This is a genomic window from Anaerobacillus sp. 1_MG-2023, from assembly GCF_030547345.1.
In the GTDB taxonomy this organism is placed as follows: Bacteria; Bacillota; Bacilli; order Bacillales; family Guptibacillaceae; genus Guptibacillus; species Guptibacillus hwajinpoensis_B.
This window is the reverse complement of record NZ_JAUORD010000004.1, coordinates 1-115,343: the sequence shown is the minus strand read 5'-3', so window position 1 is coordinate 115,343 and position 115,343 is coordinate 1. Positions and strand designations below refer to the sequence as shown.

General features: G+C 39.9%; 116 protein-coding genes, 1 other RNA gene, 3 pseudogenes and 3 other annotated features (1 of these 123 running past the window's edge). Of the genes and pseudogenes, 104 read left to right on the top strand and 16 right to left on the bottom strand.

Annotated features, from left to right (window positions below; translation table 11 throughout):
* From hemL to Q4550_RS09100, 7 genes are all read left to right on the top strand, one after another.
* Nucleotides 1–403, top strand: partial view of a glutamate-1-semialdehyde 2,1-aminomutase gene (gene hemL, locus Q4550_RS09130; RefSeq protein WP_303531990.1) — the end only. 884 nt of this gene lie to the left of the window's left edge; 403 of the gene's 1,287 nt are visible here — the last part of the coding sequence; the start codon falls outside the window, past its left edge; its stop codon occupies nucleotides 401–403.
* Between the two features lie 142 nt (nucleotides 404–545).
* Complete coding sequence (gene spoVID / locus Q4550_RS09125) at nucleotides 546–1,580, top strand: stage VI sporulation protein D (RefSeq protein WP_303531987.1); 1,035 nt, start codon at nucleotides 546–548, stop codon at nucleotides 1,578–1,580.
* Between the two features lie 68 nt (nucleotides 1,581–1,648).
* Complete coding sequence (locus Q4550_RS09120; protein ID WP_303531985.1) at nucleotides 1,649–2,512, top strand: hypothetical protein; 864 nt, start codon at nucleotides 1,649–1,651, stop codon at nucleotides 2,510–2,512.
* Entirely contained in the window at nucleotides 2,512–3,477 is a 966-nt protein-coding gene (locus tag Q4550_RS09115; RefSeq protein WP_303531983.1) for a phosphotransferase, read from the top strand. The genes Q4550_RS09120 and Q4550_RS09115 overlap by 1 nt, the downstream gene beginning before the upstream one ends.
* A 359-nt stretch (nucleotides 3,478–3,836) precedes the next feature.
* Nucleotides 3,837–4,061: a binding site (T-box leader), on the top strand.
* Nucleotides 4,062–4,175: 114 nt separating this feature from the next.
* Nucleotides 4,176–6,818 carry a valine--tRNA ligase gene (locus Q4550_RS09110; protein WP_303532330.1) on the top strand — a complete coding sequence of 881 codons (2,643 nt, stop codon included), beginning with the start codon at nucleotides 4,176–4,178 and terminating at the stop codon, nucleotides 6,816–6,818.
* 56 nt (nucleotides 6,819–6,874) lie between these two features.
* A complete protein-coding gene (locus Q4550_RS09105) occupies nucleotides 6,875–8,170 on the top strand; it encodes a bifunctional folylpolyglutamate synthase/dihydrofolate synthase (protein ID WP_303531980.1) in 1,296 nt (431 codons plus the stop codon).
* A gap of 112 nt (nucleotides 8,171–8,282) precedes the next feature.
* Complete coding sequence (locus tag Q4550_RS09100) at nucleotides 8,283–9,992, top strand: sensor domain-containing diguanylate cyclase (protein ID WP_303531977.1); 1,710 nt, start codon at nucleotides 8,283–8,285, stop codon at nucleotides 9,990–9,992.
* 55 nt (nucleotides 9,993–10,047) lie between these two features.
* On the opposite strand, the gene Q4550_RS09095 is transcribed toward Q4550_RS09100, so the two are convergent.
* Genes Q4550_RS09095 through Q4550_RS09085 form a run of 3 tightly spaced genes read right to left on the bottom strand, consistent with a single transcriptional unit; the run spans nucleotide 10,048 to nucleotide 12,770 of the window.
* Nucleotides 10,048–11,865 (bottom strand): hypothetical protein, encoded by a 1,818-nt coding sequence (locus tag Q4550_RS09095; protein WP_303531974.1) that lies wholly within the window; start codon nucleotides 11,863–11,865, stop codon nucleotides 10,048–10,050.
* A complete protein-coding gene (locus Q4550_RS09090; RefSeq protein ID WP_303531972.1) occupies nucleotides 11,855–12,343 on the bottom strand; it encodes a PulJ/GspJ family protein in 489 nt (162 codons plus the stop codon). Before Q4550_RS09090 ends, Q4550_RS09095 begins: the two co-directional genes overlap by 11 nt.
* Nucleotides 12,324–12,770 (bottom strand): type IV pilus modification PilV family protein, encoded by a 447-nt coding sequence (locus tag Q4550_RS09085; RefSeq protein WP_303531971.1) that lies wholly within the window; start codon nucleotides 12,768–12,770, stop codon nucleotides 12,324–12,326. The genes Q4550_RS09090 and Q4550_RS09085 overlap by 20 nt, the downstream gene beginning before the upstream one ends.
* 141 nt (nucleotides 12,771–12,911) lie before the next feature.
* Between Q4550_RS09085 and Q4550_RS09080 the strand changes: the two genes are divergently transcribed.
* The 29 genes from Q4550_RS09080 (at nucleotide 12,912) to pheA (ending at nucleotide 38,430) form a co-directional block, all read left to right on the top strand.
* Nucleotides 12,912–14,210: a hypothetical protein gene (locus Q4550_RS09080; protein WP_303531970.1), complete on the top strand. Its 1,299-nt coding sequence runs from the start codon at nucleotides 12,912–12,914 to the stop codon at nucleotides 14,208–14,210.
* Between the two features lie 14 nt (nucleotides 14,211–14,224).
* Nucleotides 14,225–15,022 (top strand): PRC-barrel domain-containing protein, encoded by a 798-nt coding sequence (locus Q4550_RS09075; protein ID WP_303531968.1) that lies wholly within the window; start codon nucleotides 14,225–14,227, stop codon nucleotides 15,020–15,022.
* Between the two features lie 13 nt (nucleotides 15,023–15,035).
* Nucleotides 15,036–16,409: a VanW family protein gene (locus Q4550_RS09070; protein WP_303531966.1), complete on the top strand. Its 1,374-nt coding sequence runs from the start codon at nucleotides 15,036–15,038 to the stop codon at nucleotides 16,407–16,409.
* A complete protein-coding gene (locus tag Q4550_RS09065) occupies nucleotides 16,406–18,070 on the top strand; it encodes a GspE/PulE family protein (RefSeq protein WP_303531963.1) in 1,665 nt (554 codons plus the stop codon). The genes Q4550_RS09070 and Q4550_RS09065 overlap by 4 nt, the downstream gene beginning before the upstream one ends.
* Nucleotides 18,071–18,078: 8 nt before the next feature.
* The gene (locus tag Q4550_RS09060; RefSeq protein WP_303531961.1) at nucleotides 18,079–19,113 is read left to right on the top strand and encodes a type IV pilus twitching motility protein PilT; all 1,035 of its coding nucleotides are present in this window, start codon (nucleotides 18,079–18,081) and stop codon (nucleotides 19,111–19,113) included.
* A 4-nt stretch (nucleotides 19,114–19,117) separates the two neighbouring features.
* Complete coding sequence (locus tag Q4550_RS09055; RefSeq protein ID WP_303531959.1) at nucleotides 19,118–20,326, top strand: type II secretion system F family protein; 1,209 nt, start codon at nucleotides 19,118–19,120, stop codon at nucleotides 20,324–20,326.
* A 77-nt stretch (nucleotides 20,327–20,403) separates the two neighbouring features.
* Nucleotides 20,404–20,877 carry a prepilin-type N-terminal cleavage/methylation domain-containing protein gene (locus Q4550_RS09050; protein ID WP_303531957.1) on the top strand — a complete coding sequence of 158 codons (474 nt, stop codon included), beginning with the start codon at nucleotides 20,404–20,406 and terminating at the stop codon, nucleotides 20,875–20,877.
* 85 nt (nucleotides 20,878–20,962) lie between these two features.
* A complete protein-coding gene (locus tag Q4550_RS09045; RefSeq protein WP_303531955.1) occupies nucleotides 20,963–21,718 on the top strand; it encodes a prepilin peptidase in 756 nt (251 codons plus the stop codon).
* 15 nt (nucleotides 21,719–21,733) lie between these two features.
* Nucleotides 21,734–22,735, top strand: a complete 1,002-nt coding sequence (gene pilM / locus Q4550_RS09040) for a type IV pilus biogenesis protein PilM (protein WP_303531952.1) — start codon at nucleotides 21,734–21,736, stop codon at nucleotides 22,733–22,735.
* Nucleotides 22,725–23,318, top strand: a complete 594-nt coding sequence (locus tag Q4550_RS09035) for a PilN domain-containing protein (RefSeq protein ID WP_303531949.1) — start codon at nucleotides 22,725–22,727, stop codon at nucleotides 23,316–23,318. The genes pilM and Q4550_RS09035 overlap by 11 nt, the downstream gene beginning before the upstream one ends.
* Nucleotides 23,311–24,090, top strand: a complete 780-nt coding sequence (locus Q4550_RS09030) for a hypothetical protein (protein WP_303531946.1) — start codon at nucleotides 23,311–23,313, stop codon at nucleotides 24,088–24,090. Before Q4550_RS09035 ends, Q4550_RS09030 begins: the two co-directional genes overlap by 8 nt.
* Before the next feature lie 169 nt (nucleotides 24,091–24,259).
* Nucleotides 24,260–25,255 carry an SPOR domain-containing protein gene (locus tag Q4550_RS09025; RefSeq protein ID WP_303531943.1) on the top strand — a complete coding sequence of 332 codons (996 nt, stop codon included), beginning with the start codon at nucleotides 24,260–24,262 and terminating at the stop codon, nucleotides 25,253–25,255.
* A gap of 249 nt (nucleotides 25,256–25,504) precedes the next feature.
* Entirely contained in the window at nucleotides 25,505–26,083 is a 579-nt protein-coding gene (locus Q4550_RS09020; RefSeq protein ID WP_303531941.1) for a Maf family protein, read from the top strand.
* A gap of 52 nt (nucleotides 26,084–26,135) precedes the next feature.
* Entirely contained in the window at nucleotides 26,136–26,807 is a 672-nt protein-coding gene (gene radC, locus Q4550_RS09015) for a RadC family protein (protein ID WP_194219641.1), read from the top strand.
* 102 nt (nucleotides 26,808–26,909) lie between these two features.
* On the top strand, nucleotides 26,910–27,947 hold the full coding sequence (locus Q4550_RS09010; RefSeq protein WP_194219395.1) for a rod shape-determining protein: 1,038 nt from the start codon (nucleotides 26,910–26,912) through the stop codon (nucleotides 27,945–27,947).
* Nucleotides 27,948–27,963: 16 nt separating this feature from the next.
* Nucleotides 27,964–28,842: a rod shape-determining protein MreC gene (gene mreC, locus Q4550_RS09005; RefSeq protein ID WP_303531938.1), complete on the top strand. Its 879-nt coding sequence runs from the start codon at nucleotides 27,964–27,966 to the stop codon at nucleotides 28,840–28,842.
* Nucleotides 28,839–29,384, top strand: a complete 546-nt coding sequence (gene mreD, locus Q4550_RS09000) for a rod shape-determining protein MreD (protein WP_303531935.1) — start codon at nucleotides 28,839–28,841, stop codon at nucleotides 29,382–29,384. The genes mreC and mreD overlap by 4 nt, the downstream gene beginning before the upstream one ends.
* 29 nt (nucleotides 29,385–29,413) lie before the next feature.
* Complete coding sequence (minC, locus tag Q4550_RS08995; RefSeq protein WP_371018213.1) at nucleotides 29,414–30,103, top strand: septum site-determining protein MinC; 690 nt, start codon at nucleotides 29,414–29,416, stop codon at nucleotides 30,101–30,103.
* 19 nt (nucleotides 30,104–30,122) lie between these two features.
* On the top strand, nucleotides 30,123–30,923 hold the full coding sequence (gene minD / locus Q4550_RS08990; protein ID WP_194219398.1) for a septum site-determining protein MinD: 801 nt from the start codon (nucleotides 30,123–30,125) through the stop codon (nucleotides 30,921–30,923).
* A 188-nt stretch (nucleotides 30,924–31,111) separates the two neighbouring features.
* Nucleotides 31,112–31,846 (top strand): M23 family metallopeptidase, encoded by a 735-nt coding sequence (locus tag Q4550_RS08985; protein ID WP_303531931.1) that lies wholly within the window; start codon nucleotides 31,112–31,114, stop codon nucleotides 31,844–31,846.
* On the top strand, nucleotides 31,846–32,670 hold the full coding sequence (locus Q4550_RS08980) for a M50 family metallopeptidase (RefSeq protein ID WP_283153931.1): 825 nt from the start codon (nucleotides 31,846–31,848) through the stop codon (nucleotides 32,668–32,670). Before Q4550_RS08985 ends, Q4550_RS08980 begins: the two co-directional genes overlap by 1 nt.
* Nucleotides 32,671–32,701: 31 nt before the next feature.
* The gene (locus Q4550_RS08975) at nucleotides 32,702–33,850 is read left to right on the top strand and encodes a ribonuclease E/G (protein WP_303531927.1); all 1,149 of its coding nucleotides are present in this window, start codon (nucleotides 32,702–32,704) and stop codon (nucleotides 33,848–33,850) included.
* A 78-nt stretch (nucleotides 33,851–33,928) separates the two neighbouring features.
* Nucleotides 33,929–34,003: a sequence feature (ribosomal protein L21 leader region), on the top strand.
* Nucleotides 34,004–34,015: 12 nt separating this feature from the next.
* Nucleotides 34,016–34,324 (top strand): 50S ribosomal protein L21, encoded by a 309-nt coding sequence (rplU, locus tag Q4550_RS08970; protein WP_048312605.1) that lies wholly within the window; start codon nucleotides 34,016–34,018, stop codon nucleotides 34,322–34,324.
* Between the two features lie 11 nt (nucleotides 34,325–34,335).
* The gene (locus Q4550_RS08965; protein WP_303531920.1) at nucleotides 34,336–34,668 is read left to right on the top strand and encodes a ribosomal-processing cysteine protease Prp; all 333 of its coding nucleotides are present in this window, start codon (nucleotides 34,336–34,338) and stop codon (nucleotides 34,666–34,668) included.
* Nucleotides 34,669–34,681: 13 nt separating this feature from the next.
* Nucleotides 34,682–34,972 (top strand): 50S ribosomal protein L27, encoded by a 291-nt coding sequence (gene rpmA, locus Q4550_RS08960; RefSeq protein WP_098444403.1) that lies wholly within the window; start codon nucleotides 34,682–34,684, stop codon nucleotides 34,970–34,972.
* 182 nt (nucleotides 34,973–35,154) lie between these two features.
* Entirely contained in the window at nucleotides 35,155–35,688 is a 534-nt protein-coding gene (locus Q4550_RS08955) for a Spo0B C-terminal domain-containing protein (protein ID WP_226614537.1), read from the top strand.
* Between the two features lie 9 nt (nucleotides 35,689–35,697).
* Nucleotides 35,698–36,981 carry a GTPase ObgE gene (obgE, locus tag Q4550_RS08950; protein WP_194219403.1) on the top strand — a complete coding sequence of 428 codons (1,284 nt, stop codon included), beginning with the start codon at nucleotides 35,698–35,700 and terminating at the stop codon, nucleotides 36,979–36,981.
* 126 nt (nucleotides 36,982–37,107) lie between these two features.
* Nucleotides 37,108–37,557 (top strand): ACT domain-containing protein, encoded by a 450-nt coding sequence (locus Q4550_RS08945; protein WP_303531909.1) that lies wholly within the window; start codon nucleotides 37,108–37,110, stop codon nucleotides 37,555–37,557.
* A 9-nt stretch (nucleotides 37,558–37,566) separates the two neighbouring features.
* Nucleotides 37,567–38,430, top strand: coding sequence for a prephenate dehydratase (pheA, locus tag Q4550_RS08940; protein WP_303531908.1), 864 nt, complete (start codon nucleotides 37,567–37,569; stop codon nucleotides 38,428–38,430).
* A 70-nt stretch (nucleotides 38,431–38,500) separates the two neighbouring features.
* Here pheA and Q4550_RS08935 read toward each other — a convergent pair whose 3' ends face one another.
* Both Q4550_RS08935 and Q4550_RS08930 read right to left on the bottom strand, forming a co-directional pair.
* The gene (locus Q4550_RS08935) at nucleotides 38,501–39,046 is read right to left on the bottom strand and encodes a transcription repressor NadR (RefSeq protein ID WP_371018215.1); all 546 of its coding nucleotides are present in this window, start codon (nucleotides 39,044–39,046) and stop codon (nucleotides 38,501–38,503) included.
* Nucleotides 39,047–39,086: 40 nt separating this feature from the next.
* A complete protein-coding gene (locus Q4550_RS08930) occupies nucleotides 39,087–40,211 on the bottom strand; it encodes an IscS subfamily cysteine desulfurase (protein ID WP_303531905.1) in 1,125 nt (374 codons plus the stop codon).
* A 123-nt stretch (nucleotides 40,212–40,334) separates the two neighbouring features.
* On the opposite strand from Q4550_RS08930, the gene nadB reads away from it, so the two are divergent.
* From nadB to yajC, 14 genes are all read left to right on the top strand, one after another.
* The gene (gene nadB, locus Q4550_RS08925; protein WP_303531902.1) at nucleotides 40,335–41,885 is read left to right on the top strand and encodes an L-aspartate oxidase; all 1,551 of its coding nucleotides are present in this window, start codon (nucleotides 40,335–40,337) and stop codon (nucleotides 41,883–41,885) included.
* Entirely contained in the window at nucleotides 41,839–42,681 is an 843-nt protein-coding gene (nadC, locus tag Q4550_RS08920) for a carboxylating nicotinate-nucleotide diphosphorylase (RefSeq protein ID WP_303531899.1), read from the top strand. Before nadB ends, nadC begins: the two co-directional genes overlap by 47 nt.
* Nucleotides 42,678–43,781 (top strand): quinolinate synthase NadA, encoded by a 1,104-nt coding sequence (nadA, locus tag Q4550_RS08915; RefSeq protein ID WP_303531896.1) that lies wholly within the window; start codon nucleotides 42,678–42,680, stop codon nucleotides 43,779–43,781. Before nadC ends, nadA begins: the two co-directional genes overlap by 4 nt.
* Nucleotides 43,782–43,967: 186 nt before the next feature.
* Nucleotides 43,968–45,854 carry a SafA/ExsA family spore coat assembly protein gene (gene safA, locus Q4550_RS08910; RefSeq protein ID WP_303531894.1) on the top strand — a complete coding sequence of 629 codons (1,887 nt, stop codon included), beginning with the start codon at nucleotides 43,968–43,970 and terminating at the stop codon, nucleotides 45,852–45,854.
* Nucleotides 45,838–46,749, top strand: coding sequence for a phosphotransferase (locus Q4550_RS08905; protein ID WP_303531892.1), 912 nt, complete (start codon nucleotides 45,838–45,840; stop codon nucleotides 46,747–46,749). The genes safA and Q4550_RS08905 overlap by 17 nt, the downstream gene beginning before the upstream one ends.
* Before the next feature lie 77 nt (nucleotides 46,750–46,826).
* Nucleotides 46,827–47,453 (top strand): YhcN/YlaJ family sporulation lipoprotein, encoded by a 627-nt coding sequence (locus Q4550_RS08900; protein ID WP_303531890.1) that lies wholly within the window; start codon nucleotides 46,827–46,829, stop codon nucleotides 47,451–47,453.
* A 114-nt stretch (nucleotides 47,454–47,567) separates the two neighbouring features.
* The gene (locus Q4550_RS08895) at nucleotides 47,568–48,317 is read left to right on the top strand and encodes a YebC/PmpR family DNA-binding transcriptional regulator (RefSeq protein ID WP_303531889.1); all 750 of its coding nucleotides are present in this window, start codon (nucleotides 47,568–47,570) and stop codon (nucleotides 48,315–48,317) included.
* A gap of 102 nt (nucleotides 48,318–48,419) precedes the next feature.
* Nucleotides 48,420–48,956: a BofC C-terminal domain-containing protein gene (locus Q4550_RS08890; RefSeq protein ID WP_303531887.1), complete on the top strand. Its 537-nt coding sequence runs from the start codon at nucleotides 48,420–48,422 to the stop codon at nucleotides 48,954–48,956.
* A gap of 127 nt (nucleotides 48,957–49,083) precedes the next feature.
* On the top strand, nucleotides 49,084–49,686 hold the full coding sequence (ruvA, locus tag Q4550_RS08885) for a Holliday junction branch migration protein RuvA (protein WP_283153937.1): 603 nt from the start codon (nucleotides 49,084–49,086) through the stop codon (nucleotides 49,684–49,686).
* A gap of 12 nt (nucleotides 49,687–49,698) precedes the next feature.
* Entirely contained in the window at nucleotides 49,699–50,697 is a 999-nt protein-coding gene (ruvB, locus tag Q4550_RS08880) for a Holliday junction branch migration DNA helicase RuvB (protein ID WP_194219415.1), read from the top strand.
* Between the two features lie 2 nt (nucleotides 50,698–50,699).
* A complete protein-coding gene (locus tag Q4550_RS08875) occupies nucleotides 50,700–50,897 on the top strand; it encodes a DUF2905 domain-containing protein (protein ID WP_194219416.1) in 198 nt (65 codons plus the stop codon).
* 127 nt (nucleotides 50,898–51,024) lie between these two features.
* A complete protein-coding gene (queA, locus tag Q4550_RS08870; RefSeq protein WP_194219417.1) occupies nucleotides 51,025–52,071 on the top strand; it encodes a tRNA preQ1(34) S-adenosylmethionine ribosyltransferase-isomerase QueA in 1,047 nt (348 codons plus the stop codon).
* Entirely contained in the window at nucleotides 52,068–53,210 is a 1,143-nt protein-coding gene (gene tgt / locus Q4550_RS08865) for a tRNA guanosine(34) transglycosylase Tgt (RefSeq protein WP_194219418.1), read from the top strand. Before queA ends, tgt begins: the two co-directional genes overlap by 4 nt.
* Nucleotides 53,211–53,250: 40 nt before the next feature.
* A complete protein-coding gene (gene yajC / locus Q4550_RS08860) occupies nucleotides 53,251–53,523 on the top strand; it encodes a preprotein translocase subunit YajC (RefSeq protein WP_194219645.1) in 273 nt (90 codons plus the stop codon).
* 42 nt (nucleotides 53,524–53,565) lie between these two features.
* Here the strand turns inward: yajC and Q4550_RS08855 are convergent, their stop codons facing one another.
* On the bottom strand, nucleotides 53,566–53,955 hold the full coding sequence (locus tag Q4550_RS08855; RefSeq protein WP_303531883.1) for a TIGR04086 family membrane protein: 390 nt from the start codon (nucleotides 53,953–53,955) through the stop codon (nucleotides 53,566–53,568).
* 67 nt (nucleotides 53,956–54,022) lie between these two features.
* On the opposite strand from Q4550_RS08855, the gene Q4550_RS08850 reads away from it, so the two are divergent.
* The gene (locus Q4550_RS08850; RefSeq protein WP_306558413.1) at nucleotides 54,023–55,372 is read left to right on the top strand and encodes an ArsB/NhaD family transporter; all 1,350 of its coding nucleotides are present in this window, start codon (nucleotides 54,023–54,025) and stop codon (nucleotides 55,370–55,372) included.
* Nucleotides 55,373–55,528: 156 nt separating this feature from the next.
* Nucleotides 55,529–56,194 (top strand): YetF domain-containing protein, encoded by a 666-nt coding sequence (locus Q4550_RS08845; protein ID WP_303531882.1) that lies wholly within the window; start codon nucleotides 55,529–55,531, stop codon nucleotides 56,192–56,194.
* A gap of 33 nt (nucleotides 56,195–56,227) precedes the next feature.
* On the opposite strand, the gene spoVB is transcribed toward Q4550_RS08845, so the two are convergent.
* Nucleotides 56,228–57,781: a stage V sporulation protein B gene (spoVB, locus tag Q4550_RS08840; RefSeq protein ID WP_303531880.1), complete on the bottom strand. Its 1,554-nt coding sequence runs from the start codon at nucleotides 57,779–57,781 to the stop codon at nucleotides 56,228–56,230.
* A 120-nt stretch (nucleotides 57,782–57,901) separates the two neighbouring features.
* On the opposite strand from spoVB, the gene Q4550_RS08835 reads away from it, so the two are divergent.
* The 9 genes and pseudogenes from Q4550_RS08835 (at nucleotide 57,902) to dtd (ending at nucleotide 68,293) form a co-directional block, all read left to right on the top strand.
* Nucleotides 57,902–58,387, top strand: a complete 486-nt coding sequence (locus Q4550_RS08835) for a COG2426 family protein (RefSeq protein ID WP_194219422.1) — start codon at nucleotides 57,902–57,904, stop codon at nucleotides 58,385–58,387.
* A gap of 89 nt (nucleotides 58,388–58,476) precedes the next feature.
* A complete protein-coding gene (locus tag Q4550_RS08830; RefSeq protein ID WP_226614507.1) occupies nucleotides 58,477–58,734 on the top strand; it encodes a post-transcriptional regulator in 258 nt (85 codons plus the stop codon).
* 111 nt (nucleotides 58,735–58,845) lie between these two features.
* Nucleotides 58,846–61,060, top strand: a pseudogene (gene secDF / locus Q4550_RS24450) (protein translocase subunit SecDF).
* 134 nt (nucleotides 61,061–61,194) lie between these two features.
* On the top strand, nucleotides 61,195–62,103 hold the full coding sequence (locus Q4550_RS08815; protein ID WP_303531872.1) for a cation diffusion facilitator family transporter: 909 nt from the start codon (nucleotides 61,195–61,197) through the stop codon (nucleotides 62,101–62,103).
* Between the two features lie 38 nt (nucleotides 62,104–62,141).
* Nucleotides 62,142–62,477 (top strand): LapA family protein, encoded by a 336-nt coding sequence (locus Q4550_RS08810; protein WP_303531870.1) that lies wholly within the window; start codon nucleotides 62,142–62,144, stop codon nucleotides 62,475–62,477.
* Nucleotides 62,478–62,609: 132 nt separating this feature from the next.
* On the top strand, nucleotides 62,610–64,967 hold the full coding sequence (gene recJ / locus Q4550_RS08805; protein ID WP_303531868.1) for a single-stranded-DNA-specific exonuclease RecJ: 2,358 nt from the start codon (nucleotides 62,610–62,612) through the stop codon (nucleotides 64,965–64,967).
* Nucleotides 64,968–65,480, top strand: a complete 513-nt coding sequence (locus Q4550_RS08800) for an adenine phosphoribosyltransferase (RefSeq protein WP_194219429.1) — start codon at nucleotides 64,968–64,970, stop codon at nucleotides 65,478–65,480.
* 187 nt (nucleotides 65,481–65,667) lie between these two features.
* The gene (locus Q4550_RS08795; protein WP_371018278.1) at nucleotides 65,668–67,830 is read left to right on the top strand and encodes a RelA/SpoT family protein; all 2,163 of its coding nucleotides are present in this window, start codon (nucleotides 65,668–65,670) and stop codon (nucleotides 67,828–67,830) included.
* Between the two features lie 19 nt (nucleotides 67,831–67,849).
* On the top strand, nucleotides 67,850–68,293 hold the full coding sequence (gene dtd, locus Q4550_RS08790) for a D-aminoacyl-tRNA deacylase (protein ID WP_303531866.1): 444 nt from the start codon (nucleotides 67,850–67,852) through the stop codon (nucleotides 68,291–68,293).
* A gap of 90 nt (nucleotides 68,294–68,383) precedes the next feature.
* Here dtd and Q4550_RS08785 read toward each other — a convergent pair whose 3' ends face one another.
* On the bottom strand, nucleotides 68,384–69,808 hold the full coding sequence (locus Q4550_RS08785) for an N-acetylmuramoyl-L-alanine amidase family protein (RefSeq protein WP_303532319.1): 1,425 nt from the start codon (nucleotides 69,806–69,808) through the stop codon (nucleotides 68,384–68,386).
* 149 nt (nucleotides 69,809–69,957) lie between these two features.
* On the opposite strand from Q4550_RS08785, the gene Q4550_RS08780 reads away from it, so the two are divergent.
* From Q4550_RS08780 to ssrS, 4 genes are all read left to right on the top strand, one after another.
* On the top strand, nucleotides 69,958–70,131 hold the full coding sequence (locus Q4550_RS08780) for an RNA polymerase subunit sigma-70 (RefSeq protein ID WP_194219659.1): 174 nt from the start codon (nucleotides 69,958–69,960) through the stop codon (nucleotides 70,129–70,131).
* A gap of 81 nt (nucleotides 70,132–70,212) precedes the next feature.
* Nucleotides 70,213–70,437 (top strand) — a binding site (T-box leader).
* A 106-nt stretch (nucleotides 70,438–70,543) separates the two neighbouring features.
* Entirely contained in the window at nucleotides 70,544–71,830 is a 1,287-nt protein-coding gene (hisS, locus tag Q4550_RS08775) for a histidine--tRNA ligase (protein ID WP_303531862.1), read from the top strand.
* Complete coding sequence (gene aspS / locus Q4550_RS08770; RefSeq protein ID WP_303531859.1) at nucleotides 71,827–73,614, top strand: aspartate--tRNA ligase; 1,788 nt, start codon at nucleotides 71,827–71,829, stop codon at nucleotides 73,612–73,614. The genes hisS and aspS overlap by 4 nt, the downstream gene beginning before the upstream one ends.
* 79 nt (nucleotides 73,615–73,693) lie before the next feature.
* Nucleotides 73,694–73,877: non-coding RNA, 6S RNA (gene ssrS / locus Q4550_RS08765), on the top strand.
* A 372-nt stretch (nucleotides 73,878–74,249) separates the two neighbouring features.
* Here the strand turns inward: ssrS and Q4550_RS08760 are convergent.
* Nucleotides 74,250–74,918: an RsfA family transcriptional regulator gene (locus Q4550_RS08760; RefSeq protein WP_303531858.1), complete on the bottom strand. Its 669-nt coding sequence runs from the start codon at nucleotides 74,916–74,918 to the stop codon at nucleotides 74,250–74,252.
* Between the two features lie 150 nt (nucleotides 74,919–75,068).
* Nucleotides 75,069–76,412 carry an AAA family ATPase gene (locus Q4550_RS08755; RefSeq protein ID WP_303531857.1) on the bottom strand — a complete coding sequence of 448 codons (1,344 nt, stop codon included), beginning with the start codon at nucleotides 76,410–76,412 and terminating at the stop codon, nucleotides 75,069–75,071.
* A 147-nt stretch (nucleotides 76,413–76,559) separates the two neighbouring features.
* On the opposite strand from Q4550_RS08755, the gene Q4550_RS08750 reads away from it, so the two are divergent.
* The 18 genes from Q4550_RS08750 (at nucleotide 76,560) to Q4550_RS08665 (ending at nucleotide 94,624) form a co-directional block, all read left to right on the top strand.
* A complete protein-coding gene (locus Q4550_RS08750; RefSeq protein ID WP_303531855.1) occupies nucleotides 76,560–77,267 on the top strand; it encodes a YczE/YyaS/YitT family protein in 708 nt (235 codons plus the stop codon).
* Nucleotides 77,200–77,619, top strand: coding sequence for a cysteine metabolism transcriptional regulator CymR (cymR, locus tag Q4550_RS08745; protein ID WP_303531852.1), 420 nt, complete (start codon nucleotides 77,200–77,202; stop codon nucleotides 77,617–77,619). Before Q4550_RS08750 ends, cymR begins: the two co-directional genes overlap by 68 nt.
* A gap of 37 nt (nucleotides 77,620–77,656) precedes the next feature.
* Entirely contained in the window at nucleotides 77,657–78,799 is a 1,143-nt protein-coding gene (locus Q4550_RS08740) for a cysteine desulfurase family protein (RefSeq protein ID WP_303531849.1), read from the top strand.
* A gap of 44 nt (nucleotides 78,800–78,843) precedes the next feature.
* Nucleotides 78,844–79,959 (top strand): tRNA 2-thiouridine(34) synthase MnmA, encoded by a 1,116-nt coding sequence (mnmA, locus tag Q4550_RS08735; protein ID WP_194219440.1) that lies wholly within the window; start codon nucleotides 78,844–78,846, stop codon nucleotides 79,957–79,959.
* Between the two features lie 109 nt (nucleotides 79,960–80,068).
* On the top strand, nucleotides 80,069–80,737 hold the full coding sequence (locus Q4550_RS08730) for a tetratricopeptide repeat protein (protein WP_194219441.1): 669 nt from the start codon (nucleotides 80,069–80,071) through the stop codon (nucleotides 80,735–80,737).
* 27 nt (nucleotides 80,738–80,764) lie between these two features.
* Nucleotides 80,765–83,035: an SF1B family DNA helicase RecD2 gene (gene recD2, locus Q4550_RS08725; protein ID WP_303531844.1), complete on the top strand. Its 2,271-nt coding sequence runs from the start codon at nucleotides 80,765–80,767 to the stop codon at nucleotides 83,033–83,035.
* A gap of 177 nt (nucleotides 83,036–83,212) precedes the next feature.
* The gene (locus Q4550_RS08720) at nucleotides 83,213–83,401 is read left to right on the top strand and encodes a hypothetical protein (RefSeq protein WP_194219443.1); all 189 of its coding nucleotides are present in this window, start codon (nucleotides 83,213–83,215) and stop codon (nucleotides 83,399–83,401) included.
* Nucleotides 83,402–83,430: 29 nt separating this feature from the next.
* Complete coding sequence (locus Q4550_RS08715) at nucleotides 83,431–84,486, top strand: AI-2E family transporter (RefSeq protein WP_303531842.1); 1,056 nt, start codon at nucleotides 83,431–83,433, stop codon at nucleotides 84,484–84,486.
* Between the two features lie 375 nt (nucleotides 84,487–84,861).
* Nucleotides 84,862–87,495: an alanine--tRNA ligase gene (gene alaS, locus Q4550_RS08710; protein WP_303531839.1), complete on the top strand. Its 2,634-nt coding sequence runs from the start codon at nucleotides 84,862–84,864 to the stop codon at nucleotides 87,493–87,495.
* Between the two features lie 79 nt (nucleotides 87,496–87,574).
* Nucleotides 87,575–87,838, top strand: coding sequence for an IreB family regulatory phosphoprotein (locus tag Q4550_RS08705; RefSeq protein WP_048312684.1), 264 nt, complete (start codon nucleotides 87,575–87,577; stop codon nucleotides 87,836–87,838).
* Nucleotides 87,839–87,847: 9 nt separating this feature from the next.
* On the top strand, nucleotides 87,848–88,267 hold the full coding sequence (gene ruvX, locus Q4550_RS08700) for a Holliday junction resolvase RuvX (protein ID WP_303531834.1): 420 nt from the start codon (nucleotides 87,848–87,850) through the stop codon (nucleotides 88,265–88,267).
* Between the two features lie 12 nt (nucleotides 88,268–88,279).
* On the top strand, nucleotides 88,280–88,567 hold the full coding sequence (locus tag Q4550_RS08695; protein ID WP_194219446.1) for a DUF1292 domain-containing protein: 288 nt from the start codon (nucleotides 88,280–88,282) through the stop codon (nucleotides 88,565–88,567).
* A 273-nt stretch (nucleotides 88,568–88,840) separates the two neighbouring features.
* The gene (gene mltG, locus Q4550_RS08690; RefSeq protein WP_303531832.1) at nucleotides 88,841–90,001 is read left to right on the top strand and encodes an endolytic transglycosylase MltG; all 1,161 of its coding nucleotides are present in this window, start codon (nucleotides 88,841–88,843) and stop codon (nucleotides 89,999–90,001) included.
* Between the two features lie 86 nt (nucleotides 90,002–90,087).
* Entirely contained in the window at nucleotides 90,088–90,732 is a 645-nt protein-coding gene (locus tag Q4550_RS08685) for an O-methyltransferase (protein WP_303531830.1), read from the top strand.
* A gap of 60 nt (nucleotides 90,733–90,792) precedes the next feature.
* On the top strand, nucleotides 90,793–91,428 hold the full coding sequence (gene udk, locus Q4550_RS08680; protein WP_194219448.1) for a uridine kinase: 636 nt from the start codon (nucleotides 90,793–90,795) through the stop codon (nucleotides 91,426–91,428).
* 82 nt (nucleotides 91,429–91,510) lie between these two features.
* A complete protein-coding gene (gene greA / locus Q4550_RS08675) occupies nucleotides 91,511–91,987 on the top strand; it encodes a transcription elongation factor GreA (protein ID WP_303531827.1) in 477 nt (158 codons plus the stop codon).
* A gap of 148 nt (nucleotides 91,988–92,135) precedes the next feature.
* Nucleotides 92,136–93,863: a peptidoglycan D,D-transpeptidase FtsI family protein gene (locus tag Q4550_RS08670; RefSeq protein ID WP_303531825.1), complete on the top strand. Its 1,728-nt coding sequence runs from the start codon at nucleotides 92,136–92,138 to the stop codon at nucleotides 93,861–93,863.
* A gap of 80 nt (nucleotides 93,864–93,943) precedes the next feature.
* Nucleotides 93,944–94,624, top strand: coding sequence for a DUF1510 family protein (locus Q4550_RS08665; RefSeq protein WP_303531822.1), 681 nt, complete (start codon nucleotides 93,944–93,946; stop codon nucleotides 94,622–94,624).
* A gap of 31 nt (nucleotides 94,625–94,655) precedes the next feature.
* On the opposite strand, the gene Q4550_RS08660 is transcribed toward Q4550_RS08665, so the two are convergent.
* Nucleotides 94,656–94,862 (bottom strand): YrzA family protein, encoded by a 207-nt coding sequence (locus Q4550_RS08660; protein WP_194219452.1) that lies wholly within the window; start codon nucleotides 94,860–94,862, stop codon nucleotides 94,656–94,658.
* Nucleotides 94,863–95,023: 161 nt separating this feature from the next.
* On the opposite strand from Q4550_RS08660, the gene Q4550_RS08655 reads away from it, so the two are divergent.
* The 6 genes from Q4550_RS08655 (at nucleotide 95,024) to Q4550_RS08630 (ending at nucleotide 99,268) form a co-directional block, all read left to right on the top strand.
* The gene (locus tag Q4550_RS08655) at nucleotides 95,024–95,662 is read left to right on the top strand and encodes a class I SAM-dependent DNA methyltransferase (protein WP_194219453.1); all 639 of its coding nucleotides are present in this window, start codon (nucleotides 95,024–95,026) and stop codon (nucleotides 95,660–95,662) included.
* 19 nt (nucleotides 95,663–95,681) lie between these two features.
* Nucleotides 95,682–96,386, top strand: coding sequence for a 5'-methylthioadenosine/S-adenosylhomocysteine nucleosidase (mtnN, locus tag Q4550_RS08650; RefSeq protein WP_194219454.1), 705 nt, complete (start codon nucleotides 95,682–95,684; stop codon nucleotides 96,384–96,386).
* Nucleotides 96,379–96,846, top strand: coding sequence for an S-ribosylhomocysteine lyase (locus Q4550_RS08645; RefSeq protein WP_194219455.1), 468 nt, complete (start codon nucleotides 96,379–96,381; stop codon nucleotides 96,844–96,846). The genes mtnN and Q4550_RS08645 overlap by 8 nt, the downstream gene beginning before the upstream one ends.
* A gap of 15 nt (nucleotides 96,847–96,861) precedes the next feature.
* On the top strand, nucleotides 96,862–97,785 hold the full coding sequence (locus Q4550_RS08640) for a PLP-dependent cysteine synthase family protein (RefSeq protein WP_194219456.1): 924 nt from the start codon (nucleotides 96,862–96,864) through the stop codon (nucleotides 97,783–97,785).
* Nucleotides 97,786–97,788: 3 nt separating this feature from the next.
* Complete coding sequence (locus Q4550_RS08635) at nucleotides 97,789–98,922, top strand: bifunctional cystathionine gamma-lyase/homocysteine desulfhydrase (protein ID WP_194219457.1); 1,134 nt, start codon at nucleotides 97,789–97,791, stop codon at nucleotides 98,920–98,922.
* Between the two features lie 115 nt (nucleotides 98,923–99,037).
* A complete protein-coding gene (locus tag Q4550_RS08630; RefSeq protein ID WP_303531811.1) occupies nucleotides 99,038–99,268 on the top strand; it encodes a YrhC family protein in 231 nt (76 codons plus the stop codon).
* A 71-nt stretch (nucleotides 99,269–99,339) separates the two neighbouring features.
* On the opposite strand, the gene Q4550_RS08625 is transcribed toward Q4550_RS08630, so the two are convergent.
* Nucleotides 99,340–100,029, bottom strand: coding sequence for an OmpA/MotB family protein (locus Q4550_RS08625; protein WP_194219459.1), 690 nt, complete (start codon nucleotides 100,027–100,029; stop codon nucleotides 99,340–99,342).
* On the bottom strand, nucleotides 100,026–101,567 hold the full coding sequence (locus Q4550_RS08620) for a hypothetical protein (protein ID WP_303531809.1): 1,542 nt from the start codon (nucleotides 101,565–101,567) through the stop codon (nucleotides 100,026–100,028). The genes Q4550_RS08625 and Q4550_RS08620 overlap by 4 nt, the downstream gene beginning before the upstream one ends.
* A 504-nt stretch (nucleotides 101,568–102,071) precedes the next feature.
* On the opposite strand from Q4550_RS08620, the gene Q4550_RS08615 reads away from it, so the two are divergent.
* The 6 genes from Q4550_RS08615 to Q4550_RS08590 all read left to right on the top strand — a co-directional run bounded on the left by Q4550_RS08615 (nucleotide 102,072) and on the right by Q4550_RS08590 (nucleotide 104,741).
* Nucleotides 102,072–102,212, top strand: a complete 141-nt coding sequence (locus Q4550_RS08615; protein ID WP_303531807.1) for a hypothetical protein — start codon at nucleotides 102,072–102,074, stop codon at nucleotides 102,210–102,212.
* Nucleotides 102,213–102,245: 33 nt separating this feature from the next.
* Complete coding sequence (locus Q4550_RS08610) at nucleotides 102,246–102,380, top strand: hypothetical protein (protein WP_276511805.1); 135 nt, start codon at nucleotides 102,246–102,248, stop codon at nucleotides 102,378–102,380.
* Between the two features lie 121 nt (nucleotides 102,381–102,501).
* Entirely contained in the window at nucleotides 102,502–102,645 is a 144-nt protein-coding gene (locus Q4550_RS08605; RefSeq protein WP_194219462.1) for a YrzI family small protein, read from the top strand.
* 196 nt (nucleotides 102,646–102,841) lie between these two features.
* Nucleotides 102,842–103,663, top strand: coding sequence for an ammonia-dependent NAD(+) synthetase (gene nadE, locus Q4550_RS08600; RefSeq protein ID WP_303531803.1), 822 nt, complete (start codon nucleotides 102,842–102,844; stop codon nucleotides 103,661–103,663).
* 92 nt (nucleotides 103,664–103,755) lie between these two features.
* On the top strand, nucleotides 103,756–104,187 hold the full coding sequence (locus Q4550_RS08595) for a hypothetical protein (protein WP_303531802.1): 432 nt from the start codon (nucleotides 103,756–103,758) through the stop codon (nucleotides 104,185–104,187).
* 107 nt (nucleotides 104,188–104,294) lie between these two features.
* Entirely contained in the window at nucleotides 104,295–104,741 is a 447-nt protein-coding gene (locus tag Q4550_RS08590) for a hypothetical protein (RefSeq protein WP_303531799.1), read from the top strand.
* Nucleotides 104,742–104,783: 42 nt separating this feature from the next.
* Here Q4550_RS08590 and hmpA read toward each other — a convergent pair whose 3' ends face one another.
* Complete coding sequence (gene hmpA / locus Q4550_RS08585) at nucleotides 104,784–105,998, bottom strand: NO-inducible flavohemoprotein (protein WP_303531796.1); 1,215 nt, start codon at nucleotides 105,996–105,998, stop codon at nucleotides 104,784–104,786.
* Between the two features lie 197 nt (nucleotides 105,999–106,195).
* Here hmpA and Q4550_RS08580 point away from each other — a divergent pair, with 197 nt between their 5' ends.
* The 5 genes and pseudogenes from Q4550_RS08580 to Q4550_RS08560 all read left to right on the top strand — a co-directional run bounded on the left by Q4550_RS08580 (nucleotide 106,196) and on the right by Q4550_RS08560 (nucleotide 110,048).
* Nucleotides 106,196–106,636: an Rrf2 family transcriptional regulator gene (locus Q4550_RS08580; protein ID WP_194219467.1), complete on the top strand. Its 441-nt coding sequence runs from the start codon at nucleotides 106,196–106,198 to the stop codon at nucleotides 106,634–106,636.
* A 53-nt stretch (nucleotides 106,637–106,689) separates the two neighbouring features.
* On the top strand, nucleotides 106,690–106,848 hold the full coding sequence (locus Q4550_RS08575; protein ID WP_303531793.1) for a hypothetical protein: 159 nt from the start codon (nucleotides 106,690–106,692) through the stop codon (nucleotides 106,846–106,848).
* Between the two features lie 123 nt (nucleotides 106,849–106,971).
* A pseudogene (locus tag Q4550_RS08570) lies at nucleotides 106,972–107,385 on the top strand (sigma-70 family RNA polymerase sigma factor); the annotation flags it as partial.
* 123 nt (nucleotides 107,386–107,508) lie between these two features.
* A complete protein-coding gene (locus Q4550_RS08565; RefSeq protein ID WP_303531790.1) occupies nucleotides 107,509–109,011 on the top strand; it encodes a recombinase family protein in 1,503 nt (500 codons plus the stop codon).
* Nucleotides 109,012–109,238: 227 nt separating this feature from the next.
* Nucleotides 109,239–110,048, top strand: coding sequence for a toll/interleukin-1 receptor domain-containing protein (locus Q4550_RS08560; RefSeq protein WP_303531787.1), 810 nt, complete (start codon nucleotides 109,239–109,241; stop codon nucleotides 110,046–110,048).
* 237 nt (nucleotides 110,049–110,285) lie between these two features.
* Here Q4550_RS08560 and Q4550_RS08555 read toward each other — a convergent pair whose 3' ends face one another.
* Nucleotides 110,286–110,630 carry a helix-turn-helix domain-containing protein gene (locus Q4550_RS08555; protein WP_303531785.1) on the bottom strand — a complete coding sequence of 115 codons (345 nt, stop codon included), beginning with the start codon at nucleotides 110,628–110,630 and terminating at the stop codon, nucleotides 110,286–110,288.
* 104 nt (nucleotides 110,631–110,734) lie between these two features.
* On the opposite strand from Q4550_RS08555, the gene Q4550_RS08550 reads away from it, so the two are divergent.
* The 3 genes from Q4550_RS08550 to Q4550_RS08540 are packed head-to-tail and all read left to right on the top strand — an operon-like array spanning nucleotide 110,735 to nucleotide 114,037.
* Nucleotides 110,735–110,872, top strand: coding sequence for a hypothetical protein (locus Q4550_RS08550; RefSeq protein WP_303531784.1), 138 nt, complete (start codon nucleotides 110,735–110,737; stop codon nucleotides 110,870–110,872).
* Nucleotides 110,873–110,916: 44 nt separating this feature from the next.
* Entirely contained in the window at nucleotides 110,917–112,404 is a 1,488-nt protein-coding gene (locus Q4550_RS08545) for a recombinase family protein (RefSeq protein WP_303531782.1), read from the top strand.
* A gap of 1 nt (nucleotide 112,405) precedes the next feature.
* Nucleotides 112,406–114,037: a recombinase family protein gene (locus Q4550_RS08540; RefSeq protein WP_303531781.1), complete on the top strand. Its 1,632-nt coding sequence runs from the start codon at nucleotides 112,406–112,408 to the stop codon at nucleotides 114,035–114,037.
* 390 nt (nucleotides 114,038–114,427) lie between these two features.
* On the opposite strand, the pseudogene Q4550_RS24635 reads toward Q4550_RS08540, so the two are convergent.
* Nucleotides 114,428–114,667: pseudogene (locus tag Q4550_RS24635) on the bottom strand (helix-turn-helix transcriptional regulator); the annotation flags it as partial.
* Between the two features lie 189 nt (nucleotides 114,668–114,856).
* Between Q4550_RS24635 and Q4550_RS08535 the strand changes: the two are divergent.
* Nucleotides 114,857–115,138 carry a hypothetical protein gene (locus Q4550_RS08535; protein ID WP_303531779.1) on the top strand — a complete coding sequence of 94 codons (282 nt, stop codon included), beginning with the start codon at nucleotides 114,857–114,859 and terminating at the stop codon, nucleotides 115,136–115,138.
* The last annotated feature ends 205 nt before the right edge of the window (nucleotides 115,139–115,343 follow it).

Genomic DNA, 115,343 nt, shown 5'->3' with positions numbered 1-115,343 from the left:
TTATCAAGCGGGAACATTAAGTGGAAATCCGCTTGCTATGACGGCTGGGTATGAAACGCTATCGCAACTCACACCAGAAAGTTATGAGGAATTTGAACGGAAAGCAGAGCGACTTGGAGAAGGACTTTCAAAAGCTGCTGCAAAATACAATATCCCTCATACAGTAAATCGTGCAGGATCGATGGTTGGTTTCTTCTTTACGAATGAAGATGTGATTAATTTCGAAACAGCATCCTCTTCAAATCTTGAACATTTTACAAACTATTTTAAAGAAATGCTTGAACAAGGGATTTCACTTCCACCTTCTCAATTTGAAGGAATGTTCTTGTCAACCGCCCACACAGATCACGATATTGATGAAACAATTGCGGCTGCAGAAGCGGCTTTCTCAAAACTTGTCTAACCTAAAGCTACCGGCATTTGCCGGTAGCTTTTTCTATGATAAGAAATTGAAAACATCTTCATTCTTTTTCAATTTAGACATAATCCTGTGAATCACTCATACATGTGTAATGTATGGATAATGTTTGAAAGGAGGAGAAGGCATGCCTGAAGGCTCATATTTGCATTTCTCCGTGGAGGAGCAGGTCTGGTTAAAGAAAGGACAGGAAGTTGAAGAGGTTCTATCCATCTCACTTGACCCTGAAATTTCGATTGAAGAGTATGAGGATTATGTAGCTGTGAAAGGCTGTTTATATTTAACGGGTGAATATTTGCAGCGTGACCAAACAGATGAGGAAGTTACAAACGAGGCTTCCCCTTATCGTTCCATTCATGAGGTGAATGTTAGAGAAGATGGCACAGCGTCAATGGGGCATCGTTTCCCTGTTGATATTACGATTCCAGCAAGCCGTATAAGGAGTCTCGAGGAAATTTTCGTTACGGTTGACACGTTTGATTACTCTCTACTGGAAGAGAATTGCCTTCAGTTGAAAGCAGATATTTCCATTAGCGGCATTCAGGGGGATCAAAATCGTGTAGAAGAGGAAGAAGCTGAACTATACGTTGTAGAAGAGGACGAAGAGACAGAGGAATATACAACAGAGGAAGATGCAATCTGGGAGAATGATATTAAATACGTTGATGACAGTGAGGAAGAATCATTGGAACAGGCCTATCATTTACGCGCTCCACAAGTAGGTATGAGAGCTAAGTCAGACTCATATGAAGTAAACGAACTAGAGAACGATGATCAGGAGCAGCCGGAACCCACGTATGATTTTCTCACGAGAATGGCTAGGCAAATGGATGGTTCCAATGAATATAATAACCAGCCAATCGTAGAAGAAACGAGGTCAAATCAAGACGATCATTATAACTATGAAGAGGAGGAACAAGAGTATCAGGAAAACCGGAATCAAGCACCGCGTGAAGAAAATGCGCTCTATCTTACAAGTATGCTGACAAAAGAGGAAGAACAATTTTCGAGAATGAAGATGTGTATTATCCAACCGGGTGATTCGTTAACCGAAATAGCGGAACGCTATCGAGTCCTTCCGAGTCATCTTGCGCGAGTCAATCGTCTTGAGGAAGATGAAGTGAAGGAAGGACAGATCTTATATATTCCTGTCAATCGTTAACTTAAATTGTTTGCTGCCCCTACCTTTGGAATGTTGCAAATAGGGTAGGGGGTAAAGGGGTAATCGAAATGGATCTCGTAGCGATCATTGAAGAGAAGTATGATCTAAAAGATGTCCAATGGTTAGAGAAACCACAATTGATCATGACCCATTTAGGTAAAAGAAAACTATCATACTGGCGGGATCGGGATTTGCTTGAGTATCATCTCAACTTCCGTGACCGTCTTTTTTCTCAACATGGATTTCTTTGTAATCGAATGATTCGAACCAATGAAGGGAAAAGATTTATCCGAATAGAAAACGATTATATGACTGTACATGATCATGTAGAAGAAGCTTATCCATTGGAGAACGTTCCTGAAATGAAAGGATATTTACTTGCGACACTACTAAGTACCGGAGATCAGAAGGCTACTCTTACATCACATTTTCCTTATCGTAAGACGTTAGAGGATTTATCGTCTCTAAGATTAACTCATAAAGAACAATACTTGTTACTTGTTAACCTTATTCCAGAAGTGAAAAAGCGCCTGGATTTTGAGATATGTTATTCGCTTCCATTCATTCCATTTACTCACCATGTTTTAAAAGAGGTTTTAGGCCAAATCTACTTTGAATGTAGCGACGAACCACCTGTTTCTGCTTCCAAAGTTATCCTGAAAGAAGTTCATTCCTGGTATGCTCTTAAGAACTCCCCTCACTTTATAAAATGCTTTGAAGCGTTAGTGAATGGCGTGGAGGACGATATGAAACCCAGACTTATTCAGGTTATTTTTGCTCCATGGGAGTGGCAGGAATGTATTCAGGCATTGCAATCGAATATGAATGACCCTGATCAGGTCATGAAAGAGTTTATTGATAAGTGGGAAGCGAATAGAGATATGTTAAGGCTGCTTGAGCTCTCCCTTTCAGATAGGAGGATTTCCTTCTAATGAGCGATCCAGCACTCTTATTTCAATATGATTTATATCCTGAACGGGTTGTACAAATGGGGAAAATCACAAAGATCGAAACAGAGAGAGGCGCGTTTGCTTTAAAAAAAGCGCAGCTTAGTAAAGAACAGATGGATCGTATGCTTTATCTAGAGGAGCGGTTTAAACAGCTAAAATTCGAAGGATATGTACCACTTGTTCGAACAAAGTATGGGGATTCCTTCGTTTATCAAGGGGATCACATCGTTTATTTAACGCCTTGGGTAGATGAAAGGGAAACAAGTCCTGCTCAAAAAGATGAGCTTCTCGTTCATCACCTTGCTGAATTACATGGCTATACTGCTAAAGAGCAAGCTTTTTCTGAAGAAGTGATCAAACAGTCGTATCAGAAAATGGTTTTATTAAGAGAAAGTAGACAATTTGAAATGGAGAAATACGTAAGCCATATTGAAAAACGCATTTATCTTTCGCCATTTGAGCTTACCTTTGTATCACATTTTCATCAACTGATGAGGTATTGTGAGCTCGCGAAAAGAAGATTAGATGACTGGTATGAGCAAATTCTGGATGCAAAACGGTATCGAAGTGTTCTCTGTCACGGAAAATGCTCTCCTTCTCATTATGTATCAAGCGCGGGGAGAGGGTATTTTATTAATTTCGAGAAGTCAGTTAGCGATACTCCTATCAGGGATCTTGCTTATTTTATTCGCTCATCTATTCAACCTTTTCAATTCAATCCTGCTGCCACAACTGCTCATCTTGCCAGATATGAAGCCCAATTCTCTCTTAATGATGAGGAAAAGGAGCTACTTGCAAGCTATTTATATTTTCCAGAGTCGGTTTTTAATAGCGTGTTATTATTTAATGAAAACCGACAACAATGGCCACATATTAAGCATGTCCGCCTATTCACGAAAAAAATAGAAGTGATGAATGGGATAAATAAAGTTCTAGAAAACTTCTAGATCCATTCAAAGTAAAAGCACACTTCTAATGCAACAAGGATTATTAATATAAGTACATCTATAGATGTTGGAAAAAGGATTGTTCGGATCGTTTGAAACACAATAAACGGAGGTACGAACTGAGCGCAAATATCTCTGAACTTATATAACGAGGGTGGGATCTGAAAGCGATTCATTCCACCAAACCGTTTTTTCATATCAGGTATTCTCCTTTGTTTTCAGTTATTGTTACAAATAGACTATGTGTGAAGTTGAAATTGGGTGATTAAGGCGGGAGAGAACTGGCTAAGCTAAGAAAAAGGGCTCTTATGATCTTGACGATCTCGAATCAAAAAGGTAAACTTAATGATACAAATAGTCGACAGGCAAAGATAGGGAGTAGTAGAATGTGAACCCTTCAGAGAGAGAAGTCATTTGCTGAAAGATTTCTCAGGATCGTAGCATTCGAAGTCGCCCTTGAGCTGTTTCTCTGAACGAGTAGTAGGAGAATCCGGTAATCCCGTTATTCGAATGAAGCGTACAGCTAACGTTTATTTAGCTGTAAATAAAGGTGGTACCGCGAAAATACTTCTTTCGTCCTTTTCCTAAGGATGGAGGAAGTTTTTTTGTTGTTTAAAAAGCTTACACCTTCGTGGAAAGAGAACAAGGAAAGCCGCAGAAATGTCCTGAGACTTATTGAATGGAAAGGAAGAGTGACAATGGCGAATAAAGAGCTAACGATGCCGACGAAGTACGATCCAAAGGCAACAGAGCAGAAATGGTACCCGTATTGGGTAGATGGCAAATTTTTTGAGGCAACAGGTGATAAAGAAAAAGAACCTTATACAATTGTAATCCCCCCGCCGAACGTTACAGGTAAACTACACCTCGGGCATGCTTGGGATACAACGCTTCAAGATATTCTATCGCGTGTAAAGCGTATGCAGGGATATGATGTTCTCTGGCTTCCAGGAATGGACCATGCTGGGATTGCGACACAGGCAAAAGTTGAAGGAAAGCTCCGAGAAGAAGGTACCTCGCGCTATGACCTTGGCCGAGAGAAGTTCCTTGAGAAGTCTTGGGAATGGAAAGAAGAGTATGCGGATTTTATTCGTAGCCAGTGGGCGAAGCTTGGTCTTTCTCTAGATTATTCAAGAGAGCGTTTTACACTTGATAACGGTCTTTCTGATGCAGTACGTGAAGTATTTGTAAAGCTATATGAGAAGGGCTTAATTTATCGCGGTGAATATATTATCAACTGGGACCCACAAACAAAAACGGCCCTTTCTGATATTGAAGTTATTCACCAAGAAGTAACTGGTCACTTCTATCATATGCGCTATCCTCTTGCAGATGGCTCAGGACATATCGAAATTGCAACAACTCGTCCTGAAACAATGCTAGGTGACTCAGGTATTGCTGTTCATCCAAAAGATGAGCGCTACAAGCACCTAGTTGGTAAGAAAGCGATTTTGCCGCTTGTAGGGCGTGAAATTGAAATTGTTGCGGATGATTACGTTGATATGGAATTTGGATCAGGTGCTGTGAAAATCACTCCAGCTCACGATCCGAATGACTTCGAAATTGGTAACCGTCATAACCTTGAGCGCATTCTCGTAATGAATGAAGATGGGTCAATGAATGAGAGTGCCGGAGAGTACCAGGGCATGGACCGATTTGAATGCCGTAAGAAACTTGTGAAAGATTTACAGGATAAAGGAATTTTATTCAACATTGAAGAGCACGTTCATTCCGTAGGTCATTCTGAGCGAAGCGGTGCTGTTGTCGAACCTTATCTTTCAACACAGTGGTTTGTTAAAATGGGGCCTCTTGCTGAGCAGGCGATTGCTCTTCAGAAGTCAGACGACAAAGTGAACTTTGTACCTGAGCGATTTGAAAAAACGTATTTAAATTGGATTGAGAACATTCGTGACTGGTGTATTTCAAGACAGCTTTGGTGGGGGCATCGCATTCCCGCGTGGCATCATAAAGAAACTGGAGAGATCCACGTTGGACTTGAAGAGCCAGCCGATATTGAAAACTGGGAGCAAGACGTTGATGTTCTAGATACGTGGTTTAGTTCAGCGCTTTGGCCTTTTTCTACAATGGGATGGCCAAACGAAGACGCTGAAGACTTTAACCGTTTCTACCCAACAAACGTTCTAGTAACGGGTTATGACATTATTTATTTCTGGGTAGCTCGTATGATCTTCCAGGGTATTGAATTTACAGAGCAGCGCCCGTTTAACGACGTCCTCATTCATGGACTTGTACGTGATTCTGAAGGACGTAAGATGAGTAAATCGCTCGGTAACGGTGTCGATCCAATGGATGTTATTGAGAAGTACGGTGCTGATTCCCTTCGTTTCTTCCTATCCACTGGCTCATCACCAGGTCAGGATCTCCGTTTCTATTGGGAAAAGGTAGAGTCTACGTGGAACTTTGCTAATAAAATTTGGAACGCTTCTCGTTTTGCCTTAATGAATATGGATGGCATGACGTATGAGGAACTTGATTTAACAGGTGAAAAATCGACAGCTGATAAATGGATTTTAACTCGCTTAAACGATACGATTGAGCAAGTGACGCGCCTGATTAATAACTATGAGTTTGGTGAAGTGGGTCGTTACCTTTACAACTTTATCTGGGATGACTTCTGTGATTGGTATATTGAAATGGCGAAATTACCGCTCTATGGTGAAGACGAAGTAGCTAAGAAAACAACTCGTTCTGTTCTAGCTTATGTACTTGACCAAACGATGCGTCTTCTGCATCCATTCATGCCTTATCTTACTGAAGAAATCTGGCAACACCTTCCTCATGAAGGAGAATCGATTACTGTTGCAAGCTGGCCAGTAAAGAACGAAGAGCTTCACTTCCCAGAAGCTGCTGCTGATATGGCGCTTCTAACGGAAATTATTCGTTCAGTACGTAACATTCGAGCTGAAATGAATGTGGCACCAAGCAAACCGATTGAACTTCGTATTAAGCCAAAATCAGCTGATACTCAGAAACAGCTTGAACAAAATAGTCAATACATTGAACGCTTCTGTAACCCAGAAACCTTGACTATTTCTGCGGATCTTCAGGCACCGGAAAAATCGATGACGGCTGTTGTATCTGGAGCTGAATTATTCTTGCCGCTTGAAGGGTTAATCAATATTGATGAAGAAATTGAGCGTCTAAAAGGAGAAATGAAGAAGCTAGATTCTGAAGTTGATCGTGTTCAGAAGAAGCTCGCTAATGAACGCTTTATTAGCAAAGCTCCTGAGAAAGTTGTTGAAGAAGAACGAGCGAAAGAAAAGGATTATCTTGAGAGAAGAAGCAACGTAGAAGCTCGTATTAACGAACTAAAAAAATAAGAAAATGACGAATCTCGTTTAGAGGTTCGTCTTCTTTTAAGGAGGGAGCGGGACATATGTTTCACTCATATGACGAAGCGGTAAGTTGGATTCATAGTTTATTAAATCATGGCATTAAACCAGGTTTAGAGCGTATGGAATGGATGCTCGATCAGCTCGACCATCCAGAAAGACGGTTGAAAACGGTACACGTTGGCGGAACGAACGGAAAAGGATCAACCGTTACGTACTTGCGAACGGTGCTCGAGGAGTCGGGGTATGAAGTAGGAAGTTTTACTTCTCCTTATATTGAATCGTTTAGCGAACGAATCGCTATTAATGGACGACCGATTAATGAAGAAGATTTAGTTGCTCTATGCAATCGTGTTCAGCCTCTTGTTGAGATGGCGGCTGTCTCTCCGCTTGGGTCACCAACTGAATTTGAAGTGATTACGGTTATCGCTCTCTTATATTTTGGGACAATTGCCTATCCAGATCTTGTTTTGATGGAAGTTGGTCTTGGCGGACGATTTGATTCAACCAATATTATTCACCCGCTTGTAAGTGTGATTACAAATGTCGGATACGATCATACGCACATTCTAGGGAGTGATATTAAGCAAATCGCTTATGAAAAAGCGGGGATCATTAAGTCAGGGGTTCCTCTTGTGACAACTGCTGAAAAAGAAGAGGTACTCACTCTTTTACATGAAACGACGAAATCGAAAAAGACGAAAATTTATCGATTGAATGAAGAGTTTTCTATTAAGGAGCAAATGAGTGATAAGGAAGGGGAGCGTTTTTCTTTTCAATCACCTTACCGTAAACTCGAAGATCTACACATTCAGATGAAGGGTGAGCACCAGGTAAAAAATGCAGGTGCAGCGCTTATGACACTTGAATATTTACGTGTTTTCTATGGTCTACATATTGAACAGGATATGATTCAGCGCGGACTGGAGAGAGCGAAGTGGCCAGGTCGATTCGAACAGCTTCGTTCAAATCCGACTATTGTTGTGGACGGTGCGCACAATCCGGAAGGTGTCGAAAGTCTTGCTAACACGCTTAAGCAGCATTACCCTGAAAGACACATACATGTTATCTTTAGTGCTCTTGGTGATAAAGATATTGAATCGATGCTAAAACCACTTTATCCTCTAATTGAGACTATTTCGTTTACTACCTTTGAATTTCCAAGAGCTGTATCAGGTGAGGAGTTGTCGAATAAAGCGACTTTTGCTAATAAGAGATATGAGGAAAACTGGAGGAAAGCCATCCAGGTGACGATGGATGAGATGGTTGAAAATGACCTGCTTCTGATAACGGGTTCTCTTTATTTTGTCTCTGAAGTTCGTCATTTTCTAAAAAATTAGAATTTTATAGAAAAAACTAGGACTTTTTCGCCATTTTTTGCTAAAATAGAACTTAACCACATTAATATGGAAAAATATTCTTCCTGGGTTTGGAAGATGGAGGGGGAAACAATTGACTGCATTAATGAAACGTAAAGTTTGGTTGGTATGGCTTTTGTTCTGGCCACTACTCATTTTTGCAACGTTCTATTTCTTTCCTCCTGTATTATCAGGGAATTGGGCAGATGTTCTTGCATTGTTTGTGCTTCTTGCTGTTGTAGCTATGATGCCGATTAATGTAAAGGGGACTGACCTTTTTTTTATCCAGGGGATCTCGCTTGCTGTGTTCTTAAGGTATGGTCTATTTATCGAAATGATCTTAACTCAGTTAGCGATACTCGTTTTTCTTTTAAACTTACGTGTCACAAAAAAAGATAGTCATCGTTATCCTGTTAACATGCTGATGTTTATGCTTGTTTCACTCCTTTCCGGAGGACTTTTCTATTTACTCGGTGGTTCAGTAGGTGAATTCTCTGGTGATGCGATTACGCAGCTCGTTCCTTCAATTGCATACATCTTATCGCTTATTGTTGTAAATCAAATTCTCCTACATTTTTTAAAAATTTATATTTACAAAGAAGCTGATACTAAATTTTTTGGTAAAGATATGCTCTGGGAAGCGATATCCACTGGGGTGACTCTTCCTGTTGGGTTCTTACTATATATGTTACATACCTATCTAGGCACAGTCGCTATTTTCTTTGTAGGCGTACCTTTTATACTGGCTTCTCTTATGCTCAGGCTGTATTATTCAAGCCAAAAAATTAACAATCTTCTTCAGCAAACGAGTGAGATTGGTCAGCAAATCACCCAATCTCTCGATACAGATGAAATATTAAATTTATTCTTAAATGAAGTAAAAGATATGTTCGTTGTTGACTATGCTTATATTATGGATGCCGAACATGTGAAACGATTGACAGTTATTAAGCGATATGAAAAAGAGCGTGGCATTGTATCCAAAGAGGAAAGTAGCCCTTATCAGGAAGGAATCAGTTCAAGGGTGTGGCGAAGCGGACGAAGCCGCTTGTATACGAAGCGTTCTCAGTGGAAGAACCTTACGGAAGGCGTGCTTTCTGACGCTGCTAACTCGGTCATTTCCGTCCCAATGAAGCGGAATAAAAATGTTGTAGGCATCATTACTCTTGCTTCAGACCGCGTCCGTTCTTACGAGAAGCATCACATTCTTGTCCTGCAAATACTAGCTAACTATTTAGCTGTGGCTGTTGATAATGCTAGACATTATGAAGAGACGAAAAGGCGAAGTGAACGATGTCCATTAACGAATTTATACAACTTCAGGTTTTTTGGGGAGTTATTGGATGAGAAATACAAGCGTTTTGGCGAAACGCCTGATCCGTTCTCTATCATTCTGCTCGACCTGGATCATTTCAAAAAAGTGAATGACACATTTGGTCATCATAGTGGTAATGAAGTGCTTTGTGGGGTAGCGAATCGACTTGAAGAAGAAATTGGAGACAGAGGTACAGTTGCAAGATTTGGTGGAGAAGAGTTTGTCGTTCTGCTAGAAAATCATTCTCATAAGAAGAGTGTTCAAGTAGCAGAAGACTTACGATGCTCCATCGCGGATCGTCCATTTGAAATTTATAATGATCTCGATAACGGCAATCGCCAGGTCATTTACGTAACGGCTAGTATTGGTGTGGCTACGGCTCCTGATCAGGGAGAGGATGCGCAAACGTTGATACGAAATGCGGATCGAGCAATGTATACTGGAGCAAAGCAGCAGGGGCGAAACCGCGTTGCGAGCTATGTTGGATAAATAAGAAAACCCCCGTTCTTCACGAATTGTGAAGAACGGGGGTATTTAGTGAGAATCACTTTTTTGAACGCTCAATGGGGACGGGTTCAGCAATGTTCTTAACAAAGGGTTCTTCGGTTTTTAAGTCGGAATAAGTTTTAATGATCGTAGGGTTGTAAGTGATTTTAAGGCGCGATGGCTGATTTTCTTGGTAAGTTTTTTGTTGGAAATAGCCATAGCCATCTCCGTATTCTTTATACTGATTGTTACGTGGATCTATAGATTTTGCTTTTCCTTTAACCGCATTTAAAACGATCCTTCTAGCTGAAATTCCTCCATCGATATTCACGTTAGATCCAACACCAAACATTTCAAATGCGCCTCCAGAATAGAAGTAGCCGCGGATATAGCTTGGATTATCTTCATAAAGCGAGTTATTTCGAATATTAATATCTCCCTCTGCGAAAACGATTAGAGAACCGTTAGTACCATTTTCATTTAGTCCTTTTAGCACAGAGTATTCGATTGTTACATCGCCTTTCACGTAAATCAATGCGTTAAATTCTACGTTTGCTCCACTTATTTTTAAGTCTTTTCCTACATAGAAAGGGCCACTAACTTTTAATTTATCGTAATCATTAATATTATTTGATGAGCTAGAATTTCCAATCGTCAAATTGTTACCTACGTAAATTCCATTTTTGGATTGTGTCTTGCTGTAAGATGTATCACCCCCGTCTAATTTTAAATTGCCGGCTGTACTAAAACGTTTGAAATTATTATTTCCTGTGAATGTAATTAGATCAAACTCATAAATTCTCTGCTGTCCATTATTGTATCTATGTAAGTAGTATGGATATACGTTATCATTTGGCATATTTGTATTACGAATGATTGCGTCTATATAAGTTCCAAAGAAATTGTAAAAGTTATTATAGGAGAAAGTTTTTTTGGTAATAGCTTCTCCGTTTATTGAACTGCTAGAGAGAGTATATTTATATAAGCTCTCACTATCCCCGATATCAACCGGGTCTCTAATGGGCTCGCGCTTTTCGATAATTGGGTAGTCGTTACCTTGAAAAGCTTCTTCTGGATCTACTAAGTGATAGTTACTCGAAGAAAAGTTCGGCTGATTGATATGGTTTTGATAAGTCGGTTTATGGGTGAAATTGATGATTTTTCCACCAAGAACCATTTTAGCTTTCGATGAAGGGTCTGAAATGTTTTGGATCGTCGGTAAGAAAGTATCAATCCAGTAATCCTTTCTGTTATAACTTGCATATCCTTGATCAGTTGTGATTAAATTCCCATCCACTTTCATATCGCCTTGAATCGAAACTCCACCGTGAAGAAATAAATTCCCTTCCCCTTGAACATCACAGTTTTGGTGTCTTTGACAAACCGTGTACGTCCCGAGGGCATACCGCAAAACATCGGGAACAGAGTTGGGTCCAATTTCTAACGTTTTGCGAATCGTTTCAGTTTCACCGTTCACTGTTCCGGTGCTTTCCACTTCGATTACGCGTCTCAATACGTTTGTAGCGGTGCTAAAATTTAAAACTTTGGCTACAGAAGTTCCAGTTTGATGATTGATAGAAGTTGGAGATTTGTGCCCTTTGATTGTTGTGTCAATTAAGGTATTAAATTCAGCGATTGATTTACCGGACGTACCAAGTCCGTTTCGAAGGTCTGTTTGGATGGATTGGACGATCTCATCAACGCCTTTTTCTGCTACATAAGTTGCTTGCACGTCGTCTTCTCTTAATTCCGTTCGCTTCGTCCCGTTGACAGTCGCGCTAAGTAAAGAGAGACCGAGCACGGTAAAAATGAGCGTAACAAGCAATACAAGTACGAGACTCGAACCGTGTTCATTTCGAATATGATTATGGTGCATTAGCGGCCTCCGTTAATAGCCCAATTTGACTTTCGAGTGTTAAAGGTTTGGCGAAGTCAACGTCGGGTTTCGTAATATGAATTGTAATTCTGAACTGCCCTTTGGAAGGCTCAGAAATTTTGGAGCCAGTTAAATCATACTCAGCGGCATTCACTACCTGACCATTTAACAGTGCCTTCCCTTCTTTAAAGCCAATTGTTGTAGTGTTATTAATTGTCAAGAGATAGATTTCCTTAGCAGGTTTAAACTCTCTTTTTGTAATTTCTACTTCTTTAACTGGATAAAGCTTGTTTATAAACGAGGTCATCACAATATCAGCTTCATCACGAAAAGCTGTTTCTGTTTTCACTTTTTCATATGAGTGAAGCCCGTTAAAAAGAAAGGAATAGATAGCGATTGAAACGATTGAAAGGAGAACGAGTGTAATCAGAACTTCTGGTAGTGTAACTCCTCGATTATTATGGAAGTATGGAATCATTCGCGATATACCCCTCGACTGTGCTTTTAATAGATTTATCGGAAGAAGTGAGAGAAACATCCACCTGTATATCAACTAATTTTAAATCTTTTTCATTGTTATCCTGGCTGAGGGCAACGTCGATAGCATATTCATGATTGTTAATTAATACACGATAGTTTTGACAACTAGATCCCCCAGACGCTTGGCAAGATTGAAAGGAATAAGGGCTTCCGGCTATGCCGTTCGTAATATAAGAAGATGGTTCTAATTGAATTCTCTCTAGAGTAGAGCGTGCAAGGTTCACGGCAACTAATTTTTGATTATTATAGGACGATATTGTATTTGATTGCGAAAAAAAATAAGAAGCGGCTAAAACGATTGTTGTTAATAGAGTCAGTGAGACGAGAATTTCGACAAGAGTAAAACCTTTTTCGTTATTAAGCACGACTCTCCCCCTTATGTAAAAGAATAGTTGGAAAAAAATAGTGTTGTTTCCAATTTACTAATACTATTATACAATAAACTACATAAATTTCTTTTTATTGTGAAATATTGACAATATTTTTATTGAGGAGGTGTTAAGCTAGTGCAATTTGTATTAGCTTTAATCGGTGGAGGTTTGCTTTTACTTATTCTGACGCTCGTTCCTATGAATCTTACCATCATACAAAAAACATGGGTGGCTGGATTGGGTGTGTTATTAAGCATGCTATTACTAGTGGTAAAGGGAATATACCCTCTCCCACTAGCAATCTTACTTGTTTTCCTTTGTGCATGTGGGTTTATGTATCTTTTTTGGAAGAAAGCCAATTACTTATTTGTTCAGGTTCAGAGTGAGACAAGTGTTGCGATGGATGTGGAAGAAACAAATCGTGAGGGGAAATCGTCTTTTTTGACGAAATCTATTAAAGATACAGTAGAAAGTGACGATAATAGTAGAAAGAAAGATGATGACGTAGAAACGGATGAAAGAACCGGTCATATTGATGAAGAACAGTCAACAGAACATGAACTATTTTTAAAGATTGATCAAATAGACGAAATGGAAGACGATCTGAAAGAGACGGAGGAATCAACTGAGACCTTGGACGAAGAACTAGAAAAGGTTGAGTCGATTGAAGAAGTGAACCAGTACATAGCGAATATAGAGGAGAACGATAAGGAAGAAACTCTTCCTACAGAAGATGAACTAAGTGAGCTAGAAGAAATGGAAGACATTGATTTTTCAGCAAGAATGGAAACGGTCTATGAGGAAGAAGAGGTTGAGGAAGAGGAAGAAGAACTTGACGGATTTTTCGAAGATTTCATTCGTGAAGCTGAGCAAGAAGAAGTAGGTTCTGAGAACAAAGAACATCCTGATCTAGCTGAAGAAGTCGTTGATGAAAAGGATCCACCAACGCGCAAAGAGCTATCTGATATTTCTTCTCAAGAAGAAGAGCGGAAGGTTCAACGAATGGAAGAAAAGGTTTTAGATGAGGAAGAGAATGAAAGTTCTATATTGATAGTAGAACAGCTTGATTTAATCGAAGATGAGCATGAGGAAGAAGAACAAGTAAATCTTGATAATAGTGATGAAGCTGTTGAGCGATCAGTAGAAGTAGCTTCTCGCATGTTTGATTTACTTCATGATCAAGCAAAGAATTACAAAGAAAGCGGCTTTGTAAAAGAGTATGAACAAATGACCCAGCAGCTTCTCAGCAGTGAGCTCGACGATGTGATGTATTTCTCGGTCGCGGCTGAGTATAGAGACTATCTTATGCAAAAAGAAAGCTGGAATGAAGTACTAGCATTATTAAATGAAATGGAGACTCGCTGTCAGTATCCACTGCTCGAGCAAGAAATTCATTACCTTCAGTCGATGATTCAGAACAAAATGATGAAATAGGTGTGTGATCACAGATGAAAAAAAGCAATCAGGTAGTAGGACTTCCGATCATTAGCATTCAAAGCGGTTCAGAAATTGGGCATGTAAAGTCACTTGTCATTAATGCCGCAGATAAATCAATTGATTTTCTAACCGTAGACCATCCGGACTGGGATGTGAGTGTAAAAGCTGTTCCATTTCGTAAGGTAATCGGTGTAGGAGAATACGCTGTAATGATTGAAGAAGAGAAAGCGATCTTTGATCTTTCAGAAATTCCGATTGCAAATGAATTAGTCAAAAAGAAAATTAGTATCATTGGTACTAAGATTATTGACCGTGGTGGTCAGTTCCATGGGGAAGTAAGTGAGTTTTTCCTTGATGATCATACTGGTCGAATTCTTGGTCTTCAGTTTAAAAATAAAGACGCCGAACACTTTCTATCAACAGAGCATATTATTACGCTCGGAAAAGATCTTCTCATCGTTGCAATCGATGCATTCAAACACGTTGCGGAGAATCCAGAAGCATTTCTTGGAGAGGAAGATTCGCAGAGTATAGAAGTAGCTGATGTAAATCAGAGTACGGAAGAAGCAAAAGTCCCTGAGTCAGAGCAACTATCGAACTATGCGCAGCCTAGTGTTGATGAAGATTCTGACTTCAAGGAAAAGCAGATTGAATTATTAGAAGGTAAGACGTTATTAAAAGATATTTATGGTTCCGATGGAAAGCTTCTTTTTGAACAGGGGATTATTTTGAGTCGGGAGCAAATCGTTACAGCCCAGGACACTGGTGTAGGTGTTGTTGTTGAAATGTCCATGCATGTATCAGAATAGGGGTGCGTAGGAGATGAGCGAGATAGCTCTTAAAGGGTTGATGAAAACAGCAGGACTTGTTGTCGTATCTACTATTTTTATTTCTACTTTTTCGATCCTTGGCACCTCTTCTTATCAAACGGTTTTTGGAGAAAATACGTTTCCAGAGAACACGCTAATCGGAAGCGTTTCTGTATCTGGAATGCAGCCAGCTGAGGCTAAAGAGAAAATCAATAAAGAAGCAGAGGCGTGGAAGTCGTCTCAATCTCTCTCCTTACAGCATGATTCAGAGAACATCACATTACCTGGAGAGCTTTGGACGTTTCAAACAAATGAAACAGTGGACGCGAGGGCTTCCACTGATGCAATCGAAGTGCCACTTATCGTTACCATTAACACAGAACACCTGACAGAACTTATTTCCGAAATGGGTGTGAATGCTGATCTTTTTAGCTTACCTTTACTTTCAGAAGTGCTGACAGGGTATGCGTCTACCTTTGAAAGAGATGACATTTCAATCGATTTAGCGAATTATTACGCTACTGCTAACGATATCGAAAAAATCGCTCAGAGTAAGGTGGAGGGCGAGGAGGACCTCATTCTCGTTCCGAATCTAGCGAAGGCGTTTGAGAACGTGACGATTGAGCCAGAGCAACCTTTTTCTCTGCAGGAGTTGTTAAGGGAAGCGAGTGTCACTGAAAAAGCGACAGAGAGTTTGAATCTCTTCTCATCAGCGATTATGGAAGTTCTGCTCCATTCAAATTTTGAGCTAAAAGAACGACATACGACGCTAGAGCTTCCAAAGTATGGGGAGTTAGGATTAAATGCTTCCATCAATATGACAAATCAAGATTTCAGCTTCTATAATCCGAATGAGTCGTCCTATAATCTTGAATTTAAATGGGATAAGGATCATCTCATCGTTACGCTTTATGGCCCACCATTTCCATTAACGTATCAACCATCTGTCGAAAAGGAAAAACTCGAACCAGATACAATCATTCAATATTCTGAAGCGCTAAGCGGGAATGAGAAAACGATTATCCAGGAAGGTAAGCTCGGCTATCTGATTACGACATATCGAGAGACGCTTGATCAAGATAATCGCGTAATTAAGAAGGAAAAAATGATTGAAGACTTTTATTCTCCAATTCATCGAATTGAGAAAAAGGCTTATCCAGAGCCACCAGTTGTTGAAAAAACTGAAGACACCCAGTCAGATGATGACGGTTCATCTGAGGGTGAAAAAGAGAATGGGAAAGAAATCGATGAGAAAAGCTCAGTAGATGAAAATGGTAATCCAATAGATGGTGATAAAAGTGATGAACCCTCTGAGAACAAGGATGGAAAAGGGAACGAGGACGAAGTGATAAAGGGCTTAGAGTATCAGAAGGAGGAAGAGGGTTGAAACAAACAAAGAAACGCCTTGGTGACCTCCTAATTGAATCTAATGCTATTACGAGAGAACAGCTAGAAGAAACGTTGTCTCAAAAACCTAGTAGCTTGAAGCTTGGTGATGCTTTAATTCAGCAGGGCACGATTACAGAGCAGCAGTTAATTGAAGTACTTGAGTTTCAGCTCGGTATTCCACATGTTAGCTTATATAACTATCCTGTTGAGCAACATGTTATTGATCTTGTCCCAAAGGATATTGTCAAAAAATATCACCTTATTCCACTTAAGATTGAGAATAGTCGGCTTTACGTCGCGATGTCGGATCCAATGGATTTCTTTGCGATTGACGATTTAAGACTCTCGACGGGCTTTCTTATTGAAAGAGCGATTGCTACTACGGATGATATTGCAAGAGCTATAAGTAAATATTACGAAATTGATGATTCAATGGATGAACTATTGAGTGACTTACCGGGAGAACGGAAAGATCTTGAGGAAGAGCAAATCACGGATGAAGAATCACCTGTCGTTCGACTTGTGAATCAGATCATTCAGTTTGCGGTTCAAAATCGTGCAAGTGACATTCATTTTGATCCTCAAGAAACGAAGCTTCAAATTCGTTATAGGGTGGATGGTCAGCTAAGAACAGAGCGAAGTTTACCGAAGCATATGCAAAAAGTGCTCACTGCACGCGTTAAGATCATGGCAAACCTTAATATTACGGAAAGCCGTGTCCCTCAGGATGGCCGTATTAAAGTGAACTTAAATTTAAAACCGGTTGATCTGCGGGTCTCGACTTTACCAACCGTTTATGGAGAGAAGATTGTTCTTCGTGTTCTTGATATGGGCAGTACGTTAAATCAGCTGAATAAGCTTGATCTTCATCCCATTAATGATCGAAGGTTTCGTAAAATGGTCGAGCAGCCGAACGGAATTATTTTGATTACTGGTCCAACGGGGTCAGGTAAATCTTCTACTCTCTATGCGACGCTTAATCACCTTAATGAGGAAGAAACGAATATTATTACGGTTGAAGATCCTGTAGAATATCGTCTCGAAGGAATTAATCAAGTTCAAGTGAACAGCAACGTAGGACTTACGTTTGCGAAAGGACTTCGTTCTATACTGAGGCAGGACCCGGATATCGTTATGGTTGGAGAAATTCGTGATACAGAAACAGCGGAGATTGCGGTTCGTGCTTCTTTAACAGGGCACTTAGTCCTAAGTACGCTTCATACAAACGATTCGATCGCAACGATTGCTAGATTAATAGATATGGGAGTCGAGCCCTTTCTCGTAGCTGCCTCTCTTTCGGGCATTGTATCACAGCGCCTTGTAAGGCGAGTTTGCCGTGATTGTGGTACTAAGGAAGAAGCAACAGAGCGTGAGAAGGAGATCTTTAAAAAGCGCGGCATTTCGATCTCGACTATTACTCGAGGAAAAGGCTGCGGTAACTGCAATATGACAGGATACAAAGGAAGGATCGCACTACAAGAGGTGCTTGTAATGGACGATGCGATCCGAAAAAAAATTATGAATAACGAATCGATGACATCGATCCGTCAGTACGCGATCAAAAAGGGGACGATTTTCTTGATCGATGATGGATTGTTAAAAGTGAAGCACGGGCTAACAACGACCGAAGAAGTTCTTCGCGTCGCTTTCAATGAGTAGGTGAGAATATGAAGGAGCAATTGGACAGGCTTTTAAAAGCGGCTTTTCAACTTGGCGCCTCTGATTTACATCTTACAGTTGGGGTTCCGCCAATTGTGAGAGTGAATGGGGATTTGAAGCGCTATGGAAATGAATCGCTTCTCCCCAATGTGACCGAACAAATGGCGAAGCTCTTAATTCCAGAAGGACTGTGGGATACGTTTACTGAAAAGGGAGATCTCGATTTCTCATATAGCATGCCAGGTGTTTCGAGGTTCAGAATGAATGCTTATCATCAGCGCTCGTGTATTAGTCTCGCGATCAGAATTGTGCCGACTGATATTCCTTCAATGGAAGCATTGCACGTTCCTGAAATTATGAAGAAGTTATCTCTTAAACCACAGGGTCTCATTTTGGTGACGGGGCCAACAGGATCCGGAAAATCAACAACGCTTGCATCGACTATCAACTTTATGAATCATACGGTGCAAAAGCATATCATTACCCTTGAAGATCCAATTGAATATTTACATAAACACCGTAGCTGTGTCATTGATCAGCGAGAGGTAGGATCCGATACGAAAAATTTCGGAGATGGCCTTCGCGCTGCCTTAAGACAAGATCCAGATGTGATTCTTGTCGGGGAGCTGCGTGATCTCGAAACAATTCAAACTGCTGTCACGGCCGCCGAGACAGGCCACCTAGTTCTTGGTACGCTTCATACGAGCAATGCTTCAGCGACGATTGATCGCATCATCGATGTGTTTCCTCCGAGTCAGCAAACCCAAATTCGGGTTCAGCTCGCATCTGTGCTCGTTGGTATCTTGTCTCAGCGTCTTTTCCCAACGGAGGATCGTAAAGGGAGACGACCCGCGTTTGAAGTGCTAGTGAATAACGCAGCTGTAGCGAATTTAATTCGTGACAGCAAGGTGTATCAAATTCCAAATGTACTTCAGACAAGTCGAGCAGCGGGAATGATCGCGCTTGAAAGCTCAATCAAACAGCTTTTAAGTGAGAATGCGATTTTGCGAGAAGCTGCTGAGCCGTATTTACAGGGGGAGTAGACTGATGAGTCAATTTCAATACGTTGGTAAAACAACGAAAGGAAGAGTAAAGAAAGGAAACATGCCGGGTGATTCGAAGCGCGACGTGATTCTTGCTCTTCGTGAAAAAGGGATTGCCGTGATGGAAATTCAAGAAGTCGAGGCTTCTGTTCTTGCGAAAGATATTTCGATAGGTAACCCTGTGAAATTACGCGACTTTGTCGTGTATTTGAGGCAGTTTGCAACACTTCTTCGGGCTGGTATTTCGATTGTAGACTCCACGGCCATTTTAGCTGAGCAAACGGAAAGCAAAGCGCTCGGAAAGGCGTTAAAAGCGATTGAAGAAGAACTCCGTACAGGAAATCCATTTTCGGAAGCTGCAGCAAAGCATCCAAAGGTTTTTCCGCCCATGTTTACAAATATGGTGTATGCCGGTGAGGTGAGCGGTGGCATGGATGAAGCACTCGATCGTCTTGGGGAGTATTTTGAAAAACAGCATAAGACGAGGCAAAAAGTCATTTCTGCGATGACGTATCCCGTCATTGTCGGGGTCGTCGCTATTGGTGTTGTGATCTTTTTATTAGCATCCGTCGTGCCTACTTTTGCGGATATGTTAGAAGATTTAGGGGGTGATTTACCGGCCATTACGCAGTTTGTGATGAGTACAAGTGTCGTCGTTCAAGTGTATTGGTGGCTCATAATTTTGGTAATTGTGACAATAGTCGGATTGATTTCTATAATTAGACAAAAAAGTTATAGTAAGTATTATTTCGACTATGCTATACTAAAAATGCCGGTTTTCGGAAAAATTTTACAAAAGGCGACACTTGCGCGAATGACGCGCACGTTAAGCTCTCTTTTCTCAAGTTCGGTCCCCATTCTGCAGTCGATGGCGATCGTGGAAAAGGTTGTAGGAAACGAGGTGGTGGTGAGGGTACTGCGTGAGTCAAGAACTTCGCTTGAGCAGGGGAAACGATTAACAGAACCAATGAAAGCACACTGGATTTTTCCTCCACTCGTCACGCAAATGATCGCCATTGGAGAGGAAACGGGTTCACTCGATGCGATGCTAGCGAAAGTTGCCGACTTCTATGAAGACGAAGTTGAAAACGCAACCGATCGCTTAAAAGCCATGATTGAGCCGCTTATGATTGTGTTCCTCGCTAGTATTGTTGGCGTCATCGTTCTTGCCATTATCGTACCGATGTTTGAAATCTACAACAATGTGGGGTAGAAAAGTAGTTTGAAAGACACCATGGGAAATCATACTTAGAAGAGAAACAGAAAAACAGAAACCAAGGGGGAAAAAAGATGTTGAAACGTTATTTGAAGAATGAGAAAGGTTTAACGTTAATTGAATTGCTTGTGGTTATCGTTATTCTAGGAATTATTGCAGCGATTGCAATTCCGGCGATTGGTAGTTTGATTGACAACTCAAAGAAAGATGCTCATATTGCGAATGCAGAGCAAATGGCAAGTGCGGCTAGAATGGCTATTGCACAAGACGGTGAAGGTACTAAAACATTTACAATGGATACGCTTATTAGTAAAGGATATTTAGAAGGAGCACCAGAATCTCCTGGCAACTCTGGTGCATATAAAGCTGACGAATCTAAAGTAGTGGTCACTTTCCCTGCAGATACTAGTACTTCTAAGAAATCAGCCGTATACACTATCACGCTTGTTGGTGCTACTGGAACTTATGTGAGTGGTGTAGACGTTACTGCCATGACAAGAGATGACGTAAAACTAAAGGGAACAATAACAAATCAAGGTTCTAACTAATTGGAAAACCCTCCCAGGAGGGTTTTCTTCCTACTACATACCGCTTTTTAAATCTATTAAACTCTTTCGAAGAAGGATGAAACATATGGGGGTCATTTTACATAGCTATTTATTTCTAGTTGGGCTTGCACTTGGGTCTTTTTATAATGTTGTAGGTCTTCGTGTGCCTGTCAAACGATCGATTGTGGCCCCGCGCTCATCCTGTCCAACGTGTGAACGAGAGCTTTCACCGCTTGAGCTTGTGCCGGTTTTCTCTTATTTATTCCAGCGCGGGAAATGCAAAGGCTGCGCGTCACGTATTTCACCGATATACGCCGGTGTTGAATTCGCTACGGCGCTTCTTTTTACGATTGCACCGTTTTTGGTGGGATGGTCAAAAGAATTGATCATTTCGTATGGATTGATTTCGCTTCTTGTGATTATTTTTGTTTCAGATATCACCTATATGCTTATTCCAGATCGTATTCTACTTTTTTTTGCCGCTTACTTTATTGTTGGTCGAATTCTTGTTCCAATGGATCCGTGGTACAGCCCTTTTATTGGAGCGGCTGGAGGGTTTTTATTACTCCTTCTCATTGCTGTTATTAGTAAAGGGGGAATGGGCGGCGGTGACATTAAATTGTTCGCAGTGCTAGGGCTCGTCTTTGGTTATCAGGAATTACTTCTTGTGTTTTTCTTTTCTACTTTATGTGGCACGATCATTGGCGTAACAGCGCTATCGACTGGGAGAGTAAAGCGAAAGCAGCACATTCCATTTGGACCATCGATAGCGCTTGGCGCGATCTTAACGTATTTTTATGGCGAACAAATCTTGCACTGGTATTTTAGTTTTCTTTCATGATGGAGGGAATAGACGATGGGCCTTTTTAATTTCAAGCCAAAAACAAAGCAGATTAGTTTGATTCTGCATGATCATGTGATTCGGATGGTAGAGCTCGCGCCTTCCACGATGGGAATTCGTTCTTATCAGGAACGGTTTTTACCTAAAGGGATCGTTGAGGACGGAAAAATCATTGAGCGTGATACGCTCTTTGTGATTTTAGAAGAGTGTGTAGAAGAGTGGGGTATTAAAGGGAAGCGGGTTTTTTTTCTTGTCCCCGATGCCTATCTTGTTCTCCGTCATGAGAAGATTCCACGGGCCATTTCTAACGATGACATTAAAGGCTACCTGTACCTTGAAATCGGAGCAAGCATCATGCTTCCTTTTCAGAATGCGGTTTTTGATTATGAGTTAATTGGTGAATCGGGTGAGAAAAAAGAAATTCTTCTTTTTGCTGCACCGGAGGATATTGTGATGGCTTTTTCTTCTATTTTAGAGTCGGTTGCTCTACATCCGGAAGCGGCCGATGTGAATGCCCTTTCCCTCTATAGAATGTACTATTATACAGATCAGGTTGATTCACAGCAGCCCTCGCTCTTTCTAAACTGCGGCATTCAATCGATTAATGTGAGCGTTTTTTATCAGCACAAACCAGCCTTTATTCGCCAGGTGTTAATGGATACACCGCATATGAACTGGGAAGTGACGCAAACTTCACGATTTAAAAGTGAAATGCAGTGGCGAGGTGAACGTGAACAATTAATCGATGCCGTGGAGGAAAGTGTAACGGAAATCGAACGAGTGATCAATTTCTATCACTATTCGATGAACAAAAGTGGACAAACGATTCAGCGTGTTTTTCTTTCAGGAGATTTTCCTGAAATCCCATTGTTTAAAAAAAGATTAGAAACGGTCGTCGGTACAGCTGTACAGTATGCAAATGAACATGCCATTGTTGATGAGGAAGGGAATGTTCTTCCGCTCCCATTCTTCGGTGCGTATGGGCTGGCATTAAAGGGGTGGAAGAATGTTAATTGATATTAACCTGCTTCCAAATAAACAAAAGCGCTCCTTTTCCTTTATGCTCATTCCGATATCAGCAGGGGCCGTTCTTCTTCTTGTTTTTGGTTGGATGATGTATAGTTCTTTTCAATTAAAAGCAGAACAGGAAACGTTAACAGACCGACTTGAAAAAACTACTGATCTTGTAGCAGCTTTACAAGCATCGGAAGCTGGTACTGTTTCATCTGGACAAACGCTTCAGGAATATGTTGATTGGCTTGATGGGGTGCAATTCTCAACTGTAGCGTTACTTGATGATCTTGTTGCACGCCTTCCTGAACGTGGCTACTTTATGAATTATGAGTTTGATGGTAGTGAAACGGTAACATTAACTGTACAGTTCGATCAGATGAAGGAAGTGTCCCAATATTTGAATGAACTAAATGAATCAGGAAATGTTCAAGCAGCAAGTCTCTTAACAGTATCCGCTGCTGATCTCACAGAAGAAACGGTAGATACCGAGAGTCGCATATTGCCTCGATATATAACAGATTACGAAATCGTTATTAATAAATCGAATTTAAGAGTGAATGAAGAGGAGGAAGAAGAGAATGGATAACAGGACGCGAAATTTGTTAACGTCTATTGGTCTTCTCATCCCTCTTCTTGGTCTTGTGTTGTTCTTTATGTTTTCAATTCTTCCACAAAAAGGAGAAGTAGAACGGCTCGAATCTCAGGTTAGTCAGAATAAAGAGCTTATCGCTGTTCTTGAAGAAAAACAAACGAGCACTCAGGAAGAAGTCTATGATACTAATGCGCTTCAGAAAATGGTGCCTGTGAAACCGCTTGTTGACCAGTTTGTTCTTGATTTGAATCAAGCGGAATTGGTTTCAAAAAGTAATATTAAACAGCTTGATTTTGTCGACGAGGTGCTAAATCCAGAGCAATATGCGGAAGAGGCTTCAGAAGAAGAAACAGTGGAAAGCGGAGAAAATAATGCTCCTGAGGAGGTATCTGAAGATGAAGCAGAGTCAGCGGAATCGCAGTCGGCAGACGCCTTGCCGGGGCTTCCAGATGGGATTCAGGCTGTGAATGTGAGTATGGCGATGGTTTCGGATAATTATTCTTCGCTTCGAACATTTCTTGAATCGATTGAAGGTTTACCGCGTATGGCGGTGATCAGCGGGCTTTCTTTTACAGGTGAAACGGATGCTGTGTTGTTAGATGAAGCTGAGAAAAATGAGTTAACATATACGGCTGATGTAGCTACTTTTTACATACCAACCTTAACGGATTTAGCAGAGCAAACGCCATCGCTTGATTATCCAGAGCCTGCAGATAAAGACAATCCATTGTATGAAAAGATTGATAAAGAAGAAGCTTCGGAGTAATGATGTTCTTATAATGAGAAGTGATATAGCAAGTGGGGGAAGCCTTTGTCGGTTAACAAAGGCTTCTTTTTATCGTCTGAATTATCCGGATCTACTCTAGTATTTGCAGTTCTAGTATTTCGTCAGAATTCATAGACTGTAGTACAAGCTGGTACCGAGGAGGATGATTATGGATAAGGAGAGACGGACGATTTCAATTCGATTAAATGATGAGGAGAAAAGCGAGCCTCCCGAAACACATAAAGAAGAAAGTGCAGCAGCTGAGGAGAAGGAATTTGAGTGGATTTTACCCGAACGGCGTGATTCGAGGAAGATAGTAGAACTTAAAAAGAGGCACATTCAAAAAAAAGCTGGTGCTTTTTATGAAAAGAAAAGTCCAAGGCTCCCAGTCGGACGCAAAAAGAAAAAACACTTAGTTAATAAGAAACCTATTATTACATTACAAAAGAAAGTGGTGGCTTCCGCTGCTTTTGCTATTATTCTTGGGATTTTATTTGGATTTGGTTTATTAATGGTATTCAGTGGGGATAGCGTGGCGACGATAGATGATGGATATGAAGAAGCAGCTACAACGACCACGGATTTGGACTTATCATTAGATTTTCACGTAGTTCAATCTGGAGCTTATGAAACAGAGGAATCTGCGAAGGAGTTTCAAGACAAGTTGAAAGAGAATGGATTTCCGGCAGCTATTTTTAAAGGAGAGAAATACTATTTGTTTATAGGTGTATCTCCTTCTGCTGAAGGACAGGATGCACTTGGGGCTTATTATGAAGGAAAAGGACAGGATGTCTATAAGAAGGTGTGGTCAATTGATGGTCAGAAAGCATCTGTGAGTGACGAAATGGCGGGTCATCTGAAGGAAGGCAAATCATTGCTCGAAAAATTAACGACGTTAGATCTTGTTGCATTATCTGATGGAAAGCTGAAAGAAGCTGAAATGAGTGACATAAAAAAAGAAGTTGAAGCCTGGAATGAGAGTGGATCGGGGAGAAAAGAGTGGGATGAAATCGGCGGGAAAGAGCTTGAACAAAGTCTGAACAGTGCCTTGGAGGAACTTGAAATGTACGCTTCTGAGGAAACAGTACCGTCTTTATGGGTTGTTCAGCAGCATTTATTAGATGGGATGGTAGCCTTACAAGACGTAGTGGAAAGGTTGAAATAATCAGTTATTTGCGGAGATTCTCAATTAACGGTACGATATGAGTATTGGGAGCGACCCTCCCTAACGACTTTTTCTTAACGAATTAAAATAAGATTAAACAAATTTAAACTGTATGCACATACAGAAACGAAAGAAAACGAAAAATGTAGAGGAACGTTAGAAAATTAAATTGTGGAAAGAAAAGGGATTTGATAAGCTGTTATCAAGCCCTTTTCCCACTTATGAATCATTTACAAAAAGGGTGGTAAAATGAAGCGCCTCGTCTTAGCCTCAGGGTCTCCACGAAGAAAAGAACTTCTAGATCAAATGAATCTCCAATTTGAGATTATCGTTAGCAGCTTTGAAGAGCATCTCTCTCAATCTGTCCCACCTTCAGAACTTGTGAAACAGCTTGCCTTAGGGAAAGCAAATGAAGTGTATACAAATACTTCAGATGCTGTCGTGCTAGGTGCAGATACGGTTGTTACACTCGACCATGAGGTCCTTGGAAAACCTGATAGCCGCGAGCATGCGAGGCAGATGCTTAAAGCCTTATCAGGACGATCTCACGTCGTTTATTCAGGTGTGGCTATTCTATCCAGTGAACGAAGTGCCCAATTCTTTGAAGCAACTGAAGTAGAATTCTGGGAGTTAACAGATAAGGAGATTGAGAACTATCTTGATACAGGAGAGCCTTTTGATAAAGCGGGAGGTTATGGCATACAGGGTTTCGGTGCCGCCTTTGTGAAGCGAATTCATGGTGATTATTATAGTGTGGTAGGGCTTCCTATTTCGAAAACGCTACGAGAGCTTCGTGCGTTTGGAATTGTTCCGGAGATTCAGCGTTAGTCAGTCATGAAGATGAATCCAGGGAGGAAGCGTGTTGTTGAAAACCCCTTTAATGATTCGAGATTATCCTGAAGAAGAGCGCCCGAGAGAGCGTCTGATGAAGGATGGTCCTGAGACCTTATCTAATCAAGAATTATTAGCTATTATCCTCAGGACAGGAACAAAGCAGGAGTCAGTGCTTCAGCTTTCTTATCGCATTATACAGAACTTTGAAGGACTTCGACTTCTGAAAGATGCAAGTATTGAAGAGTTAACGTCTCTAAACGGCGTTGGAACTGCTAAAGCGGTTCAGCTAATCGCAGCGATGGAGCTCGGTAGAAGAGTTAGCCGCCTTCAATTAGAAGAACGCTATACGATTCGTTCTCCTGAAGATGGTGCGAATTATGTGATGGAAGACATGCGCTTCCTATCACAAGAACATTTTGTTTGCTTATACTTAAATACGAAGAATCAGGTACTGCATCGTCAAACTGTCTTTGTTGGAAGTCTAAACGCATCGATTGTTCATCCGCGTGAGGTCTTTCGTGAAGCATTTAGGCGGTCGGCCGCTTCATTAATTTGTTTTCATAATCATCCGAGCGGTGATCCAACACCGAGCAGAGAAGATATTGAAGTGACAAAACGTCTTGCAGAATGTGGCAAAATGCTTGGTATTGATATGCTAGATCATATTATTATTGGAGATCAGAAGTTTATTAGTTTAAAAGAAAAAGGGTATGTATAAATTGGACGTGGGATAGCACGTATTCCCACTACCGTTTTCAATACTGATGCAGTATAATCATATTTATGAGTTTTGCTTGAATTGAAGGGAGATTTAACATAAATGTTTGGTGGATTTTCAAGAGATATGGGAATAGATTTAGGTACAGCGAATACGCTGGCATATGTAAAAGGAAAAGGTGTTGTTGTTCGAGAGCCATCAGTTGTGGCACTTCGTACAGATACAGGTTCTATTGAAGCAGTCGGAAACGACGCAAAGAACATGATTGGACGCACACCGGGTAATATCGTTGCACTTCGTCCAATGAAAGATGGCGTTATTGCTGATTTTGAAACGACGGCTACAATGCTGAAATATTTTATTCAACAGGCACAGAAAAACCGTTCTGTGTTCGCACGTAAGCCAAACGTGATGGTTTGTGTACCTTCAGGGATCACTGCTGTCGAAAAAAGAGCGGTAGAAGATGCCACTCGTCAAGCTGGAGCACGTGAACCTTATACAATTGAAGAGCCGTTTGCAGCCGCAATCGGAGCTGATCTACCAGTTTGGGAACCAACTGGTAGTATGGTTGTCGATATTGGTGGAGGAACAACAGAAGTTGCGATCATCTCATTAGGTGGAATCGTTACAAGTGAATCGATTCGCATTGCTGGTGATGAGATGGACGAGTCTATCATTCAATATGTGAAGAAAACATACAATTTAATGATTGGTGAGCGTACAGCTGAACAGCTTAAGCTTGAAATCGGATCTGCTGGAACGACAGAAGGTATTGAAGCGATGGATATTCGTGGACGTGACCTTGTAACGGGTCTTCCAAAGACGATCAGCGTATCCGCTGATGAAGTGTCGGGCGCTCTTCGTGATACGGTTAATAGCATTATGGAAGCTGTTAAAGTAACACTTGAGAAAACACCGCCAGAACTTGCAGCAGATATTATGGATCGTGGAATTGTTCTTACAGGTGGTGGTGCATTGCTTCGTAACCTGGATCAGGTGATTAGCGATGAAACAAAAATGCCTGTTATTGTAGCTGAGAATCCGCTTGAGTGCGTAGCGATTGGTACTGGGCGTGCGCTAGAAAATATTCATCTGTTCAAATCTAGAGCTGGTATTACTTCCCGCTCAAAACAGAAGTAGTTGGAAGGTGTAAGGCATGCCACAATTTTTTTCGAATAAACGACTCATTGTACTACTTGTCAGTATCATTATTCTTGTAGCGTTAATTGGGACGTCTATGAAAGAACGTGATGCTCTCACGATGCCGGAGCAATTTTTCAAAGATTCCGTTGGCTGGCTTCAATCAATCTTCTATAAACCCGCTAATTCAGTAGCGGGTTTATTTGAGAGTATTGGTGATATGAGGGACATGTACGAAGAAAATGAGCTATTGAAATCGAGACTTAATGAATTTGTTGCTGTCTCAGAAGAGCTCAAAACAGTGAAGAAGGAAAATGAAGACTTAAAAAGCGAATTAAACATCGATTCATCAACCGGGTTAGCTAGCTATCAAACATTTCACGCAAATATGATTGCAAGATCTCCAGATCGGTGGAATGATTTATTAACGATTGATAAAGGTAAACAGGACGGGGTAGAAGCTGATATGGCTGTTGCCACACCGGATGGATTAATCGGTAAAGTGAAAAACGTTCAGCCTTTTTCGTCGACTGTCCAGCTAGTGAGTGATGTAGACCGGACGAATCGAATCGCAGCTATGACTCAAGAAGATAAGAACGTTTTCGGTACAATAGAAGGTTATGATACTGAAAAAGAAGTACTTATGTTCTCAAAAATTCCAGTAGATACAAAGGTTGAGAAAGGTCAAACTGTTATTACGGCAGGTAATGGAGGCATTTTTCCACGAGGCATTGTCATCGGGGAAATTGTAGATGTAGAAACAGACAACGTTGGAACGACTCAGACGGCTTATGTGAAACCAGCCGCCGATTTATATGATATTAACAATGTTATGGTAATCGATCGTGGAGCACAGGATGTTACGCCTGATGACGGAGAAGGTGAAGAGGAATGAGGCGTTTTCTTCTAATTGGAACGCTATTTGTTCTTTTTCTTCTTGAAGGTACCGTTTTTCAGGTGTTTGCCCCTGAGCAATTCGGATTTGAATTTCAATTAATCCCACGTTTTGTTACTGTGATTGTGATTATGATCGGAATGATTCTCTCCCCTGCTTATGGAGTAGTTTACGGCGTCATATTTGGTCTATTACACGATTTGATCTACACGGATCTTGTTGGTGTCTATATGTTTGGAATGTCTGTTGCAGCCTACATAATCGGTTATTTTTCGAAAGTATTTCACCTGAATTGGTTTACAACGCTTATCCTCGGTTTACTTGGCGTATCATTGGTGGAATTCTATGTGTATGAACTATTTTCACTAATTAATGTAACGGATCTTTCTTTCTCTTCCTTTTTCTACAAACGCTATCTTCCTTCATTACTTTTAAATGGAATCTTTTTGCTTATTGTTTACTATCCTGTTAAACGGTTGCTGGATGATTTATCGGAAAACCGTAGACAAGAAAATCAGGCCAAAAGAAGGAGTTTCCTTTAGCAACGTTGAATTATTCTATGTTGAGGTGAATGAAATTGTCTATGGTACAAAAGCATACACAGCATTTTGTTACGATTAAAGGAACGAAGGATGGCTTGAATCTGATTTTAGATGATTCTTGCGCTTTTCGTGATGTTATAAATGAACTTGATGAAAAACTTTCCGCTCGTCACATACAGCAGACGGAAGGTCATACGATTACTGTTACCCTTAAATTGGGTAATCGATATTTAACAGACAAACAAGAAGAAGAGCTTCGTGCCATGATTCAATCTAAGCAAAACCTTGAGGTTGATCGGATTGATTCAAATGTCATCTCTCGGAGTGAAGCGGAAGCAGAGCGAAAAAGAACAACTGTAACATCTGTTTCGAGAACCGTTCGTTCTGGACAGGTACTTGAAGTAGAAGGAGACCTTCTTTTGATTGGCGACGTTAATCCTGGTGGCACCGTAATGGCTGCAGGGAATATATTCGTAATGGGTTCGCTTAGAGGCATCGCACATGCAGGGGCTTATGGCGATATAAATGCCGTGATTACGGCAGCTGTTATGAAGCCATCTCAGTTGAAAATCGCTGAACTAATAAGCAGGCCACCTGATCAAGCAGGAGTAAGTATTCATGAAGCAGAATGTGCTTTTGTTAAGGACGGGCAATCTGAAATTAGCGTTGATCGCGTTCAAATACTGACTAAAGTTCGACCGAATTTGACTAGGTTGTAGACAGAAAGGGGAATGTTGTGTGGGAGACGCTATCGTCATTACTTCCGGAAAAGGTGGTGTGGGTAAGACCACAACGACAGCAAACATTGGGACAGCTCTTGCACTATCGGGGAAAAAAGTATGTCTGGTAGATACAGATATAGGTCTTCGAAATCTTGATGTAGTCATGGGACTTGAAAATCGTATTATTTACGATCTTGTCGATGTTGCTGAAGAGCGATGTCGACTACATCAAGCGTTAATAAAAGATAAGCGTTTTGAAGCGCTTTATATGCTACCTGCAGCTCAAACGAAAGATAAATCTGCTGTGCAGCCAGAGCAAATGAAGAAGATTATTGGTGAGTTAAAGCAGGATTATGACTATGTTCTCATTGACTGTCCTGCTGGCATTGAGCAGGGCTTTAAGAATGCGATTGCAGGCGCGGATAAATCGGTTGTAGTCACAACTCCCGAAACGTCGGCTGTGCGAGATGCTGATCGTATTATAGGCCTTCTTGAAAAAGAAGAAGGTATTGAAGCACCAAAACTTGTTGTTAATCGTATCCGAAATCATATGATGGAAAGTGGAGAAATGCTAGATGTAGATGAGATCGTTTCTATTCTTGCTATCGATCTACTTGGCATTGTTGGCGATGACGATACAGTTATTACAGCATCTAACAAAGGCGAGCCCATTGCGCTCGACCCTAGTTCAAAAGCATCCATCGCCTATCGCAATATCGCGAGACGAATTTTAGGTGAATCTGTTCCGCTTCTTTCTCTCCAGGAAGAACGAGGGATGTTTAGTAAAGTGAAGAAATTCTTTGGAATGCGTTCCTAAATCTCGGCTACGGCCGGGATTTTTTTGTTTCATGCTATTCCTTCTTCTTTATCAAAGTTAGACGGCTTTTGATCGATTGTGTGATCTTCATTTCATTCAATTCCTTGTGAAAGAAAGTATTCTCAATGACATATCCCCACAGGACAAGTCATAAACTGAGTACTACTTATAGGAAGGTTGGGTGAAGAATGCGGAGAGATCTAGATGATGTAAGGAAACGACTTCATTCAAGAAAAAGACAGCGGCGACAAGTTCCCCAAATGGAAAGACGTCATGATGCTATCCCTTCATCTTCTTTTCAAAACACGGAGGTCAAAATCCATCCTCTTTTTAACAGGCAAAGTTTTTTAATGCGCTCGATGATTGCGGCATGCTTGTTTCTTGCTGCAGGAATACTATTTAAAGCAGAGAGCGATAAGCTTGAGCCTGTTCAGGAGTATGTGTCAGCCATGATGGTAGAAGAATTTCAGTTTGCCACTGTGAAAAGTTGGTATGAAGGAAAGTTTGGGAATCCAGTGGCATTGTTCCCGACAGCCCCTGAAACTGATTCAGCTGGGGAAGCACCAAGCTATGCACTTCCTGCGAGCGGAAAAGTACTTGAAAACTTTGAATCGACGGGCAAAGGAATCATGGTTGAAACGGTTTTAAGCTCCGATGTTGAAGCAATCGATGCAGGAGTAGTGACATATGCAGGTGAGAAAGAAGGAATTGGGCAGACAGTTGTGATTCAGCATACGGATGGTAGTGAATCATGGTATGGGATGCTAGATTCGGTGGATGTATCGATTTATGATTTTGTTCAAACAAAGGATCAACTTGGAAGCGTGTCGAATTCTGATGATGGGAAGACAGGAACATTCTATTTTGCCATTAAGAAGAACGAGGCATTTATTGATCCGCTTCAAGTTGTGCCCATCAAATAATGGTAAAAATGATAACGATCCATCCACTATTTTGGATGACGATTGGTCTTTCCATCTTAACAGGTAGGTTTAGAGAGATGCTGCTGCTCTTCTTAGTTGTCCTCATTCACGAGTTAGGGCATGCGGGGGCAGCCCGTTTTTTAGGATGGCGTATCAATGAGATCGTTTTATTACCATTTGGGGGCGTAGCCGTAGTTGATGAACATGGGAATCGTCCCTTGAAAGAAGAGCTTATTGTCATTCTCGCAGGGCCTTTACAGCATGTTTGGATGATGGGGGTTGGCGCGACGCTCCATTATATGGGAATATGGAATGACATGTTCGATCTCTTTATGCTTCATAATATCATGATCCTTTTGTTTAATTTGCTGCCGATTTGGCCACTCGATGGCGGAAAGCTCCTCTTTCTTCTTTATTCTTTGCGTCTTCCCTTTAAATCGGCTCACAAAATGATGCTATATTCTTCGTTGTTTTGCTTTTCACTCCTTATTATTTTAACAGCGATATTATTTCCTTTTCATCTTAATTTGTGGATGGTGATTGTGTTTCTGTCTGTATCACAATTTAAAGAATGGAAACATCATCCTTATATTTATTTTAGATTTTTACTTGAACGCTATTCTAAATCGTTTAATGGGAAAAAACAGGTTGTTACAATTGCTCCAGATATGCGCTTAAATGACTTGCTAGCAACTTTTTCACGAGGGAAGCATTACCATATCCTCATACAAGATTTGAATATTGAAACAGATGAACATTTCTTACTAGAGGCTTATTTCAAAAAAAATCAAATTGCCTGTGCAGTGGGAACGCTATTTAGGTAAACTATAGAAAAGCTACTAAAGGAGAACGGCTATGCGATTAATTGTTCTTGAGAGAAATCAATGGCGGGCAGCAGCCATTGAAATAAATAATGAATTTACAGATATATGGGCGGAAACGTTGACGAATAGGAAGCCTTCTCAGGGAGATATTATTCTCGGAAAAGTGTCTTCCGTATTAGATGGCAAAAACGCCGCCTTTATCTCTCTAGGCAGTGGAAAACCCGGGTTATTAAATGGAGAAGAATTTGTTTTAGCGCAGGAGAAAAAGACAGCTGGAGAACCATTACCGGCTGTTTCTGACTGCGTTCAAGAAGGACAGGCTATTCTTGTTCAAGTAAAGCATCCAGGCGTTGATCGGAAGGGCCCAATTGTTACAGAGCTAATTAAGCTGACATTGGATCACTTAGTCTACATGCCTTATGCAGGATACTCAGCTGTATCGAAGCAGTTAACTACAAATCGTGAAGAACTACTTCAATTTGCAGATAAATATTGTATAGAGCAAGAAGGTGTTATCTTTAGAACTAGTGCAGGATACATAAAGGAAGAAGCGCTTTTCGCGGAATTACAGTCTCATCGTAAAGAATGGCTGCGTATTCTCGAACAATCCTCTACACAACGAGCGCCTAGTATGGTGAAAAAAAACAGTGGCCTTGGGGAGGAAGTGAGCAAACTATATCCCCTTCATCGGGTGAGTAGTTTAGCGGCAAATTCCTCCGAAGCGGTTAGTTCGTTTTTTCCGCTTTTATCAAAGAATGCGACCCTGATGGAATTGAATGAGAAGAAAAAAAAGCTTGATAAGCTTGAAGATACCATTCTGAATATGAAAAAAACCATTAAAATGGGGAAAGCGAATCTTCATATTGAAGAAACGCATGCATTGACAGCTATTGATGTCGATACTGGAGGAGTAAAGCTTGAAACGAAAAATGAAACTCATTTCGAAGTGAATCGATTAGCGGTGGACGAAATTGCGAAACAGCTTCGACTTCGCAACATTAGTGGATTGATTGTCGTCGATTTTTTACGAGTCGAGAAAGAAGAGCAACAGAACCTTCATGCGTTAATGAAAAGCAAAGAAGAAACAGATAAACGCTTAAAAGTTGGAGGATTTACAAAGTTAGGACTATTTGAGATGCAACGTAAAAAGTCCGGACTTCCGTTAAGTCGGTTTGTGTAAAATAAGTCACATTAATCGCATTGACATGGCAATTTTAGCTGTGGTATGATTTAGTGGTTAGTTCGTTTGGAAGCACCCAAAGAGCTACAACCGCTCAAGAACAGGTTTTTAAGCTAGTTTCTAGCACCTGCAATGGCGAGTCTTAGTATTAGAGGAGGTGCACGTATGTACGCAATTATTGAAACTGGTGGTAAACAAATCAAGGTTACTGAAGGTCAAGAAATCTACATCGAGCTTCTAAACACTGAAGCTGGTGAAACGGTTACTTTTGACCGTGTGCTAATGGTAGGTGGAGATGACATTAAAGTTGGTTCTCCTATGCTAGATGGCGCTACTGTAACTGGTAAAGTTGATAAGCACGGTAAAGGTAAGAAAATCACGGTTTATAAATATAAGCCAAAGAAAAACTACCGTCGTAAGCAAGGACACCGTCAACCTTACACTAAAGTAGTTATCGACAAAATTAACGCTTAAGGATATCTAAGATGATACGTTTCAAGGTGAAGCGAGATTCTAACAATCGCATCCTTTCATTTTCCATTTCTGGACACGCTGATTCTGGCCCTTATGGCTATGATTTAGTTTGTGCAGGTGTTTCTGCTGTGTCGATTGGGACGGTGAATGCGATTGAATCCCTTTGCGATGTAACTCTCATAGTTGATATGGAGGATGAAGGCGGCTACCTCAGCTGTACTGTTCCGGATCATCTGGAACAACGTATAGATGAGAACGTTCAACTTCTCCTTCAAGGAATGGAAGTATCCATTTCTGCTATTGCCGAGGAATATGGCAAGCACATCCAAATTACTCACACATAGGAGGTGGGACAATATGTTGAAAATGAATCTACAGTTTTTCGCATCGAAAAAGGGTGTAGGTAGTACAAAAAACGGCCGTGATTCAATCTCCAAGCGTCTTGGCGCGAAGAGCGCAGACGGCGAGTTCGTATCCGGCGGTTCGATTCTTTTCCGTCAACGCGGAACTAAGATCTACCCTGGTACAAACGTTGGCCGCGGTGGAGACGACACTCTATATGCGAAAATCGACGGCGTCGTGAAATTCGAGCGTCTTGGACGTGACCGTAAACAAGTAAGTGTATATCCAGTTGCTAAGGAAGCATAAGCAACTTAAGAAAAACTCTAACCGAACGGTTAGAGTTTTTTGATATAATGGAGAAAATGAGATGGATAAGTGACGATGCACAATGAATTCGCGTAAGATTGTTTTCTTTTAATCCAAATTAACATACAGAAAAGATCTATTGTTATAATGAAGGAAATGGTTAGAGCATTGGGAGTGCAATTATGTCTAAAAATTGGAATACCTTTGACGTTCTGCGCCATTCTCGTCATGATTGGTTAAATCGTTTGCAGTTGATCAAGGGAAACCTTGCACTGGATCATGTAGACAGGGCAAAGGAAATTATCGAAGAAATTATTATCCAGTCGAGACAGGAAGCAAAATTATCGAATTTAAATGCTCCGAAACTTGCAGAATATATATTAACGTTTAACTGGTGTAACCATTTATTTCAGTTGGATTTTGAAGTGATCGGAGACGAGTATGATATTTGCGTTTATGAAGCGGATCTTATCGAGTTAATCTCTCGATGTACAACAGTGCTTGATTCTCATGTGAAAGTTCCATCAGATCATCACTTGTTATTAACGCTTCAGTTGTACCATGAAGAAATTCATCTTGTTTTTGATTTTCAAGGTGAAGTTTCCGATCAAAACAAGCTCAAGCTGGCGTTCGAAAATCCTGAAGTGAAAAGCGCTAAATTGATTGAATTAGAGCAAACGGGTCAGGAGCTAGTTAGCACGTTTTTGATTAAATGAGGTGAAAGTATGTTTGTAGATCAGGTCAAAGTATTTGTTAAAGCAGGCGATGGCGGAAATGGTATGGTTGCCTTCCGTCGAGAGAAATATGTACCGGATGGCGGTCCTGCAGGAGGCGACGGAGGAAAAGGCGCAAGCGTCATTTTCGAAGTAGAAGAAGGTCTTCGTACGCTTATGGACTTCCGTTACAATCGTCATTTTAAAGCCAAAACAGGTGAGCATGGTCGCTCGAAGAATCAGCATGGCCGTAATTCAGAAGATATGGTTGTAAAGGTCCCACCTGGTACAATTGTATCCAATGCGGAAACGGGAGAGGTTATTGCGGATCTAACTGAGCACGGGCAACGTGCAACTGTAGCGCGTGGCGGTCGAGGCGGCCGTGGGAATTCACGCTTTGCATCGCCTTCTAACCCGGCACCAGAGCTTTCAGAGAATGGTGAACCTGGGGAAGAAAAAGATGTTACTTTAGAGCTCAAGGTTCTAGCTGATGTTGGACTTGTTGGGTTTCCTAGTGTAGGTAAGTCAACGCTTCTATCCGTAGTATCAGCAGCGAAGCCAAAAATTGCAGCATACCATTTTACAACGATTGCACCCAATCTAGGTGTTGTTGATACAAAAGATGGACGCAGTTTCGTTATGGCTGATTTACCTGGATTAATTGAGGGCGCTCATGAAGGCGTTGGCCTTGGCCATCAGTTCCTTCGACACATTGAGCGAACACGAGTTATCGTTCACGTCATTGATATGTCTGGTATGGAAGGGCGAGACCCTTATGAAGACTACTTGAAGATCAATGATGAGTTAAAGCAATATAAAATGCGTCTAATGGAACGTCCGCAAATCATTGTCGCTAATAAAATGGATCTTCCAGATTCTGAAGAAAATCTTGAGATTTTCAAGGAAAAGCTTGAGGAAGATTTCCCGATTTATCCGATTTCTGCTGTAACGCGACAAGGTGTCCAAGAAGTATTGTTTGAAATTGCAGACAAGCTTGAGACAACACCTGAGTTCCCTCTTGATGAAGAGAAGGAAGAAGAGACTCGCGTGATGTACCGTCACGAAAAAGGTGCACCTGAGTTCTTTGTAACGCGTGATAGCGACGGAACATTCGTTGTTAATGGACCACGAATTGAAAAGCTATTCAAGATGACAGACTTTAACCGAGAAGACAATGTTCGCAGGTTCGCGCAACAAATGCGTAGCATGGGAATTGATGATGCGCTAAGAGAGCGTGGAGCTGAGGATGGAGATGCGGTTCGAATTCTGGAGTTCGAATTTGAGTTCGTAGACTGATAAACGGAGAAGACTGTCCTCATGGAAGGGCGGTCTTTTTTTACATAGACCTACCTGAACATAGCAAACCTGTAAATGATAGACGATTATCGGTCGTAGCTGGCCGCGATAGAGGAGAGGGGAAGAATGAGCAAAGACGATAAGAATTTTTATCTCGTTCGGGAAGATGTCCTATCTGATTCGATGTTGAAAACGCTGCAAGCCAAGCTTCTTCTTGAGAGTGGCACTGTGGAATCAGTTCGAGAAGCCATTGATGAAGTTGGCGTAAGTCGGAGTGCATTCTATAAATATCGTGACACAATCTTACCGTTTCATACGATGATCATTGAACAGATCGTAACGCTCTCGGTTCATTTGGAAGATCGTTCAGGAGCGCTTTCTAGAGTGCTTAGCACAGTAGCCTCACTTGGTTGCAATTTATTGACGATTAACCAGACGATTCCCCTACAGGGCTATGCTACGGTTATTTTAACAATGGAAATTGGTGAAACAAACTTACGCATAAGCAATTTACTTGAGAAAATTAAAGACATCGAAGCCGTAAACAATGCTGAAATTATTGGATCTGGAGCATAGGGGGAGAAAATGGATAATCAAAAGAAGATAGGTTTTCTTGGACCAGAAGGAACTTTTACAGAAATCGCAGCAAAAACGTTATTTCAAGACGAGGATCGGACACCTTTTCCTACGATTCGCGCATGCCTTGAAGCAGTAGAAAATGGATCTGTTGACTATGGTGTTGTTCCTCTAGAGAATACGATTGAAGGCTCCGTTAATATGACGCTGGATCTTCTTTCGCAGCAAGTTTCACTTCCAATCGTAGGAGAGCTTGTATTGCCAATTCGACAGCACTTACTGATCCATCCTGATCAAAACGATTGGAAAAAGATTACTCGAGTTCTTTCGCATCCACACGCGATAGCCCAATGCCATGTTTTTCTACAAAAGGAGTTAGCTCAAGCTGAGCTTAGTAATGCAGCGTCTACAAGTGCTGCAGCGGAATATGTGCAGAGTACCGGAAAGATCGAAGAGGCAGCAATTGGTAATGAACTTGCTGCAGAAAAATACGGATTAACCATTGCACAGGCTGACATACATGATACAGAAGATAATGATACTCGCTTTCTTGTTTTACATCATACGGCTGAACCGCTCCCGAGAACTAACCTATTTCGGGAAGACCGCGTCACTTACAAGATTATTCTTCCGTCAGATTATCCTGGAGCCCTCCATCAAGTGCTTGCGGCATTTGCATGGCGTAATCTCAATTTAACGAAAATTGAGTCTCGCCCAATGAAAACAGGACTTGGTAACTATTTCTTTATTATTGATGTCGAACGTCCTAACCGCGATGTACTCTTAAAAGGCGTAATGGAAGAAATTCAAGCGCTTGGTATTGGTATATCTGTATTAGGAGAGTACCCCTGCTTTGTTGTAACAAATAAATAGCGATAGGAATGCAATAAAAAAGAACGGCATCTGAGCCGTTCTTTTCTATTGGAAAATAAAGTTTTTAGAATTAGTCCTGTTCTAATAGAAATCCTTCGTGTTTTAACGCGTTGATAACAGCCTCAAGCTGTGATTTAGAGTTTGCTTCGATTGTATGAAGATGAACACCAGAAGTAAGCTCGGACAAAAGAGAAGCATTTGTCATAGAGAGCCTAGAAAGAAATTGATCTGCTTCAAAGCGATTTCCTACGTAAAGTGAAGCTGTTAAGTGTCCATAAAGAGGATGCTCAACGGTGACGTCTTTCACAATCCCGCCGTTATCAACTATTGTATAGAGTTCATTCTTTGTATCTTCTGGTAAATGCTTGCATGCAATCACTTGTTCTTGCTTTGTATCTTTCCGATCTGAAGAGAACATGACATATCCTTGGGAAGTAGCGATAATCGGTTCATTTCTTGCTTTTAACAAAGAAATATCCTGGACAATCACTTGTCTGCTGACATTGGTTCGTTTTGATAAATCACTTCCTGTTAAAGGCTTTTCGCTCTCTTTCAGCCATTGAAGAATGAGTAACCTCCTGTTCTCACCCAGTATTTTTTCTCCTTCTTGTCCCACTATTGAAAACCCCTTTCGAAGACCACGATGTGTACCCTTATTATATCTTTGTTACGGAAGTGCGTGTAAGGATTTCACGAAATACGTCTGCTATTTTCTCAATTTCTTTCTCTGTAGTTCTTTTTCCAAAGCTTATACGAATTAACTCTCTAGCTTCATCATCCGATCTCCCCATTGCTCGCAATGTTTTTGAAGGCTGCTGTTGGCCAACTGAACAGGCTGATCCAGTTGAAATAGCAATTCCTTTGCGATTCAGCTCTAGCATGACATATTGTCCTTCCAGCCCTTTGATTCGAAGTCCGATAATATGTGGTAGTCCTTGCTCTCCCTCGATGACAATATTCGGATGAGTAAGTTTATTCACGAGGTAGGCACGTAAGTTTGTATATTTTGTTTGGTTCGAGTTCAACGCATGAATCGTTTCTTCTGCTGCTGCAGCAAAGGACATAATGCCTGGAACATTTACGGTACCAGGACGAAATCCTTTTTCATGAACGGTTCCGGGTAAATCCTGCCTCCATGCTAAAGACGGTGCAATATAGCATGCACCTACACCTTTTGGTCCATATACCTTATGGGATGAAACGGATAATGCAGAGATATGCATCTCCTTGACATTAATCGCGATTTTGCCGAAAGCCTGTACTGCATCTGTATGGAAAAGAATGTGACGCTTCGCAAGTTCTTCTCCGATTTCTTTCATTGACTGAACGGCTCCTATTTCATTATTCCCACAGGCGATCGATACTAAAATCGTGTCTTCACGAATAGTCTCTATCAATTCACTAAGTAATACATGCCCATTATGATCATAAGAAAGATATGTTACCTCAAATCCTTCCTGTTCTAGCTGAGAGAATGTATGCAAAACGGAAGAATGCTCTGCAGAACAAGTAATCAAATGTCCTTTAGCATACATTTTTACTAAACTTCTAAGAGCGAGTATATTTGCTTCTGTTCCACCAGATGTAAAATAAACTCCTGATGGTTCGCCATTGATGTGAGAGGCGATTGAACTACGCGCAGCTTCTAGTAAATGAGAAGCGTCTGTGCCAGCATCATGAGAACTTTGTGTATTTGCATAGAAATGCTGTGCAGCATGAGTATATGCCTCAATTGCAACTTCTGACATCGGTGTTGAAGCTGCGTAGTCTAAATAAATCATTTTAATCTCCTCGCTTATTTTCCGTCTTGTTATTTATTTAAATATATGTAAATATAGGTGTCAAGACACATGTTAATTTACTTGGGTGTAATCTCCATATTGTTCAGCGAGAGAAGGGATTTCATGAATCAGCTAAAAACAGATGTATTAGTAATTGGAAGTGGTGTGAGTGGGTTGATGGTGGCCGAACTTCTTTCGGCGCAAAAGAATGTGACTGTTATCACAAAGTCTAAGTTTGGACAAAGCAATTCAATGCTTGCACAAGGAGGAATTGCCGCAGCTACAGCTGATGAAGACAGCTGGACAAATCATTTTTTTGATACGATTCGTGCCGGGGTTTTTCATAATAATGAAGAACTAACGGAACTTTTGGTCAGAAAAGGACCAGATCAAATCGATCAGCTCATAAACTTAGGAGTTCATTTTGATCAAGAAGCTGATGGAAAGTATAAAAGGTGTAAAGAAGGAGCTCATAGTGTTTCACGTATTTATCATTCTGGGGGAGATGCAACGGGGAGAGAAATTGTTTTAACTCTAATGAAGCGTGTTCAAAGAAAGTGTACGATCATTGAGCATCATCAAATCGTTGACTTAACAATGAAAGATGGGCATTGTATTGGAGCTGAAGCGATCAATCAAGAAGGTGAAAGAATGCTTATTAATGCAGCATACACTATTCTCGCTACCGGAGGAGCGGGGCAACTTTATCCTGTTACTTCAAATGAACTATCAATAACGGGCGATGGTCTTGCGATGGCTTATCGTGCCGGCGCCGTTCTAGCCGATCTAGAATTTATGCAGTTTCATCCTACAATGTATGCAGGAGACACCGAGCAATCGTTCCTTATTTCAGAAGCTGTCCGAGGAGAAGGCGGCATTTTATTAACGTCTGAAGGCAAGCGTTTAATGGAAGGTAAGCATGACCAATTAGATCTCGCCCCAAGAGATGTCGTTGCGAGAGCGATTCAACAAGAGGCTTCGACTGTATACCTTGATATCTCAAAGGTTTCAGAGTTTGAAGAACGATTTCCAACAATCGCTAAGCAGTGTAAAAGTCATGGCGTAAGATTAGCGGAGGGAATCATACCTGTAAAACCAGGCGCCCATTTTCTTATGGGCGGAGTAATGACGGACCAGGTTGGTAGAACATCCATAGAAGGTTTATTTGCTCTTGGTGAGGTCGCTCATACAGGTGTGCACGGCGCTAACCGTCTTGCAAGCAATTCTCTTTTGGAGGGAATTGTATTTGCTAGTGAAGCCTCGAAGTGGATACTTCAAAATAAACGGAACGTTCCGGAAGGTGAATCGGAGAGCTCACATTTTCAACTTCGTGAACCTTTGTTAACAACAAATGAGTTAAAAAACATAATGGAACAACATGTAGGAATGGTAAGAACAAGTGATGGGTTAGCTTACTCGCTAAGAATGCTTCAGCTGGATGAAATGAGGCTAGTTGAGGATTTAAAAATAGAGTCAATCGAGCGATACAATATGTTTCAGGTAGGGTGGTTAATGGCAACTTCAGCTTTTCTTCGTGAAGAAAGCAGAGGAGGGCATTATCGCGCAGATTATCCAGATCAGAAGCAAGAGTGGAAGCAAAAAAGAATACTCAGGGGGATATATTACGATGATTGGGCTGAAAGTCAAAAAAGATCTAGAACAGTTTTTTATTGAAGACATTGGAAATGTTGATTTATCAAGTGAGTTGTTATTTCGTTCAGAGGAGCAAGCTGAGGCGCTATTTGTAATGAAAGAGGCTGGCGTTTTTTGTGGGCATCAGGTAATCGAGACCGGGTTTGAACTTCTTGATCCAGATATTTGTGTCGAGGTTTACGTCGAAGATGGCGATCACGTTCAAACTGGTGAAGTAATTGCTTCTGTTAAAGGAAAAGTTCGCACAATATTAACGGGAGAACGGGTTGTTTTAAATATGATACAACGAATGAGCGGTATTGCAACGATGACTTCCCATGCTGTGGAATTGTTGGGAGATTCATCGATTCGGATCTGTGATACACGCAAAACGACGCCTGGGTTAAGAATGTATGAGAAGTATGCAGTAAGGAGTGGAGGAGGATTTAATCATCGAATGACACTTGATAGCGGGGTAATGTTAAAAGATAATCACATTGCCCAGTTTGGTAGTATCGAACAGGCTGTAGCACATGTGAAAGGTCGCTTAGGGCATATGACCAAAATTGAAGTTGAGACGTCTTCTGAAATAGAAGTTCGTCAAGCGGCGAATGCGGGAGCAGATATTATTATGTTTGATAATTGTTCTCCTACAGAAGTCGCTTCATACGCGCAGTTAGTACCTGACCACATTGTAACTGAAGCTTCTGGGGGCATCACGCTTAACAACCTTGCAACTTATCGTGATACAGGTGTTCAGTTTATTTCGCTCGGCTGCTTAACACACTCTGTTAAAAGCCTTGATATTAGCTTACGAATGAAAGGGGAAGAGAAATGAGTATTTTAGATGCGTTGAAGCGATCGAACGGACTTCCTGATCGATACAAAGAACTATCAGATCAAGAAATGGTAGAAAAAATCGCAGCCATTAAAGCCGAGATGGGGGATCGTTTGTATTTACCTGCCCATCACTATCAAAAAGATGAAGTCGTTCAATTTGCAGATGATACCGGAGATTCACTTCAACTTGCCCAGCTTTCCGCTCGGAATAAGAAGGCAGAAGCAATTGTCTTTTGTGGTGTTCATTTTATGGCCGAAACAGCAGATATTTTAACTGAAGAAGATCAAACGGTTATTTTACCTGATATGCGAGCAGGATGTTCAATGGCTGATATGGCGAATATTCATCAAACTGAACGTGCTTGGAGCCATCTCATTAATCTTTTTGGAGAGACTGTACTTCCCCTAACTTATGTAAATTCAACGGCAGCTATTAAAGGGTTTGTTGGGAGAAACGGAGGAGCCACGGTTACATCTTCAAATGCTGTAGCAATGGTTGAGTGGGGGTTTACTCAAAAAGAACGCATCCTATTTTTACCTGATCAGCATCTTGGGCGGAATACAGCTTACGACCTTGGTGTTCCACTTGAAGCGATGGCAGTGTGGGATCCAATAACGGATACGCTTGAATATGAGGGAGATTATGATGCAATTAAGGTGATTCTTTGGAAAGGTCATTGTTCCGTCCATGAAAAGTTTACAGTTCAAAACATCGCACAAATTCGAGAGAATGAACCTGATATGTCCGTTATTGTTCATCCAGAATGCAGTTTTGACGTTGTTAGACGCTCTGACTTATCAGGATCTACTAAAATGATTATTGAAACCATTGAGGAAGCAGAGGCAGGTACGAAATGGGCAATTGGAACAGAAATGAATCTTGTGAATCGGATCATTCAACAGCATCCAGATAAAAGAATTGTTTCTTTAAACCCAAATATGTGTCCTTGTCTTACAATGAATCGAATCGATATGCCCCACCTTCTTTGGGCGCTTGAGGAAGTACAAAGTGGAAAGAAAACGAATCAAATAATCGTTGATCAAGAAACATCCTTCTACGCAATTAAAGCATTGAATCGAATGCTTGATCGAGCATGATGGATAAGGAATCAGACATGATGTTTGATTCCTTTTTTTTAAAAGAGAGAGACACTATACATAGCTACACTTACTCCTGCATATTAATGTGATGATCTTATCCTTTAAAAAAGGTAGCAATCTGCCCAGTCACGCATACACTGTACTGAATTTCATTGTACTGATTACAGGAGGGAGTTTTTTAGTTTGAAAATACATGTCGTTCAAAAAGGCGATACTTTGTGGAAAATCGCTAAAAAATATGGTGTTGATTTTGAACAACTAAAAGCTGTTAATTCACAGCTTAACAATCCTAATATGATTATGCCTGGTATGAAAGTGAAAATACCATCTGGCGGTGTTCCGGTAAAGAAGAAGGAAATGCCGATTAAAGAAATGAAAAAAGAAATGCCTAAGAAAAAAGAAAAGCCAATGATGAAGCCGAAAGAGAAGCCTTCAATGACTATGCCGATCAACAATGAATTGAATATGAACATGAACATGAATATGAACATGATGCCTCAAGAAGAGAAGCCTAAAAAGGTTAAGCCAAAAGAAATAAAGCCTGAAAAGAAAATGAAGCCTGTTGAAAAGAAAGCTGAGAAGAAAGTAGAAGAGAAAAAGACAGCTGCGAAGAAACCTGTTGAGAAAGCGAAGAAAACAGAAAATTTATTCTATCCAATGAATGACGAAGAAGTGCTGAGCGAATTTGAATCCTCATCAATGGAAATGCCTCCACCGCCGATGAATCAGGGCTATCCTAATAATGTAGCGGGGGCAACGAATTATGCAAACAAAGAATACAATGGAGGTTACCCGGGGTATCCAACTTCTGTAGGCGGAGCGCATATGGGCTTCCCGAACAACCAGAATATTGCTGGTGTATATGATGGTTATGGGAACAAAAGTAATCAAAATGGCTCTCCAGGAGAAGTGGCTGGGATGTATCAAGGCTATGGAAATAAAGGTGGCTATCCAGGTTCAGTTGCAGGAGCAGAAATGAATAATTATGGCCATAAAGAAGAGGAAAACTCTGAAGTAGCTGGGGCTTATGAAGGTTATGGTCAGCCGAATTTCGGTGCGCCTTCTGGGAATGTTGCAGGCGCGTATAATCAAGGTTACGGCTATCCTAATCAGAATGTAGTAGACGCATATCAATATGCAAATAAGAGTTCTGTCGGTGGGGCTAATAAAAGTAATTATGGAATGGGTGAAGAAAGCTCAGATGTAGCAGGAGCAAGCTATGGTCATAAAGCCAATCAACAAATGTCAGGCTATCCAGGATCAGTAGGTGGCATGCAAAATGATGGGAACCAGGGTTACCCAAATCAAAACGTAGCGGGTGCGTATGAAGGTTACGGGCACAAAGGGAACAATGGTGGTTATCCAGGATCAGTAGGTGGCATGCAATATGATGGGAACCAGGGTTACCCAAATCAAAACGTAGCGGGTGCGTATGAAGGTTATGGTCATAAAGGAAATAATGGTGGTTATCCAGGATCAGTAGGTGGCATGCAAAATGATGGGAACCAGGGTTATCCAAACCAAAACGTAGCGGGTACGTATGAAGGTTATGGGCACAAAGGAAACAATGGTGGGTACCCAGGATCAGTAGGTGGCATGCAAAATGATGGGAACCAGGGTTACCCAAATCAAAACGTAGCGGGTGCGTATGAAGGTTACGGGCACAAAGGAAACAATGGTGGATACCCAGGTGCTGTAGCAGGTGCAGCTTCCGGTTATCCTCAAATGAATATGGGCTACCCAAATGTCGCAGGTGCTTCAATGAATGGGAATGGTATGCCATCACCTTATGGCCATAAAGGAAATGAAGAATATCCTGAAGCTGTAATGGGAGCTTATGGCTATCCAAATGAGAACGTAGCAGGCATGATGATGCCTCCGGGTTACCCGAATCAGCCAATGGTATCACCTTATCAACAGCACGACTGTGGATGTGGTGGGAATCAGAACGCATCACCATATCATCAAATGCCGCAATATGCTAATCCGGGATTTGTTCAGGGAGCTAATAAAGCGCCAATGATGGATGATTACATGGGCATGGAAAGTAGCTATGCAGAATCACGCTAAGGAAAAAGAGGACGGTATCCTGGAAAGGGTACGTCCTTTTTTTCTTCATTTAGAACGTGTTAATTCACTTGTTTGGAAGGGCAAATTGATTACTGGGGTATCAGTTTATATGAAAGGATCTTTAAAAAAGGAATCGTTAAGAAAGCAAATATACCTCTCACATCACTGTTCAGATTCTTTTATTACTTTCATTCCATTTCCAGATGGCGATTGGCTTAAGGAGGACGGGGGACTATATTTTGCCTGTATGAAAACAATGAAGGGACGAATGCTCAATTACTCATTGAAAGAAGACCGGCTTCTAGCGATTGAGAAAGTAGCACACTTTCATCAAGAAAGTATAGGATTAGTCAGTAAAGATATTTTTCCCGTATCACTTACTCGTAAGTGGACGAACCGTTTAATTCGCTTCAAGAAGGAAGTAGGATCTTCTCTAATATCTGCAAATGAAAAACAATTGATTCAATATTATATTTCTGTAGGGGAAGAAGTCATTTCGGGTATGACAGCGATCGAAGAATTGGAACGAAATGCTCTCCGTGATAAATGCATTGTTCACGGCGACCCCGCACATCATAATTTTATCTTTAGTACGGATACATTATTATTGATTGATGGTGACCTTGCGAACTATGCCCCTCATGAATATGACTTTTTACAGTTAATGAATCGAATGCTGTCTCACTGTAACTGGTCACTGGATGAATGGTCAAAATCTCATATCCCGACTGTTCGACATTGCTTAGAGAACCCTTTGTTGTGTAGGCTTCTAGCCTATCCTGCCGATTTCTACCGAGAATGGTTGATGAACCCAAATGGAAGAAGTGCCCTATTAGTTAAAGTGGCACAACAAAACGATCTTAGATCACGGTTTATCAACTCAATTCTGAAGTAGGTCCCTCTGTTACCTAGAACTAACAGATTAAAATGATAAGCCTCCTCACATTCTAAAGGTGAAAGGAGGTTTTAAATATGAAGAAAACAGTCTTGACGCTTTCAACGATGATGCTCGCAGGTGGTTTGATCGGCTGTACAGCTGATAATGAGGCGATGGATACGCGTTATAACGATTCCGCACGTCCAATTGGTTACTACACGAGTGAAGATAATAACGGTGATTACCGTGAAGGTGCAGTAACGGATATGATTGATCGTGACTATTCGAACGGAGTTAAGTCCCCTGACAAAAAGCAAATCGATAAGCGAAATGGCATGAATGGCCCTGGATATATGCGTACAGATAACAATTATTCAGGTTATGATAATGAGCTTTCTACACGACTAGCTAAACGAATCAATAAGCTTAAGAACGTGGATGATGCTCGAGTTATCGTATATGGTGATCAAATTATGATTGCCGTTGATACAAACGACAAAAACGATGCAGATGTTAAAGACAAGGTTCGCAGCGAGGTAGCAAAAGTAACAAAGCAAAAGAATGTGTCAATTTCAACAGATGAAAATGTGTTTGGTCGAATGGGCGATGTTAATAACCGCCTCGAAGATGGAGATGGTTTTGAAGAGGTACAGGCAGATGTAAATGGCATATTAGATGACATCGGAAATGCTGCAAAACGTCCATTTGAAAACAATAAATAACAAAAATAACGAGCGGGCAGTAGCCTGCTCGACTACATATGCAAAACTCTTTTCGGAGACTTGAGCCCTATGATATAGTTGGGAAATCAGTTCATTTGAAAGGAGTTCTCTTAGATGGCAGGACATTCCAAATGGAAAAATATACAGCGTAGAAAAAACGCTCAAGATGCTAAACGTGGAAAAGTATTTATGAAGCTAGCTAAGGAAATTTTTGTAGCTGCCAAGCAAGGAGGGGGCGATCCAGAAACGAATCCCTCATTAAGGCTTGCTGTGGACAAGGCAAAATCCTCAAATATGCCTAACGAAAACATTGATCGCGCAATTAAGAAAGCTACAGGGGACTTAGATGGTGTTCAATATGAAAACGTGACGTACGAAGGGTATGGCCCAGGTGGTGCCGCCATTATGGTTCAACTACTTACCGATAATAAAAATCGAGCTGCAGCAGATGTGCGTCATGCTTTTAGTAAAAATAAAGGAAATATGGGTGAAAACGGATGTGTTTCATTCTTATTTAACCGAAAAGGTCTCCTTGTGATCGATCGTTCCGAAAATGATCTCGATGGAGATGAATTGATGCTTCAGGTTATTGAAGCCGGGGCTGAAGAAATGGAAACAAATGAGGATGCTTATGAGATTTATACTGATCCCCAGGAATTTCAAGATGTAAAGCACCAATTACAAGAGAGCGGATTAAGTTTTTCTTCCACTGAAGTCACGATGATTCCAGAAACATACGCCCCATTAGAAAATGAAGATGGGCTTCGTATGTTAAAGCTAATTGATATGCTTGAAGATAACGATGATGTGCAAGATGTTTATCATAATGCTGAAATAAATGATGATGTTTATGATCAATTGTGAGCTACAGTTTTTCTGTAGCTTTTTTTTATGCATATTCCTCAATAAAATGGAAACGCTAACGGCATGAACTTCTTGAAAATGGAAGAAAGGTGTTGGAAACATATGAAAAGCCTTTATCCACTCCTTCTATTAGGTGTACTTCTTGTTCTTGGAGGAACATCGGCCGTGGCTTATGAAGGAGATGGCATATCACCGGTTACAGGAACCAAAACTCAAGAAAAAGGACCACTAGTCGTTGAAGTTATATTGAGAACAAATTATGCGGACGGTGTTTCAACGAACCAATCTGTATATGAAACTATATGGGCAATGGAAGATTTTTGGAGTCAATACGCTGATTGGCAACTTGTAGATCAGGAAGAAGGACGAATGATATTTGAACGGAATTTAGAAGATATTTCGCCTGCGAGTAAACAAAATGGCCATTTTGGATTAACAGAGGAGGGGGTTCTTACGATATTTGATGGAATTCCGGCAGAAGAGAAAGTCATTCAAACATTTTTTCAAATTGATGTAGGAAAGCTAGAAAGTCAAAGAAGAGAGCAGCTTATGGAAGGAATTCCAGTAGAGTCGTGGTATCAGTTTGAAGACGTCATCCAGTCTTTTTCTAAAATTAAAAAAGAAGAACCTGTCCAGTAAGGGCAGGTTCTTCTTTTGATTTAGACGCTTATCTCCATTTCTAAACGCTCGTCTCCGCTTTTCATCTTTTTATGGTAGAATGGAGAGATAGAAATACATGTTCGTATGTACAGGGGAGAGAGTAGCTTTGATAGAATATATTAAAGGCACGGTTGAATATATTGATACAGAATACATTGTTGTAGAGTCGAATGCGATAGGATATAAAATTTACTGTGGAAATCCTTTTGAATTTCAGAAGTACCGTAATCAATCGATTCAAATTTTTACGCATCATTACGTTAGAGAAGATCTCATTGCCCTTTATGGATTTCCAACACGGGAAGAGCGCCTTTTGTTTGAGAAGCTTCTAAATGTTTCCGGTATCGGTCCTAAGGGAGCTGTGGCGATTTTAGCGACTGGTGAACCTGATAAAGTTGTGAGTGCCATTGAAATGGAAGATGAGAAATTTCTAACAAAGTTTCCTGGCGTTGGTAAGAAAACTGCCAGACAAATCATTCTAGATCTAAAAGGTAAGCTTAAAGGCTTTGGCGCTCCAACTGAGGGATTGTTTGCAGTGGATGAAGTTCAAGAAGAGGGTGCTCATGAGCTAGAAGAAGCGCTAGAAGCATTGAAAGCTCTTGGGTATGCTGAGCGAGAAATTAAGAAGATTAAACCAAAGCTAGTTGAAGAAACGCTAACGACAGATCAGTATATTAAAAAAGCCCTTCAGCTTATGCTGAAGCAATAAGGAGGGAGTAAAGTGGAAGATCGAATTCTATCAGGTGAGCAGGTCGGTGACGACTCATCCGTAGAATATAGCCTCCGTCCTCAGCGATTAAGTCAATATATTGGACAAGAAAAGGTAAAGCGAAATCTTGAAGTGTTTATTGAAGCGGCTAAAATGCGAGAAGAGCCCTTAGATCATGTGCTGTTGTACGGCCCTCCTGGTCTAGGTAAAACGACTCTCTCAGCCATTATTGCAAACGAGATGGAAGTAAATTTGCGTACAACATCAGGTCCTGCGATTGAAAGACCTGGTGATCTTGCAGCTATATTAACCGCCCTTGAACCTGGGGATGTTTTATTTATCGATGAAATACATCGACTACCTCGAAGTGTTGAAGAAGTTCTTTATCCTGCGATGGAAGACTACTGTCTAGATATTGTAATAGGAAAAGGCGAAACGGCAAGATCTGTTCGTTTGGATCTGCCACCATTCACCTTAGTAGGCGCTACGACAAGGGCTGGACTATTAACGGCGCCTTTACGAGATCGTTTCGGCGTACTGAGTAGATTAGAGTATTATCTTGAAGACGAACTTCAAACTATTTTAATGAGAACAGCTGACATTTTCGATGTTGAAATGGACCACGCTGCTGCCGTTGAACTTGCTCGAAGATCGCGAGGGACACCTAGAATTGCCAATCGCTTGCTAAAACGTGTAAGGGATTTTGCGCAGGTGAAAGGGGATGGAGTCATTTCGCATTCACTTGCTTCTCAGGCTCTTGAGATGATGCAAGTCGATCCTCTTGGACTTGATCATATCGATCACAAGCTTCTATTAGCCATCATAGAGAAATTCCGTGGAGGTCCTGTAGGAGTAGATACAATTGCAGCAACGATTGGTGAAGAAAGTCATACCATTGAAGACGTGTATGAACCTTATCTTCTTCAAATTGGATTTCTTCAGCGTACACCTCGTGGACGGATGGTTACTCATCAGGTATACGATCACTTTGGTATGGAGATTCCTCAATAGCGATGGGAATTTCAAAGTTGTTTATTATCTTAGGGATCGCCTTCTTGGCCATTGGTGTGTTGTGGTCCTTTATTGGAAAATTACCTGGTGACATCGTAATCAAAAAAGGAAACACTACGTTTTTTTTTCCGATTGTAACCTCAATAGTCGTTAGTATTGCCTTGTCTTTACTCTTTTTTATTATAGGTAAGTTCAGATAAGGGGCAGCTTTCCAAACGCCATTTTCAACATGGTGGAAGGGGAACTGCCCCTTAAGGGTGCGCCAATAGGTAAAGCTGTGGTAAAATCAATAAAGTTGAACACTTTCTAGAAACAGTGGTGAATAAAATGAACGTAAATGATTTTGATTTCGAACTTCCAGAACGGTTAATTGCTCAAACGCCGTTAAAGGAACGGACAAAGTCCAGATTGATGGTATTAGATCCATTAAAACAAAAGCTTCAGCATCGCGAATTCTCCAATTTAGAGGATTACATAAATCCCGGTGATTGTCTTGTGTTGAATGATACACGAGTCATGCCAGCTAGGTTGTATGGATCAAAAGAAGAAACAGGAGCTAAAATTGAAGTGCTGCTTCTTAAGCAAATGGAAGAGGATCAATGGGAGACTCTTGTTAAACCGGCTAAGCGAGTGAAGCCAGGCACTGTGATTTCATTTGGCGATGGACGTCTAACAGCCGTATGCAAAGAGTCACTTGAACATGGCGGACGTGTATTAGAGTTTCAATACGAAGGCGTTTTCTATGAAATTCTTGATCAGCTTGGCGAAATGCCTCTTCCACCATATATTACTGAAACGCTCGATGATCAAGAACGATATCAAACTGTTTTTGCTAAGCATAGAGGATCAGCAGCAGCACCAACTGCTGGCCTTCACTTCACAGAAGAAATGCTTCAGCGTCTTGAAGATAAAGGCGTTCATGTCGCATTTATTACACTTCATGTGGGTCTTGGCACTTTCCGACCAGTTTCCGTCGATAATATTCTTGAACATGAAATGCATGGGGAATTTTATCAACTGACAAAGGGCACGGCTGAACTGTTGAACAGTGTAAGGGAATCGGGAGGCCGAATCATTTCTGTCGGTACTACTTCAACGAGAACACTTGAAACCGTGGCATCAGCACATGATGGACAATTTGAAGAAGCTTCGGGTTGGACCGACATTTTTATTTATCCGGGTTATACTTTTAAAGCAATCGATGGGCTGATTACAAACTTTCACCTGCCTCAGTCAACATTGATCATGCTAGTGAGTGCCCTTGCGGGAAGAGATTTTGTGCTTTCTGCTTATCGCACGGCTGTTGAGGAAGAGTATCGCTTCTTCAGTTTTGGTGATGCAATGTTGATTTTGGAAGGGAGTACGAAAGAATGACAGAACCAATTCGCTATGAATTAATAAAAACGTGTAAACAAAGTGGGGCGCGTCTTGGAAAGCTGCACACGCCACATGGTACGTTTGATACACCGATGTTTATGCCTGTTGGAACACTTGCGACAGTGAAAACGATGAGTCCAGAAGAACTAAAAGAAATGGGCGCTGGCGTTATCCTTAGTAACACGTATCATCTTTGGCTTCGTCCTGGTCATGATATTGTCAAAGAAGCTGGTGGCCTTCATAAATTTATGAACTGGGATCAGCCGATTCTTACGGATTCTGGAGGATTTCAGGTCTTTAGCTTAAGTGACCTTAGACAAATTGAGGAAAAAGGCGTTCATTTTCGGAATCACATGAGCGGTGAGAAGTTATTCTTATCTCCAGAAGGCGCAATGGAAATCCAAAATGCACTCGGTTCTGATATTATGATGGCATTCGATGAGTGTCCTCCATACCCAGCAGAATTTGATTACATGAAAAGTTCTGTTGAGCGTACGAGTCGCTGGGCTGAACGATGCCTGACAGCTCATGAACGAAAAGATATCCAGGGGTTGTTTGGAATTGTTCAAGGTGGAGAGTATGAAGAGTTAAGAAAACAAAGTGCTGAGGATCTTGTTTCACTTGATTTCCCGGGCTATGCTATTGGAGGCCTTTCAGTAGGTGAACCGAAAGACGTGATGAATCGCGTGCTCGAGTTTACGACGCCTCACCTTCCAACTCAGAAACCTCGTTATTTAATGGGGGTTGGTTCACCAGATTCTCTAATTGACGGAGCTATTCGAGGCGTGGATATGTTTGATTGTGTTCTTCCTACTCGTATCGCGCGAAATGGAACACTAATGACTAGCAATGGTCGTCTAGTCGTTCGAAATGCAAAATATGCACGTGATTTCCGTCCGCTTGACGAGAATTGCGATTGTCATGTTTGCCGCAATTATTCAAGGGCGTATATTCGTCATCTTGTAAAATCCAATGAAACATTTGGCTTTAGATTAACGACTTACCATAATCTCTATTTTCTGTTAAACTTGATGAAGCAAGTTAGGCAGGCGATTATGGATGATCGTCTCCTGGACTTTAAGGATGAGTTTTTTGAACAATATGGGTTTAATAAACCAAATGCGAAAAACTTTTAATCCATAGATTGTATGATTGCTGGAAAGGGGTGAAATGAATATGGGTTCTACGTTAATGAATATAGTCCCGCTTCTACTAATGTTTGCGATTTTCTATTTCCTTTTGATTCGCCCGCAACAGAAGCGTCAAAAGAAAACGAAAGAAATGCAAGCCAGCTTAGAAAAAGGAAATAAAGTTGTAACGATCGGTGGTATGCACGGCATCATTGATGCAATGGATGAAGGTACAATTACAATCCGTACTACAGACGGTACAAAAATGGTGTTTGACCGCGCGGCTATCCGCGAATCAATCACTGAAAACAGCAAGTAACATAATAAAGAGCGTCCTCATCAGAGGGCGCTCTTTGTTCGCCTAAGCCTCTCGATGATTTCCGCCTCTAACATTTACCCCCATGATTCCTCCTAGAATGCAAATCAGACCATAACCAGCATGATAAAGCAATTGTTCAAGATTCATGTTTATTCTGTAACCCAGATACTGAATAAGAAAGAGGAGAATGACGTACATAATGGCTGTTCCTCCTCCTAGTAGCCAACCGCGTTCTCCTCCTTTCCCACCTGAAATAAATCCACCTATAAAAAATGCAATAACTGTAGCAACAATAATGAATGGGCTCAGTCCGTTTTCTGATACAGATGTGAAACGAAGAATTAAAGAAAAAAGCACGCTAGTTGCAAGCACAATCACGATTATTGCTAATAGCCCTGCGCCCATACTTGAGACTGCATGTTTCGATCTCATGGTCTTCCTCCTTAAACGAGATAGTTTGTACATTCTATTCGTTTGAGAAGGAAATAGAAGTCTATTCATGAAATCGAACAGCTCGTCATACGATGTTAGAAACGGGACAGGGAAGGGGCAGCATGGATTGGAAATGATCATCGCGCTCATCATATTTGTTCTTGCTTACGTCGGCATATTAACTGAGAAAATTAATCGTGCGATCGTTGCCTGTGGCGGTGGTCTTCTCATGCTACTTTCAGGAATTACAACCACCGATTCTGCTTTCATGAACCACGTTGATTGGAATACGATTGCATTATTGTTTTCAATGATGATTCTTGTCTCCATTACAAGTCAGAATGGATTGTTTGAATATATTGCCATCAAACTTGCGCAAAAGGTACAAGGAAAACCGCTGCCGCTACTTGCTGTAATAGGGACATTGACTGCAATTGGATCAGCTTTGTTAGATAATGTGACGACTGTTCTTCTTCTCGTACCAATTACACTTACCTTGACAAGGATACTTAAAATTACGAGCATGCCCTTTTTAGTAACTGTTATTTTATCTTCTAATATAGGTGGTACAGCAACATTGATTGGTGATCCGCCGAACATCATGATCGGGCAGGCTGTTGATCATTTAGACTTTAATGATTTTCTATATAACCTGGCACCAGTGGTTGTTGTCATTTATGCTGTGATCATGACAGGTCTTTTATTTTTATATCGAAAGGGATTGACTGTAGACGACGACCATCGACAGACGTTGCTTCGAATTAATGCAGATGATTATTTAAAGAGAGGACCTCTTCTTTATAAATCGTCGATCGTTCTGCTAATGACGATTTCAGGCTTTCTGCTACATCCTATTTTACATACAGAGCTAACTAACATTGCGATGGCAGGAGCGGTCCTTTTATTACTCATCACACAAAATGAACACAAGATTGAAGAGGTATTCGAGTCAATTGAATGGGTGACCTTGTTCTTCTTTATTGGATTGTTCATTTTAATCGGTGGATTAGAGGAAGTAGGGATTATTGATGAAGTGGCGAGAAGTATTCTCTTATACACGGACGGCGATTTGCCTAAAACATCGCTTGTGATTTTATGGGGATCTGGTTTTCTCTCAGCCTTTTTAGATAATATTCCATTTGTAGCAGCGATGATTCCTGTCATTACGGAATTTTCGGGTTATGGAATGACAAACCTTGATCCATTGTGGTGGTCGCTTGCCTTAGGCTCTTGTCTTGGGGGGAACGGAACGTTAATCGGTGCTTCAGCAAACGTAGTAGTAGCAGGTCTAGCGCTGAAAGATAAACAAGAAGTTCGCTTTATTGAATTTTTGAAAATCGGAATACCTGTTGTTTGTGTGTCACTTGCCATTAGTACAATCTACATGTATTTCCGCTACTTGCTTCCCTATTATTGAGGGAAGCTTTTTTTTATTTGAACTAAGATCATCCTGTCTATGGTTCACACGTTATTTTAATGAAATGTAAAAATCCGTTTTTTCAATACATTTCCTCATGCTGAGCTGAAACATGGTTACACTAATCAAAACAAGACTGGAAGGAGGGATTCAGGGATGGAATTTATGACAGTCATAATGAGGACACTTGTTTTGTATTTTGTTATCATTTTTGTTTTTCGAGTCATGGGAAAACGAGAAATTGGTCAGTTAAGCATTCTTGATTTTGTTGTCTCCATTATGATTGCTGAGCTTGCCGTTATGTCAATTGAAGACCCTCAAACGCCAATGATAAATACAATTGTTCCAATGGTCATTCTAGTACTTATTCAAATGATTATGGCTTATATTTCATTAAAAAGTGAGAAGGTTCGAGAAATTGTAGATGGAAAGCCATCTGTTTTAATTGATCGTGGTCGAATTGATGAGGTCGAAATGAAAAAACAACGGTATAACTTTGATGATTTGCTTATTCAACTGAGAGAAAATAATGTTGCTTCTGTTTCGGACGTGGAATTCGCCATCCTTGAGCCTTCTGGAAAGCTATCTGTCATTAGAAAAGAGGAAGATAATAAGAAGGAACACCCAGAGACATTGATGCCACTCCCTCTCATTCTCGACGGGAAAGTACAAGAGGAACATCTTGAACGAATTGGAAAAACAGCTTTATGGCTTCGTCAGGAATTAAGAAAAGTGGGTCATAAGGATATTAAACGTATCTCATTCTGTTCTCTTCATAAGAATGGAAGCTTTTTTATTGATTTAAAGAATGAAAAAAGGTAACCAGAGCGGTTACCTTCTTTTTTTCCTCTTCATTTAATGCACATATTTTCCGATAAGAGGAATTCTTCTAAGATCATTTCGGTTAATTAACCCAAGTAATAGAAGAAGGATACAATAAATAATTGATGTTACACAAATAGCAACAAACGTACCGAGTATATCTGATGATGAAGAAGCGAGGTTCTCATACAGAAAATGACCAGCAACTCCGGCACCAATAATGGACGCAACCCCTTTCAATAAATCACTCACTACGATGGAGAAACCAATCGCTTTTACGAGTGTTGCAAAATGGAGAAGCGTTACAAGTAATATTCCAATAACAATCGCTAGAGCAGCCCCCATAATGCCAAGTTCAGGTCTTGAAGCTAGGAAGAAAATTGCGGTGAGCTTTACGCCTGCTCCGATGAAGCTATTGATCATCGCTGCTTTAGCTAAATCTAATGCTTGAAGTGCGGCCGCAAGTGGTCCTTGAAAATAATAGAAGAAAAAGAAAGGAGCCATTACTTGCACATAGATAGCTACATGAGGTGCTTGATACATGATATCCATTAAAGGAACGGCAAAAATATACGTAACAACAACTGAAAGGCCACCTGCAACCATGGATAGTCGAATCGCCTGGCTGAGACGATGCTGAATCTGTTTGTATTGCTTCTGAGCGTGAGCCTCACTGATCGCGGGGACGAGTGAGACTTGTAAGGAATACGTAATAAAAGTAGGCAGAAAAAGGAGTGGGATGGCAAGGCCTGATAAATGCCCGTATTGTGTGGTGGCAAGCGTTGTCGCAACACCAGCCATCGCCAGACTACGGGCAACCATGATTGGCTCAAAGAAATAAGATAACGAACCAATTAACTGGCTTCCTGTTGTAGGAAGTGAAATTTTCATTAAGCTGTTAAATGTTTCCCTCCCGCCTTTTAAATAATTGAAAAAACCGCTTCGAATTTTAATGCGCTTCTTCATTTTGAACATTGAGAACATAAATAGTAAGGAAGCAAGTTCTCCGAGAACAACGGAAATCATTGCGCCCGCAGCTGCAAACTCCACACCGTATGGGAGGAAAGCCCCTGTTAGAACCGCTACAAGGCAAATGCGGACAATTTGCTCGATTACCTGGGAATATGCAGAAGGTCGCATATTTTGTAAACCTTGAAAATAGCCTCTTAGCACAGAGGAAAGAGCTACAATCGATACAACTGGAGCGATAGCAATAAGAGGATAAAAGGTACGGTCGTCTGTGAAAACTTCTTTTGATAAGAAAGGTGCAGCTAGTACCATAATTGTCGTAAAAATGACACTAAGGATAGTGGTAATGGAGAGCGATACAATTAAAATTCGTTTAATCTTTTGTCGATCTCCTTCGGCATCCGCTTCCGCGACCATCTTTGAGATTGCAACGGGGAGTCCCATACGTGTTAATGTAATGGTTAGAATTAGCGTAGGGACAGCCATCATATAAAGACCGACACCTTCTTCGCCCATCACACGAACCATCACTATACGGTTAATAAAGCCTAGCACCTTTGTAATTAACCCGGCGAGAATGAGAAAAAGAGTCCCTCTAAGAAAGGTTTGCTTTGACATATTCACCCTACTTTCTATCCAGTATACACCTGCGAAATTGTAGAAAAGTCTAGATATTTTTTATCACTATGTATATGCTTATTAGGGGACAAAGCATGACAGGCATATAGGAGTGTTTCAATGAAAGAAGAAATTAAACAATTTGTCGTAGAGAACCTTGGTTTTCTACCTCATGAAGTGATTGTAGTTATTGTTTCAGCGCTTCCAATATTAGAGTTGAGGGGTGGATTACCTCTCGCGTATACCTTTGATTTTTCATTTTTAAAGGCGTTCTCACTTAGTCTTTTAGGAAATGTGTTACCGATTATTCCATTGCTTCTTCTATTTCAGCCGTTAAGCAATTGGCTAATGAGATTTGGCTGGTATAAACGATTTTATGACTGGCTTTATCATAGAACGATAAGCAAAAGTAAAAATGTTGATAAGTACGGTGCAATCGGGCTTATTCTTTTTACTGCTGTCCCGCTTCCGACGACTGGGGCATATAGCGCATGTGTCGCTGCTGCTTTATTTGCGATTCGTTTTAAATATGCTTTTCTTTCCATCCTCACAGGAGTCATTATTGCAGGCCTTGGGGTTGGCGCAGCGATTTATTCCATTTTTTAATCCAGGGTTTAAAATGTTTGAAAGGTTATAGCGCCTCTTAATTTAATGCTATGTTGAACGCTAGCTTATTTGAGAAAGGAGACGGCGAGATGAAAGAGTGGAAGAAGGAAATATCCCCAGCGCTTGAAAGCAAGAGAGATGAGTTTTTGCTGTTAGGGTATAGTGGAGCGACCATGGACGAAATCTGGGAATGTCTCCTTGCACGCCTTGAAAGAAACAATGAATTAGAAGAAGTAAAGTTGCACAGACTTGTGAATGAAATTATGCGTTTATCGGTGAATGAATATATGAATTGGTTAACCATTCATGCATATAAAGGCACGAAAACGTTTGAAAGTCAGACTTAGAAAAGACTAAAATTGACAGAAAAATTCATATTTCGATATAATAGCTAATATTGTGTGCTATCCGTTTTACATATGCATTAATGTTGGGGGTTTAGAGAGGAGTTTTATTCCATGGTAAAAAAAGGCCGGATCGTTGCGTTCTTTTTGATCGTCCTTTTACTTGGCGGATTAATTGGAACAACCGTCATGGGTGTAACAAAAGATATTAAATTAGGCCTTGATCTGCAGGGTGGATTTGAAGTTCTATATGAAGTAGAACCGGCTCAAGAAGGCCAAGAACTTAGTCAGGACCTGTTAAACAGCACAGTAAGCGCTTTGTACAAGCGTATTAACGTATTAGGGGTTTCAGAACCTCGTATAACGATTGAAGGGGAAGATCGCATTCGCGTTCAGCTTGCTGGAGTGAAAGATCAAAACCAGGCGCGTGAACTTCTTTCCACTCAGGCTGAGCTCACCTTCCGAACCACGGACGATGAAGAGAAAATGAGCGGAGCCGATCTTAAAGAAGGCGCCGCCAAGGTTGTATTTGATAACAACCAACCCGTTGTTCAGGTAACGCTTAAGGATCCCGAAAAATTTGCAAATATAACTCGAGACCTCAGTCAATTGCCTCAGCCGGATAATCGACTAGTGATCTGGCTTGATTATGAAGAAGGCGATTCTTATAAAGAAGAAGTTACAAAGCCAGCTGATGAACAGAAATTTATTTCGGATCCGGCTGTTAATCAAGTGCTTTCTCAAAATACTGTAGTCATTTCAGGACCACCATTTCAGCTTGAAGAAGCTGAAAATCTAAAAGAGCTTTTAAACGCAGGTTCTTTACCGGTTCAGCTAGATGAAATTTATTCAACTTCAGTTGGTGCACAGTTCGGTGAACAGTCTCTTGATAAAACGGTTATAGCAGGATTTATTGGAGTCGGTTTGATTTTCTTATTCATGCTGTTCTATTACCGTTTGCCGGGAGCAATTGCGGTGATTACGTTAACTACGTACATCTATTTGATTCTTGTTGTCTTTAATTGGATGAACGCAGTATTAACTCTTCCTGGTATTGCTGCACTCATCCTCGGCGTAGGGATGGCGGTTGATGCAAATATTATTACGTATGAACGAATTAAGGAAGAGCTTCGTTCAGGTAAATCCGTCATGTCGGCCTTCAAGGCTGGGGGAAGACGTTCATTTACAACTATTTTTGATGCGAACATCACGACGTTAATCGCAGCAGGAGTTCTATTTGCTTATGGCACTAGCACTGTTAAAGGATTTGCTGTTATGCTAATTACTAGTATTGTTGTTAGCTTTTTGACTGCTGTTTGGGGTTCGCGAATTCTTCTCGGCCTATGGGTCAAGAGCAGGGCACTGAATAAAAAGCCCCGACTTTTTGGCGTAAAGGAGAGTGAAATCGATGAGCTCTAAAGTAAGAGATATTAAGTTTGATTTTGTTAAACATCGTAATAAGTTTTTTGCGATTTCACTAGCTTTAATCGTTCTCGGTGGGTTAGCAATTGCCATATTTGGACTAAACTTAGGAATTGATTTCTCTAGTGGATCTCGTGTGGATCTTCAATCTGATAGTAAACTAACAACAGAAGAAGTAAGCGATGAATTCGATGGTCTTGGATATAATCCCGAATCAGTAACTCTTGCTGGCGGTGGGGATATTGCCGTTGCTGCATTTAAGGATGAGCTTAGCAAAGATGAAGTTGCTGAAATTAAAAATCATTTCATAGAGCTTTATGGTGCTGAACCGAGTATTAGTACGGTCTCACCTGATGTAGCAGTAGATCTTGCTAAGAATGCGTTTATCGCAGTTGCTATTGCTTCGATAGGAATTATCGTATACGTTGCACTAAGGTTTGAATGGTTACAAGGGCTTGCCGCTGTCGTTGCGTTATTCCATGATGCGTTCTTCATAATTGCGGTATTCAGTATTCTGCAAATTGAAGTGAACATTACGTTTATAGCAGCAGTACTAACGATTGTAGGTTATTCCATAAATGATACGATCGTTACTTTTGATCGCATACGTGAGAATATGAAGTTCGAAAAAAAGGTCAAAACATTTGAGGACGTCGCACGTGTTGTGAATAAAAGTCTTGTTCAAACGCTTGCTCGTTCCATTAATACGGTGCTAACGGTTGTCTTTGCTGCTGCTGCTCTTACGGCCTTTGGCGGCGAAGCAATTAGACCATTTGCGATTGCCTTATTGATTGGACTAGTCGCAGGTACGTATTCATCTCTCTTCATTGCCTCGCAGCTTTGGGCAGTATGGAAGGGGAAACAATTGAAGAAGAAAAAGTTCGCTCCTGTTGAAGGTGAAGCATAAGAGTATTCCTTTGAGGGTGCCCGGATGAAGTAAAGCCATGGCTTAGCCATGGCTTTTACGTGTCCAAATGGAGCGGTGTGAGATTTTGAAATAAGGGAAAAGCTATAATGACTTGTTACGTAAGAGGTGAAAAAATGAATAAAGAAGAGCGGTTTCGAAAAGCAGAGATTGCAGCGATCATTGGTATACTAGGAAATATTATCCTCGCAGTACTTAAAGGTGTTATTGGATCGATCTCCAATAGTCGAGCTCTCATTGCCGACGCCGCACACTCGGCATCAGATGTAGCTGGCTCATTTGCCGTTTTTGTTGGTTTGCGAGCCGCTAAGCTACCACCCGATAAAGATCATCCCTACGGTCACGGAAAAGCAGAGTCAATTGCAGCTATTATTGTAGCTGTGTTGTTGTTATTAGTTGGAGTTGAAATTGGAATAAGTTCAGGAAAGGCGCTATTCAAACCTATTGAGGCACCCGGGACTCTTGCTCTCTTTGCAGCTCTCATCTCGATTGTGGTCAAAGAAGCGATGTTTCGATATAAGTATCGGTTGGGTAAAAAGATAAAAAGTGATGCACTGATCGTGAATGCGTATGAACATCGCTCAGATGTCTATTCTTCCATTGCTGTTCTAATAGGGATTGCAGGTGCTATTTTAGGTAGCGAATTTAGCTTGCCATGGCTCATTTATGCCGACCCGATTGCAGGAATTTTCGTTTCTGTTCTGATTGCTAAAATGGCTGTGAAGCTTGGTTTCGACTCCATTCACACAACACTGGATCATGTGCTGCATGAGGAGGATACGACGGAGTATAAAAAAGTGATTACCGGGATGCCGGGGGTTGTGAACCTTGATGAGTTCTATGCTAGAGAGCACGGACACTATGTTATTATTGATATCAAGCTTGGTGTAGACCCGGATATTTCTGTTAAAGAAGGACATGACATCGGTAAGGATGTAAAAAAGCGCCTTCTTGAAGAAGATGAGGTGCATGATGTGTTAGTCCACATTAATCCTTATGAACCGAAGGAAAAAATGAGAGAGTAATGGAATAAGTATTGTAGTAGAAGAGGAGGTAGATAAGGATGAAGGGACAATGGGGATTAGTTGTAGCACTTATTTTCGCCTTAATTATAGCGGTGTTTTCGGTCGTGAATGTAGATCCTGTACAGGTTAACTATGTATTTGGAACTTCGGATTGGCCGCTTGTGCTTGTCATACTGGGATCTGTATTAATGGGTGCGATTCTTGTGCTTGGTTTTGGAATGGTTAAGTATTACAGAGTGAAAAGAGAGCTAAGAAAGTTACAAAAAGAAAAGGAAAAGTTAAAAACAGCACCAGCATCAAATGAATCAAAAGCTGTCCATACTCCACTTGATGGTGAGGCAACAGATGAGGGCACCGGTACTGAAGGGGAATAATGACAAGAAAGCCTTGATTAAGTTCAAGGCTTTTTATAGTGGATTGACGAGGGATTGTAAAAGATTCCTCTTCTTGAACTATGGTCAAAGCTCCTGAAACTATATATAATGAACAAGTTAAGAGGTGATTCGATGTTAAGGTCTAAAACACGCTGGAAACTGGCTGAAACAGATGAAACAAACATTGATCGGCTCCAGAGTGAACTTGGAATTTCTCGACTTGCTGCTTCGCTTTTAGTTAATCGAGGTATTGAGGGAGAAGAAGAAGCGAAAAGATTTCTATATAAAGAGAATTTAACTTATCACGACCCATATTTAATGGATGGTATGAAGGAATCGGTCGAAAGAATTCAACAGGCGATTGCTTCTGGTGAGCGAATCCTTATTTTTGGTGACTATGATGCCGATGGCGTTAGCAGCACGACTGTACTTGTCTATACGTTACGCGAGCTTGGCGCTATATTTGATTACTATATTCCTAATCGATTTACAGAGGGATACGGACCTAACGAAGCTGCTTTTAGACAGGCACAAGAAGATGGGTATCAACTAATAGTGACTGTAGATACAGGAATATCCGGTGTACATGAGGCTGAAGTTGCTAAAGAAATCGGTATTGATCTCATTATTACTGACCATCATGAGCCTCCTCCGGTTCTGCCCGATTCCTACGCGACAATAAACCCTAAAAAGCCAGGGTGTGGTTATCCATTCAAAGGTTTAGCAGGAGTAGGGGTTGCATTTAAACTTGCGCAGGCTTTGCTTGGAAGAATTCCAGGAGATTTATTAGAGATCGTCGCAATGGGTACCATCGCTGATCTTGTACCACTTCAGGATGAGAACCGTCTTTTAGCAAGCGAAGGTATTCGCGCCCTTCAGAATTCAAATAAGCCAGGAATAAAAGCTTTGCTAGATGTATGTGGTTTAAAAGGTCAGGAGCTTAACGAAGAGCATCTTGGTTTTGGAATAGGACCGAGACTAAATGCTGCGGGCCGTCTTGATAGTGCAGACCCTGCAGTTGAACTGCTGACAACAGATGATCCGATTCTTGCTGAGCAGCTGGCATCTGATATTGATGCTCTTAATAAGAATCGTCAGGAACTAGTTAATACAATGACGAAAGAAGCGATTGAAGAGGTTGAGTCAAAGTACTTGAGTGATGAAAGCAATCGCGTACTCATCATTGCTAAGGAAGGATGGAATGCGGGGGTCATTGGAATCGTGGCTTCACGACTTGTTGAAAAGTATTATCGCCCAACCATCGTGATGAGTATTGATCGTGAGAAAGGTGTCGCAAAAGGATCTGCACGAAGCATTGAGGCCTTTGATATGTTTGCAAACCTTTCTGAATGCAGAGACATTCTCCCTCACTTCGGTGGTCATCCAATGGCCGCTGGTATGACCATTGATTTAAGCTACCTAGAAGATTTGCGTTCAAGATTAAACAAACAGGCTTTAGATAAGTTAACAGAAGAAGATTTGACACCACTTACAAAAGTAGATCTTCATTGTCGTGTAGAGGATGTTACTCTTGAGACAATTGAAGAAATGAACCTTTTGGCTCCTTTTGGAGTAAGTAATCCGAAACCAGTTGTTATGCTAAAAGACGTTCATCTCTCTCAAATTAGAAGGATTGGGAGTCAGGACAATCACCTCAAGGTAGGCCTTGAGGAAAACGGCGCTACGCTAGATGGCGTAGGGTTTCATTTCGGTTATGCATTTGAAGAAATAGCATCAAGAGCTGCTGTAAGCGTAATTGGCCAACTTTCCGTCAACGAGTGGAATGGACTTCGAAAGCCACAAATCTTTGTGAAAGATATCGCTGTGAATGAATGGCAACTCTTTGATTATCGAGGCATTCGAGGTTTGAAAAAACGACTTGAAATGCTGCCGCTCGATAAGCTTGTTATGGTAGCTTTCCAAAAAAACACCATGACAAAGCTTGGACTTGAGGATTGGAAAGATTACATTATTGTTGATCCAACAGAACAAGAGAAACTAGCAATTGAGAATAAATATGTTATGCTACTCGATCTTCCGGATTTAGAAGAAGATCTTATCAATCTGTTTCGAAATGGTGGGTTACCAGATCGAACGTATGCAGTATTTGAGCATGAGGAGGATCACTTTTTCTCAACGCTTCCGTCACGTGAGGATTTTAAATGGTTCTATGCTTTCTTAATGAAGAGAGGTAGCTTTAACTTACGCGATGCCGAAAAGCTCGCAAAGCATAAAGGTTGGTCAAAAGAAACAGTTCCCTTTATGTCAGAGGTGTTTTTTGAGCTAGATTTTGTTACAATGGATAATGGACTGATTTCTCTAAATCCACAATCTGTAAAAAGTGAATTAACTTCTTCTAAAACGTATAGGAGTAAGCTTGAAAAAGCAAAGCTCGAAAATGATTTTTGCTATTCCTCCTATCATGCTTTGAAAAGTTGGTTCGATCAATCAGTTAATTGTTTCAATAGCACTGAGGAGGCCATTAAGTAAATGAATTATAAAGATTATATCGCAGTGGTTGAAGATTATCCGAAAGAGGGTATTCGTTTTAAAGACATCACTCCGTTAATGCAAAACGGCGAAGCTTACCGAGGAGTCGTTAATGATATTGCGGATTTTGCGAAAGATAAAGATGTTGATGTTATTGTAGGACCTGAAGCAAGAGGATTTATCGTAGGGTGCCCGGTTTCATATATTCTTGGTATCGGTTTTGTACCTGTTCGAAAAGAAGGTAAATTACCACGCGAAGTAGCTAAAGTAGACTATGGTCTTGAATATGGTAAAGACGTCCTTACGATTCATAAGGATGCTATTAAGCCAGGTCAACGAGTATTGATTACGGATGACTTGCTTGCGACTGGCGGTACGATCAATGCAACGATCGAGCTAGTTGAAATGCTTGGTGGAGTTGTTGTAGGACTTGCTTTCATGATTGAGCTTTCCTATCTTGAAGGGCGTAAAAACCTTGACCGTCATGATATCTTTACTCTAATGACATACTAAAGAATGGAGTGTCCGAATAGCCGGACGCTCTTTCTCTTTATGCACCTTAGACATAAAGATTGAGCGTTTAATAATTAGGGAAAACGACATTTTTCTCTTAATCTCTTTACATGCTGACTTTTTTTAACGATAATAGAAGCAATATACCAACAGTAATCAAGGTGATTTGATGACGATAGAAGAAGTGATGGAAAGAGCGGAGAAGTATCTGTCTGAGGACGATCTCTCTTATCTTAATAGAGCATTTGAATACGCGCGAAACGCACATGAAGGCCAGTACCGCAAATCGGGTGAACCCTATATTATTCATCCTATTGAGGTTGCTGGCATTCTTGTGAACCTTGAAGTAGACCCTGTGACAGTGGCTGGGGGCTTTCTTCATGATGTCGTTGAAGACACCGACGTGACGCTTGAACAAATTTCTGATGAATTCAGCCCGGAACTTGCCATGCTCGTTGATGGCGTTACGAAGCTGAAGAAAATCAAGTATAAGTCCAAGCGGGAGCAGCAAGCTGAGAATCACCGGAAGATGATGATCGCTATGGCTCAAGATATTAGGTGCATTCTGATTAAATTGGCTGATAGACTTCATAACATGCGTACGCTTAAGCACATGCCAAAAGAAAAACAAATGCAAAAAGCGAATGAAACGCTAGAAATATTTGCGCCTCTAGCCCATCGTCTAGGAATTTCCACTATTAAATGGGAGCTTGAGGATACGGCGCTTCGTTATTTAAATCCACAGCAGTATTATCGCATCGTGAATTTAATGCAAAAGAAACGGGCTGAACGTGAAGGATTTGTCCATGAAGTTGTGGACGAAATTCAAGAGCGTGTGAAAGAAGTTTCCATTGAAGCTGAAATTTCAGGTCGTCCGAAACATATCTATAGTATCTATCGGAAAATGGCTAAGCAACATAAGCAATTTAACGAAATTTATGATTTGCTCGCGGTACGTATCGTTGTGAATAGCATCAAGGATTGCTATGCCGTTCTTGGCATTATTCATACATGCTGGAAGCCTATGCCTGGTCGTTTCAAAGATTATATTGCTATGCCAAAAGCGAATATGTACCAATCGCTTCATACGACAGTCATTGGACCTAAAGGTGACCCTCTCGAGGTGCAAATTCGAACGTCTGATATGCACAAAGTTGCTGAATACGGGATTGCCGCTCATTGGGCGTACAAAGAAGGCGATGAGAATCAGGTGAATAGCTCATTTGAGAAAAAGCTATCATGGTTTAGGCAAATTCTTGAATGGCAAAATGATGTTTCGAATGCTGAAGAATTTATGGAGTCTCTTAAGATTGATCTATTCAGTGATATGGTTTTTGTCTTCACGCCTAAAGGAGACGTATTTGAATTGCCTACTGGCTCGGTACCTCTTGATTTCGCCTACCGCATTCATACTGAAATTGGGAATCATTGCATTGGCGCAAAAGTGAACGGCAAAATGGTACCACTAGATCATCGGTTGAAAACAGGGGATATCGTTGAAGTTCTAACTTCTAAGCACTCTTATGGTCCAAGTAAAGACTGGTTAAAAATCAGTCAAAGCTCCCACGCTAAGAATAAGATTAAGCAATGGTTTAAGAAAGAAAAGCGTGAAGAAAACGTTGAAAAAGGTCGAGAGCTTGTTGAGAAAGAAATTAAAAACCATGGCTTTGAATTAAAGGCTGTTTTGACTTCAGATAACATTGCAAATGTATCTAAGAAATTTAACTTTACAAGTGAAGAAGATATGTACGCAGCTGTTGGATATGGTGGAATTACAGCTGCACAAATTGCAACAAGGCTGACAGATAAGGCTCGTAAAGAACGGACGAAAGAGCAGGAAGAAGAGCTAGCAAAATCAATTATTGAAGGTAAGACCCATTCACCTTCTCGGCCGCCAAAGAGAGCAGAGTCGGGTGTGCGAGTGAAAGGGATAGACAACCTGTTAATCCGCCTTTCACGATGCTGTAACCCTGTTCCAGGTGATGATATTGTGGGCTATATCACGAAAGGGAGAGGTGTCTCGATTCACAGGAAAGACTGTCCTAATGTGAATGAAGAGAATGGTCAGGAACGCCTCTTAGAGGTTGAATGGGAAAGCGACTCCCCAAAAAACTATAATGTTGATATCGAAATCAGTGGTTTTGATCGGAGAGGTCTTCTGAATGAGGTTCTTCAGGCTGTAGCAGAAACCAAAACCGACATGACGTCTGTTTCTGGTCGATCAGATAATAACAAGATGGCAACAATTAGTATGACTGTCTCCATTCGGAACACAGCTCATCTTCAAAAAGTGGTCGAGCGTGTTAAACGAATTCCAGATATTTATGCTGTTCGTAGAATTATGCAGTAGTTAAGAAAGGAAGTTCTCCATGAAAGCCGTTATACAACGTTCAAAGCAAGCCTCAGTCACCGTGAATGGAGAAACTACAGGTGAGATCGATCATGGCCTTGTGGTGCTCCTAGGGGTTACGCACGAGGATACAGAAGAGGATGCAGGCTATCTTGCTACTAAAATTGCAAACCTTCGTATATTTGAGGACGAAAATGATCGAATGAACCTGTCAGTGAAAGACAAAGGTGGAGCTATTTTATCTATATCACAATTCACGTTATACGGTGATTGCCGTAAAGGGCGACGTCCAAACTTTATGAAGGCGGCAAAACCTCCTGAAGCCAGCGTACTTTATGATAAGTTTAACGCTTTACTTAGAGAAGAGAGTCTCGAGGTGCAAACAGGTGTTTTTGGTGAGATGATGGACGTTCAGCTTACGAATGATGGACCTGTAACTCTTATCATTGAGAGCAAAGAATGACAAAAAACCGCAATTCCTAATTGGAACTGCGGTTTTTTTGTTCATCCATATAGATAGAAAAGCAAGTCAAACGGTTCTTCATCTTAAGCGTTAATACTGTAAAAAAGTAAGGATGCCATTTGAAATTTCAGTAGTCACTTTTGATTGGTAATCCAACCTATTCACTAATTGCTCTTCCCATGGATTTGAGAGAAAGCCAAGCTCAAGAAGGACAGAAGGCTGCTTATTGTTCCTTAGAACATAATAATTTCCATAACGAATACCGCGATCTCTCAAAGTTGTATCATCTCCGATTTTGGCGTGTATCGCTGAAGCTAGGGACATATCATTCTCACCATAATAATACGTTGTTGTTCCATTTGCAGTTGGATCAACTGTGCTATCGAAATGAATACTTACAAATGCATCAGCTTGATAACGATCTGATAAAAGAGTTCGTTCAGAAAGAGAGACAAATGTATCATCATCTCTCGTTAAAATAACTTGAACCCCTGCATTCTTTAATTTTTCCGCGATAGTTGTTGTTGTCTTCAATGTAAGGATTTTTTCAAGTGTCGTAATGCCTAGGGCACCACTGTCGTAGCCACCGTGACCAGCATCAAGAACAACTGTTTTTCCAGATTTCAAGACAGGCGAAGTGGATAGTTTAGATGCAGTAGAGACGACCCAGTCCGCAACGTATGCTGAACGACCATCGTCAAGAAGGATACGAAACCATTTGCCTTCTTTTGCAGCTATTTTGTAGCGCGCTTTTGCAGGCGCTTGTTTAATAACTTCATAATTCAACCCGGGCCCACTTCTTAAGTTTGTTGCATGGTATAGAATCGTAAGGAATTCTGACTCCTCTTGTTTGTTTGTTTCTTGCAAATAGGTACTGTCTACCCAACCAGTCTGTCCATTCTGATAGCGAATGAAGCTCCAGTTTTTTTCTTGACGAACTTCTTCTACAATTGTTCCTGAAGGGAGTTGAGATATGATCCGATTCTCCGTTCCCGGGAAGTCACGAACGTTTAAGATACGTGCCTTTACTTCTTTTATCTCACTTGATTTTTGATCTGGGCTAGCTGTTGTAGAACTTACTAACCAGGACGCTACCCATCCGGTTTGTCCTTTAAATTGAATGGAGGTCCAATCGCCAGAAGTCTCAATCACATTCCACTCAGAATCTTGAGTGATATTTCCAATAACTTTGTATTCTTTACCAGGGCCAGAACGGACTTGAAGATCAGCCACGGTTGATTGTATTGATTTCCTCTCTTTGGAATCAGAAGAAATGCTTACTAGTCTACTTGAAACCCAACCTTCTTCCCCAGTATGGAGTTGAACGTTTGTCCAATCTGTCATTCTTTCGAGAACGATGGCTGAATCCCCCTTATGAACCTGTGTGATAACAGATGAAGTAAGAGAGGGTTCGAAGCGGACATTTACAGTTTCCTCAAAATAAGCATTTTTCTCAGCCGAAGCAGAAGTAGAGAAAATAATGGCTATGACAAAAAATAAAAATGCAAAAATCATTTTTTTCAAGTGATGACTCCTTTCAATGATGCCTGCTGCTTTCATAAGATAATTTCTTTATCGGATAAAAAGATTCCTCCGTTAAGTAGTAAAATGCATTCTTTTTGGTGAAACTAAGAAATAATTGAACTAATAAAAGGTGGGGTCTTGTGAGATCAACTAATAAAGAAATGATGAGCTATCATATGTCACAGCCGGAATTTGGTATCGACTTTCATGATTTTCTACAAAAAGAACAGTGTTTGTCAAATATGGAACTCGCAGAAGAATTTGGACTTTCATTAAAAAGCGTGAAAATCATGAAACAAAAAATGAAGCGATAATGTTTTATAAAACCAACCCTAATATACTTGACAAAAAAATCACTGACTCGTATGATAGAAAACAATTCAGTAAATCGATACGAAGCTCCGATGAGGAAGAAAAGTAAAAAAATACCGGGTTGATAAGAGAGGAAATGCCGCTAGGCTGAGAGCATTTCTCGATACCGCTTTTTTGAAAGACACTTCCAAGGATCGTCTCCGAACAGATAACTCAGTAGGGGACGACGTAGACAGGCGTTAACTGTTTTAAGAGGAAAGATTTATCTTTCCATTAGGGTGGCACCGCGGGTAACTCTCGTCCCTGAATTTCGATTCAGGGATGGGAGTTTTTTTGTATCCAAAAAAAGGATTTAGCCCATTAGAATTAGCCGTTAGTAGAGCTTCTTGCTAGTGATTAAAGGAGGATATAAACATGAGTTTTCAAATTCCAAGAGGTACTCAGGATATTGTTCCTGGTACATCGGAGTTATGGCAATACATTGAAGATAAGGCAAGAGATATTTGCCGCAGATACAATTATCATGAACTTCGAACGCCAATATTTGAGCATACCGAGTTATTTCAACGCGGAGTAGGCGATACAACAGATATTGTTCAAAAAGAAATGTATACATTTGAAGACCGCGGTAATCGTAGTTTAACACTCCGACCTGAAGGAACAGCTTCGGCGGTTCGAGCTTATGTAAATAACAAGATGTACGGTTTACCCGAGCAGCCAGTTAAACTGTATTACATCGGCCCTATGTTCCGCTATGAACGCCCTCAATCTGGGCGGATGAGACAATTTGTTCAGTTCGGAATTGAAGCGCTAGGAAGTAATGACCCTTCGATTGATGCAGAGGTTATTGCGCTTGCGATGAGTTTGTATCAAGAATTGGGACTTAAAAAGCTTAAACTATATTTGAATAGTCTCGGTGATAAAGAAAGTCGTGAGGCACACCGTCAGGCATTAATTAATCATTTTGAGCCAAGAATCGGAGAGTTTTGTAGCGATTGTCAAAACCGCCTGGAGAAAAATCCTCTTCGTATTCTTGATTGTAAAAAGGATCGTGACCATGAATTAATGGGAACTGCGCCTTCCATCATCGATTATTTAAATCAGGAATCGACTGTTTACTTTACAAAAGTAAAAGAAGCCTTAGATCAAATGGGAATTGATTATGTTCTTGATGACCGCCTTGTACGCGGACTAGATTATTATAATCACACAGCATTTGAAATCATGAGCGACGCTGACGGCTTTGGAGCTATTACGACGTTGAGCGGTGGTGGTCGCTATAATGGACTCGTTGAAGAAATGGGTGGCCCATCAACACCTGGAATCGGTTTTGCAATGAGCATTGAGCGTCTTTTAATGGCATTGGAAGCAGAAAGTGTTGAGCTCCCGATTGAAAAGACAATTGATTGTTATGTTGTGACAATGGGGGAAGAAGCACAAAAGGTTTCTAATGGCCTTGTTCAGAAGCTTAGAAATGCTGGGATTTCCACAGAGCGTGACTACCTTGATAAGAAGATGAAAGGTCAGTTTAAAGCGGCTAATCGACTCAAATCAAAGTACGTAGCAATTCTAGGTGATGAAGAAATTGAAAAGAATGAAATTAACATTAAAGATATGAACTCAGGTGAGCAAGAATCAATAGATTTAACACACGTTGATTCTTATCTGAAAGGGAAATTAAAGGAGGAAGTTGGAGAATGATCGGAAGAAGCCATTCATGCGGGAAAATTCGTGAAAGCGAGATCGGGCAAACAGTAGAATTAAAAGGTTGGGTTCAAAAGCGTCGTGATCTTGGTGGATTAATCTTCATTGATTTTAGAGACCGTTCAGGTATTGTACAGGTTGTATTCAATCCAGACCTTTCAAAAGAAGCGCTTGAACTTGCTGAGAAAGTTAGAAGTGAGTACGTACTAGGCATTACTGGTAAAGTAGTATCTCGTGCGGAGGGAACGGTTAATCCGAATCTTCCAACAGGGTCGATTGAGGTGCATGCTGAATCACTTGAAATCCTCAATGCTGCGAAGAATCCTCCCATTAGCATTGCAAACGATGTAGAAGTTGGAGAAGATATTCGCTTGAAATATCGCTACCTGGACTTGAGACGGCCGGTGATGCAAGAGACATTCAAGCTCCGTCATCGAACAACTAAAGTCATTCGTGATTTCCTGGATCATAATGAATTTCTTGAAATTGAAACTCCAATGTTAACAAAAAGTACACCTGAGGGCGCTCGTGATTACTTAGTACCAAGCCGTGTGCACGAAGGGGAGTTCTACGCTCTTCCGCAATCTCCACAGCTCTTTAAACAACTGTTAATGGTTTCAGGATTTGAACGCTATTACCAGGTCGTTCGCTGCTTCCGAGATGAGGACCTTAGAGCGGACCGTCAACCTGAATTTACTCAAGTCGACATTGAAACATCCTTCCTTCCAAAAGAAGATTTAATTGCGATGATGGAAGAAATGATGAGTGCGGTATTGAAGGAAACGAAGGGATTAGAAATTGAAAAGCCATTCCAACGCATGACTCATGCTGAAGCGATGAATCGCTACGGATCAGACAAACCTGATACGCGTTTTGAAATGGAATTTGTGGATGTGTCTAATCTTGTAAAAGACTCTGACTTTAAAGTATTCTCTAGTGCAGTTTCTTCTGGTGGAGCTGTTAAAGGTATTAATGCAAAAGGTGCAGCAAGTAAGTACTCACGTAAAGATATCGATGCGTTAACAGAGTATGTGAAAACGTACAAAGCAAAAGGACTGGCATGGTTAAAAGTAGAGGAAGATGGTTTGAAAGGCCCTATTTCTAAATTCTTTGACGAGGCTCTTGCATCTCAACTAAAAGAAGCATTCGATGCAGAAGCGGGTGACCTTCTTCTGTTCGTAGCTGACAGTAAATCTGTTGTAGCAGACAGTCTCGGTTCTCTTCGTTCAAAGCTTGGAAAAGACCTCGACCTTATTGACTATTCCAAGTTTAATTTCCTTTGGATCATGGACTTCCCACTGATGAGTTACGATGAAGAAGCTGATCGTTATTTTGCGGAGCATCATCCGTTTACAATGCCGTTGAAAGAAGACCTTCATCTTCTTGAAGAAGAGCCAGGAAAAGTTCGTGCAGATGCATATGACCTTGTCTTAAATGGTTATGAGTTAGGCGGAGGTTCCCAACGTATTTTCCAGCGTGATATTCAGGAAAAAATGTTTAAAGCGTTAGGATTTACAAAAGAAGAAGCAGAGGAAGAATTTGGTTTCCTTCTTGAAGCGTTCGAATATGGTACCCCACCACATGGTGGAATTGCATTTGGTCTTGATCGTCTCGTGATGTTGCTTGCAGGAAGAACGAACCTTCGCGACACAATTGCTTTCCCTAAAACAGCTAGCGCAAGCTGCCTGTTAACAGAAGCTCCTTCTCCAGTTAGTGAGGATCAACTAAAGGAGTTGAATCTTGAGCTAGCTAAGAAGCCAGTTGGTGCTAAGAAAGAGTAAAAAAATAATAAAAAGGACCTAATACCTGATGATTGAAATCGGTTTGAAGGTCTGCTATAATTCAATTACAAGTTAACGAAGAGTCCTGAAGTGTTCGTTTACTTCCATAATAATTTGAGCCAACACTTTTACAACGGGAGCCTGACTCTTTCCATTCAAAGTACATGCCTCGGTAGCTGAGGACTTACGGAGAATGGGATAAGGCACCCACCTGCCAATGCAGGTTCAACGATTATGGAAAGGACGGCACAGTTGGGGCTCTTCTATTTTTATGACAATTAATAAAGCATCCGTTCATTTCGAACGGATGCTTTTTCTGTTTGAATGGTTTATTAAGTGTTCTAGTTCAAGAGTGCTTATATCTTTGTTTCTAAACGCTCGTCTCCGCTTTTTTTGTCCAGCTGCAGTGGGCAGACTCTCGGTCACTTCACCTTTTCATACGAACACAAAGACCGTGTTCAAATGAAAAGGCTCCAGTGCCTGTCGTGTCTAAACGCCCACTTCTGCTTTTGGTGTCTAGCTGCAGCGCCCAGCCTCTCGATCGCTTCACCCTCTAAAATGAACACAAAGAGCGTGTTCTTTTTAGAGGGTTCCAGCGCTTGTCGAGGCTAAACGGGCGCTTCCGCTTTTCGTTTTCACCTTGCGACTTTTTCTAGGTTCCCATTCTTATCCATTTTGAATGTTGGGACGTTGTGGTCTTCGTTGTCGTTTAGGACGACCATTCTTCTGGCCCGGTCCATGATTTGGATGAGGGATTGGTAATCTTCTTTCATGATTTGTTGTTCGTTCTCGAGTGTTTTGATTTTTTGTTGAAGAAGGGTGTTTTCTTCTTTTAGGTGTTGATTCTCTGATTCTAGTTTCTCGACATTTGTTCTAAGCCTGTTTGTTGAGGAAGCGGATTGTTCTAAGTTTGATAAGAATGAGATTACTTCTCTCATAGTCATTTCTTTTTTCATTTGTACCGGTTCGGTGTATGGTATTGAAGTTTCAATTAATGGTTGTGAGATTGGTTGTTCTTGGGTGGAAACAGTCGTATGTGTTTCTTTATTTGTGTATTCAGGCTGCCTTCGTTCGGCTCGTTTCATTTCTTTTCGCTGTTTTTTCGCTAGCTTTAAGGCCTGCTCGTATCTTTCGCGGACAATGGCATTCCAGCGGAATCCGACAGCTGCTGATGTACGACTTAGTCGATCACCAACTTCATCAAAGGCCTTTAATTGCGTACTGCCTTCTCTTACATGCCGCAGCACTGTTTCGGCAAGCAATAAATCATCTTCATGAGACCAGGCATCTTGTCTTACTTTCATTTTCATCCAGCTCCTTTATGTGATTAACATTTTTGCGTTTTGAAAGTAATCATAGCTTTGCCAGTATGGAAGAATTTATACAGAAGTCTTGTAAATTTGAGGTAGATTGCAAGAGTGAATAGAAAAAACAGCAGAGTATAAGCCCTGCTGTTAAGATTTCTTGCTATCGGATTTGATGCGTTCAGCGAAATAATCAAGTCTCTTTTGGATCGTTCTTTCGTGCCCGCGCTCAGTAGGTTTATAGAACGTTTTTCTGACCATGTGATCAGGAAGGTACTGTTGAGGGACATATCCTCCTGGATAGTCATGCGGGAATTTGTAGTCAATCCCATGCCCTAGTTCTGAAGCCCCTTTGTAGTGTGAGTCACGTAAATGAATAGGAACTGTTCCGTTTTTTTCTTTTTTTACTGCTGCAAGTGCAGCATCTATACCTGAAATCACCCCATTGCTTTTTGGAGCGGTAGCAAGATATAACGCTGCTTCGGCTAGTGGAATTCTAGCTTCCGGCATACCAATAAATTCGACCGCATAGCTGGCCGCATGGGCAATTAGAAGTGCGTTTGGGTCGGCTAATCCGACGTCCTCAGCTGCATGGACATAAAGGCGTCTCGCGATAAATCTAGGATCTTCACCTGCATAGATCATTTTTGCTAACCAGTAAAGCGTAGCGTCTGGATCAGATCCTCGTATACTTTTAATAAAGGCTGAAACGGTATCGTAGTGATTATCGCTATCCTTGTCATATTGAAGCACGCGTTGCTGGATGGATTCTTCTGCAATTGCAAGACTAATTACAAGTTTTCCATCTTTATTTGGAGTCGTTGTAAGGATGGCGAGTTCTAACGCGTTTAGAGCTGTTCTAGCGTCTCCATTAGAAACGTCTATGAGATGCTCAATGGCTTCATCCTCGATTTCAACATCGTACTTTCCAAAGCCGCGATCCTTGTCGTTAATCGCCTGATAAAGAATGTTTTTAATAGTTGTTTCATTAAGATGTTCAAATCGAAATAATCTTGAACGAGAAAGAAGAGCCGCATTAATTTCAAACATTGGGCTTTCTGTTGTTGCTCCGATTAACACGATCGTTCCATCTTCAACAAAAGGAAGAAGTGCATCCTGCTGTGATTTATTAAAGCGATGGATTTCATCTATAAAGAGCACCGTTTTTTGATCATCAAGCTTTAAGCGATCTTTTGCTTCAGCCGTCAGTCTTCTAATGTCAGCTACTCCTGAAGTAACAGCATTTAACTGTTCGAAATGAGCAGATGTAGTGTTGGCTATAATACGTGCAAGTGTTGTTTTACCGGTTCCTGGTGGACCGAAAAAAATCATTGGAGTAAGTTGATCAGCTTGGATGGCTCTTCTCAATAATTTGCCATCACCAATAATATGGTCTTGGCCGATAAATTCTTCAATGGATCTAGGTCGCATTCTGCTAGCGAGAGGTCCAGAAGAAGTATTGTTGTTTTCTTTTGGGTAATCAAATAAATCCATAGAACACCCGTCCTTTCATAGTTAGTTGAAACATACTATACGGGTTTTGGAAATGCAAGAAAAACCGGTTCGTGCTATAATAGCGAAGGTTTACTAACAGAATCAATGGCTATATAGATGAGAGAAGATTGAGTTAAGAGGGATGAGATGAAACCAGATAACAAAGGCATACCATGGTTCTGGATGAGCTGGGGAATATTTATATTAGGTCTTTTGGTTATGGCTTTTGGCATTTCTCTGATGATTAAAGCTGAATTCGGTAGCGCGCCATGGGATGTCTTCCATATCGGACTGTATCAGCAGTTTGGATTAACAATTGGCACATGGTCAATTCTAATTGGTTTTCTGATTATTGGCTCGACTTCATTATTAGATCGAACCTGGCCAAAATTAGGTGCTTTTCTAAACATGCTGCTTGTAGGTGTGTTTATCGATATTTATTTATGGGTTCCTTTTTTAAAAACTCCGGATCATTTGATAGGTAAATTGGTTATGCTTGTTAGTGGTATTCTGATCATGGGGTACGGCATCGGTCTTTATATTGCAGCAGATCGTGGAGCAGGTCCAAGAGATAGTTTAATGCTTGTATTAACAGAACGAACGGGGTGGAAGGTACAACATATCCGACTTACTATGGAAATAGTTGTCCTTTCTCTTGGATGGCTTTTGAATGGTCCTATTCATGTGGGAACACTTTTGTTTTGTATTACCATAGGGCCAATTGTGGGTTATTCATTGCCACAGTGCAAAAAACTTGTGGCTCGATTGATAGAAAGAGGTGGCAGATTTGAAGATATCAACAAAAGGAAGATACGGATTAACAATTATGATGGAGTTAGCAAAAAAGCACGGTGATGGTCCGATCTCTTTAAAATCCATTGCTAGAAGCAAAGATTTATCAGAGCATTACCTTGAACAGCTAGTTGCTCCATTAAGAAATGCTGGTCTTGTTAAGAGTGTTAGAGGGGCATATGGTGGTTATATTCTAGCGCAAGAAGCAAGTTCAATTACAGCGGGAGATATCATACGTGTTCTAGAAGGACCCATTAGTCCTGTTGAAGTTATGGACGATGAAGAACCTGCTAAACGAGATCTGTGGTTAAAAATACGAGACGCTGTGAAAAATGTTCTCGATTCTACAACGCTAGAAGATCTTGCTACCTATGAAGGTGAAGGAGAACAAGATAGTTATATGTTTTATATTTAGTAGCCGGCTCACTGCTGGTAGTAAGAGGTGACTAATAATGAGTGCAATTTATATGGATCATGCTGCGACCTCTCCGGTCCATCCCGATGTTATTGATGCGATGGTTTCATCACTAAAAAGTGATTTTGGTAATCCTTCAAGTATTCATCAGTTTGGCCGTAAGTCACGTCATGCACTTGATGAAGCGAGAAATAATCTTGCGAGCAGTATTCATGCTAGAGCTAATGAAATTATTTTCACAAGTGGGGGTACAGAAGCAGATAATCTTGCAATTGTAGGAGCTGCTAAAGGAAACCTTGCTAAAGGAAACCATATTATCACAACAGTAATTGAGCATCATGCTGCACTGAATGCTTGTAAAGTACTTGAAAAAGAAGGATTTGACGTAACGTACTTACCTGTGGATGAGAATGGTAGAATTTCTATAGATGATCTAGAAAAGGCGATTCGGCCAGAGACAATCTTAATAACAGTTATGTATGGTAATAACGAGGTTGGGACAGTACAGCCAATTGCAGAGATCGCCAAGTTGGCAAACAATTCTGATATTCTGTTTCATACCGATGCCGTCCAAGCGTATGGCTTAATCGATCTTGATGTAAAGCAACTTGGCGTAGATCTTCTTTCTGTTTCAGCACATAAAATCAACGGGCCAAAGGGCGTTGGCTTTCTTTATGTTAAGGATGGGACAAAGCTGTTGCCTCATTCATTTGGCGGTGAACAGGAGAGAAAACGACGAGCAGGCACAGAGAACGTTGCTGGCATTGTAGGAATGGAGAAGGCAGCTGAATTAATGCGGATTGATCGAGAAGCGAAAGTGGAGCTTTATCAGAATATGAAGCAAGTGATGCTAGGAATTTTTGAAGAAGCATCCATTCCTTATCGTATCAACGGTGATCAGGATCATATCCTTCCACATGTATTAAATGTTAGTTTTTTAGATGCAAAAGTGGAACCGATGTTAATGAATCTAGATCTTGCAGGTATTGCAGTATCGAGTGGTTCGGCCTGTACGGCTGGATCGCATGAACCTTCACATGTGTTGACAGCGATGTTTGGTGATAATGAGAGAACACAAACGGCCATTCGTTTTAGCTTTGGATATGGAAATGCAATTGAAGATGCCACAAAAGCTGCGAGTGAAGTCGTTAAGATTGTCAATCGTTTGAAGAAGTTATAAAATAGTCAGGACACAATTTGTGTTAAAGAAGAGGAGGTGCAACCATGGCAGCACGTAAGAATGAAGATATACGAGTCGTGGTTGGAATGTCCGGAGGTGTTGATTCATCAGTAGCTGCATTAATGTTGAAAGAACAAGGCTATGACGTGATCGGCATTTTCATGAAAAACTGGGACGACACCGACGAAAACGGGGTATGCACAGCAACAGAAGATTACGATGATGTTATTCGTGTATGCAACCAGATCGGCATTCCGTACTACGCAGTCAACTTCGAGAAGCAATACTGGGATAAAGTGTTTACTTATTTCCTAGATGAATATAAAGGTGGACGTACACCAAATCCTGACGTTATGTGCAACAAAGAAATTAAATTCAAAGCATTTCTTGAACATGCACTAACGCTTGGAGCAGATTACCTTGCGACAGGGCACTATGCGCAAGTGGTCGAACGCGACGGAGAAGTCAAAATGCTTCGTGGTGTAGACGACAATAAAGATCAAACTTACTTTTTGAATCAGCTCACGCAAGAGCAACTTTCTAAAGTAATGTTCCCACTTGGAGGCATCGAGAAGAAAAAAGTTCGAGAGATTGCGGAAGAAGCGGGTCTTGCTACAGCGAAGAAAAAGGATAGCACAGGAATTTGCTTTATCGGCGAGCGTAATTTCAAAGAATTTCTTGGACAATATCTTCCTGCTCAACCAGGCAAAATGATGACGCTTGGTGGAGAAGAAAAAGGACAACATGATGGATTGATGTATTATACAATTGGTCAGCGTCATGGCCTTGGAATTGGTGGCGACGGTGAACCGTGGTTCGTGGTAGGTAAGAATCTTGACGATAATGTTCTTTATGTTGACCAGGGTTTCCATAATGACCTCTTATACTCTGATTCCCTTATTGCAGTGAATTCAAGCTGGGTTTCGAATCTTCCGATAGAAGAGCATATCTCTTGCACAGCGAAATTCCGCTATCGTCAAAAAGATTCAGGCGTTACGGTGGAAAAGCTGGATGATGATCGCTTGAAAGTAACATTTGATGAACCAGTACGCGCTATTACACCTGGACAAGCCGTTGTCTTCTATAACGGTGATGAGTGTCTCGGCGGAGCAACGATTGATCAAGTATTTAAGAATGCAAGCGAACTAACATACGTTTAACAATTAGCCTCATTTCGAAATGAAATGAGGCTGTTTTTTGAGGTGGAGAAACCGCCGCTAACTTATGCTAAACTAGAGATTAAGTTAAAGAAATAAGGAGTTTTTTAAAATGAGTAATAAAAATGAACAAGCGATTGAAGCAATGAATAATGGACAATTAGAAAAAGCTGTAACGCTACTTTATGAAGCAATAGAAGAGAATCCTAAAGATCCAGTTGCTTATACGAATATTGGAAATCTCCTCGCACAGGCAGGAGAAATTAAGCAGGCTGTCGCATATTTTGAAAAAGCGATTGATTTGGATGAAACGCAGGGGACTGCTTATTATGGCGCAGGAAACGCATTCTTTGAACTAGAGCAGTATAAAGACGCTGCAGACATGTACCAGAAAGCAATCCAGCAGGGGCTTGACCAAAGTGATGTTCACTTTATGATTGGTCAGTGCTTTATGATGCAGGATGCACTTCGATTAGCATTACCTTTCTTCCAGAGAGCTGTTGAGCTCAATGAGGAAGATACGGAAGCGCGTTTTCAGTATGCACTTTGTCTCGCGCAAGATGGGGCAATCGATGTAGCGCTTCCTCAGTTTGAGAGAGTCGTTGAAGAGGATCCGGATCATGCCGATGCGTGGTTTAATTTAGGTGTGAGCTATGCTTATCAAGAAAATTTGACGAAAGCAATAAGCTGTTTTGATCGTGCACTCGCTATCCAACCAGATCATCTCTTAGCAGGAAACGGGAAGAAACAAATGGAACAAGCGATGAACAATAACAATTAAATTTTAAGTTATTGGAGAGAAGATCTTATGGATCAGCCACAAAAAGGGTATATCAAAGGAAGACCCATTCAAATGATTTTTTTTAATGAAGATAGTTTGTATGGAGTGGCAAGACTTCGGATTTCTGAAACGAACGAACCTTATGATGAGAAAGAAGTCGTCGTGAATGGAATGATTCCTCGACTTCTTGAAGATGAGACGTATGTATTTTACGGACGCTTTACGGATCATCCCCGTTATGGGAAACAGTATGCTGTTGAATCATTTGAGAGACAGATGCCTGAATCAAAGCCAGGGCTTATCCAATACTTATCTAGTGATTTATTCCATGGAATTGGTGAAAAGACAGCTGAATCGATTGTTGATGTGTTAGGTGAGCGCGCCATAGCTAAAATTATGCGTGATCCATCAATATTAAGTAAGGTTCCAAAGCTATCTGAAGAAAAAGCAAAGGGACTATATGATTCTCTAATGGAGCATCAGGGGCTTGACCAAATTATGATTCGATTAACTGAGTTAGGATTTGGACCGAGACTATCGATGAAAATTTTTAAAGCCTATAAGCAAGAAACGCTCGAGATTGTTGAGAAAAATCCATATCAGCTTATTCAAGATGTGGAAGGTATTGGTTTTCGACGTGCGGATGATTTAGGGAGATCGATTGGTATTGAAGGAAAGCATCCTGATCGCATTCGGGCAGCATGTCTTCATACGTTAAATGAACAAACGTTACAGGAGGGACATGTGTATCTTGAGTACGATGCATTGATTCAATCTGTGAATGGGTTACTAGGTGATAAGCTTGATGAAGCAGATATTTCAAGGGAACTGATCTCTCTTTACGAGAGTGATAAATTGATTCTTGATCGAGAGAGAATCTATTTACATTCACTTTACTATGCTGAAAAAGGTCTTGTGACTGGATTAAATAATGTGATGTCACAAACGGAGTATGCTGACTCATTTCCGGAATCTGAATTCTATCGCGCTCTAGGAGACCTTGAAGAACGACTTGGTATTCAATACGCTCCGTCACAGCGTGAAGCGGTACAAAAAGCAATTGCTTCTCCGTTTATGATTTTAACTGGCGGACCAGGTACGGGGAAAACGACGGTTATTAAAGGGATTGTAGAGCTCTATGCTGAGTTAAATGGACTTTCACTTGAACCGAAAGATTACTCAAAGGATAAACCGTTTCCAGTGCTACTTGTAGCACCAACAGGAAGAGCAGCGAAACGGATGAGTGAAGCAACAGGACTACCGGCTTTTACGATACATAGATTACTTGGGTGGAAAGGTGAGGCGGGATTTGAGCATGATGAGAATAATCCGATTGAAGGCAGGTTGTTAATTGTCGACGAAGTATCCATGGTTGACGTGTGGCTTGCCAATCAATTATTTAAATCCTTACCAACTCAAATTCAAGTGATTGTTGTTGGTGATGAAGACCAACTTCCTTCAGTAGGACCAGGACAGGTGCTCAAGGATATGATCGATTCAAATGCAGTTCCCGTTAGTAAACTGACGGCCATTTATCGACAAGCTGAAGGCTCTTCGATTATTGATCTCGCGCACTCTATTAAAGAAGGAGAGCTTCCAGAAGAGTTTCGGAAACCGACGCCTGATCGGAGGTTCTTTCCTTGTTCCCAAGCACAGATTATTGAGGTTGTCTCGCAAGTGTGTGGCAATGCATTAAAGAAAGGATACTCTCCTCGGGATATTCAAGTTCTAGCTCCAATGTATCGAGGGTCGGCAGGAGTGGATCTGCTAAATCAGGAGCTTCAAAAGCTGTTTAATCCTGCAACGGAGCAGCGAAGAGAGCTTTTACATGGAGATCTCGTTTATCGAGTCGGTGATAAAGTTCTTCAACTTGTAAACAATCCTGAAGACAATGTCTACAATGGTGATATGGGCGAAGTTGTTTCTGTATTTTTTGCGAAAGAAAATATTGAAAAGCAGGATCAGCTTGTTGTTTCATTTGATGGACAAGAAGTAGTTTATGACAGGCCTGACTTTAATCAATTAACACATGCCTACTGCTGCTCCATTCATAAATCCCAGGGTAGTGAGTTTCCAATTGTTGTTCTTCCTATTGTAAGAGGGTATTATCGGATGCTACGAAAAAATCTTCTTTATACAGCCGTTACAAGAAGTAAGGATTACTTGATTTTATGTGGAGAAGAAGAGGCCATTAAACTAGCTATCCAAACAGAAGATGATCAGGTCCGAAACACGCAATTAACGGAGAAATTGCAAGAAATGATCGGGGAACAAACGACAATTGAAGAGTCGATGTAGAAGCCAGAGAAAATCTCTGGCTTCTTTCTATTCAGCTTTACTAGGTAATTCACGCCTTATGAACATGAGCCTCTGTTGAAAAGAAACGATTACTTTACAAATGCCGTATAGAATGACTTCAATCTGGACAGGATGGTGTATATCTTCTTAAATAGCTGGATTAGGAGGCATATGGAGATGGAATGTCCAAATTGTAAAAGTAAAAATATAGGGAAAATCGGGGCGAATCAATTCTATTGTTGGAACTGTTTTGTGGAAATGTCGATTATTAAAGGAGTTCTTTCCTTACACCAGGTGGAAGAGGACGGATCGCTAACATCCCTGGATGACTTATTTGAAGACTATGATATGCGAGTTGAGTTGTAGATGGTATTTGCTAGCAGGAGGGATTGACAGTGAAGCGTGAATGGAACCTGAACTGGATCATTTATTTAACGACCCTTCTGCTAGTTTTTTTATGCATTTATTTATTGCTGAAGCTTTCTCCCATTTGGGATCCGATCATCGATGTGTTAACTGTTTTAATTGTTCCATTTTTAATTGCTTCTCTTATAACTTATTTGCTTCATCCCATTGTAGAGAAAATTCATAAAGAAGGTTTGCCAAGAGGGATAGCTGTACTTTTAATCTATGTTCTGTTTTTTGGAGGTACTGGCTATGCGATTTTTAAGGGGCTTCCTCATATTGTGAAACAGTCACAGGAGTTAATGGAGAACGTTCCAATGTTCATTGATATGTATCGGGATGCTGTGCATCATACATATGACTTCACTTCAAATTTACCTCCTGCTTTACAAGGAAAGGTTGATCAAACTTTTCAGGATGTTGAAGATGCTGTTAACAATACATTGACATTGGCGGTTGAATTAGCAAAGAAGTTACTTAGTTCTTTTTTTGTCATTATGATTATTCCTTTCATCGTGTTCTATTTATTGAAGGATTTTGAGACGTTTAAAAAAACAGCATGGAGAATAACGCCACCTAAGTGGAGAGCACGCGGAAAGAACCTACTCATCCGAATAGATGAATCGCTTGGTAATTATATTCGAGGTCAATTTTTTGTGATTTCGGTGTTAGGTGTTCTTGCGGCACTGGGATTCTGGTTGATTAAGCTTCCATATGCGATTCTACTGGGGATTATTGTTGGTATAACGGATATTATCCCATACTTTGGACCTTTTCTTGGCGCGGCTCCAGCACTATTAATTGCATCGACCGTTTCAGTTAAAATGACGATCATTACGATTATCGTTATTGTGGTTCTACAGTTTATTGAAAGTAATATTTTATCGCCCTATATTGTTGGGAAAAGTCTGCACATTCACCCGGTCATCATAATTTTTGGACTTCTTGCAGGGGGAGAGATTGCTGGCGTAATCGGACTAATTCTTGCAGTACCTGCTCTTGCGGTTCTGAAAGCACTTTTTCTCTATCGAAACGAAGATGAATGAAGCGATTGACAAACGAATGCTGCTCTGACTATAATAATCCCAGAGATTAAGAATTAAACACATTGACGGAACGAGTATGTTGACCCCTATTCTTGAATACGACCTGTATTCGTTAGAGAGAAGCTCCCTGGCTGTAAGAGCTTTAAGAATAAGATCAGCAGAAAGCTAATCCTGAGTGCGGGTTAATCCCCGCCGTCTCGACCTCGTTACGGTCGCTTGAGGTGATAGACAGTTTTGTCTATAACCAGGGTGGTACCGCGTGAGCATTTAAACAAAACTCTCGTCCCTGATTTATTCAGGGGTGAGAGTTTTTTTGCGTTCAAAAAACACCACCACCAAAATCCATTACTGAGTAACTAAAGGAGGATAATTAGTATGAAGAACTTATCATCAGCAGATGTAAGACAAATGTTTATCGATTTCTTTAAAGAAAAAAGTCATTCGGTGGAACCAAGTGCATCTCTCGTTCCACATGAAGATCCAACTTTACTATGGATCAATAGTGGTGTAGCTACGCTTAAAAAATATTTTGACGGTCGCGTAACACCTGATAACCCAAGAATTGTAAATGCTCAAAAATCAATTCGTACAAACGATATTGAGAATGTAGGCAAAACAGCACGCCATCATACGTTCTTTGAAATGCTTGGGAACTTCTCTATCGGAGATTATTTTAAAGAAGAAGCTATTGAGTGGGGATGGGAATTCCTAACTAGTCAGAATTGGATTGGCTTTGATGCTGATAAATTATCTGTCACAATTCATCCGGAAGATGATGAAGCATTTACCATTTGGAAAGAGAAAATTGGACTTCCAGAAGAGCGTATCATCCGTCTAGAGGGTAACTTCTGGGATATCGGAGAAGGGCCAAGTGGACCTAATACGGAAGTTTTCTATGATCGTGGAGAAGAGTATGGTTTCGAAGACCCTAAAGAAGAACTTTATCCTGGTGGAGAGAATGAGCGTTATCTTGAAATCTGGAACCTTGTTTTCTCCCAATTTAATCATAACCCTGATGGTACTTATACACCATTACCTAAGAAGAATATTGATACGGGCATGGGACTTGAACGAATGGTATCGGTTATTCAGGATGCAAAAACAAACTATGATACAGACCTCTTTATGCCAACCATTCGTGAAACAGAGCGAATGGCAGAAGTGAACTATGGAGATTCCAGAGAGGGAGATACAGCATTTAAGGTAGTCGCTGATCATATTCGAACAGTTACATTTGCCATTGGTGACGGTGCCCTTCCATCGAACGAAGGTCGCGGATATGTACTAAGAAGATTACTTAGAAGAGCAGTTCGGTTCGCTAAGCAAATTGGTATTAACCGTCCATTCATGTATGAACTTGTACCAGTCGTTGGGGACATCATGGTTGAATTCTATCCTGAAGTTAATGCGAAGAAGGAATTCATCCAAAAAGTAATTAAGAATGAAGAAGACCGCTTCTATGAAACATTAAATGAAGGACTCTCAATTCTTTCAGACATTATGAAGAAAGAAAAAGAAGCTGGTAATCATGTCATCTCTGGTAGCGATGTGTTTCGACTTTACGATACGTACGGTTTCCCTGTGGAATTAACGGAGGAATATGCTGAAGAAGAAGGCATGGAAATTGATCGTACAGGTTTCGAACAGGAAATGGGAATGCAGCGTAAACGTGCTAGAGATGCTCGTCAGGATGTAGGTTCCATGCAGGTTCAAGGTGGCGCGCTTGGCGACATTTCAGTCGAAAGCGATTTTGTCGGTTATGAAGAGCGGTCTGTTGATACAGAAGTAGTCGCAATCATAAAAGATAAAGAGCTAACTGAGGTAGCGTCAGAAGGCGACGAAATCCAGGTTATTCTCCAAAGCACGCCTTTCTATGCTGAAAGCGGCGGGCAAGTTGCAGATCCTGGTATCATTCGTGGTGAAGATGTTCAACTTCGCGTAACAGATGTACAAAAAGCGCCAAATGGCCAACACGTCCATACGGCGGTTGTAGAATCTGGAACGATAAAAACTGGAGCAAAAATAACAGCTGAAATCAATCGTTCGAACCGTTCTGCAATTGTAAAGAATCATACGGCAACTCACTTGCTTCATCAGGCTTTAAAAGATGTTCTTGGTGAGCATGTAAACCAGGCTGGTTCACTCGTTGGTTCAGAGCGACTTCGCTTTGACTTCTCTCACTTTGGACAGATTACATCTGAAGAGCTTGAAGAGATTGAAAAACAAGTGAATGATCAAATTTGGGCTAATATTCCAGTGAATACGATGGTAAAGCCTATTGACGAAGCTAAAGCAATGGGAGCTATGGCATTGTTTGGTGAAAAGTATGGAGATTCTGTTCGCGTTGTACGTGTTGGTGATTATAGTCTTGAACTATGTGGAGGTACACACGTTCAAAATACAGCAGAAATTGGATTGTTTAAAATTCTTTCTGAATCAGGCATTGGTGCAGGAACGCGTCGTATTGAAGCTGTGACAAGCGAAGGAGCTTACCAGGTTCTAAATCAACAAGTATCAATTTTGAAAAATACGGCTGACTTGTTAAAATCAAATGTGAAGGATGTTCCATCAAGAACAGAAGCACTACTTGGTCAGATTCGTGAATTACAACGCCAAAATGACTCATTGACGTCAAAACTTGCAAATGTTGAGGCAAAACAGATGGCAGGAGATGTTCAAGAAGTAGACGGTGTGAAAGTAGTTGCTAAACGCATCGATACAGATATGAATAACCTTCGTAGTATTGTCGATGATCTGAAGGCGCAGATTGGCAGTGTCATTGTTGTACTTGGTAGCGGGGCAGACGGGAAGGTTCAGTTAGCTGCTGGAATTACAGATGACCTCGTAAAAGAGGGGTATCATGCAGGGAAATTGATTAAAGAGCTTGCTACTCGCTGTGGTGGCGGTGGCGGTGGCCGACCGGATATGGCGCAGGCAGGTGGCAAAAATCCAGAGAAACTGGATGATGCTCTTGCTTACACAACAGATTGGGTGAAATCCATTTCCTAATTTGGTTTTAGTAGTGTACAATAAGAATTAGTTGACTAGTTACGATTCTAGATGGGGATCGGAGAAAGAGGTGTAAGGAATGAGTTCGATGGACAAAACAATGAAATTTAATTTTCCAGACGACGCATATAATCATGATGTCCAGGAAGTGTTACTCACCGTCTATAGTGCTCTTCAAGAAAAGGGCTATAATCCGATTAACCAGATCGTGGGTTACCTCCTTTCTGGGGATCCGGCTTACATTCCGAGACACAATGATGCGAGAAGCTTAATTCGTAAGCTTGAAAGAGACGAATTAATTGAAGAGCTTGTGAAATCGTATCTTACTCATCATCAGGGATAAGGAGACAGCATGAAAACACTTGGATTGGATGTCGGTACAAAAACAATCGGCGTAGCGCTAAGCGATGCGATGGGATGGACGGCACAGGGATTAGAAACCGTGAAACGTAACCCAGAAGCGCAGGATGTGATTCCTGATCGTTTAATGGAAATCATTAATGGGAATGATGTCAGCAAGATTGTCGTTGGACTTCCTAAAAACATGAATGGCTCAATTGGTCCGAGTGGCGAAGCCTGCCAGGCATTTGGAGAACTTATTCAGACAACGACTAATATTCCAGTTGACATGTGGGATGAAAGACTAACAACCGTCGCTGCAGAACGCATGCTGATTAGTGCTGATGTGAGTCGTAAGAAGCGTAAGAAAGTGATCGACAAAATGGCTGCTGTTATGATTCTGCAAGGATACTTAGACAGCAAGCAAAATTAATGAGGTGAAAACATGGAGGAAAAAGAACGTATTATCATTCCAGATGAAAATGGAGACGAGCATCTATTTGAAGTTCTCTTTACATTTGATGTAGCTGAGAACGGTCAATCTTATATGACTGTAGTTCCTGCTGATCAAGCTGATAGTGAAGAGGAAGTGGAAGTTTATGCTTTCCGCTATGAAGAAGAGGACAATGAAGAGCGAGACTATAAGCTTTTCCCTATTGAATCAGATAAGGAATGGGAAATGGTCGAGGAAATGCTCAACACTTTCTCTGAAGAAGAAGAAGATAGCGAGTAAATTTCAATCAAAAGCTGCCGGTGAAAATCGGCAGCTTTTTTTCTTGATTATACGTTTAGAATTACTGTGTCACGATCGGTTTGAGTAAGATTTCTTATGTGTTTGGATACCTTAGGGCAAAGAATCTTCTTACTGTTTTTTGGAAATGACTACAAACCTTTCAAATAACCTTGTATAATACATAATGGATAATTTTTGGCGAACGTTGGCATCCTTGCCGACAATATGTCGACATATAGTATAATAGATGAAGAATGAAAGGGGGCCACGGCGGTGTCTGATTTTAAGGACTTGTATAAAGAGAAGCTTATGAAGCGCCAGACCGAGAATCAAACGGTAAGAAAAATAGTGTTTATCATTTTACTGCTTTTAACCATAACGGTGGCTGCCGTTATAACAGGTGGTTACTTCTACATAAAAAACATACTCGAACCAGTTGATTCTGATAGCAAAGAAAAAGCAGCTGTGACTATTCCAATTGGATCTTCAACATCTTCGATTGGAGCTAAACTGGAAGAAGAAGGCATCATTAAAGATGGCACAGCTTTCCGTTATTACGTGAAATATAAGAATGAAAGCGGCTTTCAAGCAGGTGACTATGAACTTTCACCTTCTATGACGATGGATGAAATTATTGCCATTATGAAGAGTGGGAAAGTAATGAAAGAAGCTGTTGCCACTATATCTGTACCAGAAGGAATCTGGTTAGAAGACATAGCTGCTCGTATTGCGAAGGAACTTGACTTAAAGCAAGAAGATGTTATTAAGAAATTAGATGATGAGAAATACATGAAAGCTTTAGTGAATGAATATTGGTTTTTAACAGAAGATATTTTAAACGAAGACATTCGTCATCCGTTAGAAGGTTATCTCTTCCCTGCTACTTATGATTTTGAAGAAGAACCTTCAGTGGAAGTCGTTGTGAAAGATATGTTAGACAAAACCGATAGCGTCTTAAAAAAATATCGCTCTGAACTTGAAGATCGTGATTATTCCATCCATGAAATGATGACACTTGCTTCGATCATTGAAGAAGAAGCGTCAGCAAAAGCTGATCGAACAAAAATTTCGAAGGTGTTTTATAATCGTCTTGATAAGGATATGATCTTACAAACAGATCCTACGGTTGTTTATGCGAGAGGAGAGCAATCAGGAGAAATCACCCAGGATGATCTTGATGCAAAGTCGCCTTATAATACTTATAAGCAAAAAGGTCTGCCAATTGGCCCTATTGCCAACCCTGGTGAGTCGTCAATCATAGCGGCAATAGAACCAGCCGATACAGAAGCACTTTATTTCTATGCTCGACCGAGTGGCGAAACGCTGTTCTCAGAGACTAATGAAGAGCACAATAAGAAAGTTGCTAAGTATAAGGAAGAGTGGACAGAGTATTATAAGAAGAAAGAGAAAGAAGAGAAAGAAAAAGAAGAATAAGAAATTTATGGGGAATGGCGAGTAAGACTACCATTCCCCTTTCGATTATGATAAAATTATTCGGGTTACATGAAGGAGGACCGATCATGATATCCGATCATGTGGAACAATATCTGGAATCTTTACGCCCGAATCGAGAAGACTTAATTAAAGAGATAGAAGAATATGCACGGGAAAAACATGTTCCAATTATGGAACAAACGAGTCTTGATGTGATGCTTCAACTCCTGACCTTTTTGAAACCGGGCCGAATATTGGAAATTGGTGCAGCCATTGGCTACTCAGCAATCCGTATGGCTGAGCGTTTGCCAGATACTGCTATACTTACTGTTGAACGAGATGAAACTCGTTATAATGAAGCGATCGCTAATATTGAAAAAGCAGGATACTCTGATAGAATAACCGTTTTATTTGGGGATGCATTTGAGCTGGCTGATGAGCTTAAGAGCTATGGTTCATATCAAGCGCTCTTCATTGACGCGGCCAAAGGTCAGTACCAGCGTTTTTTTGATGAATTTTATGATCAATTAGAAAAGGGCGGAGTAGTGTTTTCGGATAATATTCTCTTTAGAGGTATGATAGCAGAAGAGAGGATCGAAGAGAAGCGCTTTAGATCAATGGTAAAAAAGCTCCGTCTTTATAATGAATTTTTAATATCCCATCCCGAACTAGATACTACGATATATCCTATTGGGGATGGATTAGCTGTTAGTCAGCGTAAAAACTCATGATGAAGAAAAGCCGGCGTACATATGTACGAGCGGTTTTTCTATAATAGAAGGGGAAGAATTATGGTTAATAGACCCGTAGTAATTGGTGTTGCCGGAGGTTCAGGCTCAGGTAAAACCACTGTAACAAGAGAGATATTTAAACAGTTTGCTGATCAATCAGTGTTAGTCATTGAACAGGATTCTTATTATAAAGATCAGAGTGAAAAGTCAATGCCTGAAAGACTAGGTACAAACTATGACCATCCACTAGCGTTCGATAATGACCTGTTAATTGACCATGTGAAAGAACTAATGTTATATAACCCTATTCAAAAACCTGTCTATGACTATACAGTTCACACAAGATCTGATAAAATTATCCCTGTCGAACCAAAAGATGTCATTATTTTGGAAGGTATCCTAATTCTTGAAGATGAACGTCTCCGTGATTTAATGGATATTAAGCTATTTGTAGACACAGATGCTGATCTTCGTATTTTAAGAAGAATGGTTCGGGATATCCGCGACAGAGGGAGAACGCTTGATTCTGTTGTAGAGCAATATACTTCAGTTGTTCGCCCCATGCACCTTCAGTTTATAGAACCTACAAAGCGTTATGCAGATATTATTGTTCCAGAAGGCGGGCAGAATAGAGTAGCCATCGACCTAATGGTAACGAAGATTCATACGATACTCGAAGATAAAGCCATGTTATAACGATTAAACGAGGTATATTTACCTCTTTTTTTCATACAGTTTATTACGATTGATGCCCTTAATTGATGAAGGAGTGAAAGAAATGGCAGAGGATAAAAAGTATTACATGACACAAGAAGGTAAAGAAAAGCTTGAAAAGGAACTTGATTCCCTTAAAACAGAGAAAAGAAAAGAAGTAGTAGAACGAATTAAAATTGCTCGTAGTTTTGGAGATCTATCTGAGAACTCTGAGTATGACGCTGCAAAAGATGAGCAGGCATTTGTCGAGGCGCGTATTCAAACAGTTGAAAATATGATTCGTAATGCTGAAATTATTGAAGAAGACAATAGCTCATCGAATGTTGTATCAATAGGTAAGCGGGTTAAATTTGTTGAGATTCCAGATGGAGATGAAGAAGAATATATTATCGTTGGTAGTGCTGAAGCTGATCCGTTTGAAGGGAAAATTTCAAATGATTCACCTATGGCAAGAAGTCTTCTCGGCCGTCAAATTGGAGAAAAGGTTAACGTGCAAACTCCAGGCGGAGAAATTCGCGTTGAAATTCTAGAAGTTAGCTAATAAATGCAATGTTTAAAAAGACAGCCAATCCGGCTGTCTTTTTCTATGGAATATCAATTGAATTAAAGTTACAAGTCAACAGCAAGTCCCAGGTTACTTATGTTTGAAATAGGGGACATCGGTCGACACTCATATAGAGGTGAGTGGTATGAGTAGGAGAAGGGTGACCGGAGTTGGTTTCCTCTTTATGTGCTTAATGTTCTTGCTAGTTGGGCGTTTGATTCAGCTACAATTAGTTGAAACGGAATCTTATTCAAAGCATGGAGTGAATTTAATTGAAGCTAGCATCGATCAGCGTACCCAATCTTATGTACTAGATGAAGGAAGGGGAACGATGCTAGATCGAAATGGTGTACCGATGAGTGAGACCACTCCAGCTTTGGTTCTATTTCCGTTTTTAAAAGATCGGGACTGGCCGAAAGAAGAGGTAGCAAAGATTATAAAGACGTCTCCTGATGAACTCGACCGCTCTTTTGATAAGCGAAAGCAACCATTTAATTATGAAAAAAAACTAACATCTGAACAGATGAGGCAAATAAACGAATTAAGTATTCCGGGTGTTTACGCTGTAAATAAACCATTGAACGAAAATCCGTTAGCTGCTCATGTTATTGGAAGCGTAAGACCAAATCCAGATCTAATCAAATCGAAATATCCTGAGAAATGGACAGAAGGAACAATTAATGAACACACTAAATTAGGTATTTCAGGACTCCAGGCTGCTTTTGATCCCTTTTTAATATCTGAAGGAGACACCACACTCCTTTATCATGCAGATCGTCAGGGAAACCCTCTTCTCGGACTTGATGTGAAGCTTTTTTCAACAACAGACTCTTTCTATCCCCTTCAAGTGAAGACAACGTTGGATATGGAGATTCAGCACAGTCTTGAGGAAGCGGTAGATGAAGCAGGTATTATAAATGGTGGAGCCGTTTTACTTGATATCGAATCGAACAATCTTATTGGAATGGTGAGTCGTCCTCTCTTTGAATCGGATGATCCACTTGGAGAAGGCGCAGTTAATCAAATGGTAAAAGGGTATTTTCCAGGTTCGGTATTTAAAACGATTATTCTAGCAGCTGCCTATGAGCACGGTATAAAAGATACCCGCACATTCAACTGTGATCTAAATTTATATCGAGATGGACCTGGGAATCGTGACCTAGGAATCATGAACCTAAAGAGTAGCTTTGCAGCTAGCTGCAATGCCGCTTTCACAGAACTTGCTGAAGAGCTCATCAAAATTGATCCGGATGTGATTGAAAATACTGCAAAAAAACTAGGGATTGGCAAAACTGTTGGTTGGGAAGGTATGCTCTATCATTACGAAGATTTTAAACAGTTTCCCGACGAGTCGGAACCGGTCTTTTTTAAAGATGATAAAGATAAAGTTGTGATTAAGGCGATTGACCAAACAGCGATTGGGCAATTAAATGTTAAGTTAAGTCCACTGGCTATCGCCAATATGATGGCGACAATTGGAAGAGAGGGAGAAGCAAAACAGGTGAGGGCCGTTAGTGACATACTTTATAAAAATGGCACAACTTTCCTTAGTTTTAGTGAAAGAAACTTGAACGGAAAACTTTCGAATAAGGTAGTAAAGTCACTACAAGAATCGCTTCGAGAAGTAGTCGTAAGCGGAACCGGTCGCACATATTTAGCTGATTTACCAGTAAAAGTAGCTGGTAAGTCAGGTACTGCTGAACTTGGTGAAGATTTGTCATTTGATCATCAGTGGTTCGCTGGTTACTTTCCTTATGATTCTCCAAAGTATGCTTTGGTTGTTGTTGATTTCGAACGAAAGGAGAAAGAATATAAAACTTATGAAGCTTTTGCTGCAATCGTTAAGCTGTTGCAACAATTTGAGAGAGAATAACGAAACAAAAGTCAAGCCTTCTACGAATCATTTAGAGATGATAAAATAAGAGCAACAGCTAAATAGAGGAGTGGATGGGTTTGAGATCACGATATGGGGACCGACATTCAAAGAGAAAACAAAATATCGTATTAAATAGTTTAATTGGAATTGTTCTCGCAGTGATACTTGTACTTGTTGCCAACATTGTGTTTACGGGTAACGACTCTCAACAAACAGCAAGTGAAGAACAACCAACAGCACAAACCAGTACAGATGAAAAATCGAATGAGAGCAGTGATGATGCCGTTACTTCTGATGAAGCCAACTCGAAGGATTCAGAGTCCAATGATTCAGATTCTGGCAGTAACGCTGATCAAGATAGTTCAAAAGATGAAAGTACTGACGAAGAGAAAGAAAAAGAAGAGAACGATAAAGAGAAAGAAGATAAAGAAGATCAGGACAAAGAAGAAGCTGATCAAGAGCCAGGTGAACCAAATCTAGAAGGGCCGTGGGAGCCGGTGGGTACAGTGCAATCAGGTCCACATAAATCCAGTTATACCAAAGGTACTGATGACTGGAATGAAAAAATAAAAGCTGCAGAATCTGTTATGGGTCTATCAGAAGATCAAATGACGATCTGGAGAATAGGTGGTAATGGTGGGCCACAAAAGTCCTTTGCACGTGTTAGTAAAGCAGGATCTGGAAATCAAGTCTATTACATCGAACTTGAGTGGGTTGATGGAGAAGGTTGGAAGCCGGTTAGTGTTAAGCCAGAATAACAAAAAGCAGGAGCAAATGCTCCTGCTTTTTTTATTTAGCTTTAAAATGAACAACAGCAGAGTAATAAGGTCTGCCTGTTTTTTCATGTGTAAGAGCGTGATGCTGAACAGAATGAACTTGAAGCAGCAGTGCACGGTTGTTATCGATCTGAGTCTGAATTTTATTCTCGATTTCTTCAAGCGAAAATCCTTCGAAAAATTCTACTTTATCATCTATCCGTTCAAGGGAAAAACTCATTTATTGCTCCTCCTTAAAATACTATCCACATAACAGTGTACACATTTTTGTTAAATCATACAAATTGATATTCAAAAAAGAATATGATAAGTTAGAACCATAATGCATATTATTCATACCTTAATACTATGAATTAAAAACAGGAAAGCGATGTGACAGCAATGGGAAGAGAGTTTATTGATTTATTTGAGCGCTGGGCTGACTCGTATGACACAACGGTGTCTGGTCAAGATGAAGAGTATCGTGATGTCTTTAAGGGATACGACGGCATTCTATCTGCAGTTGCTCAAGCTTCCTCAGGCCACGTGTTAGAATTTGGCGTTGGAACAGGGAACTTAACTTCTATTCTACTTAAGAAAGGCTTGTCGGTAACCGGTATAGAGCCATCAAAAGCGATGAGAGAAAAGGCGAGTGAAAGATTACCTCATGTCACGCTTCATGATGGTGATTTTATGGATTTTCCAACTCCGACTAACCCTGTACAAACAATCGTGAGTACCTATGCATTTCACCATCTCACTGACGAAGAAAAAAGTATCGCCATTCACAAATATAGCCAACTACTGGCTCAAAATGATAAAATTGTATTTGCGGATACAGCATTTAAGGATGACAATGCTAGAGTAAAGATGCATGAGAAAGTGAAAGCAAAGGGATATTACAATTTGCTACAAGATTTACAGTCGGAATATTATACGACGATTTCAGTGTTGGAGACATTATTTCGAAAGCATGGATTCGACGTTACTTTTACTCAACTAAACGATTTTGTTTGGTTGATGGAAGCCATCAAAAATTGAACAAGTAAAGGAGTTCGTCATGAAGATCGGTATTATTGGAGCAATGGAAGAAGAAGTTAGAATTTTACGTGACCGTCTCGATCACAGAGAAGAACAGGTGATTGCAGGATCTGAGTTCACTACAGGAAGCATAGATGGCCAGGAGGTAGTTCTCTTAAAATCAGGCATTGGTAAAGTGAATGCGGCCATCGGAACAACATTAATGAATCAACTATTTAAACCAGACTACATTCTCAATACAGGCTCTGCGGGTGGATTTAATCCTGAATTAAAAGTAGGCGACATCGTGATTTCTTCAGAAGTTCGTTACCATGATGTAGATGCAACCATTTTTGGTTACGAATACGGCCAGGTTCCTCAAATGCCGGCTCTTTATGAACCGAACAGCATGCTTGTTGAAGCTGCTGAGCGAAGTGCTGAGAAAGTAACGGAACATCAGGTAGTAAAAGGAATGATCGCGACTGGCGATTCCTTTATGGATGATGCGGAGAGAGTTGACTATGTCAGGTCAAAACTTGCGAACCTAGACGCTGCAGAAATGGAAGCAGGAGCGATTGCACAAGTTTGTTATCAGTTCGGTACACCTTTTGTGATTATCCGCTCACTTTCTGATATTGCAGGAAAAGAATCAAATATTTCTTTCGATCAATTTCTTGAGACAGCTTCAATTAATTCAGCAAACTTAATTTTAAATCTAGTGGAGGAGTTGAGTAAGAATGGCTAAAAAAATGAATGTAGAAAGTTTTAATCTTGATCATACAAAGGTAGCAGCACCATATGTTCGTCTAGTAGGCGTAACAAAAGGACCAAATGGTGATGAGATTTATAAGTATGATATTCGTTTCAAACAACCAAATAAAGAGCACATGGAAATGGCTGGTCTACACTCAATCGAACACTTGATGGCAGAAAATATTCGTAATCATATGGAGAACGTTGTTGATATTGGTCCGATGGGATGCCAGACTGGGTTTTATCTTGCGGTTCTAAATCATTCAAACTACGACGAGATTCTAGAAGTACTCGAGAAAACATTGCAGGATGTTCTAAATGCACAAGAAGTACCAGCGTGCAACGAAGTACAATGCGGCTGGGCTGCTAACCATAGTTTAGAAGGAGCAAAAGAAATCGCAGACGAAATGCTGACACATCGTGATGAGTGGCACATTATCTTCGCCAAATAGAAAGGATTTCACGCTATGGAAATCTTTCATAATATTCATGAGCTCGTAGGCCGAACTCCGGTCATCGAGCTCCATCATTTTGATCTACCAGGAGGCGTTCGCCTTTTTGCAAAGTTAGAGTTTTATAATCCTGGGGGAAGTATTAAAGATCGTCTTGGTCAGGAACTACTTCAGGAAGCGATTGATCATAATCGAATAGCCCCGGGCGGAACATTTATTGAGCCTACAGCTGGAAATACAGGCATTGGTCTTGCTCTTGCAGCGGTTAATCGAGGGTACACCGTGATGTTTGTGGTTCCAGAAAAATTCAGTATGGAAAAACAGGATTTAATGAGGGCGCTTGGTGCGAAAATTGTCAATACCCCTACTGAGCTTGGAATGAAAGGGGCAATAGCTCGAGCTGAAGAGCTAATTGAGGAAATCCCTAATTCATACATGCCTCGTCAGTTTGGTAATCCTGCTAACCCACTAACCTACTACAAAACACTTGGTCCAGAGTTGTGGAAGCAGCTTGACGGTGAGCTTGATGTTTTTGTAGCTGGGGCTGGAACTGGTGGAACATTTATGGGTACAGCTCGCTATTTGAGGGAGCAGAAGGCGAATGTGAAAACCGTTATTGTAGAACCCGAGGGATCCATTTTAAATGGTGGAGAATCTGGTCCTCATAAAACAGAGGGGATTGGTATGGAGTTTCTACCTGATTATATGGACGAAGCCTACTTTGATAGTATTCATACCGTAACAGATGAAGTAGCCTTCAAACGTGTAAAAGAGCTCGCTGAAAAAGAGGGCCTTTTAGTTGGAAGTTCCTCTGGAGCAGCGCTCGAGGCGGCTCTTATCGAAGCACAGCACGCTCGTCCCGGAACAAATATCGCTACGATTTTTCCAGATAGTAGTGAACGATACTTAAGTAAGAAGATTTATCAAGGAGGCATTTAACCAATGAAGCCAAAAACAAAACTTATTCATGGTGGGATTACCGGTGATCCACAAACTGGAGCTGTATCGGTACCGATCTATCAAGTAAGTACTTACAAACAAGAAGCTGTAGGAAAGTTCAACGGCTATGAATATTCCAGAACAGGGAATCCAACACGTCATGCACTAGAAGAGCTGATTAAAGACCTTGAAAATGGCGTCGCAGGATTTGCATTTGGATCCGGAATGGCAGCCATTTCCTCTGTTATGATGATGTTTAATTCTGGAGATCATGTTGTTATGACGGATGACGTTTACGGTGGAACTTACCGTGTAATGACAAAGGTTTTAAACCGTCTTGGTATTGAATCAACTTTTGTCGATACGACTGATTTAGCTGTTGTTAAAGCTGCGATTCAGGATAATACGAAAGCGATTTACGTTGAAACACCAACGAATCCGTTGTTGAAGGTGACCGATATTAATGCCATCTCCAAATTGGCAAAAGACCACAATCTTCTAACAATCGTTGATAATACGTTTAATACGCCTTATTGGCAAAATCCAATTGACCATGGTGCTGATATCGTTCTTCACTCAGCAACAAAGTATTTAGGCGGGCATAGTGATGTCGTTGCTGGACTTGTTGTTGTTAATTCAAAAGAGCTGGCGGAAGAAGTGCATTTTGTTCAAAATTCGGCAGGTGCCATTCTTGGACCGCAGGATTCATGGCTGCTTATTAGAGGATTGAAAACACTTGGGGTTCGGATGGAAGAGCATGAGAAAAACACAGCGAAAATTGTCCAATTCCTTAGTAATCACCCATCAGTCGAGAAAATATATTATCCTGGGCTAAGTACACATCCAGGTAATGATATCGCTGTTAATCAGTCTCGTGGCTTTGGTGGTATGATCTCTTTTGATATCGGAAGTGCTGATAAAGCAGATGAGCTGTTAAGCAAAGTGAAATATTTTACTCTTGCTGAAAGTTTAGGAGCGGTGGAAAGTTTAATTTCAGTTCCTGCTCGCATGACTCACGCTTCTATTCCGAAAGATCGACGAGATGAGCTCGGCATCACAGAGGGTCTTGTACGTATTTCTGTTGGACTTGAGGATGCAGATGATTTAATTGAAGACCTTTCAAACGCATTAGGATAATAGTAGAACCCTTATCTGATATATTTGGATAAGGGCTCTTTAATGATTGGAAAGAGTTACATCTCTAGTAGACCCGTTTCTTATGGTAGAATAAGAGACGGGAGAGGTGAGCGCTATGAAGCAACTTCAAGACAAAATGACAGATTATAAACGTTTTGCGTTTGTATTGCTTAGTCTTAGTGTTTTCTTATATATTGGTTCTTTTCTTCCAGTTGAAGGGAAGACGGATGGTGCAGCCCTTATTTTAACGGGTGGTGGGTTTGTACTCGTTGGGATTGCGATTTTCTTCTATTCTCGCGCTATCGCTATTCAAAAAAAAATAAACGAGCAAGATATAAACTATTAAACGATATATGATGAATGATCCATATGTTTTAATGAAAGCCGCTTCTTTTTTGGAAGCGGCTTTTGTATTTCCTAATAAGTCATGATTTCTTTAAGGCGTCCCTGCCATTTCTCGTCATCAAGAATAATTTGAAAAGAGATTCTTCTGTTTTTCTCGTACGCATCACTTGTATCTTCTTCAATAACTGGTTTATATTCTGAATATCCCGTTGCCGCTAAATATTTTGCATATTCTGGAGTATCTAGTTTAGGGTTTGCTTTCATCAATTCCTTTACAACTGCGACAGAGCGATCAGCTGAAAGTTTCCAGTTATCATAGGGAACTTTATCAGTATGTCCTTCGATTAAGATGATATAGAGGTACTGACTAATATCTTCTTCATCGATTAAATTAGCAAAAACATCCGCCAGGTCGTTTAAAACTTTTTTCCCCTGAGGGCTAATTTCGGCGCTTCCTGTATCAAATAAAATATCTCCTTCGACTGAAATCGTATTATTTGGTCCGCGAACGATCTTATCTTTGCCAACGTTTTCTTCAAGCTGTTCCTCAATTAAATCACTAATATGCTTTTTGACATCTGCTACTTTGGCAAGCTCTTGTTTCATAACCGTTTGGTCATATGCATCATAGATCATTTGAACGAACGCGATGATCGCGATAAAGAGCATGACAAGAACGATCATCGCCATCATATCAGCAAAACTAGGCCAATAATGTTCTTCATCACTCTGTATTTGAAATCGCCTTTTTCGATTTTTCATCGATTGTCACCAATCATCCTTGATTGGACATGCTGCTGTGCCATAGATTGACGACGCATTTGCTCCTCGTACAAGCGTAGCTGTAGTTGATGTGATTCTGAGAGCTGGTGTTGAATATCTTTTAGCTCTCGAGCTAGACCTTGGTAAAGAGAATCAAGACTGTTTGATAGAGCTCTCATTTCATGCTGAAGAGGTTGATCACGCTGGTCCCGTTCCATTCGATGAATAATTGGCTCAAGTGCTTCACGCTTAATTTTATCGAGAGAGCTATACCAGGCTTTTTCAAGCTGTAAAACTGATTCAGCGAATTCTTGAGAAGCTCTTCCATATTGATTTTGCTTATCTTGATAGCGGTAATACCATTCATCCTGCATTTGGTGAACGCGCCTCTCAAGCTCCTCCTGCGAGCCTTGGAACCGCTGCATTTGTTCATCTAAGCCTCTTAAGTAATGTTGACCTGTTTCTTCTGCTTTCTTTTGAGTTTCCTTGATTAATTGATCCGATCGTTGAACAAGCTGCTCGAATTTACGCTGACCAGATTCATGGTGTTTAGATAAAGATTGAAGTTGACTTTCGAGTGATTTTAATCGATTCCCAAGATCGATAATTCCGTTCGTTGCTTTTTCTTGAACACCGTCAAGTTGGGTAAATGAGTCTTTAAGTTTTATGCCGAATGATTCCAACGTCTCGGTACTACTTGAGAATTGTTCGGTATATTCACGTTGAGCTGTTAATGTAGCTTGAACGTCTTTCATCGCCTGTTCAAGACCAGCTGTAAAGTGGACCATATTGGTCGAAAAATCTCCAAGTGTTTCATGAAAACTATCTTGAATCCTACCTGCAAGGCGATCTAAAATGCGTTCCATTTCATCGTGAGGTTTTTCCTGCGTTAAGCTTGCATTTAGATTATGATCAAGAAGGGACTCACAATCCGAAATGATTTTCTCCAAATAATAAGCAGTTGTTCGCCCATTTGTTAATACACCATTTTGGATAAGTGTTAAAAATAGAGCATTACCAATCCCGGCTATGCTTGTGATGAATGCAACGCTCATTCCTTGAAAAGGACTTGAGATCGCTTCAATCACGGAAGCAAGATTGAGGTTTGCATCTTCTGGTTTCTGTGAAAGAAACATAAGCGTTTCTTGCATCGATGAAATGGCGAGTGTAAGTCCGATAAAAGTTCCTAGTATTCCTATGATAATGGAGGTAGGGGGTAGCTGCTGCATGAATCGCATCATTCCACCTGCTGGAACACGAGCAAAGCCAAATAGAGGAACGGATTCTTTATAGAAATGTTTCTCAATAAGAGCTTGTGTATTGACTTGAGATACGCCTGCTAAATGGTATGACTTGTATTCTTTCATAACATTTTGAATCCATGGTGCAGTATGAGTCGTTGAATCATTTTGTATCTCAGCATTCTCAATATCTCGGAGCCATTTTTTCATTTGTAAACTAATCTGAATCGTAGCTGTTACCCCGAACACAGCAAGAAATCCAATGATAAAGAGGACGATTGTTGTCACGTTCAGCATATGTTCACCTCCACTTTGTATATATGTATGTCCTCTTTAGCAGAACTTTCTTGGTTTCTTATAATATAAGGGGATTTAGGTCAATGTTGAAGATTGTCGAAAATATTCATATAAATAAAATATTTAGGAAATTTAGTAAAAAAGGTTTACTTAAATGGTGGATTTGGATATACTTACCTTTGTAAACAAATATGAAAAAAGGAGGTCGAACAGAATGATGAAAATGATGAAAGCAGATGCAACGACTGTAACTGAATATGCACAATCTGTTCGACCAGTGCCTCGATAAGAGGAATCCTTTTTAATATCGGATTGAAAAGCCGCAGGTCGATGCCTGTGGCTTTTCTATGCTTTTTTTGCCGCAGGCTAATATCCTGCGGTTTTTTGTGTCCAAAAATGGAGAGGAGGAATGTAAATGGTAAATGGAAAAGTGTTGAACGTAAAGCAACTAAAAAGGAAAAAATGGGTCCCCAGAAGTAATTGAATAGAAAGGAGGTCGTTAACATGTTGCCATTCCATTTAATGATCATAACAAAAGTGAAGGGTGCTTTTCATCGTAGTTTATCTACGGAACTACATCAGCGCTCCATTCATCAACGCATGTCAGAAGCCGAAATGAAACGAAACCGAGCTTCGATGTGGTAATCCTAATTTAAAAGACAGTAAGGAGAAATGATCATGTTAACGATACATTTAGTTTTTGTCACAATTCGTCTTCGCGTTCATGAACGAACTTTAGCTGAGGAACAACATTATTTGCGAGTGAAAAGACAAATGAATGTAAGAAGTGAAAAACCAATCTGGATGCATTAATACCAAAACGGAAAGGAAGAGAATGATGATTATCGATCAGAAGAAATTAGCCATTCAAAAATGGATCGCAGTAGAGAAAGGGTTAACCTGAAGTAATCTATCTGGAAAGGAGTGAAGTGGAATGACTTTACATTTATTGTTTGTTACAATCACTTTTTCGATCAAACGTAATCGGCATACGCTTGATCAGGAATTAGACCATAAGAGAAGGCAAGAACTGATTGATTCAAACCAATACAAACAAAGTTTCTATATCCATCAATAAGTCATAAGGCAGGCGCTCCCTGCCTTATGACTATTTTCTTGAATGCATCGCTATTTTGTATGAAAAGGTAAGATGCGAGTCAAAATAGTAGTGTACATATAGCTGAATCTGTTTTTAAAAGTAGGCAAAGGGGTATTGATTAGTAGAGAAAATTATATAAAAATAAGAGATGTGGTATTTAAAAGGAGTGACAATAATGAGAGAAATGCAAAAAGAAATTATTGAAGAGCTTGGTGTACAACCTTCAATTGATGTAAAAGAAGAAGTCAAAAAGCGCGTTGGATTTTTACAAGATTATCTCAAGAAAAGTGGAACAACTGGATTTGTTCTTGGAATATCAGGTGGACAGGATTCTTCACTTGCAGGGCGTCTTGCACAAATTGCAGTTGAGGAACTTCGTGAAGAAGGAACTGATGCAAGTTTTATTGCTGTGCGATTACCATACGGAGAGCAAAGTGATGAAGATGACGCTCAGGCCGCACTCAAGTTCATTAAGCCTGATCAAACGGTTACGATTAATATTAAACCTGCCGTTGATGCTTCAGTCTCAACATATCTTGAAGCCACAGGAAATAGCCTTACTGATTTTATAAAAGGCAATAACAAAGCTAGAGAGCGAATGATTGCTCAGTATAACATTGCAGGCGATGAGAAGAAGCTTGTTATTGGAACAGATCACGCAGCAGAAGCTGTGACGGGCTTCTATACGAAGCATGGCGATGGGGCATGCGATATCACGCCTCTTTTTGGTTTGAATAAACGTCAAGGTAGAGCGATTCTTGAAGAAATCGGTATGCCAGACCATCTTGTGGAGAAAGTGCCGACAGCTGATTTAGAAGATGATCGCCCAGCACTTCCTGATGAAGAAGCGCTAGGAGTAAGTTATAAGCATATCGATGATTACCTTGAAGGAAAAGAAGTTCCTGAAGAGGCTTCTAAGACAATTGAGAATCATTTCATTAAAACAAAGCATAAGCGAAACATGGCCGCAACAATATTCGATAGCTGGTGGAAGTAAGATGAGAAAGAGACCTGAATAAGGTCTCTTTTTTTTGCGTATGAATAAATAAAACAGGAGATGGCGCTATCAAGGTGAAAGGGTTTGGGGACATGAGCGATAATCTAAATTATCTTCAAGACATTAGTCACAAGCTTCTCAGAGATTCAGGTTTAGATGTGCAAATTCAATTAAAAGACTATTTTCCTGAGCGAAGACTAATAGGAGGAAAATATTCATTAGAAACGAATCAAGTCACAATTTATGTAGAAGAGGTACGAACGCAGTGTGTTAAGTTAATTGGATCAGAGGAACAATTTCTTGATTTTTTCACTGTGATTTTGGCTCATGAACTTGGTCATGCCGCAGACTCTAACCTTCCTATTTTAGCTAGTAAGAGGGCACATACTGAGTGTTTAGAAATGAAGAAGCAAGTATCCGTCCTAATTGAAAATAATGCCTGGAACTATGCTTACAATCTTGTTCCACAATTCAAGGACATTCTAGCGCTTCTAAAAGAACACTCTATGAAGCTTTATAAGTAAAATTTTATAATATGTAATTTTCTGAAAACATATACAGATGATAAACACCTTGTTAAAATAAGTGAAAAACGTGCTTCACATCCATTTAACGTAAAGGTGTGACGTTTATGAAGGTAATCAAAACGTATTACCCGAAAGTGAAAGCAGTCGAATTTTTTATGATGCTTGTGTATAGTATTGTCGTTTGCTTTGGCACCCTATTGTTGTGGTTAAAAGAAGATTTAACATTTGAACGCTGGCGAAGTTTCATGCTAATTGGGCTCATTTATGTCTTGTTTTGTACCTTTCTTAGTTTCTGCATTCGAACACAGCGAATCGAACTAACAGAATATAGGATCGAACACAAGTTACTAGGATTTAGCTGTCGAAGTGTAGCTTTTTCGTCCGTTAAAGAAGTTATGTTTGGAAAAATAAACGGTTCCCCAGTTATTGCTATTATTAACGAAAATACTCAAAAGCCTATCTTTGCCCCTTATATTCCATTTGAAAAGGACTGGGATGAAATTAGTTCTTTCATAAAGGAACGAAATCACACGGTTATTATAACAATTTAAAGAAGCGCCTATTTGGCGCTTCTTTAATGTTTAGAAGTTCGGTTATGCCATTGATGGTTCTAGAGCGACGGCTGGACCGAAAAACTCAAAATGCATTTTATCTTCATCGACTCCGAGCTTTGTTAATGCTTCTTTAACAGCCTTCATAAATGGAAGTGGTCCACAGAAATAATAATGCGTATTGTGTTCTAATGGAAGAATTTCTTTTAACCATTCGCTCGTTACAAATCCTTCTTTTTGATAACTGTTTTTCATAGAATCCTCTTTCGTAGGGGATTCATAACATACGAAATAGTCCATAGATGGATGATTGAGAGTCTTAAGTTCCTCGTCAAAAGCATGGACATTTCCATTAAGTGCTGCATGAACAAAAGTCGTTTTTCTATTTTGATCTGCGCTGACCTTCAGCATACTTAGCATAGGTGTTATACCTACCCCACCACTTAAAAGAACGATTGGAGATTGATCTTTCTCCAAATAAAAGTCACCTGCAGGAGCGGTTAAGCTTAACTCATCATTTTCTTTAATATTGTCGTGTAAATAGTTGGAAACGATTCCGTCAGGTTTTGAAGGATTTTTTTCTTTTTTCACAGATATACGATAGTAAGGTTTACCAGGAACGTCAGATAAACTGTACTGACGAATATGAGTGAATTGATCTCCTGGAATGTGAACTTTGACACTAATATATTGTCCAGGTTTAAATGAAGCAATTGGATTCCCATCAGCTGGTTTTAAATAGAAAGAGGTAATTACATCACTTTCTTTCTGTTTCCTATCGACAACAAAAGTACGTTCAAGGTCCCAGCCACCCTGTTGTTTTGCTGCATCTTCATACATCTCTTCTTCCACCTCGATGAAGACGCTAGCTATGACGCCATAGGCCTCTTCCCATGCAAGTAAGATTTCTTCTGTTGCAGCTTCTTTAAGAACTTCTTTAATTGCCTTAAGTAAATATTCTCCTACAATTGGGTAATGTTCTGGTTTAACACCAAGGCTACGGTGTTTATGAGCAACTTGTTTAACAACAGGAAGAATAGTTTCTAATTGATCAATATGTTTGGCAGCCGCATAAACTGCATTTGCAAGAGCTTGTTGTTGTCTTCCTTGTTTTTGATTAGCGTGGTTAAAAATATTTAATAGTTCAGGATGGTTCTCAAATAGCATTTCATAAAAACGCTTTGTAATTTCAGTACCGTGAACTTCGAGGACAGGTACTGTTGATTTAATTGTAGTAATGGTTTTAGATGATAACATAGATAAAACCTCCATAATTTTAAAGGTGTATTTTTAATACATCTTTATGGTATCGAATTGTTATTTGAAAAGCAATATAAAATATACATCTTTAAAGAAACGTTCACATCTTATAGAAAGCATTGTAGAACACTATGCTTTAGGAGGTATGATAAAATAGAACCATGAACAATGGAGCGAAAAGAGGTTGAAGGAACATGCGTTTAACTAATTACACGGATTACTCGTTAAGAATGCTGATTTATCTTGGTAGTATGAAAGAGGATAAGTTAGCTAGCATACAAGAAATCGCTAATGCCTATCAAATTTCAAAAAATCATCTCATGAAAGTAGCACATGAGCTTGGGAAAAATGGATATATCGAAACGATTAGAGGGCGAAATGGTGGATTGCGACTCGCTCATCTCCCAGAAGATATTAATGTGGGAAAAGTTGTAAGAAGCACTGAAGAAGACTTCAATTTAGTGGAGTGCTTTGATAAGGAAAATAATAGCTGTGTGATTAGTCCTGCTTGTCGATTAAAACATGTCCTACATGATGCCTTATCAGCTTATTTTGAAGTTCTTGATGGTTATCAGCTGTCTGATTTAATTATAAACGATGAGATGCTCGTTAAACTATTCAACACTAATCTATAGCGTAGCAATCTAATTATGTATGAATATACTGTCATTAGAGGAGAGTGGCAGGTATGGAATGGTTAGAGCTGACAGGTCTTGGCGGAATCGTTGCTATCCTAACAGTTATACGTTTGAAGTATGGACGTTACTCCACCCATCATCGGTATTTAAGGGAAGAAGTTATGTCTGAGAAGTGGGCAAGAGAAAAGAAGAGAGATCATAACGGTTGATAAGACGTTCCAGTCAGGGGCGTCTTATTTTTTTAATTAGAATTCCATAAGGACAGACACGTAGGGGTAGGCATTCACATAAACATAAGATATAGTAAAAGCCCATCTTTGGGAGGTGAGTATGTGTCATTACTGGCAGCACTTGCTTACGTATGTAAGGAAGTTCTTTTCTTTGTCTCGTTTGTGAAGAACAATGCTTTTCCTCAGCCTCTCTCAAGAAAGGACGAAAGAAAGTATTTAGAACTGATGGCAAAAGGTGATGAAGATGCACGAAATCGTCTGATCGAGCATAACCTCCGTCTTGTCGCTCATATTGTGAAGAAGTTTGAAAATACAGGTGAAGACCCTGAAGATCTCATTTCGATAGGGACAATCGGATTAATTAAAGCAATTGAAAGCTACTCTACTGACAAGGGTACTAAGCTAGCAACCTATGCTGCAAGATGCATTGAGAACGAAATCCTAATGACACACATGAGCGTAAAAATTTGGAAGGAATTTGCGCTCAACTCTACTAGGACAATCGTACGAATTCATACATTGTCTTAGGAGGCGATAAGATGAAGATTCAACTTATCGAGGGAGCACAATCAAAGGAAGCTCGTTCCAAAGCTTATCAACATCTTAAGAAGTTATACGGAAAGGAGAGTCTTCTAAATAATGATTGGGATTTACGCTCGCGTCTCAACAGAGGAACAAGCGAAAAGAGGATTCAGTCTCAAAGAGCAGATTAGGTCATGTAGAGAAAAGGCAGGACAAAAAGACGGGATTTTAGAATATGTGGATGAGGGATTGTCTGGGGAGTTTTTAAATAGACCTAATTTAACAAAGTTAAGAGAAGATTTAAAAGAGGGAATTATCACAAAAGTAATATGTCTAGATCCCGACCGTTTGTCACGTAAATTAATGAACCAGTTAATTGTGACAGAAGAAATTGAGAAACGGGCAGAACTGATTTTTGTAAATGGTGAATATAAAAAGACACCTGAAGGAATGCTTTTTTATCAAATGCGTGGTGCAATAGCAGAATTTGAAAAAGCTAAAATCACTGAAAGAATGTCTAGAGGGAGAAGAGAAAAAGCACAACAGGGAAAAGTAGTAAGGAATTTTCAGATCTATGGGTATGATTACGATAAGGAAAGCGAACAGTTGGTCATCAATGAATATGAAGCAAGAATTGTGAAGATGATATTTGAACTCTACACAAACCCTAATAATAACTTTAAAGGGGTCAATGGTATAGCAAAATTCTTAACTGCTCAAGGTATTCCTACAAAAAAGAGAGTAGAACATTGGCATAGACAAGTTGTTAAACAAATACTGATGAATCGAGTATATATTGGCGAATTCTATCAAAATCGCTGGAACACTGAAGGAATGATAAGCAATCGATACAACAACGATACTTCAAAGAAAATAAAAATGACAGTTAGACCGACCGAAGAGTGGATATTAACTCCCTCACCTTTAATAATAGAGCAGTCGCAATTTGACTATGCTCAACAACTATTAAAGCAAGGGAAAAGAAGGTGGAGCGGTCAAAGTAAATATAAGTATTTACTTAGTGGGCTGCTTCGGTGTGTAGACTGTGGCAATACAATGACTGGGCGTAGACAAAAAAATTGGGGAGAATACCATTTCATATACACCGATGAAAAAAACACGTCAGGAGCTAAGCATAAGGGGTGTAGAAACCGCATTAGAACCGATCAGATCGATAATCAGGTATGGGATAAATTAGAATCTTGGTTAAGGTGTCCAGAGAGTTTATTTGAAGCAGAAGGCAACCTTAAGGATTCTTTGGAGTATGAAAAAAATGAAATTATCCGATTAAATGAAGAATTAAAAAAAAATAAAAAGGCCAAAAGTAGATTGTTAAAATTCATGACGTTTAATGAAGATATAGATGTTCAGGAATTTCGCACTATGTTGGTTGAATTGCAAAATAAAGAATTAGAAATTATAAAGGCTATTAATGAGTTAGAAGAGGAAATTAGTTTTCAAGATATTAATAAAAGTAACGAAACCTTAGAAGCAGCAATGGATTACTTTTTTTCGAAAGAACAACTTCTTAATTTTGAAGAGAAACAAAATTTAATTCGCATGGTTGTCAAAGAAATTCAAGTGACCAAATGTGGTTCAGTAAAAATATTCACATATTAAAAAATCTTATTTGACCTTCAGCCCAAATGTATATTAATCATGATTAAAAATAGGTATCAAAGTAACTTTGATACCTATTTGTTATTTATTATAAAATAGATTCGTCTAAAAGTTGAGTTCTAAAAGAGTAATTATTATTATGAGAATATTCCTATTTATTAAACAAAAATGAATCGATTGTGATAAAATGGAAAATATGCTAACTCGTTATCTAAAAGGGGGATTTTATGCCTAAAAATGCAAGTGAAATGATAAGTGGAAAGTATAGAGAACTAATTAATCAGAAATATCCACATTTAACTAATAGTTGGCCGATATTATCAGGATTTAATATTATCAATGGCAAGTTTAATCAATATATTATTGTTATTTTTAAGGATACTAATAATAGAGGAATGGTTGCTTCATCTGTTGCAGAGTTCAATTATCAAAACTTAGGTGTTAATGAAATAAATGAAAATAATATCGAAAGAGTAAGAATAAAACTCATAAATGACTACCATCTTCAACCTAGAGATTCAATAGTAATATTGAAAATTGATGGCAGTAATTTTGAATCAGAATTACATAAATTATTGCAAAGACATGAAGTAGTGATGGGAGTGGTTGGTATTAAAATTTTCTTAAGCCATAAAGGTGTAGATAAAGAAATGGTAAGAAATTTTAAAAGCACATTAGAAATAGTTGGATTTGACCCCTGGCTAGATGAAGATGCAATGCACGCAGGTGTCTCTTTAGAAAGAGGCATTAGAGGAGGTTTTACGGATTCTTGTGCAGCTATATTTTTTATAACCCCTAATTTTAAGGATGAAGCTTTTTTAGCTACTGAAGTGGATTATGCAATATCTGAAAAAAGAAAAAAGGGGAGTCAATTCTCTATAATTACGTTAGTTCTAGAAGATGACGGGGAAAAAGGCACTGTTCCCGATCTTTTGCAACAATATGTTTGGAAAGAACCCAAAAATGAACTTGAAGCATTGAGGGAAATTATCAAAGCGGTACCTTTACAATTAGGAGAGCCTTTCTTTAGGGTTTAGATTTTGTTTAAGATTTTGAATTTTGATAGTGTTATAACTGATAATTATCTACTATAAAATGGGGAAAGGTACGCTTTTATTTAAAAGCGTACCTTTTTTATGTTACAGAGTAATGATTATTCATTATAGTAAATTATTGTTTATCAAAATGAATATATGTTTTGAAAAGCGGCCATGATTAAAAAAGAAGCTTTTAATATGTGTGATCATTTAAATAAAATGTAAAGGTGGAGAGCGTTATCCCTTTTTTTGAAAAAAATCTATCCCCTTTTCTAAAACGGCAATTAGGTATTCAGTTTCTTGGGGAGAGTTATTATGAAGTATATTCAGTAATTGCATATTTCGTTTCAAGCGGAAAACAAATTCATTATCGTCATCATTTTCTTTGAGGTCTTCATTGGGGAAGATACCCAATTCTTTATTAAGGATGTCAATTATGGAAAGCTGTATTGTATCCGTTTTACCTGTCTCAAGGTTACTCAAATAGCCAGGAGAAACACCTAATTTCTCTGCAAAGCTATTTAAGCTAATCCCTTTTTGCTGACGAATTATTCGGATTCTCGGTCCAAGATTACTTAGCAATAAAACAACCTCCCTTGTCTAGTTCTGTTGTTAAGTCCTTATTCTATATAAAGATAAATTTTTCCTTTAACTAGCTAGTAAAACAATACAGAAAGGTTGAGAATATGGGTAAAAAAATGTCGAAAAATAAATTCGAGATTGGATCGATTCAGTATAAACATGATCCAGAAGCTGCTAAACAGTGGTATGAAGCGTATGTTGAATTGGTTAAAAACCATTTACTAAATAAAACTTCTAAGTAAGTCTATACACGGCATAAGTGTATATATGGAAAGGAGGGGTTACTTTGAAAAAAACGGTGGTTTACTATCGAAATTCGAATGAAGAATTACAGGAAAATTCAATTGCTGTTCAAAAGAGCAAGGCTCTAGAGTATTCGATTAAACATATCATGCCAATTGATAATGATGGTGTTTATGAAGATAGAGGTACTTCAGCTATAAAAAACAAGTTAGAAGACAGGGCTCAAATGAGTCGTCTATTAGAAGATGTGAAGCAAGGGAAAATTGAAAATTTATTGGTTTATAAACGTGACCGATTAGCTAGAACATCAGTTGAGTATATGGAGATATATAGAGCGCTAAAAGATAATCAAGTGAAAATCCACTTTACAGCTGATAGTGAATATCCAATTGTAAATAGTAATTTTGGAGATTTTATAGAATTGATTTTATCAGGATTGATCGAACATGAAATCAAACAACAAAAAGCACGTATTAGTGAAGCCAAGAGAAGTAAGTTTGAAGACGGATCATATATAGGATCGCTTCCATATGGTTACAGTCTTGATGAAAAAGAATCTAAAATTCTTAGAGTTGAAGAAGAGTTAATTATAGTTAAACAGTTTTATGATTTGGTCCTAAGTAAAGAATTCAAAGAACTAAATCAAATTAAAAAACATATAGAAGGTCTTGGATTAAAAACAAAAAAAGGGGCAATTTGGGAGGTGAAGAAAATTGAAAAACTCTTGGAAAATCCTATTTTTCGTGGAGAACGGATTATGTATTTTAATGGAGAACCAGCTTTTAGGGAAACGAAAGGGACCGCTATTATTAGTAGTGAAGAATGGAATGAAGCTCAAAGAATAATTGGATATTTAAAGCCTAAACGACCTAAAAAGAAAGAAGAGCAGCAATTATATTTTCTGTTAAATTCTAAATTGTTCTGTGGTTTATGTTCTCAATTATTGGAAAATCATAAGAGGCAAAGGCAAGGGCAATTAGTCGGTACCTATGAGTGTAAATGCTCAAAAATAAAAATATTTAAGGAAGATATTGAGCCTATTGTAATAAAACGAGTTAACGATTATTTCACATGGACTCTGAAGGACAACTATGAAAAGTATGCACAGAGGTACTACACTGAACAAAAAATGCAAATTAACAAATTACTTAGTGACAACCTACAATCTGCAAAGAATATAAAAAAGCAATTAGTAGAGGTAACTAAGAAATGGATGAATGAGATGGAAGTAGATAAAAAGGAAGAGAATAAACTCGAACTTATAAATATTAAGGGCAAATTAGATAACTTAGAAGTTAAAAACAATCAATTATTTCAAGATATTAAAGTCATCGATCAAGAATATGATTCTATGCTTAAACACAAAGTTACAAATAAAGTGTTGGAAAAGGACATTTATCATATAGAACCACAAATCGCGAAGAAGTTTATTGATGACCTAGTTTTAAAAATAGTAGTAAGAAAAGACAAGAAAATAATTCTTGATTTTCAATTTTTGCACCCATTTGAAACCTTTAAGGAGGTACGATAATTTGAAAATTGAAGAGGTATTAGTCCCTGAAAAGAGAGGAGTCTTTTATGGAAGATACTCAACTAGAAAGCAGGACATGAAAATGCAGCTTCATTCAGCAGAAATGTTAGCTAAACAGTATGGGTGTGAAATAACAAAAAAATATTTAGATAATGGCGTTTCTGCGACTAAGAAAAAGTTATTGAGTAGAGAACAGTTGGGTAATCTACTCAGAGATGCCGAGAATGACAATTTTGATTATGTAATAGTTTATAGTAATGATCGGTTAGCAAGAGATCCAGTGGAACACTTATATATTAGAAAAATTTTTAGCGATCGTAACATCCCAGTCGTATTAAGCAATAATAATAGCTTTTATGACTCAGGTGAATTGGTCCCACAGCTTGTTAAAGATGGAATGACAAAATTTGAATCAGATAATAATCGAGATCGAACTAGCGATACATTCAAATATAAAGTTCAAAAGGGTGAATGGACAGGAGGTAATCCCCCTTATGGATACTGTTATGATTCGTTAAGTAAGAGGTTGATTGAAATACCTATGGAAATTGAAATAGTCAAAACGATTTTCGGTTTATATAAGCGTGGGCTTGGATTTCAGTCCATAGCTAAAAAAATTTCTGGGGATTCAAGTAACTTAAAGTCTTGGACCAAAGAAGCGGTCAAGACAATTATTACCAATCCATTTTACATGGGATACATGAGTATGAACAAAAGAAAACGGAATGCCCATAATTCAATTACAGAACGTGATGAATGGATTATGGGAAAGAGTCCATTGATTAATGCAGTAATAGACGAGGAAGAATGGGAATACTGCTTTAGAACTTATGAAAATAAGAGAAAAAGAAAAATACCTCCGCGCCATTATACTACACCATTTTTCTTGAAAGAGTTGTTGTTTTGCAAGAAATGTGATTGCAAAATGCACCCTAAAAATCAAAAAACAAAAAGTTCAAATGGTAAAGTGTATGGAAGCAAGATTTATTACTGTAAAAAATGTAGTCTTCGAGTAAAGACTTCTGAAATTCATGATTATGTTTTCTATATACTTGTAAATGTGTTAATAACAAAGGATTTTATGAGACCTCCAGATAACCTATTTTCCGAAGTGAAAAAATCGTATGCTGCTGATAAGAAGTCTTATGGTGAAGAAATAAAAATTCTAGAAGGGTTATTAGGTGAATCCCTTTTGGAAATGGAAAAAGCCAACTTGGAATTAAAAAAAATTATGAGTGATAACACAGCAGAAAGTAGGGATCTTATTGATATCCTACAAGTATACAGAGAAGAAATTAATAACGACATTAAAAATTATAAGAAGAGTATTAACTCAAAGAAAAAGCAAGTAAGGCATATTGATTTGGTTTTAACCGACTTTACCCTGTGGAACGAATTATATAAAGAACTTCAATATGGTTATGTTGGGATGGAAGATGAAACTGTTTTTCGAAGACTTGCTATTCATTTACTCGAGAAGGTTTATTTAGAATATTCTAGTGATGGAAGTGTAACACGTCACATAAGTGGTAATACCCATAAAGGTGTGGTTAATAATATTATTGTTGATTTGACTGCAAAAATTAATGTGGAAGCAACTCATAGGTTAGATATAGAATTGAATTTTGATTGAAGAGGAGCATTGCGAAATTCGACAATGCTATTTCTTTAATATTTCTCGGTAAATAGGTAGGTCATATGGACAATCTAATGATTAATCTCGGCAAAAGGATAGGAAAGGGATCCCTTTCCTATCCTTTTGCCGAGACTGATACTACTGAAATTCGGCTTGTACTAGGGAATTTAAAGTTTATTTAGATCTATATTTTATAAAAGAGAATTTTTGTATTTAAACTTCTCGGTGAAAAGGTAGTTTCAAGAATACATTTCTCGGTATTTAGGTAAGGACGTTTGTAAAGCTATATATAGACAAAAACCAACAAAGTTAATCAGGACTTAAATAGCGCAATGAAGATTTATTAACCGCATACAAATAAGCCAGAACAGCCAGTTTTACACACTTTTAATTATCATTTTTAAGAAAAGAAAAAACAGCTCTATATAGATAGAAGCTGCCAATTGATCCTGCTATAAGATCTTCCCCACATGCTACTCCAGAAACCAATAATTTACCCACTGATGGTAGAAGAGTCAAAGGTGTGAATAAACTTAGTATGGCAAGTGCTAACTTCTTTAATGGAATCACTTTTCCGTTTTTAATTGCGTTAATGGTCTGCTTTGTTACTCCGACTTTGTGGGCTGGATCTTCTTGAGTTCATTTGAATATCGAAGTAATTTTAAATTACTTATTTATTTTACGATTATATATTAACTTCGCTTACTGAGGATGTCATAATACGTCAAACAATTAATTTAAAATGTTTTGAATGTAACACAATAATTGGTCATATTAAAAATACCCAAGGAGTAGCGAAAGGAACGGTTGAACAGTATGAATCAGGGATACCCTTTACAAATTGTAAAGATTCAACAAGAGAAAAAGTTAATTCGAAAATTTTATAATGAGTTTAGTAAAAAGTTAAATAATAATTTATCAATCGATGAAATTTGGAATGGTGTTGGTATTTTTGAAAGTCTTAAATTTGATGAATCAGAGAAGGTAACTGAAGAACAAAAGTCGGTTGTAATGAGCTTTTATAATATTTTTATTGGGGTTTATACGGTTGCAGGAATTCGTGAGGCTCATAGTTTTGCAATGAATATCCTAAAGTAATAACCTGAGAAAATTTCGCTTTGCTAAAAATGAAAATCACACGTTAAATTATAACAAATCGGAAGTAGTTATAAATTAAGCTATATTAGCGCTTATTGGTAATAATGATAATAAAGGGAACTCGGTCGTTGAAGTGACCCCTGTCAAGTAGACAGGAATTAAAAAGCATTTTTAAGCAGCCTGAGCTCTATACTTATAGGGGCTC

Excerpts from the sequence above, each read along its gene's own strand:
- recJ (WP_303531868.1), top strand. The coding sequence starts at position 62,610 with ATGTTAAGGTCTAAAACACGCTGGAAACTGGCTGAAACAGATGAAACA.
- Q4550_RS08660 (WP_194219452.1), bottom strand. The coding sequence starts at position 94,862 with ATGAGTTTTTCCCTTGAACGGATAGATGATAAAGTAGAATTTTTCGAA.
- Q4550_RS08580 (WP_194219467.1), top strand. The coding sequence starts at position 106,196 with ATGCGTTTAACTAATTACACGGATTACTCGTTAAGAATGCTGATTTAT.
- tgt (WP_194219418.1), top strand. The coding sequence starts at position 52,068 with ATGACAGAACCAATTCGCTATGAATTAATAAAAACGTGTAAACAAAGT.
- Q4550_RS08620 (WP_303531809.1), bottom strand. The coding sequence starts at position 101,567 with ATGCTGAACGTGACAACAATCGTCCTCTTTATCATTGGATTTCTTGCT.
- Q4550_RS08850 (WP_306558413.1), top strand. The coding sequence starts at position 54,023 with ATGAAATCGAACAGCTCGTCATACGATGTTAGAAACGGGACAGGGAAG.
- Q4550_RS08695 (WP_194219446.1), top strand. The coding sequence starts at position 88,280 with ATGGAGGAAAAAGAACGTATTATCATTCCAGATGAAAATGGAGACGAG.
- Q4550_RS08800 (WP_194219429.1), top strand. The coding sequence starts at position 64,968 with ATGAATTATAAAGATTATATCGCAGTGGTTGAAGATTATCCGAAAGAG.
- minC (WP_371018213.1), top strand. The coding sequence starts at position 29,414 with ATGAAATTGTCTATGGTACAAAAGCATACACAGCATTTTGTTACGATT.
- Q4550_RS08835 (WP_194219422.1), top strand. The coding sequence starts at position 57,902 with ATGAAAGAAGAAATTAAACAATTTGTCGTAGAGAACCTTGGTTTTCTA.
- Q4550_RS08905 (WP_303531892.1), top strand. The coding sequence starts at position 45,838 with ATGCAGAATCACGCTAAGGAAAAAGAGGACGGTATCCTGGAAAGGGTA.
- Q4550_RS08565 (WP_303531790.1), top strand. The coding sequence starts at position 107,509 with ATGATTGGGATTTACGCTCGCGTCTCAACAGAGGAACAAGCGAAAAGA.
- Q4550_RS08930 (WP_303531905.1), bottom strand. The coding sequence starts at position 40,211 with ATGATTTATTTAGACTACGCAGCTTCAACACCGATGTCAGAAGTTGCA.
- Q4550_RS08855 (WP_303531883.1), bottom strand. The coding sequence starts at position 53,955 with ATGAGATCGAAACATGCAGTCTCAAGTATGGGCGCAGGGCTATTAGCA.
- Q4550_RS08575 (WP_303531793.1), top strand. The coding sequence starts at position 106,690 with ATGGAATGGTTAGAGCTGACAGGTCTTGGCGGAATCGTTGCTATCCTA.
- mnmA (WP_194219440.1), top strand. The coding sequence starts at position 78,844 with ATGGCAGCACGTAAGAATGAAGATATACGAGTCGTGGTTGGAATGTCC.
- Q4550_RS09095 (WP_303531974.1), bottom strand. The coding sequence starts at position 11,865 with ATGCACCATAATCATATTCGAAATGAACACGGTTCGAGTCTCGTACTT.
- Q4550_RS09120 (WP_303531985.1), top strand. The coding sequence starts at position 1,649 with ATGGATCTCGTAGCGATCATTGAAGAGAAGTATGATCTAAAAGATGTC.
- Q4550_RS08830 (WP_226614507.1), top strand. The coding sequence starts at position 58,477 with ATGAAAGAGTGGAAGAAGGAAATATCCCCAGCGCTTGAAAGCAAGAGA.
- mreD (WP_303531935.1), top strand. The coding sequence starts at position 28,839 with ATGAGGCGTTTTCTTCTAATTGGAACGCTATTTGTTCTTTTTCTTCTT.
- Q4550_RS09070 (WP_303531966.1), top strand. The coding sequence starts at position 15,036 with ATGAGCGAGATAGCTCTTAAAGGGTTGATGAAAACAGCAGGACTTGTT.
- rplU (WP_048312605.1), top strand. The coding sequence starts at position 34,016 with ATGTACGCAATTATTGAAACTGGTGGTAAACAAATCAAGGTTACTGAA.
- Q4550_RS09020 (WP_303531941.1), top strand. The coding sequence starts at position 25,505 with ATGAAGCGCCTCGTCTTAGCCTCAGGGTCTCCACGAAGAAAAGAACTT.
- obgE (WP_194219403.1), top strand. The coding sequence starts at position 35,698 with ATGTTTGTAGATCAGGTCAAAGTATTTGTTAAAGCAGGCGATGGCGGA.
- rpmA (WP_098444403.1), top strand. The coding sequence starts at position 34,682 with ATGTTGAAAATGAATCTACAGTTTTTCGCATCGAAAAAGGGTGTAGGT.
- hmpA (WP_303531796.1), bottom strand. The coding sequence starts at position 105,998 with ATGTTATCATCTAAAACCATTACTACAATTAAATCAACAGTACCTGTC.
- Q4550_RS09055 (WP_303531959.1), top strand. The coding sequence starts at position 19,118 with ATGAGTCAATTTCAATACGTTGGTAAAACAACGAAAGGAAGAGTAAAG.
- pheA (WP_303531908.1), top strand. The coding sequence starts at position 37,567 with ATGGATAATCAAAAGAAGATAGGTTTTCTTGGACCAGAAGGAACTTTT.
- Q4550_RS09050 (WP_303531957.1), top strand. The coding sequence starts at position 20,404 with ATGTTGAAACGTTATTTGAAGAATGAGAAAGGTTTAACGTTAATTGAA.
- Q4550_RS08630 (WP_303531811.1), top strand. The coding sequence starts at position 99,038 with ATGAAGCAACTTCAAGACAAAATGACAGATTATAAACGTTTTGCGTTT.
- Q4550_RS09105 (WP_303531980.1), top strand. The coding sequence starts at position 6,875 with ATGTTTCACTCATATGACGAAGCGGTAAGTTGGATTCATAGTTTATTA.
- Q4550_RS08640 (WP_194219456.1), top strand. The coding sequence starts at position 96,862 with ATGGAAATCTTTCATAATATTCATGAGCTCGTAGGCCGAACTCCGGTC.
- Q4550_RS08615 (WP_303531807.1), top strand. The coding sequence starts at position 102,072 with ATGTTGCCATTCCATTTAATGATCATAACAAAAGTGAAGGGTGCTTTT.
- Q4550_RS08945 (WP_303531909.1), top strand. The coding sequence starts at position 37,108 with ATGAGCAAAGACGATAAGAATTTTTATCTCGTTCGGGAAGATGTCCTA.
- Q4550_RS08750 (WP_303531855.1), top strand. The coding sequence starts at position 76,560 with ATGAAACCAGATAACAAAGGCATACCATGGTTCTGGATGAGCTGGGGA.
- Q4550_RS08875 (WP_194219416.1), top strand. The coding sequence starts at position 50,700 with ATGGGAATTTCAAAGTTGTTTATTATCTTAGGGATCGCCTTCTTGGCC.
- Q4550_RS08785 (WP_303532319.1), bottom strand. The coding sequence starts at position 69,808 with ATGATTTTTGCATTTTTATTTTTTGTCATAGCCATTATTTTCTCTACT.
- spoVB (WP_303531880.1), bottom strand. The coding sequence starts at position 57,781 with ATGTCAAAGCAAACCTTTCTTAGAGGGACTCTTTTTCTCATTCTCGCC.
- Q4550_RS09110 (WP_303532330.1), top strand. The coding sequence starts at position 4,176 with ATGGCGAATAAAGAGCTAACGATGCCGACGAAGTACGATCCAAAGGCA.
- nadB (WP_303531902.1), top strand. The coding sequence starts at position 40,335 with ATGAATCAGCTAAAAACAGATGTATTAGTAATTGGAAGTGGTGTGAGT.
- Q4550_RS08685 (WP_303531830.1), top strand. The coding sequence starts at position 90,088 with ATGATATCCGATCATGTGGAACAATATCTGGAATCTTTACGCCCGAAT.
- Q4550_RS08755 (WP_303531857.1), bottom strand. The coding sequence starts at position 76,412 with ATGGATTTATTTGATTACCCAAAAGAAAACAACAATACTTCTTCTGGA.
- Q4550_RS08810 (WP_303531870.1), top strand. The coding sequence starts at position 62,142 with ATGAAGGGACAATGGGGATTAGTTGTAGCACTTATTTTCGCCTTAATT.
- Q4550_RS09025 (WP_303531943.1), top strand. The coding sequence starts at position 24,260 with ATGGATAAGGAGAGACGGACGATTTCAATTCGATTAAATGATGAGGAG.
- Q4550_RS08795 (WP_371018278.1), top strand. The coding sequence starts at position 65,668 with ATGGAAAGAGCGGAGAAGTATCTGTCTGAGGACGATCTCTCTTATCTT.
- Q4550_RS09115 (WP_303531983.1), top strand. The coding sequence starts at position 2,512 with ATGAGCGATCCAGCACTCTTATTTCAATATGATTTATATCCTGAACGG.
- Q4550_RS09090 (WP_303531972.1), bottom strand. The coding sequence starts at position 12,343 with ATGATTCCATACTTCCATAATAATCGAGGAGTTACACTACCAGAAGTT.
- nadA (WP_303531896.1), top strand. The coding sequence starts at position 42,678 with ATGAGTATTTTAGATGCGTTGAAGCGATCGAACGGACTTCCTGATCGA.
- mreC (WP_303531938.1), top strand. The coding sequence starts at position 27,964 with ATGCCACAATTTTTTTCGAATAAACGACTCATTGTACTACTTGTCAGT.
- Q4550_RS08985 (WP_303531931.1), top strand. The coding sequence starts at position 31,112 with ATGCGGAGAGATCTAGATGATGTAAGGAAACGACTTCATTCAAGAAAA.
- Q4550_RS08645 (WP_194219455.1), top strand. The coding sequence starts at position 96,379 with ATGGCTAAAAAAATGAATGTAGAAAGTTTTAATCTTGATCATACAAAG.
- greA (WP_303531827.1), top strand. The coding sequence starts at position 91,511 with ATGGCAGAGGATAAAAAGTATTACATGACACAAGAAGGTAAAGAAAAG.
- Q4550_RS08965 (WP_303531920.1), top strand. The coding sequence starts at position 34,336 with ATGATACGTTTCAAGGTGAAGCGAGATTCTAACAATCGCATCCTTTCA.
- ruvX (WP_303531834.1), top strand. The coding sequence starts at position 87,848 with ATGAAAACACTTGGATTGGATGTCGGTACAAAAACAATCGGCGTAGCG.
- Q4550_RS09045 (WP_303531955.1), top strand. The coding sequence starts at position 20,963 with ATGGGGGTCATTTTACATAGCTATTTATTTCTAGTTGGGCTTGCACTT.
- nadE (WP_303531803.1), top strand. The coding sequence starts at position 102,842 with ATGAGAGAAATGCAAAAAGAAATTATTGAAGAGCTTGGTGTACAACCT.
- alaS (WP_303531839.1), top strand. The coding sequence starts at position 84,862 with ATGAAGAACTTATCATCAGCAGATGTAAGACAAATGTTTATCGATTTC.
- Q4550_RS08610 (WP_276511805.1), top strand. The coding sequence starts at position 102,246 with ATGTTAACGATACATTTAGTTTTTGTCACAATTCGTCTTCGCGTTCAT.
- Q4550_RS08760 (WP_303531858.1), bottom strand. The coding sequence starts at position 74,918 with ATGAAAGTAAGACAAGATGCCTGGTCTCATGAAGATGATTTATTGCTT.
- Q4550_RS08560 (WP_303531787.1), top strand. The coding sequence starts at position 109,239 with ATGCCTAAAAATGCAAGTGAAATGATAAGTGGAAAGTATAGAGAACTA.
- mtnN (WP_194219454.1), top strand. The coding sequence starts at position 95,682 with ATGAAGATCGGTATTATTGGAGCAATGGAAGAAGAAGTTAGAATTTTA.
- Q4550_RS08655 (WP_194219453.1), top strand. The coding sequence starts at position 95,024 with ATGGGAAGAGAGTTTATTGATTTATTTGAGCGCTGGGCTGACTCGTAT.
- Q4550_RS08625 (WP_194219459.1), bottom strand. The coding sequence starts at position 100,029 with ATGAAAAATCGAAAAAGGCGATTTCAAATACAGAGTGATGAAGAACAT.
- Q4550_RS08815 (WP_303531872.1), top strand. The coding sequence starts at position 61,195 with ATGAATAAAGAAGAGCGGTTTCGAAAAGCAGAGATTGCAGCGATCATT.
- Q4550_RS08720 (WP_194219443.1), top strand. The coding sequence starts at position 83,213 with ATGGAATGTCCAAATTGTAAAAGTAAAAATATAGGGAAAATCGGGGCG.
- Q4550_RS08550 (WP_303531784.1), top strand. The coding sequence starts at position 110,735 with ATGGGTAAAAAAATGTCGAAAAATAAATTCGAGATTGGATCGATTCAG.
- Q4550_RS08900 (WP_303531890.1), top strand. The coding sequence starts at position 46,827 with ATGAAGAAAACAGTCTTGACGCTTTCAACGATGATGCTCGCAGGTGGT.
- Q4550_RS08670 (WP_303531825.1), top strand. The coding sequence starts at position 92,136 with ATGAGTAGGAGAAGGGTGACCGGAGTTGGTTTCCTCTTTATGTGCTTA.
- Q4550_RS08605 (WP_194219462.1), top strand. The coding sequence starts at position 102,502 with ATGACTTTACATTTATTGTTTGTTACAATCACTTTTTCGATCAAACGT.
- pilM (WP_303531952.1), top strand. The coding sequence starts at position 21,734 with ATGGGCCTTTTTAATTTCAAGCCAAAAACAAAGCAGATTAGTTTGATT.
- Q4550_RS08980 (WP_283153931.1), top strand. The coding sequence starts at position 31,846 with ATGGTAAAAATGATAACGATCCATCCACTATTTTGGATGACGATTGGT.
- Q4550_RS08535 (WP_303531779.1), top strand. The coding sequence starts at position 114,857 with ATGAATCAGGGATACCCTTTACAAATTGTAAAGATTCAACAAGAGAAA.
- Q4550_RS08595 (WP_303531802.1), top strand. The coding sequence starts at position 103,756 with ATGAGCGATAATCTAAATTATCTTCAAGACATTAGTCACAAGCTTCTC.
- radC (WP_194219641.1), top strand. The coding sequence starts at position 26,136 with ATGATTCGAGATTATCCTGAAGAAGAGCGCCCGAGAGAGCGTCTGATG.
- queA (WP_194219417.1), top strand. The coding sequence starts at position 51,025 with ATGAACGTAAATGATTTTGATTTCGAACTTCCAGAACGGTTAATTGCT.
- Q4550_RS08890 (WP_303531887.1), top strand. The coding sequence starts at position 48,420 with ATGAAAAGCCTTTATCCACTCCTTCTATTAGGTGTACTTCTTGTTCTT.
- udk (WP_194219448.1), top strand. The coding sequence starts at position 90,793 with ATGGTTAATAGACCCGTAGTAATTGGTGTTGCCGGAGGTTCAGGCTCA.
- aspS (WP_303531859.1), top strand. The coding sequence starts at position 71,827 with ATGATCGGAAGAAGCCATTCATGCGGGAAAATTCGTGAAAGCGAGATC.
- Q4550_RS08590 (WP_303531799.1), top strand. The coding sequence starts at position 104,295 with ATGAAGGTAATCAAAACGTATTACCCGAAAGTGAAAGCAGTCGAATTT.
- Q4550_RS08705 (WP_048312684.1), top strand. The coding sequence starts at position 87,575 with ATGAGTTCGATGGACAAAACAATGAAATTTAATTTTCCAGACGACGCA.
- Q4550_RS09035 (WP_303531949.1), top strand. The coding sequence starts at position 22,725 with ATGTTAATTGATATTAACCTGCTTCCAAATAAACAAAAGCGCTCCTTT.
- Q4550_RS08845 (WP_303531882.1), top strand. The coding sequence starts at position 55,529 with ATGGAATTTATGACAGTCATAATGAGGACACTTGTTTTGTATTTTGTT.
- Q4550_RS09060 (WP_303531961.1), top strand. The coding sequence starts at position 18,079 with ATGAAGGAGCAATTGGACAGGCTTTTAAAAGCGGCTTTTCAACTTGGC.
- nadC (WP_303531899.1), top strand. The coding sequence starts at position 41,839 with ATGATTGGGCTGAAAGTCAAAAAAGATCTAGAACAGTTTTTTATTGAA.
- Q4550_RS08730 (WP_194219441.1), top strand. The coding sequence starts at position 80,069 with ATGAGTAATAAAAATGAACAAGCGATTGAAGCAATGAATAATGGACAA.
- Q4550_RS09010 (WP_194219395.1), top strand. The coding sequence starts at position 26,910 with ATGTTTGGTGGATTTTCAAGAGATATGGGAATAGATTTAGGTACAGCG.
- yajC (WP_194219645.1), top strand. The coding sequence starts at position 53,251 with ATGGGTTCTACGTTAATGAATATAGTCCCGCTTCTACTAATGTTTGCG.
- Q4550_RS08635 (WP_194219457.1), top strand. The coding sequence starts at position 97,789 with ATGAAGCCAAAAACAAAACTTATTCATGGTGGGATTACCGGTGATCCA.
- Q4550_RS08975 (WP_303531927.1), top strand. The coding sequence starts at position 32,702 with ATGCGATTAATTGTTCTTGAGAGAAATCAATGGCGGGCAGCAGCCATT.
- Q4550_RS08955 (WP_226614537.1), top strand. The coding sequence starts at position 35,155 with ATGTCTAAAAATTGGAATACCTTTGACGTTCTGCGCCATTCTCGTCAT.
- Q4550_RS08895 (WP_303531889.1), top strand. The coding sequence starts at position 47,568 with ATGGCAGGACATTCCAAATGGAAAAATATACAGCGTAGAAAAAACGCT.
- Q4550_RS09030 (WP_303531946.1), top strand. The coding sequence starts at position 23,311 with ATGGATAACAGGACGCGAAATTTGTTAACGTCTATTGGTCTTCTCATC.
- Q4550_RS08740 (WP_303531849.1), top strand. The coding sequence starts at position 77,657 with ATGAGTGCAATTTATATGGATCATGCTGCGACCTCTCCGGTCCATCCC.
- spoVID (WP_303531987.1), top strand. The coding sequence starts at position 546 with ATGCCTGAAGGCTCATATTTGCATTTCTCCGTGGAGGAGCAGGTCTGG.
- hisS (WP_303531862.1), top strand. The coding sequence starts at position 70,544 with ATGAGTTTTCAAATTCCAAGAGGTACTCAGGATATTGTTCCTGGTACA.
- Q4550_RS09075 (WP_303531968.1), top strand. The coding sequence starts at position 14,225 with ATGAAAAAAAGCAATCAGGTAGTAGGACTTCCGATCATTAGCATTCAA.
- dtd (WP_303531866.1), top strand. The coding sequence starts at position 67,850 with ATGAAAGCCGTTATACAACGTTCAAAGCAAGCCTCAGTCACCGTGAAT.
- recD2 (WP_303531844.1), top strand. The coding sequence starts at position 80,765 with ATGGATCAGCCACAAAAAGGGTATATCAAAGGAAGACCCATTCAAATG.